This is a genomic window from Micromonospora sp. NPDC049204 (assembly GCF_040647935.1).
Lineage (GTDB): Bacteria > Actinomycetota > Actinomycetes > Mycobacteriales > Micromonosporaceae > Micromonospora.
The window spans coordinates 1-100,226 of the sequence record NZ_JBEZDC010000022.1 but is presented as its reverse complement, the minus strand read 5'-3'; the positions used below and the strand labels follow the sequence as shown (position 1 = coordinate 100,226).

General features: G+C 72.2%; 97 protein-coding genes, 1 pseudogene and 1 riboswitch. Of the genes and pseudogenes, 15 read left to right on the top strand and 83 right to left on the bottom strand.

The window, feature by feature from the left end; genetic code table 11:
* Positions 1-547 precede the first annotated feature (547 nt).
* Positions 548-1,840, bottom strand: coding sequence for a tyrosine--tRNA ligase (gene tyrS, locus AB0A90_RS31485; protein WP_357254947.1), 1,293 nt, complete (start codon positions 1,838-1,840; stop codon positions 548-550).
* Positions 1,841-1,946: 106 nt separating this feature from the next.
* Between tyrS and AB0A90_RS31480 the strand changes: the two genes are divergently transcribed.
* Positions 1,947-2,330: a PaaI family thioesterase gene (locus AB0A90_RS31480; protein WP_357254945.1), complete on the top strand. Its 384-nt coding sequence runs from the start codon at positions 1,947-1,949 to the stop codon at positions 2,328-2,330.
* Positions 2,331-2,349: 19 nt separating this feature from the next.
* Here the strand turns inward: AB0A90_RS31480 and AB0A90_RS31475 are convergent, their stop codons facing one another.
* The 5 genes from AB0A90_RS31475 to AB0A90_RS31455 form a co-directional block, all read right to left on the bottom strand.
* A complete protein-coding gene (locus AB0A90_RS31475; protein WP_357254930.1) occupies positions 2,350-3,681 on the bottom strand; it encodes a hemolysin family protein in 1,332 nt (443 codons plus the stop codon).
* Positions 3,682-3,885: 204 nt separating this feature from the next.
* Entirely contained in the window at positions 3,886-4,527 is a 642-nt protein-coding gene (locus AB0A90_RS31470; protein WP_357254928.1) for a hypothetical protein, read from the bottom strand.
* A 9-nt stretch (positions 4,528-4,536) separates the two neighbouring features.
* Positions 4,537-5,037, bottom strand: coding sequence for a GNAT family N-acetyltransferase (locus AB0A90_RS31465; RefSeq protein WP_357254927.1), 501 nt, complete (start codon positions 5,035-5,037; stop codon positions 4,537-4,539).
* 38 nt (positions 5,038-5,075) lie between these two features.
* Complete coding sequence (locus AB0A90_RS31460; protein ID WP_357254925.1) at positions 5,076-6,551, bottom strand: serine hydrolase domain-containing protein; 1,476 nt, start codon at positions 6,549-6,551, stop codon at positions 5,076-5,078.
* Positions 6,552-6,596: 45 nt separating this feature from the next.
* Complete coding sequence (locus AB0A90_RS31455; RefSeq protein ID WP_357254923.1) at positions 6,597-7,100, bottom strand: winged helix-turn-helix domain-containing protein; 504 nt, start codon at positions 7,098-7,100, stop codon at positions 6,597-6,599.
* A 126-nt stretch (positions 7,101-7,226) separates the two neighbouring features.
* Between AB0A90_RS31455 and AB0A90_RS31450 the strand changes: the two genes are divergently transcribed.
* On the top strand, positions 7,227-8,099 hold the full coding sequence (locus AB0A90_RS31450; RefSeq protein ID WP_357254922.1) for a universal stress protein: 873 nt from the start codon (positions 7,227-7,229) through the stop codon (positions 8,097-8,099).
* Here AB0A90_RS31450 and AB0A90_RS31445 read toward each other — a convergent pair.
* From AB0A90_RS31445 to AB0A90_RS31425, 5 genes are all read right to left on the bottom strand, one after another.
* Entirely contained in the window at positions 8,092-8,727 is a 636-nt protein-coding gene (locus AB0A90_RS31445) for an FMN reductase (protein ID WP_357254920.1), read from the bottom strand. The two genes, AB0A90_RS31450 and AB0A90_RS31445, sit on opposite strands and share 8 nt — an antisense overlap.
* On the bottom strand, positions 8,724-9,866 hold the full coding sequence (locus AB0A90_RS31440; protein ID WP_357254918.1) for an LLM class flavin-dependent oxidoreductase: 1,143 nt from the start codon (positions 9,864-9,866) through the stop codon (positions 8,724-8,726). Before AB0A90_RS31440 ends, AB0A90_RS31445 begins: the two co-directional genes overlap by 4 nt.
* Before the next feature lie 159 nt (positions 9,867-10,025).
* Positions 10,026-10,301 carry a ubiquitin-like small modifier protein 1 gene (locus tag AB0A90_RS31435; RefSeq protein WP_357254916.1) on the bottom strand — a complete coding sequence of 92 codons (276 nt, stop codon included), beginning with the start codon at positions 10,299-10,301 and terminating at the stop codon, positions 10,026-10,028.
* 2 nt (positions 10,302-10,303) lie between these two features.
* On the bottom strand, positions 10,304-11,434 hold the full coding sequence (locus AB0A90_RS31430) for an exo-alpha-sialidase (RefSeq protein ID WP_357254914.1): 1,131 nt from the start codon (positions 11,432-11,434) through the stop codon (positions 10,304-10,306).
* Positions 11,435-11,471: 37 nt separating this feature from the next.
* A complete protein-coding gene (locus tag AB0A90_RS31425; RefSeq protein WP_357254912.1) occupies positions 11,472-12,113 on the bottom strand; it encodes a DNA-3-methyladenine glycosylase in 642 nt (213 codons plus the stop codon).
* A 176-nt stretch (positions 12,114-12,289) separates the two neighbouring features.
* On the opposite strand from AB0A90_RS31425, the gene AB0A90_RS31420 reads away from it, so the two are divergent.
* From AB0A90_RS31420 to AB0A90_RS31405, 4 genes are all read left to right on the top strand, one after another.
* On the top strand, positions 12,290-12,745 hold the full coding sequence (locus AB0A90_RS31420) for a hypothetical protein (protein WP_357254910.1): 456 nt from the start codon (positions 12,290-12,292) through the stop codon (positions 12,743-12,745).
* 86 nt (positions 12,746-12,831) lie between these two features.
* Positions 12,832-13,257, top strand: a complete 426-nt coding sequence (locus AB0A90_RS31415) for a DNA-binding protein (RefSeq protein WP_357254909.1) — start codon at positions 12,832-12,834, stop codon at positions 13,255-13,257.
* A gap of 15 nt (positions 13,258-13,272) precedes the next feature.
* Positions 13,273-13,404 carry a hypothetical protein gene (locus AB0A90_RS31410; protein ID WP_357254907.1) on the top strand — a complete coding sequence of 44 codons (132 nt, stop codon included), beginning with the start codon at positions 13,273-13,275 and terminating at the stop codon, positions 13,402-13,404.
* A gap of 197 nt (positions 13,405-13,601) precedes the next feature.
* The gene (locus AB0A90_RS31405) at positions 13,602-13,955 is read left to right on the top strand and encodes an MmcQ/YjbR family DNA-binding protein (RefSeq protein WP_357254905.1); all 354 of its coding nucleotides are present in this window, start codon (positions 13,602-13,604) and stop codon (positions 13,953-13,955) included.
* 43 nt (positions 13,956-13,998) lie between these two features.
* On the opposite strand, the gene argH is transcribed toward AB0A90_RS31405, so the two are convergent.
* From argH to AB0A90_RS31350, 11 genes are all read right to left on the bottom strand, one after another.
* Positions 13,999-15,462: an argininosuccinate lyase gene (gene argH / locus AB0A90_RS31400; RefSeq protein WP_357254943.1), complete on the bottom strand. Its 1,464-nt coding sequence runs from the start codon at positions 15,460-15,462 to the stop codon at positions 13,999-14,001.
* A gap of 65 nt (positions 15,463-15,527) precedes the next feature.
* Complete coding sequence (locus tag AB0A90_RS31395) at positions 15,528-15,680, bottom strand: hypothetical protein (protein WP_357254948.1); 153 nt, start codon at positions 15,678-15,680, stop codon at positions 15,528-15,530.
* A complete protein-coding gene (locus tag AB0A90_RS31390; protein WP_357254903.1) occupies positions 15,677-16,192 on the bottom strand; it encodes an arginine repressor in 516 nt (171 codons plus the stop codon). The genes AB0A90_RS31395 and AB0A90_RS31390 overlap by 4 nt, the downstream gene beginning before the upstream one ends.
* Complete coding sequence (gene argF / locus AB0A90_RS31385) at positions 16,189-17,187, bottom strand: ornithine carbamoyltransferase (RefSeq protein ID WP_357254901.1); 999 nt, start codon at positions 17,185-17,187, stop codon at positions 16,189-16,191. The genes AB0A90_RS31390 and argF overlap by 4 nt, the downstream gene beginning before the upstream one ends.
* Positions 17,184-18,515, bottom strand: a complete 1,332-nt coding sequence (locus AB0A90_RS31380) for an acetylornithine transaminase (RefSeq protein ID WP_357254899.1) — start codon at positions 18,513-18,515, stop codon at positions 17,184-17,186. Before AB0A90_RS31380 ends, argF begins: the two co-directional genes overlap by 4 nt.
* Complete coding sequence (gene argB, locus AB0A90_RS31375; RefSeq protein ID WP_357254898.1) at positions 18,512-19,417, bottom strand: acetylglutamate kinase; 906 nt, start codon at positions 19,415-19,417, stop codon at positions 18,512-18,514. The genes AB0A90_RS31380 and argB overlap by 4 nt, the downstream gene beginning before the upstream one ends.
* Complete coding sequence (argJ, locus tag AB0A90_RS31370; RefSeq protein WP_357254896.1) at positions 19,414-20,586, bottom strand: bifunctional glutamate N-acetyltransferase/amino-acid acetyltransferase ArgJ; 1,173 nt, start codon at positions 20,584-20,586, stop codon at positions 19,414-19,416. The genes argB and argJ overlap by 4 nt, the downstream gene beginning before the upstream one ends.
* Positions 20,583-21,584 carry an N-acetyl-gamma-glutamyl-phosphate reductase gene (gene argC, locus AB0A90_RS31365; RefSeq protein WP_357254894.1) on the bottom strand — a complete coding sequence of 334 codons (1,002 nt, stop codon included), beginning with the start codon at positions 21,582-21,584 and terminating at the stop codon, positions 20,583-20,585. The genes argJ and argC overlap by 4 nt, the downstream gene beginning before the upstream one ends.
* Before the next feature lie 152 nt (positions 21,585-21,736).
* Positions 21,737-22,567 (bottom strand): hypothetical protein, encoded by an 831-nt coding sequence (locus tag AB0A90_RS31360; RefSeq protein WP_357254892.1) that lies wholly within the window; start codon positions 22,565-22,567, stop codon positions 21,737-21,739.
* A complete protein-coding gene (locus AB0A90_RS31355; protein WP_357254890.1) occupies positions 22,564-24,876 on the bottom strand; it encodes a hypothetical protein in 2,313 nt (770 codons plus the stop codon). Before AB0A90_RS31355 ends, AB0A90_RS31360 begins: the two co-directional genes overlap by 4 nt.
* On the bottom strand, positions 24,873-25,694 hold the full coding sequence (locus tag AB0A90_RS31350; RefSeq protein ID WP_357254889.1) for a hypothetical protein: 822 nt from the start codon (positions 25,692-25,694) through the stop codon (positions 24,873-24,875). Before AB0A90_RS31350 ends, AB0A90_RS31355 begins: the two co-directional genes overlap by 4 nt.
* 177 nt (positions 25,695-25,871) lie before the next feature.
* Here AB0A90_RS31350 and AB0A90_RS31345 point away from each other — a divergent pair, with 177 nt between their 5' ends.
* The gene (locus AB0A90_RS31345) at positions 25,872-26,762 is read left to right on the top strand and encodes a Crp/Fnr family transcriptional regulator (protein ID WP_357254887.1); all 891 of its coding nucleotides are present in this window, start codon (positions 25,872-25,874) and stop codon (positions 26,760-26,762) included.
* 44 nt (positions 26,763-26,806) lie between these two features.
* Here AB0A90_RS31345 and pheT read toward each other — a convergent pair whose 3' ends face one another.
* The 9 genes from pheT to AB0A90_RS31300 all read right to left on the bottom strand — a co-directional run bounded on the left by pheT (position 26,807) and on the right by AB0A90_RS31300 (position 35,501).
* Positions 26,807-29,353 carry a phenylalanine--tRNA ligase subunit beta gene (gene pheT, locus AB0A90_RS31340; protein ID WP_357254886.1) on the bottom strand — a complete coding sequence of 849 codons (2,547 nt, stop codon included), beginning with the start codon at positions 29,351-29,353 and terminating at the stop codon, positions 26,807-26,809.
* 40 nt (positions 29,354-29,393) lie between these two features.
* Positions 29,394-30,461, bottom strand: coding sequence for a phenylalanine--tRNA ligase subunit alpha (gene pheS, locus AB0A90_RS31335; RefSeq protein ID WP_357254884.1), 1,068 nt, complete (start codon positions 30,459-30,461; stop codon positions 29,394-29,396).
* 218 nt (positions 30,462-30,679) lie between these two features.
* Positions 30,680-31,531, bottom strand: coding sequence for an RNA methyltransferase (locus tag AB0A90_RS31330; RefSeq protein WP_357254882.1), 852 nt, complete (start codon positions 31,529-31,531; stop codon positions 30,680-30,682).
* Positions 31,532-31,560: 29 nt separating this feature from the next.
* The gene (gene rplT, locus AB0A90_RS31325; protein WP_007458417.1) at positions 31,561-31,953 is read right to left on the bottom strand and encodes a 50S ribosomal protein L20; all 393 of its coding nucleotides are present in this window, start codon (positions 31,951-31,953) and stop codon (positions 31,561-31,563) included.
* 32 nt (positions 31,954-31,985) lie between these two features.
* Complete coding sequence (gene rpmI / locus AB0A90_RS31320) at positions 31,986-32,180, bottom strand: 50S ribosomal protein L35 (RefSeq protein ID WP_110566082.1); 195 nt, start codon at positions 32,178-32,180, stop codon at positions 31,986-31,988.
* 20 nt (positions 32,181-32,200) lie between these two features.
* On the bottom strand, positions 32,201-32,851 hold the full coding sequence (gene infC / locus AB0A90_RS31315; RefSeq protein WP_357254880.1) for a translation initiation factor IF-3: 651 nt from the start codon (positions 32,849-32,851) through the stop codon (positions 32,201-32,203).
* A gap of 595 nt (positions 32,852-33,446) precedes the next feature.
* The gene (locus AB0A90_RS31310; protein ID WP_357254878.1) at positions 33,447-33,920 is read right to left on the bottom strand and encodes a PH domain-containing protein; all 474 of its coding nucleotides are present in this window, start codon (positions 33,918-33,920) and stop codon (positions 33,447-33,449) included.
* Between the two features lie 403 nt (positions 33,921-34,323).
* Positions 34,324-35,169: an ATP phosphoribosyltransferase gene (gene hisG, locus AB0A90_RS31305; protein ID WP_357254876.1), complete on the bottom strand. Its 846-nt coding sequence runs from the start codon at positions 35,167-35,169 to the stop codon at positions 34,324-34,326.
* Between the two features lie 50 nt (positions 35,170-35,219).
* Positions 35,220-35,501, bottom strand: a complete 282-nt coding sequence (locus AB0A90_RS31300; RefSeq protein ID WP_355030129.1) for a phosphoribosyl-ATP diphosphatase — start codon at positions 35,499-35,501, stop codon at positions 35,220-35,222.
* Positions 35,502-35,618: 117 nt separating this feature from the next.
* Between AB0A90_RS31300 and AB0A90_RS31295 the strand changes: the two genes are divergently transcribed.
* The 3 genes from AB0A90_RS31295 to AB0A90_RS31285 are packed head-to-tail and all read left to right on the top strand — an operon-like array spanning position 35,619 to position 38,064.
* Complete coding sequence (locus AB0A90_RS31295) at positions 35,619-36,476, top strand: ABC transporter substrate-binding protein (RefSeq protein WP_357254874.1); 858 nt, start codon at positions 35,619-35,621, stop codon at positions 36,474-36,476.
* Positions 36,473-37,318: an amino acid ABC transporter permease gene (locus AB0A90_RS31290; protein WP_357254873.1), complete on the top strand. Its 846-nt coding sequence runs from the start codon at positions 36,473-36,475 to the stop codon at positions 37,316-37,318. The genes AB0A90_RS31295 and AB0A90_RS31290 overlap by 4 nt, the downstream gene beginning before the upstream one ends.
* A gap of 2 nt (positions 37,319-37,320) precedes the next feature.
* The gene (locus tag AB0A90_RS31285; protein ID WP_357254872.1) at positions 37,321-38,064 is read left to right on the top strand and encodes an amino acid ABC transporter ATP-binding protein; all 744 of its coding nucleotides are present in this window, start codon (positions 37,321-37,323) and stop codon (positions 38,062-38,064) included.
* A 37-nt stretch (positions 38,065-38,101) separates the two neighbouring features.
* Here the strand turns inward: AB0A90_RS31285 and ribH are convergent, their stop codons facing one another.
* The 7 genes from ribH to rpe all read right to left on the bottom strand — a co-directional run bounded on the left by ribH (position 38,102) and on the right by rpe (position 44,414).
* Positions 38,102-38,602 (bottom strand): 6,7-dimethyl-8-ribityllumazine synthase, encoded by a 501-nt coding sequence (gene ribH, locus AB0A90_RS31280; RefSeq protein WP_357254941.1) that lies wholly within the window; start codon positions 38,600-38,602, stop codon positions 38,102-38,104.
* A gap of 2 nt (positions 38,603-38,604) precedes the next feature.
* Positions 38,605-39,870, bottom strand: a complete 1,266-nt coding sequence (locus tag AB0A90_RS31275) for a bifunctional 3,4-dihydroxy-2-butanone-4-phosphate synthase/GTP cyclohydrolase II (protein WP_357254870.1) — start codon at positions 39,868-39,870, stop codon at positions 38,605-38,607.
* Between the two features lie 76 nt (positions 39,871-39,946).
* Complete coding sequence (gene pnuC, locus AB0A90_RS31270; protein WP_357254869.1) at positions 39,947-40,633, bottom strand: nicotinamide riboside transporter PnuC; 687 nt, start codon at positions 40,631-40,633, stop codon at positions 39,947-39,949.
* Positions 40,633-41,271: a riboflavin synthase gene (locus AB0A90_RS31265; RefSeq protein ID WP_357254867.1), complete on the bottom strand. Its 639-nt coding sequence runs from the start codon at positions 41,269-41,271 to the stop codon at positions 40,633-40,635. The genes pnuC and AB0A90_RS31265 overlap by 1 nt, the downstream gene beginning before the upstream one ends.
* Before the next feature lies 1 nt (position 41,272).
* Positions 41,273-42,334: a bifunctional diaminohydroxyphosphoribosylaminopyrimidine deaminase/5-amino-6-(5-phosphoribosylamino)uracil reductase RibD gene (ribD, locus tag AB0A90_RS31260; protein ID WP_357254865.1), complete on the bottom strand. Its 1,062-nt coding sequence runs from the start codon at positions 42,332-42,334 to the stop codon at positions 41,273-41,275.
* A gap of 193 nt (positions 42,335-42,527) precedes the next feature.
* Positions 42,528-42,698, bottom strand: a riboswitch (FMN riboswitch).
* Between the two features lie 77 nt (positions 42,699-42,775).
* A complete protein-coding gene (locus tag AB0A90_RS31255) occupies positions 42,776-43,732 on the bottom strand; it encodes a response regulator (RefSeq protein WP_357254863.1) in 957 nt (318 codons plus the stop codon).
* Position 43,733: 1 nt separating this feature from the next.
* Positions 43,734-44,414, bottom strand: a complete 681-nt coding sequence (gene rpe / locus AB0A90_RS31250) for a ribulose-phosphate 3-epimerase (RefSeq protein WP_357254861.1) — start codon at positions 44,412-44,414, stop codon at positions 43,734-43,736.
* A 254-nt stretch (positions 44,415-44,668) separates the two neighbouring features.
* Between rpe and AB0A90_RS31245 the strand changes: the two genes are divergently transcribed.
* Both AB0A90_RS31245 and AB0A90_RS31240 read left to right on the top strand, forming a co-directional pair.
* Positions 44,669-45,559: a septum formation family protein gene (locus AB0A90_RS31245; protein ID WP_357254859.1), complete on the top strand. Its 891-nt coding sequence runs from the start codon at positions 44,669-44,671 to the stop codon at positions 45,557-45,559.
* 82 nt (positions 45,560-45,641) lie between these two features.
* Positions 45,642-46,532 (top strand): septum formation family protein, encoded by an 891-nt coding sequence (locus AB0A90_RS31240; RefSeq protein WP_357254857.1) that lies wholly within the window; start codon positions 45,642-45,644, stop codon positions 46,530-46,532.
* 47 nt (positions 46,533-46,579) lie between these two features.
* Here the strand turns inward: AB0A90_RS31240 and AB0A90_RS31235 are convergent, their stop codons facing one another.
* The 4 genes from AB0A90_RS31235 to AB0A90_RS31220 form a co-directional block, all read right to left on the bottom strand.
* The gene (locus AB0A90_RS31235; RefSeq protein ID WP_357254939.1) at positions 46,580-48,058 is read right to left on the bottom strand and encodes a transcription antitermination factor NusB; all 1,479 of its coding nucleotides are present in this window, start codon (positions 48,056-48,058) and stop codon (positions 46,580-46,582) included.
* Positions 48,013-48,939: a methionyl-tRNA formyltransferase gene (gene fmt, locus AB0A90_RS31230; RefSeq protein WP_357254855.1), complete on the bottom strand. Its 927-nt coding sequence runs from the start codon at positions 48,937-48,939 to the stop codon at positions 48,013-48,015. Before fmt ends, AB0A90_RS31235 begins: the two co-directional genes overlap by 46 nt.
* Positions 48,940-48,944: 5 nt before the next feature.
* Entirely contained in the window at positions 48,945-49,502 is a 558-nt protein-coding gene (gene def / locus AB0A90_RS31225; RefSeq protein WP_357254853.1) for a peptide deformylase, read from the bottom strand.
* A gap of 189 nt (positions 49,503-49,691) precedes the next feature.
* On the bottom strand, positions 49,692-52,181 hold the full coding sequence (locus AB0A90_RS31220; protein WP_357254851.1) for a tetratricopeptide repeat protein: 2,490 nt from the start codon (positions 52,179-52,181) through the stop codon (positions 49,692-49,694).
* A gap of 242 nt (positions 52,182-52,423) precedes the next feature.
* On the opposite strand from AB0A90_RS31220, the gene AB0A90_RS31215 reads away from it, so the two are divergent.
* Positions 52,424-53,704, top strand: coding sequence for a hypothetical protein (locus AB0A90_RS31215; RefSeq protein ID WP_357254848.1), 1,281 nt, complete (start codon positions 52,424-52,426; stop codon positions 53,702-53,704).
* A gap of 79 nt (positions 53,705-53,783) precedes the next feature.
* Here the strand turns inward: AB0A90_RS31215 and AB0A90_RS31210 are convergent, their stop codons facing one another.
* From AB0A90_RS31210 to pyrR, 15 genes are all read right to left on the bottom strand, one after another.
* A complete protein-coding gene (locus tag AB0A90_RS31210; RefSeq protein WP_357254846.1) occupies positions 53,784-54,767 on the bottom strand; it encodes an AAA family ATPase in 984 nt (327 codons plus the stop codon).
* Positions 54,768-55,025: 258 nt separating this feature from the next.
* Positions 55,026-57,137 carry a primosome assembly protein PriA gene (locus AB0A90_RS31205; RefSeq protein WP_357254845.1) on the bottom strand — a complete coding sequence of 704 codons (2,112 nt, stop codon included), beginning with the start codon at positions 57,135-57,137 and terminating at the stop codon, positions 55,026-55,028.
* A 59-nt stretch (positions 57,138-57,196) separates the two neighbouring features.
* The gene (gene metK, locus AB0A90_RS31200) at positions 57,197-58,390 is read right to left on the bottom strand and encodes a methionine adenosyltransferase (RefSeq protein WP_357254843.1); all 1,194 of its coding nucleotides are present in this window, start codon (positions 58,388-58,390) and stop codon (positions 57,197-57,199) included.
* 87 nt (positions 58,391-58,477) lie between these two features.
* Positions 58,478-59,686, bottom strand: coding sequence for a bifunctional phosphopantothenoylcysteine decarboxylase/phosphopantothenate--cysteine ligase CoaBC (coaBC, locus tag AB0A90_RS31195; RefSeq protein WP_357254841.1), 1,209 nt, complete (start codon positions 59,684-59,686; stop codon positions 58,478-58,480).
* Positions 59,687-59,700: 14 nt separating this feature from the next.
* Complete coding sequence (gene rpoZ, locus AB0A90_RS31190; RefSeq protein ID WP_030335666.1) at positions 59,701-59,964, bottom strand: DNA-directed RNA polymerase subunit omega; 264 nt, start codon at positions 59,962-59,964, stop codon at positions 59,701-59,703.
* A gap of 65 nt (positions 59,965-60,029) precedes the next feature.
* Positions 60,030-60,563: a guanylate kinase gene (locus tag AB0A90_RS31185; protein WP_357254839.1), complete on the bottom strand. Its 534-nt coding sequence runs from the start codon at positions 60,561-60,563 to the stop codon at positions 60,030-60,032.
* Positions 60,564-60,588: 25 nt separating this feature from the next.
* Positions 60,589-60,906 carry an integration host factor, actinobacterial type gene (mihF, locus tag AB0A90_RS31180; protein ID WP_030335662.1) on the bottom strand — a complete coding sequence of 106 codons (318 nt, stop codon included), beginning with the start codon at positions 60,904-60,906 and terminating at the stop codon, positions 60,589-60,591.
* A 178-nt stretch (positions 60,907-61,084) separates the two neighbouring features.
* The gene (pyrF, locus tag AB0A90_RS31175) at positions 61,085-61,921 is read right to left on the bottom strand and encodes an orotidine-5'-phosphate decarboxylase (protein ID WP_357254837.1); all 837 of its coding nucleotides are present in this window, start codon (positions 61,919-61,921) and stop codon (positions 61,085-61,087) included.
* 64 nt (positions 61,922-61,985) lie between these two features.
* Positions 61,986-63,260 carry an adenosylmethionine--8-amino-7-oxononanoate transaminase gene (locus AB0A90_RS31170; protein WP_357254836.1) on the bottom strand — a complete coding sequence of 425 codons (1,275 nt, stop codon included), beginning with the start codon at positions 63,258-63,260 and terminating at the stop codon, positions 61,986-61,988.
* A gap of 243 nt (positions 63,261-63,503) precedes the next feature.
* Positions 63,504-64,550: a quinone-dependent dihydroorotate dehydrogenase gene (locus AB0A90_RS31165; protein ID WP_357254834.1), complete on the bottom strand. Its 1,047-nt coding sequence runs from the start codon at positions 64,548-64,550 to the stop codon at positions 63,504-63,506.
* Positions 64,547-67,894 carry a carbamoyl-phosphate synthase large subunit gene (gene carB / locus AB0A90_RS31160; RefSeq protein ID WP_357254832.1) on the bottom strand — a complete coding sequence of 1,116 codons (3,348 nt, stop codon included), beginning with the start codon at positions 67,892-67,894 and terminating at the stop codon, positions 64,547-64,549. Before carB ends, AB0A90_RS31165 begins: the two co-directional genes overlap by 4 nt.
* The gene (gene carA / locus AB0A90_RS31155; protein WP_357254830.1) at positions 67,887-69,032 is read right to left on the bottom strand and encodes a glutamine-hydrolyzing carbamoyl-phosphate synthase small subunit; all 1,146 of its coding nucleotides are present in this window, start codon (positions 69,030-69,032) and stop codon (positions 67,887-67,889) included. Before carA ends, carB begins: the two co-directional genes overlap by 8 nt.
* On the bottom strand, positions 69,029-70,306 hold the full coding sequence (locus AB0A90_RS31150; RefSeq protein WP_357254828.1) for a dihydroorotase: 1,278 nt from the start codon (positions 70,304-70,306) through the stop codon (positions 69,029-69,031). The genes carA and AB0A90_RS31150 overlap by 4 nt, the downstream gene beginning before the upstream one ends.
* Positions 70,303-71,229: an aspartate carbamoyltransferase catalytic subunit gene (locus AB0A90_RS31145; RefSeq protein ID WP_357254827.1), complete on the bottom strand. Its 927-nt coding sequence runs from the start codon at positions 71,227-71,229 to the stop codon at positions 70,303-70,305. The genes AB0A90_RS31150 and AB0A90_RS31145 overlap by 4 nt, the downstream gene beginning before the upstream one ends.
* Positions 71,226-71,810, bottom strand: a complete 585-nt coding sequence (gene pyrR, locus AB0A90_RS31140) for a bifunctional pyr operon transcriptional regulator/uracil phosphoribosyltransferase PyrR (protein WP_357254825.1) — start codon at positions 71,808-71,810, stop codon at positions 71,226-71,228. Before pyrR ends, AB0A90_RS31145 begins: the two co-directional genes overlap by 4 nt.
* A gap of 288 nt (positions 71,811-72,098) precedes the next feature.
* Here pyrR and AB0A90_RS31135 point away from each other — a divergent pair, with 288 nt between their 5' ends.
* Positions 72,099-72,587, top strand: a complete 489-nt coding sequence (locus AB0A90_RS31135; protein ID WP_007458348.1) for a transcriptional regulator — start codon at positions 72,099-72,101, stop codon at positions 72,585-72,587.
* A 75-nt stretch (positions 72,588-72,662) separates the two neighbouring features.
* On the opposite strand, the gene nusB is transcribed toward AB0A90_RS31135, so the two are convergent.
* The 5 genes from nusB to AB0A90_RS31110 all read right to left on the bottom strand — a co-directional run bounded on the left by nusB (position 72,663) and on the right by AB0A90_RS31110 (position 76,583).
* Entirely contained in the window at positions 72,663-73,073 is a 411-nt protein-coding gene (nusB, locus tag AB0A90_RS31130; protein ID WP_184188983.1) for a transcription antitermination factor NusB, read from the bottom strand.
* Between the two features lie 23 nt (positions 73,074-73,096).
* On the bottom strand, positions 73,097-73,654 hold the full coding sequence (gene efp, locus AB0A90_RS31125) for an elongation factor P (protein WP_210793018.1): 558 nt from the start codon (positions 73,652-73,654) through the stop codon (positions 73,097-73,099).
* Between the two features lie 412 nt (positions 73,655-74,066).
* On the bottom strand, positions 74,067-74,498 hold the full coding sequence (gene aroQ / locus AB0A90_RS31120; RefSeq protein WP_357254824.1) for a type II 3-dehydroquinate dehydratase: 432 nt from the start codon (positions 74,496-74,498) through the stop codon (positions 74,067-74,069).
* Positions 74,495-75,574 carry a 3-dehydroquinate synthase gene (gene aroB, locus AB0A90_RS31115; protein WP_357254822.1) on the bottom strand — a complete coding sequence of 360 codons (1,080 nt, stop codon included), beginning with the start codon at positions 75,572-75,574 and terminating at the stop codon, positions 74,495-74,497. Before aroB ends, aroQ begins: the two co-directional genes overlap by 4 nt.
* A gap of 10 nt (positions 75,575-75,584) precedes the next feature.
* Complete coding sequence (locus AB0A90_RS31110) at positions 75,585-76,583, bottom strand: YafY family protein (RefSeq protein ID WP_357254821.1); 999 nt, start codon at positions 76,581-76,583, stop codon at positions 75,585-75,587.
* A gap of 79 nt (positions 76,584-76,662) precedes the next feature.
* On the opposite strand from AB0A90_RS31110, the gene AB0A90_RS31105 reads away from it, so the two are divergent.
* The gene (locus AB0A90_RS31105; protein ID WP_357254819.1) at positions 76,663-77,391 is read left to right on the top strand and encodes an alpha/beta hydrolase; all 729 of its coding nucleotides are present in this window, start codon (positions 76,663-76,665) and stop codon (positions 77,389-77,391) included.
* A 19-nt stretch (positions 77,392-77,410) separates the two neighbouring features.
* On the opposite strand, the gene AB0A90_RS31100 is transcribed toward AB0A90_RS31105, so the two are convergent.
* The 21 genes and pseudogenes from AB0A90_RS31100 to AB0A90_RS31000 all read right to left on the bottom strand — a co-directional run.
* Entirely contained in the window at positions 77,411-77,914 is a 504-nt protein-coding gene (locus AB0A90_RS31100; RefSeq protein WP_357254817.1) for a shikimate kinase, read from the bottom strand.
* Positions 77,914-79,092, bottom strand: a complete 1,179-nt coding sequence (aroC, locus tag AB0A90_RS31095) for a chorismate synthase (RefSeq protein WP_357254816.1) — start codon at positions 79,090-79,092, stop codon at positions 77,914-77,916. The genes AB0A90_RS31100 and aroC overlap by 1 nt, the downstream gene beginning before the upstream one ends.
* A 100-nt stretch (positions 79,093-79,192) precedes the next feature.
* The gene (locus tag AB0A90_RS31090) at positions 79,193-80,116 is read right to left on the bottom strand and encodes a glycosyltransferase family 2 protein (protein WP_357254814.1); all 924 of its coding nucleotides are present in this window, start codon (positions 80,114-80,116) and stop codon (positions 79,193-79,195) included.
* Positions 80,113-80,784 carry a glycosyltransferase gene (locus AB0A90_RS31085; protein WP_357254813.1) on the bottom strand — a complete coding sequence of 224 codons (672 nt, stop codon included), beginning with the start codon at positions 80,782-80,784 and terminating at the stop codon, positions 80,113-80,115. The genes AB0A90_RS31090 and AB0A90_RS31085 overlap by 4 nt, the downstream gene beginning before the upstream one ends.
* Entirely contained in the window at positions 80,781-81,260 is a 480-nt protein-coding gene (locus AB0A90_RS31080; RefSeq protein ID WP_357254811.1) for a UDP-N-acetylglucosamine--LPS N-acetylglucosamine transferase, read from the bottom strand. Before AB0A90_RS31080 ends, AB0A90_RS31085 begins: the two co-directional genes overlap by 4 nt.
* Positions 81,261-81,473: 213 nt before the next feature.
* Positions 81,474-82,736, bottom strand: coding sequence for a hypothetical protein (locus AB0A90_RS31075; RefSeq protein ID WP_357254809.1), 1,263 nt, complete (start codon positions 82,734-82,736; stop codon positions 81,474-81,476).
* Entirely contained in the window at positions 82,733-83,635 is a 903-nt protein-coding gene (locus AB0A90_RS31070) for a sulfotransferase domain-containing protein (RefSeq protein WP_357254807.1), read from the bottom strand. Before AB0A90_RS31070 ends, AB0A90_RS31075 begins: the two co-directional genes overlap by 4 nt.
* 8 nt (positions 83,636-83,643) lie before the next feature.
* Positions 83,644-85,194, bottom strand: a complete 1,551-nt coding sequence (locus AB0A90_RS31065) for a polysaccharide biosynthesis C-terminal domain-containing protein (protein ID WP_357254937.1) — start codon at positions 85,192-85,194, stop codon at positions 83,644-83,646.
* Positions 85,195-85,268: 74 nt separating this feature from the next.
* Positions 85,269-86,573 carry an O-antigen ligase family protein gene (locus AB0A90_RS31060; protein WP_357254935.1) on the bottom strand — a complete coding sequence of 435 codons (1,305 nt, stop codon included), beginning with the start codon at positions 86,571-86,573 and terminating at the stop codon, positions 85,269-85,271.
* A 68-nt stretch (positions 86,574-86,641) separates the two neighbouring features.
* Positions 86,642-88,237: a lipopolysaccharide biosynthesis protein gene (locus tag AB0A90_RS31055; protein ID WP_357254805.1), complete on the bottom strand. Its 1,596-nt coding sequence runs from the start codon at positions 88,235-88,237 to the stop codon at positions 86,642-86,644.
* Positions 88,230-88,745: an acyltransferase gene (locus AB0A90_RS31050; protein WP_357254803.1), complete on the bottom strand. Its 516-nt coding sequence runs from the start codon at positions 88,743-88,745 to the stop codon at positions 88,230-88,232. Before AB0A90_RS31050 ends, AB0A90_RS31055 begins: the two co-directional genes overlap by 8 nt.
* Before the next feature lie 129 nt (positions 88,746-88,874).
* Complete coding sequence (locus AB0A90_RS31045; protein WP_357254802.1) at positions 88,875-90,812, bottom strand: hypothetical protein; 1,938 nt, start codon at positions 90,810-90,812, stop codon at positions 88,875-88,877.
* Between the two features lie 224 nt (positions 90,813-91,036).
* A complete protein-coding gene (locus AB0A90_RS31040) occupies positions 91,037-92,749 on the bottom strand; it encodes a glycosyl hydrolase (protein ID WP_357254800.1) in 1,713 nt (570 codons plus the stop codon).
* Between the two features lie 101 nt (positions 92,750-92,850).
* On the bottom strand, positions 92,851-93,663 hold the full coding sequence (locus AB0A90_RS31035) for a shikimate dehydrogenase (protein ID WP_357254934.1): 813 nt from the start codon (positions 93,661-93,663) through the stop codon (positions 92,851-92,853).
* Between the two features lie 79 nt (positions 93,664-93,742).
* Complete coding sequence (gene mltG / locus AB0A90_RS31030) at positions 93,743-94,945, bottom strand: endolytic transglycosylase MltG (RefSeq protein WP_357254798.1); 1,203 nt, start codon at positions 94,943-94,945, stop codon at positions 93,743-93,745.
* Positions 94,945-95,403 (bottom strand): Holliday junction resolvase RuvX, encoded by a 459-nt coding sequence (ruvX, locus tag AB0A90_RS31025; RefSeq protein ID WP_112677948.1) that lies wholly within the window; start codon positions 95,401-95,403, stop codon positions 94,945-94,947. The genes mltG and ruvX overlap by 1 nt, the downstream gene beginning before the upstream one ends.
* Positions 95,404-95,475: 72 nt before the next feature.
* On the bottom strand, positions 95,476-98,154 hold the full coding sequence (alaS, locus tag AB0A90_RS31020; RefSeq protein ID WP_357254796.1) for an alanine--tRNA ligase: 2,679 nt from the start codon (positions 98,152-98,154) through the stop codon (positions 95,476-95,478).
* Positions 98,151-98,456, bottom strand: coding sequence for a hypothetical protein (locus AB0A90_RS31015; RefSeq protein ID WP_357254795.1), 306 nt, complete (start codon positions 98,454-98,456; stop codon positions 98,151-98,153). Before AB0A90_RS31015 ends, alaS begins: the two co-directional genes overlap by 4 nt.
* A 30-nt stretch (positions 98,457-98,486) precedes the next feature.
* Positions 98,487-98,951: a DUF948 domain-containing protein gene (locus tag AB0A90_RS31010; RefSeq protein WP_357254791.1), complete on the bottom strand. Its 465-nt coding sequence runs from the start codon at positions 98,949-98,951 to the stop codon at positions 98,487-98,489.
* Between the two features lie 148 nt (positions 98,952-99,099).
* Entirely contained in the window at positions 99,100-99,795 is a 696-nt protein-coding gene (locus AB0A90_RS31005; RefSeq protein WP_357254932.1) for a hypothetical protein, read from the bottom strand.
* 337 nt (positions 99,796-100,132) lie between these two features.
* Positions 100,133-100,225: pseudogene (locus AB0A90_RS31000) on the bottom strand (acyl-CoA thioesterase); the annotation flags it as partial.
* Position 100,226: the final 1 nt, after the last annotated feature.

Genomic DNA, 100,226 nt, shown 5'->3' with positions numbered 1-100,226 from the left:
TTGGCACTGGCTTTACAAGCACCCTGTTGAGTTCTCAAAGAACAACCACACACCGACCAGAAGCCCCACCTCAGTGGAACCCCAACCGGGGCTTTCCGTACCGTGTCCCTTAGCGCTTTCCAGCGCCAGGCACTTTTACTACGTTACCCGCTCGTTTCCGCCGTGTCAAACCGGTGTTTCGCGGTTCGTCGTGCTTCATTCGGTAATGCGGGCACCATGGCTCGACCGGCTTGCGCCGCTCTCGTCACGGATTCGGCAGGCCGGCCGCTGCGGTCTCCCGCAAGCTCGCCCGGTGCCCTGCCGGTTGGTAACCATACCCGGTCGGTTTCGCCGCACCAAATCCGCCTCGCGGCGTTTCTGGCGGCACCTCCCGGTCCGGGATCCGGTGGGCAAGCCCGCCGGCCCGAGGCCGTTCGTCCTGCGCTCCGGCCGTCTCAGGCTTTCGCCTGTTTCGTCCGTTCCGCGCTGGCAGAGAGAAAGTTACGCGTCCGGCGGGATGATCGTCAAATCCGCCGGACGCGTCCCCGGTCACATCGTCGACAGTCGACTATTCGCCCAGCTCAACGCCCGCGAACGAGCGCTTGCCGCGACGCAGCACCAGGTATCGCCCGTGCAGCAGATCGGTCGCCGACACCCCGGCGTCCACCTCGGTCACCCGATTGTTGTTGACGTAGGCGCCACCCTCGGCGATCACCCGACGGGCCTCCTTGAGCCCACTGACGAGCCCGGAGTCCCGCAACAGCCCGGCGACATCCGGCAACTCGCCGGAGAGACGCACCAGGCCGGCCTCGGTCAACGCCGCACGCAGCGTCTCCGGGGCCAGGTCGTCGAGCGACCCGCGGCCGAAGAGTGCCTGACTGGCGGCGACCGCCTGTCGGGTCTCCTCGGCGCCGTGCACCAGGGTGGTCAGCTCCTCGGCGAGCGCCCGCTGCGCCAGGCGCGCCGCCGGCCGCTCGGCCGTCGCCTTCGCCAGCTCCTCCAACTCGTCACGAGTACGGAAGCTGAAGTAGCGCAGGTACCGGTCGACCTCTCGGTCCTCGACGTTGAGCCAGAACTGGTAGAACGCGTAGGGGCTGGTCATCGCGGGGTCGAGCCAGACGGCGCCCCCCTCGCTCTTGCCGAACTTCGTACCGTCGGACTTGGTGACCAGCGGCGTGGTGAACGCCTGCACCGGCCCGGCGCCCCGCCGGCGGACGTAGTCGACGCCGGCGGTGATGTTGCCCCACTGGTCGGAGCCACCGAACTGAAGCTGACAGCCGTGCCGGCGGTGCAGCTCGAAGAAGTCGTTGCCCTGCAGCAGCTGGTAGCTGAACTCGGTGAAGCTGATGCCCGTCTCGAGTCGGGCCCGCACCACCTCCCGCGCGAGCATCTTGTTGACCGGGAAATGCTTGCCCACGTCGCGCAGGAACTCGACGATCGACATCTCGCCGGTCCAGTCCAGGTTGTTGACCAACTGCGCCGCGTTGTCCCCGGTGTACGACACGAAGGGCGCGAGCTGTTCGCGGATGCGCTCGACCCAGCCGGCGATCACCTCGGGCGGGTTGAGCGTCCGCTCGGCGCTCTCCTTCGGGTCACCGATCTGCCCGGTGGCCCCGCCGACCAGCAGCAACGGGCGGTGGCCGGCGAGTTGCAGCCGGCGGGCCATGAGGACCTGCATGAGGTTGCCGACGTGCAGGCTCGGCGCGGTGGGGTCGAAGCCCACGTAATAGGTGGCGGCCGTCCCCCCGTCGAGCAGCTCGCGCAGCTCGTCGAGGCCTGTCGAGTCCTGGATGAGGCCACGCCAGAGCAGGTCGTCGGTCAGGGAGTCCCGCCCGGAGGGCGGGGGGCTGCTGTCGGTCACGGTCACCGATTCTCCCCCATCGCCGGCACCGACCCGTACCGGGTTTGCCGCAACCCGCCCCGGTTAGGCTTGCGCCCCGTTGATCGAGGAGGGATTTGCCGTGGAGATGCCGGATCTGACGGGTGGTTTCGTCGCCCTGCTCGGCCTGACGTTCGAGGAGGCGTCCGCCGACCGGGTGGTCATCAGCTGGCAGGTCCGACCGGAGCTGCACCAGCCGTTCGGCATCCAGCACGGCGGGGTGTACTGCTCGGTGGTGGAGACCGCGGCCAGTGTGGGTGGCTCCCTCTGGCTGGCCGACCGGGGCACGGTGGTCGGCGTGTCGAACCAGACCGACTTCCTGCGGGCCGTCCGGGACGGGAAGCTGACCGCGGTCGGCACCCCCGTGCACCGGGGCCGCAGCCAGCAGCTCTGGCAGGTGGAGATCACCGACGCCGACGAGCGGCTGGTCGCCCGCGGTCAGGTGCGACTCCAGAACCTCTCGCGCGACTGAGCGGCGGCACCCGGACGGTTCAGCTGCGGGCCTCGTCCAGCACCGGCTCCGCCGCCTGGTCGGCGTCGGGGTCGGTGTCATCGGGTACCCGGCTGACCCGTACCTCGGTGATCGCCCGGTGGTCGATGCCGGCCACCACCAGCACCCAGCCGTCCAGGGTGACGTCCTCGCCGGCGACGGTGGGGATGTGCCCGAGGCGGGCCAGCACCAGCCCGGCGACCGTGGTGTAGTCGCCGTCCGGACGCGACGGCAGCTCGACGCCGATGTCCGGGAGGTCGTGCACCGGGAAGGTGCCGGGCAGCAGCAGCGCGCCGTCCGGGTCGCGCCGCACCGAGCGCACGTCCCGGTCGGTCTCGTCGTAGATCTCGCCGACGATCTCCTCCAGGATGTCCTCCAGCGTGACGATGCCGTCGACCGCGCCGCGCTCGTCCACGACGAGCGCGATGTGCTGGCGCTCGGCCTTGAACTGGCGCAGCGCGTCCACCACCGGCAGCGAGTCGGGCAACAGCATCGGGGGGCGGGCGATCTCGTCGACCGGGCGGTCGTCCGGCACGCCCACCAGATCGCGCAGGTGGATCACGCCGGCCGTGTCGTCCAGGCCGCCGTGGCGCACGACCGGCGCGCGGGAGTGCCCGGTGGCGGCCAGCACGAGCCGCGCCGCCTCCGCGGTGGTCCCGCTGTCGAGCGTGAAGACCTGCAACCGGGGTACGAGGACAGCCCGCAACCGTCGGTCGGCGATCTCCACGGCGCCGGCGATGATGGTGCGTTGTTCCTTGGTGAAGCCGTGGTTGCCGGCGACGATGTCGCGCAGCTCGTCCGGGCCGATCTCCTCCGGCTGGTGTTTCGGGTTGAGCCCGACCAGGCGCACGACCACGTCGCTGGTGGCGCCGAGCGCCCAGACGGCCGGCCGGGTAAAGCTGGCGAGCAGATCGAGCGGGCGGGCCACCAGCAGTGCCCAGCGCTCGGCGGACTGCATGGCGATCCGCTTGGGGGCCAGCTCGCCGAAGACCAGGGTGACGAAGGTCAGCGCGAGGGTGACCACCACGATGGCCACCGTCTCGGCGGCGCTGCCGAACATTCCGAGCAGCGGGACGAGCGGCTTGGCCAGCGAGACCGCCGCGGCGGCGGAGGCCAGGAAGCCGGCGAGGGTGATGCCGATCTGGATGGTGGCCAGGAAGCGGTTCGGGTCCTTGGCGAGGCGGGCCAGCACCCGCCCGGCGCGACTGGTGCGCTCCAACCGCTGGATCTGACTGTCCCGCAGCGACACCAGCGCCATCTCGCTGCCGGCGAAGAGCGCGTTGATCACGACCAGGACTCCGACCAGGGCCAGTTGGCTCCCGTAGCTCTGCACGCCCGGTTCGCTCCCTCGTGGTGGTGGCACCGGCCGGTACGCGCGGTGCCCGCCGGTCGGCGAGCCCGCCCGGCGTAGGCGTGTGTTTGCCCCGTCCGGTGCCCGCCGAATCCTGCCCCGGTGAGGCTACGCCGGATCGGGCGTCGGTGACGCTGCGCCGGATCGGGCGTCGGTGACGCTGCGCCGGATCGGTCGCGGGTGACGCTACGCCGGATCGGCGGCCGGGGTCGCCGGCAGGTCGAGGACGTACGAGTCGCCGTCCGGGCGGAAGCCGAGCCGGTGGTAGTACGGGGCGACCATCCGGGGCGGGCTGACCACCCGACGGAAGCCTCGTTCGGTGAACAGGTGGCTGCGTCGGTAGACGAACTCGCCCGGGGTGAAGTCACGGAACCTGGGGGTCACGTAGTCCAGGTCGATCTGGGCGACGCCGTGCGCCTCGGCGTGCGACAGCACCACGCCCACCACCTCGTCGGCGGTGACCACCAGGAAGGCGGATCGTCCCGACGCGTCCGGGTCCCAGTGGAAGTCGGGGTTGAACCGGGCGATGTCGCCGGCGTGCACCCGCAGCGTGTGCGCGAGGAACTGGTCGCCGACACCGACCTCGACCACCTGGTAGGTCTTCTCGTCGTGCCGGGTGGCGAGCATCCCGCGCAGGTACCAGATGTTGATCGCCGCGAGCACGACGTTGAGCCCGACGCCGGGCCAGACCTCGATCGCGGCGTTGTAGCCGATCAGCACGAAGCAGCCGACGAGGTTGAGCGCCCGCAACCGCAGGATGCGCGACTGCAGCAGCGACCAGACCAGCACCGCGGAGCCGGCCCAGCCGACCAGATCCAACCAGTTCACCCCGCGAGACTAGTGCCCGCCCAGGTCAGGGGCGTCGGCGGGCAGCTCCAACAGCCACTCCTCGACGTCTTCGCCGCGACCGTTGGCGTACCCCGAGTCCTCGCCGACCACCACGAAGCCGCACTTGCGCAGGACCGCGAGGGACGCGGCGTTGTCCTTGACGGCGCGGGCGTGCACCGGTCGGGGCACCTCGCGCAGCAGCGCGGTCAGGGCCGCGGTGGCGTGCCCCCGGCCCCAGCGGGCCGGGTCGATCCAGTAGCTGACCTCGGTCCTGCCCTCGGCGGGGAAGGCGCTCACGTAGCCGACCACCTCGCCGTCGACCTCGACGGTGCGGACCCGGTTCGCCGGGTTGGTGAGCACCCGGGCCCAGTGCTGGGCGAACTCCCGACGGTCGGACGGGTCCTTGGCGACGAAGGCCGCCATCCGGTTGGCCTCCGGGTCCTGCTGGAACAGGAAGAACTCGACGAGGTCGTCCTCCTGGACCGGGCGCAACCGCAGATCAGGGGTCATCGGACGAGGGTACGCAACGGCGAGCCCGCGCCGCGCGCTCAGTCGCTCACGGCGGCGACCGCCAGCACGGCGGCGAGCAGGGAGCTGCCCACCGACAGCAGGCGGCGCCACGGCACCCGCGCGTCGACCACCGGCAGGGCGGACCACCGGGTCACGGCCAGTGCGGCCCCCGCCGCCGAGAGACCGGCGCCGAGCGGCCAGAGCCAGACCGGCACGACGGACCAGTCACCCATCCGGTGCGCCAGCCCGAGATAGGCGAACGCCCACACCACCGCCGCCACCAGGGTCACCCGGTCCAGTTCGCGGCGGCGGGCGGTGCCGAGCAGGGACAGGCCGCCGAGGAAGCTGAGCGCCACCGCGAGACCGGCGCCGATCCAGACCGGAGCCGCCGGTGCCGCCTTTCCGGCCTCCTTCTCCGGTACGCCGAGCAGTCGCAGCCCGATCGGCTCGACGCCCTTGTCGGTGTTGCCGAGGACCACCACCGCCCGGCCGGTGGCCCGTTCGAGACCGATGTAGGACCGGAACCCGCCGGTCGCGCCGTTGTGCCAGACCACCTCGTGGTCGCCGTGCCGGGTGGTGAACCAGCCGTACCCGACGTGGGTGTTCTCGTTCTCGCGGAAGCGGGCGGTGGTGGCGTCGGTGCCGGGCGCGGTGCCGGCGAGGGTCGCGGCGGCCAGCCGGCCCAGATCTTCGGCGGTGGACCAGGGGCCGACGCCGGCCGGGGCGTAGCCCACTCCGGACCAGGGGTCGAGTGCCCGGCCGGCGGCCCGGCCGCCGTGGGCGCGGCCGGCCGGCAGGTCGTCGGAGTGGGTGGCGATCACCGTGGCGTTCATGCCGAGCGGTCGGAGCAGCCGGGACCGCAGCAGATCGGCGTACGCGACGCCGGCCTTCGCGGCGAGCGCGTGACCGAGCACGGACGGCCCGACGTTGGAGTAGTGGACGTCGCCGCGCTCGTCGTCGTCGGGGGTGACCCGGTCGGCGGCGCTCCGGATGGCGTCGACGTCCTGCCCGGCGTACGGGTTGCCACCGGACACGTTGGACCAGAGGATGCGAGCCCAGCCCAGGATGCCGCCGGGGGCGAGGCGGGGCAGGCCGGCGCGGTGGCTGGCCAACTCGGCGAGCGTCACCTCGCGGGCGGGGCCGGTGACGGTGGGCCAGGTGGCGCCGAGGGGGTCGTCGGCGTGGACGACCCCGGCGGCGGCCTGGTCGGCCAGGAGCATGCCGGTGAGCACCTTGGTGACCGAGCCGATCTCGAACGAGGTGCCGGGCTCGACCGGCCGGCCGGTCGAGTCCCGGTCGCCCAGGCCGGCGGTACGGATGCGACCGTTCTCGACCAGGGCGACGGCGAGCCCGCGGTGCCCCGAAGGGTCGCGCACAGCGGCCCGTGCGGCGGCGGCCAGATCGGCGTCCCCGGTGGCCTGTGCGCTGAGGCGGCTCACCCGGGGCATCAGCGCGATCCCGGCGACGCCGGCGACCAGTGCCGCGGCGATGGTGATCGCGGTCGTCCTGCGCATGGTGCTTCTCCCTGCTGTTCGGGCGGTCGGTGCGGTGGGGGCGGTTCAGCGGCCGGCGGCGGTGAGGATGGTGAGCAGCGGCACCACGCGTTCGGCGGGGACGGACCACCGCCCTCGGCCGACGCTGCGCAGCCAACCGGCGGCGGTGATCTGGCGCAGGTGGTGGTGGAGCTGGCCGGTCGTGCCCAGTTCCTCGATCTCGGCCAGCTCGCTGGTGCTCTGGCGACCGTCGAGGATCTCGCGCAGCAGCCGCAGCCGCACCGGGTGGGCCAGCGCGGAGAGCGTGGCGGACAGCTCGGTCCAGTCGGCGGCGAGCACGTCGTCGACCGTGCGGCCGTACTGCCAGTCGTAGTGCTGGCCGGCGACGCGGACGGTGCCGGTGTAGAGGACCGCGCCGGTGCCGTCGGGCGGCAGGCGCTGCTTGAGGCCGTCGAGGGCCCAGAAGGTGCCCTCGGACGCGGCCGGTGCCGTCGATGCCGGCGTCAGTCGTTCACTCAGGGCGGTGATCTGCGCTTCCAGGGCGGCCAGCCGCTCTTCCACTGTGCTCATGTGGAGATAGTACGTACTAACGTACTTCCGAGCAAACTCTGTCTCCGGCGTCGGCGATCCGTGGCGAGCGCGCCGCCACCGAGGCAGGAAGATGAAGGGGGCAACCGACCGACCCAGGGAGCGCCGATGAACCGACCCGTCGTGGTGGGCGTGGACGGATCGTCGTCCAGCCTGGTCGCCGCGGAGCACGCGGCCCGCGCCGCACTGCTCCGGTCCCGGCCGCTGCTCCTGCTGCACGGATACCTGCACCCATTCGGCTACGGCATCCCGCTCAACCCGTACGACATCGGGATGCCGGTGCCGTCCGAGGAGGCGCAGCGGATGTTGGAGACCACGGCGGCCGACCTGACCGACCGCTGGCCCGGCCTGGTCGTCGAGGTGCGCCAGGTAGCCGGCGGCCCCGGCATCACGCTGATCGAGGAGTCCCGCCAGGCCGAGTTGGTCGTGGTGGGCAGTCGAGGGCTCGGCGGGTTCGCCGGGCTGCTGCTCGGCTCGGTCGGCACGCAGGTGGCCGCGCACGCGCACTGCCCGGTGCTGGTGGTCCGCCCGGACGAGCAGCCGATCCCGGTGGACGGGCCGGTGCTGGTCGGGGTCGACGGCTCCGAGTCGTCCCGGCTGGCGACGGGCTACGGCGCCGACGAGGCAGCGCGGCGGGAGGTGCCGCTGGTGCTGGTGCACGTCGGCCCGGCGGCCGGGGACCGGGCGGTGCCGGAGGAGATCGAGGAGTCGCAGGCCGTGTACCAGGCCGAGGCGGTGCGGCTACTGGCCGACGCGTCCGCCGCGGTACGCGCCGCGCACCCCGACCTGGTGGTGCGGGAGCATCCGGTCCGGGCGGCCGGCCCGGTCCAGGGGCTCATCGATGCCAGCGGCACGGCGTCGCTGCTGGTCGTGGGCACCCGGGGCCGGGCCGGATTCGCGGGCCTGTTGCTCGGGTCGGTCAGTCAGGCGGTGATCCAGCACGCGCACTGCCCGGTGCTGGTCGCCCACCCGGTCAGCTGACCGGCGCGTCGTCGGATCGGCCGAGCATCTGCAGGAAGTCGGTGGTGAGGGCGAACGGGTCGGCGGGGCCGCTGGTCGGCGGCCGGCGCTCGATCTGGTCGGCCAGTTCACCGGCGGCGCGCCGGATCCGACCGCGCAGAGCGCCGTCCGCGGTGCCGTCGGACCAGTCCTCCGGTGCGGCGAAGACCGCGGTCGGGACGACCACCGACCGGAGGTAGGCGAACATCGGGCGGACGGCGTGCTCCAGAGCCAGGGAGTGCCGGGCGGTGCCGCCGGTGGCGCCGATCAGCACCGGCCGGTCGACGAGCGACTCGGAATCCAACACGTCGAAGAACGACTTGAACAGCCCGTTGTACGAGGCGCTGAAGATTGGGGTGACGGCGATGAGCCCGTCCGCCCCGGTCACCGTGTCGATGACGTCGCGCAGCGCGGTCGGCGGGAACCCGGTGAGCATGTTGTTGACCACGTCGTGGGCGTACTCCCGCAGGTCGACCACGTGCAGCTCCACCTCGGCGCCGCGCCGGACCAACTCGTCGCGGGTCGCCGCGGCGAGCTGGTCGGCGAGCAGCCGGGTCGACGAGGGCTGACTCAGCCCCGCCGAGACCACGGCCAGGGTGCGGTGGGTCATCGGGTCGCCCCCTCCGGTGCCTTGCCCGTGACGTCGTCGACGGCGTGCACGGTGCTGTCCTTGCCGCCGCCCGCGGCGGCGACCAGCGAGGCGTGCGTCGGCGCCGCCGGCACGTGCGCGGGACGCAGCGCCTCGAACTCCTTGCGCAGCACCGGCACCACCTCCTCACCCAGCAGGTCGAGCTGCTCCAGCACGGTCTTCAGCGGCAACCCCGCGTGGTCCACCAGGAACAGCTGCCGCTGGTAGTCACCGACGTACTCCCGGAAGCCCAACGTGCGGTCGATGACCTGCTGCGGGCTGCCCACGGTCAGCGGCGTCTCCCGGGTGAACTCCTCCAACGACGGCCCGTGCCCGTAGACCGGGGCGTTGTCGAAGTACGGCCGGAACTCGCGGACCGCGTCCTGCGAGTTGCGGCGCATGAACACCTGGCCACCGAGGCCGACGATCGCCTGGTCGGCGCTGCCGTGGCCGTAGTGCGCGTACCGCTGGCGGTAGAGCGCGACCATCCGCTGGGTGTGCTCCTTGGGCCAGAAGATGTGGTTGGCGAAGAAGCCGTCGCCGTAGTACGCGGCCTGCTCGGCGATCTCCGGGCTGCGGATCGAGCCGTGCCAGACGAACGGGGGCACGCCGTCGAGCGGGCGCGGCGTCGAGGTGAACGACTGCAACGGGGTGCGGTACTTGCCCTTCCAGTCGACCACGTCCTCGCGCCACAGCCGGTGCAGCAGGTCGTAGTTCTCGATGGCGAGGGGGATGCCGGCGCGGATGTCCTTGCCGAACCACGGGTAGACCGGGCCGGTGTTGCCGCGGCCCATCATCAGGTCCACCCGGCCGTCGGAGAGGTGCTGAAGCATCGCGTAGTCCTCGGCGATCTTCACCGGGTCGTTGGTGGTGATCAGCGTGGTGGCGGTGGACAGCAGCAGCCGCTCGGTGCGCGCCGCGATGTGGCCGAGCATGGTGGTCGGCGACGAGGGCACGAACGGCGGGTTGTGGTGCTCGCCCGCGGCGAAGACGTCCAGACCGACCTCTTCGGCCTTGAGCGCGATGGCGACCATGGCCTTGATCCGCTCATGCTCGGTCGGCTCCCGACCGGTGGTCGGGTCGACCGTGACGTCGCCGACGGTGAAGACTCCGAACTGCATGACCAGCTCCTCGCGTGTCAACCGGGTGCCGTCGTGGTACCCGGACGCAGCTCACAACTTATTTGACGACGCAACTATTCCGTGGCCGGCCCATCTCGCAGTGGCGCCGGTCACGCCCGATAACGGACACACCCCGCGTTGGCGGCGCCTATCACCAGCTCAGCCGCCGGCCACCGACGGGAGCACCTGCACCTCGGCGCCCTCGCCGACGGGCGTGGCCAGCCCACCCGAGTGCCGGCAATCCGCACCGTCGACATAGACGTTGACGTAGCGGCGCAGCTCGCCACGCTCGTCGCGGATCCGCCGGGCCAGCCGCGGATGCGCGACGGCCAACTCGTCGAGGACCGCCCGCAGCGTCCCGGTGGCGCCGACGCTCAGCCGACTGGCCCCGCCGGCCTCGCCCCGCAGCGGTCCGGGCAGCAGCACGGTGACCACGCTCAGACCCCCGCGGCCCGGACGCAGAGCACGTCCGGCAGGTGTGCCGCCACCAGGGACCAGGAGTCGCCCTCGTCGCGGCTGGCGTAGACCGAGCCGGAGCGGGTGCCGAAGTAGACCCCACCGGGAGCGGCGCCGTCGGCGCACATCGCGTCGCGCAGCACCGCCGGGTAGAACGGCCCCTCGGGCAACCCCACCGACAGCGGCTCCCACTTGCCGCCGGCGTCGGCGGAGCGGAACACCCGGCAGCGGTGGTCGGCCGGGAACCGCTCGCTGTCGGCCACCAACGGGAAGGTCCACACCATGCCGCCCCGCCCGGGGTGGGCCACCATCGGGAAGCCGAAGTCGCTGGGCAGCCCGTCGGCGATCGAGGACCAGGTGCGGCCGTCGTCGTCGGAACGGTAGACGCCGTGGTGGTTCTGCGCGTACAGCCGCTCGGGATCGGCCCCGTCCCGAGCGACCTTGTGCACGCACTGGCCGAACTCCGGCCACTCGTCGGGCATGAAGTAGGCGCGGATGCCGGTGTTGCCCGGCGCCCAACTCGCCCCGGCGTCCTCCGAGCGGTAGACGCCACCCGTGGACATCGCGACCAGCAGCCGGGCCGGGTCCCGCGGATGCGGCAGCACGGTGTGCACGGCCTGGCCGCCGAAGCCGGCGTCCCACTGCGGGCGGTGCGGGTGGTCCCAGAGGGAACGGACCAGCTCGAAGCTGCGGCCACCGTCGGCGGACCTGAACAGCGCCGACGGCTCGGTGCCGGCCCAGACCACGTCCGGCTGGTCGGGGCCGGCCGGCACCAACTGCCAGACCCGCCCGAGGGAGACGCCGGTGTCGGCCGGGAACGCGACCGGCGCCTCGTCCGGCTCGTCCCAGGAGGCGCCGAGGTCGTCGCTGGTGGCGACGCTGGGACCGAAGTGTGAGCTGGTCATCCCGACGAGCAGCCGCGGGGTGGACCGCCGGGTGTCGACCGCGACCGCGTAGACCCCGGTCATCGGAAAGTGCGGGCCGGTGATCTCCCAACCGCGCCGGTCATCGTCGCTGGTGGCGAGAAACAACCCCTTGGCCGTGCCGATCGCGAGCAGCGTCGCCATGATGTCCTCCGAACCGTCAATGAGCAGTTCGGTGATTATGGCCACACCCTCCGACACGTTCGCCGGACACACGCCCGCGGGATCAGCGCCGGGTGCGGGGCACGTGCCGGCGATACGCGCTGACCGTCGGATCGCCGTCGAGCCAGAACCGCCACGGCAGGTCGTGCGCGCCGGTCACCCCGACGCGCGGGCCGGCGACCACCGTCTCCGGCGGCACCGGCCGCGTCGGTGGGCGCAACCGGACCGGCCCGTCGCTAAGCAGGTACGCCCCGTACGCCTCGCGGTCGATGCCGAGCGCGGCGCAGAGCCGGGCCGGCCCACGGGCCAGGTCCACGTCCCGGCGTACGGCCGGTCGACGGTCCCGAGCCTCGGTCAGGCCGTCGACGACCTGCCCGGCGCGCAGCAGGACCGCGGAAGCCTCCCCCTCGACACCTGTCACCACGTTCATGCACCAGTGCATCCCGTAGGTGAAGTAGACGTACGCGTGCCCGGCCGGCCCGAACATCACCGCGTTGCGGGGGGTGCGACCCCGGTGCGCGTGCGAGGCCTGATCCCCGGCCATGCCGGCGTACGCCTCGACCTCGGTGATCCGGACGGTGACGCCGCCCGCGTGCAACTCGCAGCCCAGCAGCCCACGCGCGGCCGGCAGCAGCGGGCCGGCGAGCAGGTCGGCCAGCGTCGCCAGGCCGGCGTCGGCGGAGCGGTCGTCCGACACGAGATCCATGGCTCCGACGGTACCCAGCATTCCGCCTGACCATCCCGCCGCCGGGTCCGGCCGGGCACCCGGAAGCCCTCCGGTGTTCATTCGTTCGTCATCCACCCGCGGAAACCCGCCCCACGACCGGCGGGTGTAACGAGTGTCGTCGCAGGGCGCGACGGCGCATCCGGAGAGGAACCACCATGAACGTACGCAGAATCCGTCGACCTCTCATCGCCATCGTCCTGGCCGCGGCAGGCGCCACGCTTGCCCTCGCCCCGTCGGCCAGTGCCAACGCCCCGCTGCGGGCGGGTGCCGCGGTCGACGGCGCCCCGCTGACCGCGGTCGCGCTCAGCGGCACCGGCAAGATCGACGCCAGCGGCGCGGCGGTCTTCGTCCCGATCACCCTGACCTGCTCGCAGCGCACCTCGGTCGACCTGACCGTCAAGGTCGCCCAGGCGATCGGGGACACGATGCGGACCGGCACGACCAGTCGGAAGGTGGTCTGCGACGCGACCACGCAGAAGGTCCGGATCGCCGTGACCGCGACGGAGCGCCCGTTCGCCCCCGGCGTGGCGTTCGGCGTGGTGACCGGCAACTCCTGCGACGCACTGTGCAACTCCCTCACCGACGAACACCGCTTCGAGCTGTCGCTCTGAGCCGCGGCGGGGCGGCGCGGCAAGACCGCACCGCCCCGCTTCAATAGTTTGTTGACAATCGTTCGTTGATAGACTGGGATCGGGGCATGACGACGGACGAGCTGTTCACCGCGCCGGACCCGTCCCGCGCCCGCGCCCACCGCACCCACGAGGCCCTGCAACGCATCAGCGAGCGGCACGCCGGGACCGACACCCAGCGCGGGCGCTGGGCCCACCCGTACGTGCTCGACCCGTGGGAGGCGGTCGCCCTGGTCACCGCACTGGCCGCCGGCGGAGCCGAGCGGGCACCGGCCGAGGAGCCGATCGACGCCGCCGACCTCACCGCCGCGCTGACGCTGCTGCCGCACGTCCGCGCCGAGCTGGACGCCCTGGAAGCCGGACTGTTGACGCTGGCCCGCGACCGGGGGCTGACCTGGCAGGCGATCGCGTACGGGCTGGGCCTGGGCAGCGCGCAGGCGGCCCGGCAGCGCTACGAGCGGGTCGCCGCCCGCTCAGCCGAGCAGAGCGCCTGACGGCCGCGCCCGTCCGTGTTCGACCGCGCCAAGATCGCGCTGGTCCGCGCCAAGATCGCGCTGGTCCGTGTCAAGATCGCGCTGGTCCGTGTCAAGATCGCGCTCGAACACGGAAGTAGTGGCCTCGACCGCGGCGGAGGCCACTAGATCCTGGATCGAGCACGATCTTGCGGGACGGGACGGGACGGGACGGGGCGGGGCGGGACGGGACGGGACGGGACGGGGCGGGGCGGGGCGGGGCGGGGCGGGGCGGACCCAGAGCGGGCCGGGCCGGGCGGGATCGGCACGGCGCGCTTGCGACGGCCGCGGGACGGGCACACTGTGCGCACGACGAGGAGGCACCCATGGAGCGCGCGGAGATGCTGACGTACTGCCTGGCCAAGCCGGGAGCGTGGCTGGACCGGCCGTGGGAGGGCGACGAGGTGGTGAAGGTGGGCAGCCGGATCTTCGCGTTCCTCGGCAGCGGCGCGGGAAAGCCGACGGTCGGCATCAAGTGCGGGCAGACCCGGGAGATGGCCGACGAGTGGCTGCACCGGCACCCCGACGACGCCAAGGTGATGGCCTACATCGGCCGGTCCGGGTGGAACACGCTGCGCCTGGACGGCGGGATCGACGACGAGGAGTTGACCGAGGCGGTCGACGCGTCGTACGACATGGTGGTGGCGAAGCTCCCGAAGCGGGAGCGCCCGACGGCCTGAACCGCCGCGGCGCCGGCGGCCAGCGCCGACGCCACGGCACGGCTCAGCGCGGGACGACCCGCTCGGCGGCCCACTCCCGCCAGGTGGTCAGCCGGTCCGCCGCGGTGGCGAGCTGGTCGGCCACCGGACCGGGGCCGGTGGAGCCGGGGGTGGTGCGGGCGGCGAGGGCCGAACGGACCGAGAGCACGTCGCGCACCGACGGGTCGAGGTGCTCGCTGATCGCGGTCAGGTCGTCGTCGGAGACGTCGTTGAGCTCGCACTCCCGGGCCGCGCAGAGCGCCACCAGCCGACCGGTGATCTCGTGCGCGTCGCGGAACGGCACGTTGCGCCGGACCAGCCAGTCGGCGACCTCGGTGGCCAGGGAGAAGCCGACCGGGGCGGCGGCGACGAGACGGTCCACCCGGACCGTCATCGTGGAGATCATTCCCGCCAGGGCCGGGAGCAGCAGCTCCAGGGTGTCGACGGCGTCGAACGCCGGCTCCTTGTCCTCCTGCATGTCCCGGTCGTAGGTCATCGGCAGGCCCTTGAGCATGGTGAGCACGGTCACCAGGCCGCCGACCAACCGGCCGGACTTGCCGCGGGCCAGCTCGGCGATGTCCGCGTTCTTCTTCTGCGGCATGATCGACGACCCGGTCGCGAACGAGTCGTCCAGCTCCACCCACCCGAACTCGTGCGAGGTCCAGAGCACGACCTCCTCGCCGAGCCGGGACAGGTGCACGCCGATCAGGGCGGTGGTGAAGAGGAACTCGGCGACGAAGTCCCGGTCGGCGACCGCGTCCATGGAGTTGGCGAACGACGTCCGGAAGCCCAACTCCTTGGCCACGGCCACCGGGTCCAGCGGAAGCCCCGAACCAGCGAGGGCGCCCGCGCCCAGTGGGCTGACCGCCGCCCGGTGGTCCCAGTCGCGCAGCCGCTCCAGGTCCCGCAGCAGCGGCTGCACGTGGGCGAGCAGCCAGTGCCCGAACGTGACCGGCTGGGCGTGCTGGAGGTGCGTCATGCCGGGTGCGGCCGTGTCGATGTGCCGCTCGGCCTGCTCCACCAGCGCCTCGGCCAGCTCGACGAGCCGGCTGGCCACGCCCCGGGCGTGGTCGCGCAGGTAGAGCCGCAGGTCGGTGGCGACCTGGTCGTTGCGGGACCGGCCGGCGCGCAGCTTGCCACCGAGGCTGCCGAGGCGCTCCAGCAGACCGCGCTCCAGCGCGGTGTGCACGTCCTCGTCCTCGATGGTCGGGCGGAACGCCCCGGAGGCGCAGGCGGCCTCCAGGTCGTCCAACGCGGCCAGCATGCGGCCCAGCTCCTCCGGGTCGAGCAGGCCGGCGCCGGCCAGGACCCGGGCGTGCGCCCGGGAACCGGCGATGTCGTACGGGGCCAGGCGCCAGTCGAACTGCACGCTCACCGACAGTCGGGCCAGCGCCTCGGCGGGGCCACCCGCGAAACGACCACCCCACAGGCTCGTCCGGTTGGTGGCTGCGCTGTTCTCGGTCAGGCTCTTGTCGTCCACGTCGCCCATCATTGCTCTGCTCGTCTCTCCCTCGCGACTGCGGGGCTCACTCACTGCGTACGCGCTCGCACCGGTCACTGTCCGCCACCGCCCAATCGGGCGTCCCGAGCGGCGGCCATCCGGCTCGGCAGCCCCCACAGCTGCACGAAGCCCTTGGCCAGGGACTGGTCGAACGTGTCTCCGATGTCCAACCCTCCGCAGTACGCGAGCACGACCCGCTCGGTCATGACGGGAGGTTCCCTTCGGCGGTGTCGTCCCGGCGTGCCCAACCGGCGAGCTTCTCGCCGAGCGCGGCCCCGCCGATGGCCTCGCGGGCCACCACGAGGATGGTGTCGTCGCCGGCGATGGTGCCGACGATCTCGGGCAGACCCGCCCGGTCCAACGCGCTGGCCAGGTACTGGGCCGCGCCCGGCGGGGTCCGCAGCACCGCGATGTTGCCGCTGGAGTCGACCCCGTTGAGCAGCTCACGCAGCAACCGCACCAGCCGCGCCGGAGCTGCCTCGGCGTCGCGCAGCGGTCGCTGGCCGTCCTCCGGGATCAGGTAGACGGCCGGTCCGTCACCGCCACGCACCTTGACCGCGCCCAACTCCTCCAGGTCCCGCGAGAGGGTGGCCTGGGTGACCACGACACCGTCGGCGGCGAGCAGGTCCGCCAACTCGGTCTGCGACCGGATCGCCCCGTCACGGATCAACTCCACGATCCGGGCGTGCCGGGCCGCGCGGGTCAACGGCCCGGTCATCGCCGCTCCCCGGTCGCAGTGTCGCCGGTCGCAGTGTCGCCGGTCGCGGCGTCACCGGTCGCGCCGTCACCGGTCGCGATTTCCAGCAGGAACGCCAGCAACGCCTTCTGCGCGTGCAGCCGGTTCTCCGCCTGGTCGAAGACCGCGCTCTGCGGCCCGTCGAGCACCTCGTCGGTGATTTCCTCACCACGGTGCGCCGGCAGGCAGTGCAGCACGATCGCGTCCGGCGCGGCCTGACCGAGCAGTTCCTTGTTGACCTGGTACGGCAGGAACGGGGTGATCCGGTCCAGCCCGTCGGACTCCTGCCCCATCGACGTCCAGGTGTCGGTGGCCAGCACCTCGGCATCGCGTACCGCCTCGGTCGGGTCGGTCAGCACCCGTACCGACCCGCCGGTGTCGGCGGCGATCCGGGCCGCCTGGTCCACGACGGCCGGATCGGGCGCGAACCCGGCCGGCCCGGCGATCCGCACGTGCATGCCGGCCAGCGCCCCGGCCAGCAGGTACGACTGCGCCATGTTGTTCGCGCCGTCGCCCACGTACGTCAGGGTGCGCCCGGCCGTGCCGCCGCACCGCTCCCGGATGGTCAGCAGGTCGGCCAGCAGCTGGCACGGGTGGAAGCCGTCGGTGAGCGCGTTGACCACCGGCACGGTGGCGCCCGCCGCGACCTCGGCGATCCGCTCGTCGCCGTGGGTCCGCAGCACGATGGCCGCGACGTAGCGGGACAGCACGCGTCCCGCGTCCGCCAGGGACTCGCCCCGGCCGAAGTGGGTGACCTGCGTGTCCACGACCAGCGGGTGCCCGCCCAACTCGGCGATCCCGACGTCGAACGAGATCCTGGTCCGCAGACTCTGCTTGTCGAAGAGCACCGCCACCGAACGGGGACCGGCCAGCGGCTGGTGGCCGAAGCGGTCCGCCTTCATCTGCGCGGCCAGGTCGAGAACGGTGGACTGCTCGGCCGGCGAGAGGTCGTCGTCGCGCAGGAAGTGCCGGGTCATGCGGTCGTCCCCGTGGTGGTCGTGGTGGTCGTGGTGGTCGTGGTGGTCGGCGTGGTCGGCGTGGTCGGCGTCGAGATCTTGGAAGATTTGGGCCCCTGGAGGGGCGCTTTCCCTCCAAGATCTGGCTCGGTCCCGGCGGTCCCGGCGGTCCCGGCGGCCGCCGGGGCCGTCGCGTCCAGGGCGGCGGGCAGCGCGGCGACGAAGGCGTCCACCTGCGCGGCGGTGAGGATCAGGGGCGGGACCAGCCGGAGCACGCCCGGCTGCACCGGGTTGACCAGGAAACCGGCCTCCCGCAGCGCCTCCGCGAGCACCGACGCCACGGGCGCGGTGAGCGTCACGCCGAGCAGCAACCCGGCGCCGCGTACGCCGTCGATCAGCGGGTGACCCAGCGCCTCGATGCCGCGACGCAGCCGCTCGCCGACCCGCTTGACGTTGTCGAGCAGGCCCTCGTTGGCGATGGTCGCCACCACGGCGAGCGCCGCCGCGCAGCTGACCGGGTTGCCGCCGAAGGTGGTGCCGTGCGAGCCGGGGGTGAGCAGGTCGGCGGCCCGGCCGAAGGCCAGCGTCGCCCCGATCGGCAGCCCGCCACCCAGCCCCTTGGCCAGGGTGACCACGTCCGGCTCCACGCCCTCGGCCTGGTGCGCGAACCAGTGCCCGGTACGCCCCACGCCGGTCTGCACCTCGTCGAGCACCAGCAGCGCGCCGTGCCGTGCGGTGATCCGCCGGGCCGCGGCCAGGTAGCCGGCCGGCGGGACGACGACGCCGTTCTCACCCTGGATGGGCTCCAGGATCAGCATCGCGGTGGCGTCCGTGACCGCCGCTTCGAGGGCGGCCACGTCGCCGTAGTCGACGTGGGTCACTTCGCCGGGCAGCGGCCGGAACGGGTCGGCCTTGGCCGGCTGACCGGTCAACGCGAGCGCGCCCATGGTGCGGCCGTGGAAGCCGCCCCGGGTGGCCACCACGTGCGTGCGGCCGGTGCGCCGGGAGAGCTTGAACGCCGCCTCGTTCGCCTCCGCGCCCGAGTTGGCGAAGAACACCCGGCCCGGCCGGCCGGCGAGCGCCAACAGCAGCTCGGCCAGGGCCACCGGCGGCTCCGCCACGAAGAGGTTGGACACGTGCCCGAGGGTCGCGACCTGCTTCGACACCGCCGCCACCACGGCCGGGTGGGCGTGACCGAGGGCGTTCACCGCGATGCCACCGACCAGGTCGAGGTATTCGCGGCCGGCGTCGTCGACCACCACGGCGCCGGCACCGGAGACCAGCGCCAGCGGCGGCGTGCCGTAGTTGTCCATCATGGACTGCTTCCAACGCTGCGCCAACGTGCTCACGACGCGACCATCCCGTCTCCCGGCACCACCATCGTTCCGAACCCCTCCGAGGTGAACACCTCAAGCAACGTCGAGTGCGCCACCCGACCGTCGACGACGTGCGCGGCGGGCACTCCCCCACGCACCGCCCGCAGGCAGGCCTCCATCTTCGGCACCATCCCCGACTCCAGACTGGGCAGCAGCTTGGCCAGGTCATCCGCGACGATCTCGGAGACCAGGCTGGTGGTGTCCGGCCAGTCCGCGTACAGGCCGGCCACGTCGGTGAGTACGACCAGCTTGCGGGCCCGCAACGCGATGGCCAGCGCCGCGGCTGCGGTGTCCGCGTTGAGGTTGTGCAGCACCCCGTCCGCGTCCGGCGCCACCGTGGAGATCACCGGAATCCGACCGGCGTCGATCAGGTCGGTCACCGCCGACACGTCGACCGACTCGACGTCACCGACCTGGCCGACGTCGACCGGCAACCCGTCCACGTACGCCGGGCGGCGCACCGCCGTGAACAGCCGCGCGTCCTCGCCGGAGAGGCCGACCGCGTACGGGCCGTGCGAATTGATCAGCCCGACCAGCTCGCGGCCCACCTGCCCGACCAGCACCATCCGGACCACGTCCATCGCCTCGGCGGTGGTCACCCGCAGGCCGCCCCGGAACTCACTGGCGATGCCGAGCCGGCCCAGCATGGCCGAGATCTGCGGACCGCCGCCGTGCACCACCACCGGCTTGAGACCGGCGTACCGCAGGAAGACCATGTCGGCGGCGAACGCCCGCTGCAACTCGGGGTCGGTCATGGCGTTGCCGCCGTACTTCACCACCACCGTCGAGCCGGAGAAGCGCGCCAGCCAGGGCAGCGCCTCGATCAGCGTCTCCGCCTTGACCTGGGCGCGGGCGAGGTCGGTGCTGAGACTCATGAGGAGTACGCCGAGTTCTCGTGCACGTACGCGTGGGACAGGTCGTTGGTCCAGATCGTCGCGGCCGACGAGCCGGCGTGCAGGTCGATCCGGATGGTCACGTTGCGCCCGGTCAGGTCGACCTTCGAGCGGTCCTCGGCGGCGGCACCGCCCCGGCACACCCACACCCCGTTGACCGCCACGTCCACCTCGTCCGGGTCGAAGGCGGCGGCGGTGGTGCCGACCGCGGCGAGGATCCGCCCCCAGTTGGGGTCGTTGCCGAACAACGCCGTCTTGACCAGGTTGTTGCGCGCCACCGTGCGGCCCACCTCGACCGCGTCGTCCTCGTCGGCCGCGCCGACCACGTCGATGGCGACCTCCTTGGTGGCGCCCTCGGCGTCGGCCACCAACTGCTGGGCCAGGTCGTGACAGGCCTCGGTCACGGCCGCGGTCAACTCGGCAAGCGTCGGCTCGATGCCGCTCGCACCGCTGCTCAGCAGCAACACCGTGTCGTTCGTGGACATGCAGCCGTCGGAGTCGACCCGGTCGAAGGTGACCCGCGTCGCGGCCCGCAGCGCCTCGTCCAGCGTCGCCGGCCCGGCCACCGCGTCGGTGGTGAGAACGCAGAGCATGGTGGCCATCCCCGGCGCGAGCATCCCGGAGCCCTTGGCCATGCCGCCGACGGTCCAGCCCCCACCGGGGGCCACCGTGGTCTTCGGCCTGGTGTCCGTGGTCATGATCGCCTCGGCGGCGGCCTGGCCGCCGGCCCGGGACAGCCTGCGGATCGCCGAGCGGACGCCCGGCAGCAGCTTCGGCATCGGCAGCCGCTCACCGATCAACCCGGTCGAGCAGACCGCCACGTCGCCGGCACCGAGGATCAGTCGCGGACTCACCGAGGTCAGCGCGGCGGCGGTGTGCTCGGCGGTGGCGTGGGTGTCCTGGAAGCCGCCCGGGCCGGTGCAGGCGTTGGCACCGCCGGAGTTGAGCACCACGGCGCGAACCACGCCGCCCTGCACGACCTGCTGCGTCCAGCGCACCGGCGCGGCCTTGACCCGGTTGGTGGTGAACACACCTGCCACACCCGCGTCCGGGCCGTCGTTGACCACCAGGGCGACGTCCGCGCCACCGCCGGCCTTGAGGCCGGCGGCGACCCCGGCCGCCCGGAACCCCCGTGGGGTGGTGACACTCATGGTGCGGTCCCCCAGATCGACAGGCCCGTCGTCTCCGGCAGGCCGAGCATCAGATTGGCATTCTGTACGGCCTGACCGGCCGCGCCCTTGCCCAGGTTGTCCAGGGCGCTGAGCACGATCAGGCGACCCGAGTCGACGTCGACGGTGGCCTGTAGGTGACACGAGTTGGAGCCCAGCGTGGCGGCGGTGTGCGGCCAGCGGCCCTCCGGCAGCACGTGCACGAACGGCGCGTCGGCGTACGCCCGCGCCAGCACCTCCTGCGGGTCGACGCCGCGCGCCGGCACCGCCGTGACCGTGGCCAGGATCCCGCGCGGCATCGGCGCCAGGACCGGGGTGAACGACAGACCGGTTGCGCCGGTGGCCTGCTTGATCTCCGGTGTGTGCTGGTGGGTGCCCACCCGGTACGGCGACAGGTCCCCCATCACCTCGCTGGCCAGCAGGTGCGCCTTCGTCGACCGGCCGGCGCCGGAGGTGCCGGAGGCGGCGACCACCACCACGTCGGCGGGGCTGGCCGCACCGTCGGCGATCAGCGGCGCGAGCGCCAGGGTGATCGCCGCGGCGTAACAGCCGGTGTTCGCCACCCGGGTGGAACCGGAGATCAGCTCCCGCTGACCGGGCAGCTCGGGCAGGCCGTAGGTCCACTGCCCGGCGTGCGTGCCGCCGTAGTACTGCGCCCAGGCGTACGGGTCGGCGAGGCGGTGATCCGCGCCCAGGTCGACGATCCGCACCTCGTCCGGGAGTTGGGCCGCGAGGGCCGCCGACTCACCATGCGGCAGGGCCAGGAAGACCAGGTCCGCGTCGGCCAGGGTCGCCGGGTCGGTCTGGCCGAGCACCAGGTCCAGCCCGGTGAGCTGCGGATGCACCACGTCGACACGATGCCCGGCCTGGCTGTGCGCGGTGGCGGCGACCAGGTCGAACTCCGGGTGCCCGGCGATCAGACGCAGCAACTCACCACCTGCGTACCCGCTCGCACCGGCGACCGCGACTCGAATCCCCATACCCACCTCCGCATGACTATGCAGCGAAGATTAACAAGGACGACTCACGAGTGCAAGTTCATGCAGCATACTGCATGCTAATGAACAGATAGCCGCATCGGTCAAGCGCTGGGTGTCCTCTGCCCAGGCGAGCCCGGCAGAGGACACCCGTGTCAGTTAACCCCCTCGGACAAGCCGTGCTGACGCTCATACGTCTTCAGAGCCGCATCCCATGCCTCGGTGTATTCGCTCGGCCCCATACCGAGATCGCCGTGTCCACGCACCGCCTCACGGAGCAGTTTGACGAGGTCAGGGACGCTCTCCCGACGTTCCTCCACGTACCGGCGGAACACCTCGGCGAACTGCTCACCCGTCAACCGCGCCGCATGCGAGGTCACCGGATCGCCCTCAAGACCCTGCAGCACCGCGCACCATCGACGAGTCAGTGCGTCCGCCTGGGTTGCCCTGATCTTCTGCAACTCGTGATCGCACTCGAGCCGGATCCGATCCTCCCAGTACGGCCGGAGCCGCTCCCGGACACGCTCGTCCGGGCTGACCCGAATGAGCACACCGAAGGACGGCAAGGTGCCCTCGCGCGGCCAGCGTTGTCCACCGAAGATTTTGTTCAACGCACGCTCGAGGTCGTGCGAACGGTGAGGCTCGTGTTCACGAGCCAGGTCCACTGCCCGTTCCCGGACGATCCCGGCAGCCCAGCCCAGATAGCGCTCGGCGCGGAGCCGAAGCTCCTCGTAGGTCATGTTCTGCGCAGTCCAGTTCAAAGCGGCGTGCAGGCGGAAGTCGAAGGCGTCCCCCTTTGCCGGCACCAGGATCGGCGTCGGGACATCCTGACGGAACGTCACCGTGGCGGGGACGATCGGCGGTGGCGGGGTGGGAGGAAGAGGGAGTTCAGCCGGCGGAAAGAGGGCATGCCACCAACGGCGGCGTTCCGTCTGCGTGGGTACGAATGGTTTCGCGCCGGGACGACCGGCGGGACCCATGGTCATCGCGTCTCCTCATCGATCAGGCGTTGTACGTCATCGAGCAGGTCGTTGTGGGGCATCACGGGACGCCATACGTGATGGAGCTGATGCTCCAGGCGATGGCGCAGCGCAGGCTGCCCAGCGATCACGTGACGCACGAGCTCCAGGCAGTGGCCGGCGACGGCTGGCTGCCGGTCCGCCCGGTCCAGCCAGAAGCCGAGGGTCCGCCACGAGCGATACGCCGTCCGCGGCAGGCTGAGGGCGACCGCCCAGAGCACGGCCAGGTCGACCAAACGGATCGTTCTTCGATCGACCAGATGCAGCAGCTCCGGCCAGTGCTCGCTGGGCGGTTCCGCCCAGCGATCCGCGAGCACCCGGAGAGTCCGCGCGGCGTGGAGAGGCACCTCGGTGTCGACAGACGCGGTCCAATCCACCAGCGCCGGCACGACGCTCGCAGCATGACCGTTTTGATATACCTCGACCAGCCCTCGGACGACGGAGTTGTTCCGCCGCTGCATCCGAGCCTTCGCCACCTGGCGTAACTGCGCCAACGCCATATCCGGCCAGAGCCTGGCCAACCCGAGGCTGTACGCGCGCGCCACGGTGTCCTGTAGGTGCGCTGCCGGTCCAGCGGCCCACTGATCGAGCTCGGCACGGACCCGATGGCGCAACTCCGGCTGCATGGCCATGGCGACCAGCACGATCGCTGCCGCTTGTCGGACCCCTGCCCGCCGTTCCCGGGCCAATTCCCCCACCGTGTCGAGGGCCGCCTGCACGTCGCGCGTCGCCGACCACCCGATGGCCCCGGCGGCGGCCTGCCGGACCGGCGGAAGGTTTCCTCGGATCAGGTCTGCGAGCCAGTCGAGGAGTTGTCTGGGCGACCACCAGTCAGTCCACGCGACTTCCAGCATTGCCGACCGGACCGACTCGGTACCCGCCGGAAAGTCGATCCGGCACCCGCCCGGCACACGAGCGTCGGGCACCCGCGCGACGGCTTGGCTCAGTGTCGGCCCCAACAGCGCGTCGATCGCCGACCCACGGAGAGGTGCGTCGAACGACGTCACCTCGTGGAAGTCCAGTCGGGCCAGGCGTTGAGCTGCCTCGTGTATCTCGGCCACGGACTGTCCGGCAAGCACGGCGCAGGAGAGGCGGAAGGCTCGTACCTCATCATTGGTGAACCCGTCGATCTCCTCGCCGCCGCGTGGCACGTCGAGGATCTCGACGGCGCGCTCCCGAAGTTGAAGCGGCAGAAACTGCTCCAGTCGCTCGGCCAGGGCGCCAGCCTTGGGAGCAGTGGCAGCGATCGTCTCGACGATCTTCAGGACCTCGCTGGGCCGAGGCTCTCCGGCCAGGTAGGTAGACAACAGTGGGTGTCCGACACAGTCCAGATCCACATACCGCTCCAGGCAGCGCCCGTGGCAGGTGTCCGTGCACCAGCCGACACACTGCCCTCTGAGCTGATGGCGAAGTTGCGCCCGAAACACCTCGGCTGCCGGGGCCGGGCGATGTTCCACGACGTGGCTGGCGAAGTCGCGCTTCCGCTGGGAGAAGTCACCGACCAGGACCACCGTCGTGCTCGAGGTCGCGGCCCTGGCGGCCAGAGCCACAAGTGTGAATCCGTCGACCGCGCGGAGAACCCCCTCGCTCAGTTCGACCACGTAGCCGTGCCCTGCGGGCAACGATGCCCCCGCGCCGAGCAGATCGGACAACTGATCGACGCCACCGAGCACACCGACCCGGTCGAACCCGTGCCTGCGGGCCACCGCCAGGGTGGCCGAAGTAAACCGTCCACTCCCGACCGAACCGGAGAGACAGACCAGGTGCTGGTGCTGGAGATAGTGGTCGAGTCGCTGGTCACTGGGCGTGGACGCGTACCCGCTGGCAGTTTCGCGGATGCTGGCCTCGGCCAGTGTTTCGAACCAGACGCGCCCAGCGCCGTCGGATCGGGCGGTGGTGAGGTTGACCGTCCCGATCGCGACGGCACCGTGACCGGTAGCGTTCTGCCCCTGCACCTGAACATCGCCGACATCGATGCCGCCCGAGCCACCCAGCAGGCCGGCCAGCCGACGCAGCACGTCCGCAGGGTCAAGCAGGTCTTCAGGATCATCCGCCTCCTCCTCCGGCGGCTCCCCGAGTGGCACCTCCGCCGAACCCAGCTCATCCTCGCCATCGACCGAGCCCGTGACTGTTGATCCGTCCCGCGACCCGTCGAGCACACCATCGCCGGGGTCGGCGAGCGGGCCATCGACAGAGCGCTCATCCGACACCTCAAGTAGAAGGCTCTCCAGATCCCGCTCAGTGCCAGCGGAGGCAGGGGAGTGCTGACCGATCATCCGGGGATGCCTCGCCTCGTGCCGAAGTTCGCGTCGCGGCCGACCGAGCCGATAGCCGTCGCACCCTGGCCGATCGCGTTCGGCCCCTTGACGCGGATGTCGCCGGTGCGAATCCCACCCGACCCTGCCGCGTTGTTCGCTACCTTCGCCTCCGCGCTGTCCGTCGGCTTCTCCGCAGCCTCAGCAGGGCCTCCCTCAATGGTCGGCACGACGCCCGGGACCGGGGTTCCGCTGAGATCCTCGTCCACCACACAGAGCCAGGCGTACTCGCGGAATTCCTTGTCCGGATGAGCCACCTCGACCCGCACGAAACGCTCGGGTCGCATCTCTTCCGGATACTCGCTGACCACGTCCCGAAAGATCTCGGTCGAGACGATGAGCGCCACCCCAGCCTCGGGAAATGCTGCCAAAGCTTTCTTCACGGGATCGGCCTCGCACAGGCGACAGACGAAAATGACGGCGTTGCCGGGGAAGCCGTTCGCACCGTCCAGGTGCACCAAACCCTGGTGCACGGCTACCCGGAGTCGGATTCGGGCAACGGGGAGGCGGCTGCTGTTGTAGTTGCGCAGCCGCCGGTTCAACTCCGGCACGAACCTACCGATGACTCGGGACTCGGACACCTCGCGGGGCACGATTGCCAGCTCGCCGTCGCCCGCCTGTTGAGTAGTCCATGCCACGCGGTCCAGGCCGACGGCACCGGCGGCCTCGTGCAGTAACTCTCGGAAATGCCGTTGCGCCTCATACTGCTGCAGGTTGCCGCGTCGGCTGTACCGTTCCATATCTACGGAGATCAACAGTCGTCGCTCGGGATGTTGCATCAAGCTCCCGCCCTTCGTCACCCGGCTCGCCCCAACGAGCGAGCACCGCAGGAGCCATCGAACCGCCGGGGACTGATCGGGATCCCGTAGAAGTACGGCATCGTCTCGGGCTGTCGAAAATCGGTCATCCCGTTCTGTTCGGGAGTCAGCTACACGCTCGGACGGTGTCCTTGTCGCATGAGGACGAATCTGTTTGAGCTGGTGCTAGCCCTCGAATGGTCACCGACGGCTGTCCTGGTGTTGATGGCCATCCGCCTGCTGGTGGAAATCGTCACCACGACAGGGGCGTCGCGCTGCGCACAGGAACGGCTACGCTTCGGCGGCTGTCAGTGGACAAGGAGGCTGAGGCCGCAGATGCGACGACCCCGTGAGCTGTCCGGCGGCGAGTGGCCCTACGGCACGTTTCTGCAACGGCTCGCGCCTCCAGTCCGGATGACGCTACTGGGGCTGGGCGTCCGTCGTCAGGTTCCCGCCGGCCAGATTGTGATCCACGAGGGCACACGGGAATCCCACCTGGTGCTCCTCGAAGAGGGCCTGACAAAGGTGACGGCGTCCCTGCCGGACGGTCGGTCCGCCCTGCTGTCGCTCCGGGTGGGCGGTGATCTCGTGGGCGAGATGTCCGCGCTGAACAACGCGCCCCGCTCGGCGACCGTCACGACCTGCGGACCCGCGAGATACAGCGTGATCCAGCCGGACCGGTTCAAACGGTTCCTGAAGGAACATCCCGACGCCGCCCTCGAACTCGCCGCGATGGTGTCCGACCGGCTGCGCTGGTCCAATCGACGGCGGATCGACTTCACCTCGTACTCGGTGAAACTGCGTGTCGCGCGCGTAGTCGCGGAACTGTGCCGCACCCACGGTCGGCAAGGACCCGACGGCATCATCATCGACGTCCGACTCACGCAACCCGACCTGGCCACTATCTGCGGAGCCTCCGAGACCTCCATCCAGAAGGCGCTGCGCGAGCTACGGACAGACGGGCTGGTCGACACCGATTACCGCCGGATCACCGTCCGCGATCTGGCGGGTCTGCGGAAGCTCGGCAACCTGGAATCAAGCGACGACTGACGTGCCTCCTCCCGCCGTGGGCAGGAGGAGGCACGTCACGTCTCTTACGCGCCGCGCAGGGTCGCGCCGAGGCGTTCCGCCGCGACGGCGACCGCCGCGTCCCGTGCCGCGACCGCCTCCTCGACGGTCAGCGTCCGGTCCGGCGCCCGGAAGGTCAGCTTGTACGCCAACGACCGGCGCCCCTCACCGAGCTGCGTCCCGGAGTAGACGTCGAACAGCCGCACGTCCTCCAGCAGTTCACCGGCGCCCGCCTCCAGCGCTCGGCGCACCTGCTCCGCCGGCACCGAGTCGTCCACGACCAGGGCCACGTCGATGAGCGCCGGCGGGAAGCCGGACACCGTCGGCGCGGGCGTCACCGGGGTCGGCGGCAGCGTGTCGAGGTCCAGCTCCATCGCGCAGGTGCGCCGGGGCAGTTCCAGGGCCGCGACCACCACCGGGTGCAGCTCACCGGCGTGCCCGACGACCGTGTCGTCGACCCGCAGTTCGGCGCAGCGGCCGGGGTGCCACGGCGCGTACTCGGCCGCGCGCACCTCGACCCGCTCGTCGGGGATCCCGGCGGCGGCCAGCACGTCCCGGGCCGCCTCGATCGCGTCCGCCCAGCCGGCCGGTCGACCCGCACCCCACCAGCCGGTCGGGTCAAGGTCGCCGGCGAGCACCACCGCGACGTGCACCGGCTGCGCCGGCACCACCGCGTCGGCGGCGGCGAACTCCGCGTCGGTGGGACGCCGGTCCACGCCCATCTCCGGCGGGCTGCCGGCACCGACGCGCGGGTGGAAGACCGCGCCGATCTCGTAGAGGGCGAGGTCGCGGTGACCCCGGCCGAGGTTGCGCTTGAGGATGCCGAGCAGCGGGCCGAGCAGCGTGGTGCGCAGCAGCGGCTCCTCCTCGGACAGCGGGTTGGCCAGTCGCACGGCGGGCCGGCGCGCGTCGTCGGCGGGCAGGCCGAGCTGGTCGGCCAGTTCCGGCGACACGAACGGGTGCGCGAGCACCTCCACGTACCCCCGCTCGGCGAGGGACCCGGCGACTGCGCGGCGGCGACGCTGCCGCGGGGTCAGGCCGCGGCCGGGGGGCGCGGTCGGCAGCACCGACGGCACCTTGTCGTACCCGTCGAGGCGGACCACCTCCTCGACCAGGTCGGCCGGGTCGGTCAGGTCGGGCCGCCAGGTCGGCGGGGTGACGCTCAGCGCCGTCCCGGCGCCGCTGGCCAGACCGAGTGCGCCCGGGTCCTCGAGCAACCGGTCGTCGCCCTGCGCGACGGTGCAGCCCACCCGCTCCAGCAGGGCCACCACCCGCGCCGGCGGGTACTCGACTCCGACCCGCCGGGTCGGCAGGTCCGCCGGCAGCGTGATCGGGGTACGCGGCCGGACGTGGTCGATGTCCAGGATCTCCGCGCTCGGGGTGCCCCCGCCGTGCTCGGTGAGCAGCCGCACGGCACGCTCCAGCGCGACGAGCGCCACGGCCGGGTCGACGCCCCGCTCCCAGCGCTTCGCGGCCTCGCTGAACAGCTTGTGCCGGCGAGCCGTACGCCCGACCATCGCCGGGTCCCAGTGCGCGGCCTCGAACAGCACGGTGGTGGTGCCGGCGACGACCTCGCTGGTCTCGCCGCCCATCACCGCCGCGAGGGAGATCGGCCCGGTGTCGTCGCAGATCACCATGTCGTCGGCCGTCAGCACCCGGTGGACGCCGTCCAGGGTGGTCAGCTTCTCCCCCGCCTCCGCGCGACGGACGACCAGCGGCCCGACGATCCGGTCGGCGTCGAAGGCGTGCATCGGCTGGCCCAGCTCCAGCATCACGTAGTTGGTGATGTCGACCGGCAGCGAGATGCTGCGGATGCCGGCGGTGACCAGCCGCTGGGCCATCCAGGACGGTGTGGGCGCGTTCGGGTCGACGCCGCGGACCAGGCGGGCGGTGTACCGGTCGCAGCCGACCGTGTCGCGAACCTCCACCGGGTACGCCGGCGTCTCGGTGCCGCCCGGCGCCGGCGTCAGGGCCGGGTCGTGCAGCGGCACGTCGAAGGCGTGCGACAGCTCCCGGGCCAGGCCGCGCAGGCTCAGCGCGTACCCCCGGTCGGGGGTGATCTCCAGGTCGAACACGACATCGTCGAGGCCGACCACCGGGCGCGCGTCGTCGCCCGGCTTGGCCGTCACCTCCGGCCCCAGCACGATGATGCCGGAGTGGTCGTCGCCCAGACCCAGCTCCTTCGCCGAGCAGATCATGCCCGCCGAGTTGTGCCCGTACGTCTTGCGGGCGCCGATCGCGAAGCCGCCGGGCAGCACACCGCCGGGCAGGATCACCACGACCCGGTCACCGACGGCGAAGTTGCGCGCCCCGCAGACGATCTCCTGCGGCTCGCCGGTGCCGTTGGCGGCACCCACGTCGACCCGGCAGAAGCGGATTGGCTTCTTGAAGCCGGTGAGCTCCTCGATCTCCCGCACCTCGCCGACGACGAGCTGACCGGTGACCGCCCCGGCCAGGTCCACCACGGACTCGACCTCGATGCCGAGGTCGACCAGGGCCTGCTCCAGGTCACCGGTGGGCAGGTCGGCGGGGAGATCGACGTACTCCCGGAGCCAACTGACAGAAACTCGCATGACGTCAGACCACCGTTCCCGTGTCTCGTACCCGCATCGCCTACGCCCCGGTCCCGAGCGCGCGGCTGAACCGCACGTCGCCCTCGAAGAGATGGCGGATGTCGCTGACCCCGTGCCGGACCATCAGGGTCCGGTCGATGCCCATCCCGAACGCGAAGCCGGAGTAGACCTCCGGGTCGACGCCGCAGGCGCGCAGCACCCGCGGGTTGACCATCCCGCAGCCACCCCACTCGACCCACTGCGGGCCGTCGCGGTGCTCCGGGAACCACACGTCGAACTCTGCCGACGGCTCGGTGAACGGGAAGTAGTGCGGCCGCCACCGGGTCTTCGCCTCCGGACCGAACATCGCCCGGGCGAAGTGGTCGAGGGTGCCCCGCAGGTGCGCCATCGTGATGCCCTTGTCGACGACCAGGCCCTCGGCCTGGTGGAACACCGGGCTGTGGGTGGCGTCGATCTCGTCGGTGCGGTAGACGCGGCCGGGCACGATCACGTAGATCGGTGGCTTCCGACTGAGCATGGTGCGGGTCTGCACCGTGGAGGTGTGCGTCCGCAGCACCAGCCCGGACCCCTCCGGCGCGATGTGGAACGTGTCCATCAACCCGCGCGCCGGGTGGTCGGCGGGGATGTTCAACGCGTCGAAGTTGACCCACTCCAGGTCGACCTCGGGACCCTCGGCCACCTCGTAGCCCATCCCGACGAACAGGTCGCTGATCGACTCCATCAGGACGCTCAGCGGGTGCCGGGCACCCCGCGGACGCCTGTCGTAGGGCAGGGTGACGTCCACCCGCTCCTCGACCAGCACCCGCTCGGCCTGCTCACGCTCCAGCACCTCGGCGCGGTCGGCGTACGCGGTCTCGATCGCCCGGCGGGCCTCGTTGACCCGCTTACCGGCGTCGGACTTCGCGGCCGGCGGCAACGCGCCGATCTCGCGGCGCGCGAGGGAGACCGGCGACCGGTCCCCCAGGTGCACCGAGCGCAGCGCGGTCAACGCGTCCGGGTCGGCGGCGGCCGTGAACGCCTTCGTGGCGTCCGCGACAGCCTCGTCCAGGGCGGCGGGGTCGAGCAGGGCGACCTGCTTCGGGTCGTACGGATCGTTTCGGTAGCTCATGGCGTACGGGCACTCCCTCACGGCGGCGCCAGCCCTCACCGGGGCGGCTAGGCGAGTCTACGGACGCGCGGCTTCGCCGCAGCCCGCCGGTAGGAGTTGTGCAGGGAGCAGGTCAGGCCCGCCGCCCGCCGACACCGGCGGGCTGGCTAAACGAACGCCGTGTCGCGTTCATGGGCGGACGCTCTCCCCTGCTGTCAGTCACGCCGGGCACGATCACCTCAGCGCTGTGCTCTCGCTGAAGCGTACAGGCACACCGCCGCCGCGGCAGCCAGGTTGAGGCTCTCCGCGCGCCCGTACAGCGGCACCCGCACCCGGGCGTCGGCCGCCGCGGTCAACTCCTCGGGCAGGCCGTGCGCCTCCGAGCCGAACAACCAGGCGGTGGGCCCGACGAGCCGACCGTAGTCGGTCAGGTCGTCCAGGTCGCTGTCGCCGTACCCCGTGGTGGCGAAGATCGACAGCCCGGCGGCGCGCAGCGCGTCGACCACCGTGACCGGGTCCGGCGCGCGGACCACGTCGACGTGGAAGAGGCTGCCGGCCGACGCCCGCACGCACTTGCCGTTGTACGGGTCGACGGCGTCGCCGGCGAAGATCACCGCACCCGCGCCGGCGGCGTCGGCGGTGCGCAACACCGTGCCGGCGTTGCCGGGGTCGCGGATCTCGGCGAGGACCGCCACCAGCCGGGGCGCATTCGCGAGGGCCTGCTCCAACGACACGTCGAGGTGTTGGCAGACCGCGACCAGCCCCTGCGGGGCGACGGTCTCGGTCAGGGCGGCGAGGGCGTCGTCGGTGATCTCGGAGACGGGCACGTCGGCGCGGGCCGCCGTGGCGGCCAACTCCGGGTGCCGGTCGAGCGCGGCGGGCGTACCGAACAGCTCGGTGACCACCCCCGGCCGCGCCAGGGCCTCGCGGACCGCCTGCGGTCCCTCGGCCAGGAACCGGCCGGTGGCGTCGCGGTCGCGCCGGCGCTGCAACCGCCGGGCGGCGACAACCCTGGGGGTACGCGGGGTGAAGGCCATGATGTGCGTTCCTCCGGCACGATTGAGGCGCCCCCCGGACGGCGGTGCCGACACGGGAGACGCCTCGCTCTGGTGCGTGGGGATCAGGCGGCCTGAGCCGCCGCGCCGCCGGTGCCCTCGGCCGTGACCGCGGCCCGGGCCAGCTCCACGATCGCCGCGAAGGAAGCGGCGTCGTTGACAGCCATGTCGGCCAGGATCTTGCGGTCGACCTCGATGCCAGCCAGACGCAGGCCCTGGATCAGACGGTTGTAGGTCATCCCGTTGGCCCGGGCGCCCGCGTTGATCCGCTGAATCCACAGCTGCCGGAAGTCGCCCTTGCGGTCGCGACGGTCCCGGTAGGCGTACTGCATCGAGTGCAGCACCTGCTCCTTGGCCTTGCGGTACAGCCGGGAGCGCTGACCGCGGTAACCGCTCGCGGTCTCCAGCAGGGTACGACGCTTCTTCTGGGCGTTTACAGCCCGCTTGACGCGTGCCATCTCAACTCCTTAAAACGTAAAGGTGGCGCGCGTCAGCGGCCGAGCAGCTTCTTGATGCGCTTGACGTCAGCCTTGGCCACCTCGACCGTGCCGGTCAACCGGCGGGTACGGGTGGAAGACTTGCCTTCCAACAGGTGGCGCTTGCCGGCCTGCTCGGCCACGATCTTGCCACGGCCGGTCACCTTGACCCGCTTGCCCATACCCGTGTGGCTCTTCATCTTCGGCATGTGGAACGTCTTCTCCCCTGTTACTCGCCGCTGGTGTCGGCGGCGAGGCCGGTGTTACCGGCTGCTGCGGTCTCGCCGACCGCCGCGGTCTCATCGGCTTCCGGAGCGGCGGACTCATCCGCTGCCCGGTCCCGAGGTGCACCGCGGGACGCCGTGGCGGCGACCGCGGAGGCCTTGACGGCCCGGTGCGGAGCGAGAACCATGATCATGTTTCGGCCGTCCTGCTTGGGGGCGGCCTCGACGTATCCCAGGTCCGTGATCTCGGATTCGAGCCGGCGCAGGAGCCGGTAACCCAGCTCCGGGCGGCTCTGCTCGCGACCACGGAACATGATCGTCACCTTGACCTTGTCGCCCGCCTTGAGGAACCGCACCACGTGACCCTTCTTGGTCTCGTAGTCGTGCGGGTCGATCTTCGGCCGAAGCTTCATTTCCTTGATGACGGTCTGCTGCTGGTTACGCCGCGCTTCGCGCGCCTTGAGTGCGCTCTCATACTTGAACTTGCCGAAGTCCATGAGCTTGCACACCGGCGGGCGCGCCATCGGCGCAACCTCGACCAGGTCCAGATCGACGTCCGCGGCCAGCTGAAGGGCGCGCTCCAGCGGGACGATGCCCACCTGCTCACCCTCGGGGCCGACCAGTCGGACCTCACGTGCCCGGATCTGCTCGTTCACGCGTGGTTCGACGCTGATGGGGCCTCCTCGAGTCGTTTCTGCTCAGGTACCGACCCCGGCGGCTCCCAGGCGGGAACCGACCTGGAAAGCAGAAGGCCCCGGCGCATGCCAGGGCCCGCTCGACCGGTCGGTGCGATCACAGGATCACACGTCCGGTGCCGGGACGTGCCCGGAACCGGTGACCGGACCCGGCCACCGTAGCGGCGACTCGGGTGGGAGCAGGCGCTCCGCTTTCAAGGCTGCCTGCTCGCATGCGGAGACAGCCCGGTCGACTCGATAACACTACACCCGCGCCCCGGCTGGCCTCAAACCGGGCACACCCCCGCCACGCTGGGCCTACCCGCCGCGCTCCCGGACGGTCGACCCCGCCCTGCCGGCGCGCGGCGGGCGCTCAGCCCCGCCGCTCCCCGTGTGTGCGGCGGATGCTCGGCCCCGCCCCGGGGCGCGTCGGGAGCTCGACCCGCCCTGCCCGCGCACGGCGCACGGCGCACGGCGCGTCAAGATCCGCGCAACATCGGCGATAGTGCTGCCTCCGGCGGGCGTGAGGCAGCAGTTTCGGTGTTGTTGCTCGGATCTTGGACAGCTGGGGGTCGGCTCAGCGGCCGCTGGCACGCTCGGCGAGACGGGCCTGGTGCGCCTCGTGCAGTCGCCGCAGCGCGCGGACCCCGTCCACGGCCAACTCCTTGTCGGCGGCCTGCAGGGCGACCATCGGCAGGAGATCGTCGTCGTGCAGCTCCAGGCTGGCCCACGGCGCGCCCCGGTCGAAACGGACTCCCCGGACAACCTCCCAGGGCAGCTCGTAGGAGCTGATGACGTTGCGGACCCGAATGCCGCGAGCGTCGGCCTCCACCCGCGGACGGGTGAACAGCAGGAAGCCCAGCGCGCCGAAGATGCCCAGGCCGATCATGGCGATCTGGTCGCCACGTTGGAAGCTGCCGTAACCGTCGCCGGTCGGCCCGCTCAGCGAGGTGGCGACCAGGCCGAACACGACCACCAGCGCGACCGCCGCCGACCAGCAGACCACGCGGATGCGACGGGGCTTCAGGTGGACCAGTTCGGTGTCACTCACCCCACCAGTCTGCCATCCGCACCCGCCCGTCGAGCGCACCACCCGCCGAGCCACCGCTCAGCCCGCACCGCCCCGCGCAAGCCGCGCCGCCCCGCGCAATCCACACCGCCCGCGCAAGCCGCACCGCCCCGCGCAAGCCACACCGCCCCGCGCAAGATCGCGCTTGATCCGGGATGTAGTGGCCTCGGTGGCGCTGGAGGCCACTACATCAATGATCGAGCGCGACCTTGCGCGGGCCGGGCGTCCACCACGGGCGTCGACACCACCGCCTCGAACCCCGCGGCGGCGCGAATGACAGATCCACTCGGCATCGGCGAAGCGGGGGTGTCCCAGGCATTCGGACACCCCCGCTTAGCGAAACCGAGTTGATCAACCGCCGGGGTCGAGCGGTGGATGCCGACGGTCAGAGGCGACAGGCGTGGATGTTGGTGACGAGGATGGCGCGGGCGCCCAGCTCGTACAGCTCGTCCATGATGCGGTGGACGTCGTCGCGGAGCACCATCGCCTGCACCGCCACCCAGCCCTCGCGGTGCAGCGGCGACACCGTGGGCGACTCGATGCCGGGGGTGAGCCCGCTGGCCCGTTCCAGCAGACCCGCCGGCACGTCGTAGGCGAGCATCACGTAGCGGCGGGCGACCAGCACACCGTGCAGGCGACGCAGCAGCTGCGCGGCCTGCGGGTGGGCCGGCGCGGCGGCGCGGCGGACCAGCACCGCCGAGGAGCGCAGCAGCGGCTCACCGAACACCACGAGGCCCGCCTGACGCAGGGTGGCGCCGGTCTCCACGACGTCCGCGATCACGTCGGCGACGCCGAGGCGTACGGCGTTCTCCACCGCGCCGTCGAGGCGGATCACGTCGGCCTTGACGCCCACCTCGCCGAGGTGCCGCTCGACCAGCCCGGGGTACGCGGTGGCGATCCGGTGCCCGCCCAGGTCCTGCACCGAGGCGATGTCGTCGGGGCGGGCGGCGAAGCGGAAGGTGGCCTGACCGAAGGCGAGGTCGACGACCTCCTCCGCCGGCGCGGCCGAGTCGATCAGCAGGTCCCGGCCGGTGATCCCGAGGTCGAGGTCACCGGACCCGACGTAGGTGGCGATGTCCTTGGGGCGCAGGTAGAAGAATTCGACGTCGTTGGCCTCGTCGCGGCAGACGAGGTCCTTGGGGTCGGTGCGCTGGCGGTAGCCCGCCTCACGCAGCATCTGGGCGGCCGGCTCGGCCAGGGTGCCCTTGTTGGGAATGGCGACACGCAGCATGACGGGAGTGCTCCTTCGATCCGGATGGCGATCAACGGGTGGGGATGCACTCACAGATGTCGGTAGACGTCCTTGAGGTCGAGACCACTGGCGAGCATGAGCACCTGGACCTGGTAGAGCAGTTGGGAGATCTCCTCGGCGGTGCGTTCCGGCCCCTCGTGCTCGGCGGCCATCCACGACTCGGCCGCCTCCTCGACGACCTTCTTGCCGATGAAGTGCACGCCCTTCTCCAGGGCGGCGACGGTGCCCGAGCCCGGGGTGCCGGCGGCGGCCTTGGCCTGCAGCTCGGCGAACAACTCCTCGAACGTCTTCACGGTGGACGATTCTTCCAGCCACCGGGGCGGCACCCCACGTCCGGGTCCGCCGAAATCCAGCAAGCGGACAATTCCCTATCAACACGGTGGGGTAAAACCCCAAGCAGACTGGTCGATACCTCTACGCTGTCGGCCATGGCCAGCAGCTCACGTCTCCTCGCGCTCACCCTCGCCGGTGCCGCCGTCGTCGCCACCGCCGGATGCGCGCCACAGAAGGAGCCGACCCCCACTGTCACCGCGCCGTCCTGCGCCAAGGACAGCCTGCCCACGCGGACGCCGGGCAAGCTCACCATCGCCACCGACCAGCCCGCGTACGAGCCGTGGTTCGTCAAGGACAAGCCGGACAACGGCGAGGGCTTCGAATCCGCCGTCGCGTACGCGGTGGCCGAGAAGCTCGGCTACGCCCGCGCGGACGTCTCCTGGACCCGGGTCAAGTTCGACACCGCCATCGCACCCGGGCCGAAGGCCTTCGACTTCGACATCAACCAGGTCTCCATCACCGACGAGCGCAAGCGGGCGGTCGACTTCTCCGCGCCGTACTACCTGGTCCGGCAGACCGTGATCGCGTTGAAGTCGTCCAAGATCGCCGGCCGGAAGTCGTTGGCGGAACTCCGTGACGCCCGACTCGGCGCCCAGGTCGGCACCACCAGCCACCAGGCGATCGTCGACGTGCTCAAGCCCGCCAGCAAACCCCAGGTCTACAACAGCAACGACGACGCCAAGAAGGCCCTGCAGAACGGGCAGATCGACGGTCTGGTGGTGGACCTGCCGACCGCCTTCTACATCACCGGCGCGGAGATCACCGACGCGACGATCGTCGGGCAGGTGCCGCAGGTCGGCGCGCCCGAGGCCTTCGGGTTGCTGCTGGACAAGAACTCGCCACTGACCCCCTGCGTCACCGGCGCGGTCGGTCAGCTCACCGAGGCGGGCACGCTCAAGCAGCTGGAGGAGAAGTGGCTCGCGCAGGTCGCGGGGGCGGCCGAGCTGCGGTGACCCTGCTCGAACACGTTCCCTCCGAGGCGCAGCGCCGGCGGTCGGCGTACCGGCATCGGCAGACCGTCTACAGCGTGCTGGTCGCGGCCTGCTCCACGGCGGCGCTCGGCACGCTGCTGGTCGTCGCGCTGACCGGCGCGCCCGGCTGGGACCGGGTCCGGCAGTCGTTCCTGGACCCGGCGATCGCCGCCGACGCGCTGCCGGCGGTGCTGGGCGGGCTCTGGCTCAACGTCCGACTGCTGGTCTGCTGTGCCGTCGGCGCGCTGGCGCTCGGGCTGGTGATCGCGGTGCTGCGGACGTTGCGCGGCCCGATCTTCTTTCCGGTCCGGGCGCTGGCCGCCGGATACACCTACACCTTCCGCGGTCTGCCGCTGATCATCGTGCTGTACGTGCTCACCCTCGGTGTGCCCGGCCTGCGCCTACAGGGCATGCCGCCGGCGCTGGTGCTCGGCGGGCTCGCCCTGGTCCTCACCTACGGCGGATATCTCGCCGAGGTGTTCCGGGCCGGCATCGAGTCGGTGCATCCCAGCCAGCTCGCCGCGGCCCGTTCGCTGGGCCTGACCTACCGGCAGACCATGCGGCACGTGGTCCTGCCGCAGGCCGTCCGCCGGGTGGCGCCACCGCTGCTCAACGACGTGGTGGCGTTGCAGAAGGACGTCGGGCTGGTCTCGCTCGCCGGGCCGATCGACGCGGTCCGGGCCGCCCAGATCGCCACCGCCCAGACCTTCAACTACACGCCGTACATCGTGGCGGGGGTGCTCTTCGTGCTGCTCGCGATCCCGCTGATCGCGGTCACCGACTGGGTGACGCTGCGGGCGGCCCGCCGACAGTCGGGAGGCTGACCATGGCGGTGCTGCGGTGCCGGGGCCTGCGCAAGGAGTTCGGCGGTCAGGTCGTGCTCGACCAGCTCGACCTGACGGTCGCCGAGCATCAGGTGGTCGCGCTGATCGGCGCCTCCGGCTCGGGTAAGTCCACCCTGCTGCGCTGTGTGAACCTCCTCGAGGAGCTCGACGACGGCACCATCGAGTTGGACGGGGAGGACATCTCCGATCCCCGGGTGGACCCGGACCGCGTCCGCCGGCGGATCGGGATGGTGTTCCAGGCGTACAACCTGTTCCCGCACCTGAGCGTGTTGGACAACATCACCCTCGCGCCGCGGCGCGTACACCGGCGGGATCGTGCGGAGGCGGAGGCGCAGGCCCGGGAGTTGCTCGACCGGGTGGGTCTGGGCGGCCGGGCGGACGCCTACCCGGATCGGCTCTCCGGCGGGCAGCAACAGCGGGTGGCGATCGTCCGGGCACTGGCGAACTCACCTCGACTGATGCTGCTCGACGAGATCACCTCCGCGCTGGACCCGGAACTCGTCGGCGAGGTGCTGGCGATGATCCGGGACCTGAAGGCCGACGGCATGACGATGGTGCTGGCCACCCACGAGATGGGCTTCGCCCGGGAGGTCGCCGACCAGGTCTGCTTCCTCGACGCCGGGCGGGTCGTCGAGAGCGGCCCGCCGGAGCAGGTGTTCGGCGAGCCGACCCAGCCGCGGACCCGGCAGTTCCTGCACCGGATCATCGAGGCCGGTCGTCTCTGAGGGCCCGCCCCCGGAGACGACCGGGGCGGCACGGACGTCAGCCGCCGAAGCCGACCCGCTGGGCGTTGCCCGCCGCGACGGTTCGTACGGCAAGCGCCGCGTCGAGTGCGGCCACCGTGGCGGCCCAGCCCTTGTCCTCGGCCGAGCCGGGCAGACCGGCCCGGTCGCGGGCCTGCTCGATGGTCTCCACGGTCAGCACCCCGTGCGCCACCGGCTTGCCCTCGTCCAGCGCCACCCGGGTCAGCCCGTCGGTCACCGAGCGGCAGACAAAGTCGAAGTGGGCGGTGGAACCGCGCACCACCACGCCGAGCGCGACCACCACGTCGCAGCGACGCGCGAGGGCCTGCGCCACCACCGGCAGCTCGACCGAGCCGGCGACCCGGGCGACGACCGACCGCGCCCCGCACGCCTCGGCGGCGGCCACGGCCCGCTCCAGCATGTGGTCGGTCAGGTCACCGTGCCACCGGGCGGCCACGATCCCGACGGTCAGCCCCGCGGCGTCCACCGCGTCGACTCCCGGCTCACCGAAACCCGCCATCGTCATGCTCCGATCTCGTCGTTGGCGACCGGGCGCCCCAGCGGCGCCTCGGACACCTCGTCCAACTCGTCCAGCAGGTGACCCATCCGGTCCCGCTTGGTGCGCAGGTAGCGCAGGTTCTCCGGGTGCGCGCCGGCCGGCAGCCCCTCCCGGCCGGTGATGGTCAGCCCGTACCCCTCCAACCCGGCCCGCTTGGCCGGGTTGTTCGTCAGCAGGCGCATCGAGCGCACGCCGAGGTCGTAGAGGATCTGGGCGCCGGTGCCGTAGTCGCGGGCGTCGGCCGGCAGGCCCAGGTCGAGGTTGGCGTCGACGGTGTCGCGGCCGGCGTCCTGCAACTGGTACGCCTGCAGCTTGTGCAACAGCCCGATGCCGCGCCCCTCGTGTCCGCGGACGTAGAGAACCACGCCCCGGCCCTCGCGGCCGACCCGGGCCAACGCGGCGTCCAACTGCGGCCCGCAGTCGCAGCGCAGCGAGCCGAACACGTCCCCGGTCAGGCACTCCGAGTGCACCCGGACCAGCACGTCCTGGCCGTCGCCGAGGTCACCCAGCACCAGGGCGACGTGTTCGGCCGGATCGTGCTCGGCACGGTAGCCGAGCGCCCGGAACACCCCGTGCCGGGTGGGCATCCGGGCGTCCGCGACCAGTTCGACCTGCTTCTCGGTACGCCGCCGGTAGGCGACCAGGTCGGCGATGGTGATCAGCGCGAGGCCGTGCTCGGCGCAGAACTTCTCCAGGTCCGGCACCCGCATCATGGTGCCGTCGTCGTTGACCAGCTCGCAGAGCACGCCCGCCGGGCGCAGACCGGCGAGCCGGGTCAGGTCGATCCCCGCCTCGGTGTGCCCGGGTCGCCGCAGCACCCCGCCCTCGCGGGCGCGCAGCGGCACCACGTGTCCGGGCCGGGACAGGTCGGTCGGGTCGGTCGCCGCCGAGGCGAGCAGCCGACTGGTGTGCGCGCGGTCGGCCGCCGAGATGCCGGTGCTGACCCCCTCCCGGGCGTCCACGGTCACCGTGTAGGCGGTGCCCCGCCGGTCCTGGTTGGTGTGGTGCATCGGCGGCAGGTCGAGGCGGTCGGCCTCGCTCTCGGTCAACGCCACGCAGACGTACCCGGAGGTGTAGCGCACCATGAACGCCATCAGCTCCGGCGTGGCCAGCTCGGCCGCGAAGATCAGGTCGCCCTCGTTCTCCCGGTCGGCGTCGTCGACCACGACGACCGGCCGGCCGGCGGCGATCTCCGCGATCGCCTGCTCGATGCTCCCAAAACTGGTCATGCCGCCACTCCACTTCGTTCCATGGCGTCATGACCCACCACGGCGCTGAACCTGCTGATTCGCTCGCTCCGCTCGCTCATGCGACGGCCTCCGTGTAGGTGGGACGGACCGGGGCCGGTCGGGTGGCGCGCGAGGTGCGCCACCAGGCGGCGAAGCCCCAGGCGCAGATGGCGCCGTAGACCAGGTACATGACCGCCGACGGATAGAAGCCGCCACGCAGCAGCAGCGGCACGCCGACGGCGTCCACCGCGATCCACAGCAGCCAGAACTCCACCCAGCCACGAGCCATGCCGTAGGTGGCCAGCAGGCTGCCGGTGAGGATCCAGGCGTCGGGCAGCGGACCCCAGGAGCCCAGTGCCTTGAGCACCGGGTACGCCGCGGCGGTGCCGACCACCGCGGCCAGCAGCAGCATCAGCCGCTCCCGCCCGGTGGCCCAGCGCGGGACGACCGCCGCCTGACCGGCGTCGGCGCGACGGTTCGACTGCCAGCGCCACCAGCCGTAGACGCTGACCGCGAAGAAGAACACCTGCCGGCCGGCCTGCCCGTACAGGTCGTGCTCCTGCGGGGTGGCGAACACCCCGCCGAGGAAGACGGTGAGGAGCAGCGCGTTACCGACCATGCCGACCGGCCACGCCCAGACCAGCCGGCGCAGCCCGAGCAGCGCGGAGACCAGCCCGAAGGCGTTGCCGACGATCTCCCGGAGCAGCACCGGCGAGCCGGCCACCTGCACCTGGGCGTCCAGCAGCCAGCTGAGCGGACCCATCAGGCCACCTCGCCCAGGGTCGAGGCCATCGGGCGAGCGTCGGTCAGCCGGTCGCCGAGCAGCCGCTCGACGTACTTGGCCAGCACGTCGACCTCCAGGTTGACCGGGTCGCCGACACCCTTGGCGCCGAGCGTGGTCAGCGCGAGCGTGGTCGGGATCAACCCGACGGCGAACTCGTCCGCGCCCACCTCGGCCACGGTCAGCGAGACGCCGTCGATGGTGATCGAGCCCTTCTCCACCACGTACCGCGACAGCGCGGCGGGCAGGCGGAACCGGACGGTCTCCCACTGCTCGGCCGGCTCCCGGGAGATCAGCTCGCCGACGCCGTCGACGTGGCCCTGCACCAGGTGCCCGCCGAGCCGGCTGCCGAGGGCGGCGGCCCGCTCCAGGTTGACCGGGTCGCCGACGTTCAACGCGCCCAGCGCGGAGCGGCGCAGCGTCTCGCCCATCACGTCGGCGGTGAAGACCCCGTCGGTGACGTCCACGACGGTCAGGCAGACGCCGTTGACGGCGATGGAGTCGCCGTGCCGGGCGTCGGACGTGACGAGCGGACCGCGCACGGCGACACGCGCGGAATCACCCGCCGTGGCCGTGACCCGGACGATGTCGCCCAACTCCTCGATAATGCCGGTGAACATGTCAGCCCTCCCTTTTGCGGGGCAAAGCGGTGATCCGGAGATCCGGACCGACCTGCGTAACGTCGACGAACTCCAGATCGATGGCCTCGGCGATGGTGGTCACTCCCGCGTCGACCAGGGCGGTCGGTCCGGCGCCGAGCAACCGGGGCGCCACGTACCCGACGATCTTGTCGATCAGGCCGGCCCGCAGGAACGCGCCGGCCAGTCGGGGGCCGCCCTCCAGCAGCACCGCGCGGACCCCGCGCTGGTGCAGCGCCGCGAGCAGCGCCGACAGGTCGACCCGGCCGTCCGGGTCGGCGCCGACCTCGTCGGCCGTCGCGATCCACGTCCGCGCGGCGCCGTCGCGGACCTGGGCGTCCGCCGGGGTACGCCCCGAGCTGTCCACGACCACCCGCAGCGGCTGCCGGATGGCCAGGCTGCCGTCGCGCAGGTTGCGGGCGGTCAACCGGGGGTCGTCGGCGAGGACGGTGCCCACCCCGGCGAGCACCGCGTCGACGGTGCCGCGCAGCGCGTGCACGTCGATCCGGGCCGCCTCCGAGGTGATCCACATGCTGGTGCCGTCCGCCGCGGCGGAGCGCCCGTCGAGCGTGGCGGCGTACTTCCAGATGACATACGGCCAGCCGCGGCGCATCGAGGTCAGCCACGCGACGTTGCCGGCCTCGGCCTCCTCGCCGCGTACCCCCAGGTCGACCCGGACCCCGGCGGCGCGCAGCGTGGCGGCGCCCCCGGACGCGACCGGGTTCGGGTCGGGTACGGCGATGACCACCCGGGAGACACCGGCCTGGACGAGCGCGGAACTGCAGGGGCCGGTGCGACCGGTGTGATCGCATGGTTCCAGGGTGACGACTGCGGTGCCGCCCTTGGCGCGTCGCCCGGCCTGCGCCAGCGCGACGATCTCGGCGTGCGGCCCGCCCGCGTACGCGTGGAAGCCCTCGCCCACGACCTGGCCGTCCTCGTCGAGCAGCACGCAACCGACCACGGGGTTGGGACTGGTGGTGCCGAGCCCGCGTGCCGCCAACTCGATCGCACGCCGCATCGCCTCGTCGACGGAGACGCTGGCCATCGCCCTGCCCTGCCCTCTCACTCGCCGGTCCGCGCGCGGCGGTCAGGGAGGCTGCGGCCATGGGGCCGCGGGCAGGCGGTGGCGGATCCGGGAACGGCGCGAGCCGCCCACGGATTCCGGGAACGGCACAGCCGCCCCCGGAGGGTCGGCGCGGCACGCTGAAGCCAGCGGCCGGCTCGGACCCGTCCGTCCCGCGCGCTGTCTCCCATCCGGACTGTCTGGGAGCGGACGAACCGCTCCCAACCGTCGGCCCCGGATTTTCACCAGGTCCACCGGGCAGCAGAGCCGTCCGGGTCGCGGGCTGACCACGGTTGGACCGTGGATCACCGCCGGTTCGGAATTTCACCGAGTCCCGCCAGCGCGTGGTGGGTACAGGAAAGTGTTACATGCAAAAGGGCGCGCGTCGCCACCTAGGCGAGCTACTTCACAGGGCCGTCATGCTCACGTGACACCACGGCGCCGGTCCACCGCGACGTACGACCCCGGTTGACTCTTGGCCACCGTCTTCATCTCCGAGGCCACCGCGATCGCCTCCAGGGGGTCGGTGAACCGCTTGCCGGCGTCGGAGAGGGACACCCCGATGGAGAGCGTGACCAGGGCGGCGCGGCGGATGGTGCCGCGCCGGTCCTTCAGCTCGACGAAACCGCGCTCCCGGTCGGTCGGGTCGTAGAGCGTGTCGGCCGCATTCTCGAAGTCGACGACCGCCCGGGACGTCAGTGGGCGCACCTGGTCCGGTGCGCAGACGATGACGAAGTCGTCGCCGCCGACGTGACCGAGGAAGGCCGGTGGCAGCCCGACGCCCACCACCGCCCGGTGCAGGCTCCGGGCCAGCGCGGAGATGAAGTCGTCGCCCCGCACGAAGCCGTACCGGTCGTTGACGCTCTTGAACCGGTCGATGTCGACGTAGCCGACGGCGTAGTCCACGCCGTTGCGGACCCGGTCGCTGATCTCCCGCCGGATCCGGCTGTTGCCGGGCAGCCCGGTCAGCGGGGAGACCTCCCGGAACTCCTTGTTGCGGCGCAGGGTGGACGAGACCCGGGCCACCAGCTCGGCGGTGTCGAACGGCTTGACCAGGTAGTCGTCGGCGCCGGCGCTGAGCCCGTGCACCTTGTCGACAGTCATCCCCTTGGCCGTCAGCATGATCACCGGAAGGGCGGAGGTCATCGGGTCGGCGCGCAGCCGCCGGGTCAACTCCAGCCCGTCGATGCGGGGCATCATGAGATCGACCACCGCCAGGTCCGGTCGCTGACGCTCGATGACCTCCAGGGCCTCCTGGCCGTCGCTGGCGTGGATCACCTCGAAGCCGTGCAGCCGCAGGTTGAACTCGACGAAACGAGCGATGTCCGCGTCGTCGTCGACGACGAGGATGATGTCCTTGCGGTCGACCTCGGGTTCCACCTCAGGCCCCGGGAGCCGCGCGTTCCGCCAGCGCCCGCAGGTGTCGTACCGCCTCCGCCGGGTCGGCGGCGCCGTACACGGCGGTGCCGGCCACGAACGCGTCGGCGCCGGCGGCGGCCGCCTGCTCGATGGTGTCCGCGGCGATCCCGCCGTCCACCTCGATGCGCAGCTCCAGGTGCCCGGCCGAGACGTGCCGGCGGGCGGCACGCACCTTCTCCAGCAACTGTGGAATGAACCGCTGCCCACCGAAACCGGCCTTGATCGTCATGATCAGCAGGGTGTCGAAGCTGGGCAGCAGGTCCAGATACGGCTCGATCGGAGTGTCCCGGTCGATGGCCAGGCCGGCCTTCGCACCCGCCGAGCGCAGGTCCTTGGCCAGCGCCACCGGGTCGTCGGCCGCCTCCGCGTGGAAGGTGACGTTGTACGCCCCCGCGTCGGCGTAACCGGGCGCCCACCGGCGCGGATCCTCGATCATCAGGTGCACGTCGAACGGCATCGCGGTGACCGCCCGCAGGCTCTGCACCACCGGCAACCCGATGGTCAGGTTCGGCACGAAGTGGTTGTCCATCACGTCGACGTGCAACCAGTCCGCGGCGTCCTCGACGGCACGGACCTCTTCGGCGAGATGGGCGAAATCGGCGGCCAGGATGCTCGGCGCGACGATCGGCGGCGGTACGGTCACGGGGCCAGTGTACGAACGCGGTCACGCGCGACCCGCAGCGCGGCACCAACTCCGACGCGTTGTGATGCGACAGTGACCAGTGGTGCAGAATTAGGCGCTCCGGACTGCCGAATCCGGACGAACAGACATGAGTGGCTGGCCGATCGACGGAAACGCGACGACACTCCAAGCGGGACGGTGCCGAAGGGCGCACGCCCGCCGGGGTTTCGCCGCGGGGCGCGGTGACCGGCCGCCAGCTCCCGGAAGGGCGGACGATGCGACGGTGGCTTCCAGCGCTGGCGCTGGCCGGCGTCACGACGATGCTGCTGGCCGGCTGCTCGCCGGCGCGGGGCGCGGACGGTGATCTCACCGACGACTGGCCGGCGCTTCGGGACCCGACGCCGTTCACCCCCGCCACCGACACCTGCCTGCCCCGGATCACCGGCGTCGTGCAGGCCAGCACCTACGAGACGGTGGACTGCGCGCGCAACCACCTCGCCGAGGCCATCCACGTCGGCACCTTCGTCGGGCCCGACGCGCTGACCGAGACCCGGCCGGAGCCTGGATCGGCGGCGCTGCGCACGGCCCGCGCCGAGTGCGACCAACGGGCCCGGGAGGTGCTCGGCGGCGACTGGCACACCGCCCGGCTCACCCTGTCCCTGGCGCTGCCGTCGGCACCGGCCTGGGCCGGCGGCGCGCGCTGGTTCCGCTGCGACCTCAGCGAGACCGGCAGCATCGACAACACCCGCCCGGTGAACCGCACCGGCAGCCTGCGGGGCGCGTTGATCGGCGACAGCCCGCTGACCCACCGCTGCTTCGACCCCAAGCTGATCGGCGACAACCTCAACTACATGGCGCCGGTGCTCTGCACCGAGCCGCACCGCGCCGAGTTCGTGGGCGTCTACCAGGAACGCGACGCCACCTGGGCCGAGTTCAGCGGGTCCGCCGCGCAGTCGCACCGGCGCTGCATGGAGTTGATCGCCGCGTACGCGGCCGTGCCGAACAACAAGGACCTCCCGTACCGGGCCGGGTCCATCTACTACCCGCCGTCACAACGGGAGTGGGAGGAGGGCGACCGTGGCGTGCGCTGTTTCCTGTGGAGCGACGACCGCAAACTCACCCGCTCGATGCGCGGCGCCGGCCCCGAGGGACTGCCCGCCATCTGAGGATGGGTGCCGTATGCTGCTGCGCCGTGGCGCTACCGACCGGCGGGGTCCGGCCGGAGGCCACAGTGGCGGGAGGTCAGCGATGCGACGGTGGTGGGCGGCGTACGCCGGGGGTGCGGCCCTGGCCCTGGTACTGACCGGGTGCAGCGCACCCGCCGGAGTCGACACCGACCTCGTGGACGACTGGCCGGCACCCGTCGCGGCGCAGCAGTTCGTGCCCGCCGCCGACGTCTGCCACCTGACCTCTCAGCAGGTCGGCTTCCTGACCGGCTACAACCCGACGGCGTGCACCGAATCGCATCTGGTCGAGACCATGCACGTCGGCACGCTCACCGGCCCGAACGCCCAGCCCGGCACGCCCCCGCAGCCCGGCTCGGCGAGCATGCGGGCCGCGCAGGCCGGGTGCGACACGGAGGTCAACAAGGCGGTGGGCGCCGACTGGCGTTCCGGGCGGATCGGCCTGACCGTGGTGCTGCCGTCGCCGCAGGCCTGGGCGGGCGGCGCCCGGTGGTACCGCTGCGACGTCAGCGAGATCGCCAGCATCGACGACACCACCGTCGACCCGCGCACCGGCAGCCTCCGGGGCGCGCTGTCCGGCGCGGCACCGCTGGCGTACCGCTGCTTCAACCCCAAGCTGGTCAAGGACGACATCGACGAGATGCTGCCGGTCTCCTGCACGGCCAAGCACCACGCCGAGTTCGTCGGGGTCTGGCAGGCCCCGGCGGTCAGTTTCGCCGAGTTCTCCCGCACCGTGAAGAAGACCCACCGGGCCTGCCAGACGATGATCGCCAGGTACGCCAAGGTGCCGGACAACTCCCAGCTCGAGTTCCGCGCCGGCACGATCTTCTACCAGCCGTACGAGGAGGAGTGGAAGAACGGCAACCGCGGCGTGCAGTGCTTCCTCTGGATCTCCGACCGGAACCTGACCCGCTCGATGCGCAACGCCGGCACCAAGGGGCTCCCGGTCACCTGAGCGTCCGACGTCCGGCCGGTCGGGTGACCGGCCGGACGTGAGCCCCGTCAGCCTCGCCGCAGGACGGCGAGGAACATCGCGTCGGTGCCGTGGCGGTGCGGCCAGAGCTGCACCGTCGGCCCGTCACCCAGGCCGGGCATGCCGGCCGGCAGCAGCGATCGGGCGTCGACGAAGTCCACCGCGACACCACTGCGGCGGGCCGCCTCGGTCACCGTCACGTGCGTCTCGACGGTGTGCGGCGAGCAGGTCACGTAGGCGACCAGACCACCCGGGCGGACCGCCCGCAACGCCGCGCCCAGCAACTCCCGTTGCAGCCGGGTCAGCGGCGGCAGGTCGGACGGTTCGCGACGCCACCGCGACTCCGGCCGACGCCGCAGCGAGCCCAGCCCCGTGCAGGGAGCGTCCACCAGCACCCGGTCGAAGTGCTGCTCCGGCAGCTTCGGGTCGGCGCCCACGTCACGGCCGTCCATCGCCAGCACGGTCACCGGCAGGTCGCGGGTGGCCAGGGAGACCAGCCGGGCGCGGTGCTCGGCCACCTCCACCGCGGTCACCCGCGCGCCACGCTGCGCGGCCAACGCGCCGAGCAGGCCGGCCTTGCCGCCCGGGCCGGCGCACAGGTCCAACCACCGCCCGTCCGGGCCGTCCAGCGGCGCGTCGGCGAGTGCCGCCGCGACCAGTTGGGAACCCTCGTCCTGGACGTGGGCACGGCCGTCGACCACCGCCGGGATGTCGCCCGGCGCACCGCCGGGCAGATAGACGGTGTACGGCGAGAAGGCGCCGGGCGCCCCACCGACCTGGTCGGCCAGCTCGATCGGGTCGATCAGGCCCGGCCGGGCGCACAGGTGCACCGGGGGACGCTCGTTGTCCTCGATCAGGAGCCGGGCCGTCTCACCGAGATCGCCGTCGAGCGCTTCGGAGAAGGCCCGCACGATCCACTGCGGATGGCTGTACGCCAACGCCAGGTGCCCGACCGGGTCGGTCTCCATCGGTGGGGCGAGTTTCGCCACCCAGGCGTCCGCGTCCCGGCTGGACACCTCGCGCAGCACCGCGTTGGCGAAGCCGGTCGCGCCCGGTGCGACCGAACGGACCAGGTCGACTGTCGACGACACCGCGGCGTGCGCCGGCACCCGGGTGTGCAGGAGCTGGTACGCCCCGAGCCGCAGCGCGTCGCGGACCGGCGGGTCGATCCGGGCCACGTCCCGGCCGGCGGCGTCGGTCAGGATCGCGTCCAACGTGCCCAGGTTGCGCAGGGTGCCGTAGGTCAGCTCGGTGGCGAAGGCCGCGTCCCGGCCGAACAGCCCCTCCTCCCGCAGGATGATGGGCAGCACCAGGTTGGCGAACGCGTCGTCGCGGTGCACGGCGGCCACCGCCTCGTACGCCGCACGGCGCGGGCGGTCCAGTGGTGGCCGGACCGGCCGGCGGTCCCCGCCACGACCCGGGGGCGGGCCGGAGCGGGTCGGACGGGTGCCTTCCGGGGCGGTCACGCGAAGTCCTCTCCGGCGCCGACCCGGACGCCGCGCGCCCAGTCGGTCGCGCCCATGGCCCGCTTGCCCGCGGCGCGGACCTCACCGAGGCGCACCGGCACGGTCGCCGTGCCGGCCAACACCCGGGACTTCTCCACCAGCAGCTCCCCCGGCTTCAACTCGGGGCCGTCGGGTACCGGCACGACCGGGCCGAGCTTCACCCGCTCGCCCCGGAACGTGGTCCAGCCGCCCGGGGCCGGCGTGCAGGCCCGGATCCGGCGGTCCACGGCGAACGCCGGGTCACCCCAGCGGACCCGGGCGTCGTCCACGGTCAGCTTCGGCGCCAGCGACACCCCGTCGGCAGGCTGCGGCTCGGCGCGGGCGGTGCCGTCGGCGATCGCGTCGAGCACCGCCACGAGCAACCCGGCACCGGACTCGGCGAGCCGTTCCAGCAGGTCACCGGAAGTGTCGGCGGCCCGGATCTCGTCGGTGAGGGTGCCGTAGACCGGGCCGGTGTCCAGACCCTCCTCCAGCTGGAAGACGCTGGCCCCGGTCAGCTCGTCGCCGTGCAGCACGGCGTGCTGCACGGGAGCCGCGCCCCGCCACGCCGGCAGCAGCGAGAAGTGCAGGTTGATCCAGCCGTACCGGGGGATCTCCAGGGCGGCCGGTGGCACCAGTGCGCCGTAGGCGACCACCGGCACGCAGTCCGGTGCGAGCTCGCGCAGCCGGTCGAGGAACTCGGGGTCGCGGGGGCGCTCCGGCGTGAGCACCTCGACGCCGTGCGCGTCGGCCCACTCGCCGACCGGGGAGCGGGACAGGCCACGCCCACGCCCGGCGGGCGCGTCCGGCCGGGTGACCACGGCGACCAGGTCGTGCTGCGACGCGGCGACGGCGGCCAGGGCGGGAACGGCGACGGCCGGCGTACCGGCGAAGAGCACACGCATCGGGGTCACCGACCCAGACCGAAGGGGTCGCTGATGTGCGGGCTCAGCTTGACCGTGGGTGGGGCCGCCGCGTCGTACCAGTCGGCCTGACGGATCGCCTTCATGGCTTCCTTGCGCCCCTCCTGGTCCAGCCGGTCCAGGAACAGCACCCCGTCGAGGTGGTCGGTCTCGTGCTGCACGCAACGCGCCATCAGGCCGGTGCCGACGATCTGCACCGGGTCACCGAAGGAGCTGAAGCCCTTCGCGATGACATTCTGCCGACGCTTGGTGTCGAAGTAGAGGCCGGGAATCGACAGGCAGCCCTCCGGGCCGTCCTGCTCCTCCTCGTCCGGAAACTCCAGTACCGGATTGATCAGGTGCCCGAGCACGTCGTCGACGTCGAAGGTGAACACCCGCAGACTCACGCCGAGCTGCGGCGCGGCCAGGCCGGCGCCGTTCTGCTCACGCATCGTGTCGGTCAGGTCGGCCACGAGCCGACGCAGCTCGGCGTCGAAGGTGACCACCGGATCGGCCGGCGTGCGCAGCACCGGATCCCCAAACAGACGGATGGGCTGAACGGTCACGCGGGATGGCTCCTTCGACAGGTGGATGGGCGTCACGTACCAGTCTACGGAGTGCCCGGCCGCGCGCTGGCCGGCGTACCTCGATCGGCCACCGCAGGTGTGCCCAGCGTCACCGGCCGGCCGCCGGGCACCGGCCGAGCGCGCCCGGCCCCGGCCCCTCGCCGACGTCCGGGCGGCCCGTGCGGAGCGTCAGCCCCACGCCGAGCACCTGGGCGTCGCCCGGCTCAGCAGGTCACGTACCCGCTCGACGTCGGGGTGACCGAGATCGTCGAGGATGCCCAGGGCCCGCCGCCAGGTGCGGACGGCGCCCGCCGTGTCCCCCGCCGCGTCTCGGCTCTCGCCGAGGCGGGCCAGGGTGTCCGCCTCGTCGTAGCGGTCGCTGACCCGCCGGTACAACCCGAGCGCCCGCTGGTAACAGCGGATCGCCGCGCGGTGGTCACCCAGCCGGGCGTGGATGAAGCCGAGGCTGTCCCAGGTGTTCGCCTCACCGTGCCGGTCCCCGGTCGGACGCAGCAACACCAACGCCTGCTCACAGTGCGCGAGCGCGGGCCCGTACTGGCCGAGCTGGGCGTGTGCCCAACCGACCGCGTTGCGGGCGCTGGCCTCCCCGGCCGGATGACCGGCGGCCCGGTACAGCGCCAGGGCCCGCTGGCCGTGGTCCAGCGCCTCGGCGTACCGGCCGAGCCCGTCGAGCATCGCGCCGAACGCCCGGTGGGTGCGCGCCTGCCCGGTGTGGTCACCCAACGCCTCGAAGATCACCAGGGCCTGGCGGTAGTTCCGGGCCGCCTCGTCCACCCGGCCCAGCCGGGAGAGCACCCGGGCCAGGTCGCGGTGGGCGTTCGCCTGCCCCAGCCGGTCACCCGCGCGCCGCGCCCCGGCCAGGGCGGCCCGCTGGGCGACCGCCAGGTCCGTCCACCGCCCCCGACGCTGCAGGAAATCCACGAGTGTCCAGGCCAACTGCCAGGCGTGCCCGTCGAACCCGGCACGTCTCGCGTGTGCGACCGCCGCCAGCAGCACCGGGTACTCGATGGTGAACCAGGTGAGCGCCTGACCGTGGTCGGTGATCTCCTCGGGCAGCACACCCGGTGGGGCGGCGGCCAGAGCGACCGGATCCCGGCCCGGTTGCAGCAGCAACGCCGCCGCGTGGGCGGTGTGCAGGTAGTGGTCCAGCCCACGCCGGATCGCCGCCCGCCGGGCCTGCGCCGGTTCGAGGCGTTCCGCCAGCTCCGCCGCGTACGCCCGGAGGAGGTCGTGTGCGCCGAACCGCCCGGGGGCCTGCTCGGTGACCAGGTGGGCGTGGGCCAGCTCCGCCAGCAGTCGAGGCACCTGGCCCCGGGGCAGCCCGGCCAGGCTGGCCGCCGCGGCGACCCCGATCTCCGGCCCCGGATGGCAGCCGAACAGCCGGAACAGACGCGCCGCCGCAGGCGTGAGGCTCCGGTACGACCACGAGAAGACCGCCTGCACGTCGCTGCCGGCGTCGCCACCGTCGAACGAGTCCAGCGGGTGCGGCGCCTCCCGCAGCTCGTGGGCGAGGGCGGCCAGGCCGAAGGCGGGGTTCGCCGCGCCTCGGGCGGCGAGCACCGCCAGCGCCAGCGGCAGCCGCGCGCACCGCTCGATGATCTCGTCCACCGCCCGCGGTTCGGCCGCCAACCGGTCCGCGCCGAGCCGCCGGCCCAACAGTTGCCAGGCCTCGACGGTGCTGAGCAGGCCGACGCCGATCGGGCGGGCGCCGTCGGCGGCGATCAGACCGGCGAGCCGGTTGCGGCTGGTGACCAGGACCAGGCAGCTCGGGTTGCCGACCAGCAGGGGACGGACCTGGTCGATGTCGCGGGCATTGTCGAGCAGCACCAGCATCCGGCGACCGGCGAGCAGACTGCGATAGAGGCCCACCTGCGCGGAGAGGTGGGTGGGGATTCGTTCGGGCGGCACCTCGAGGGCCTCCAGGAAACCCCGGACCGCCTCGACGGCAGTCACCACCACCCCGGAGGAGTCGAACCCGCGCAGGTCGACGTAGAGCTGGCCGTCCGGGAAACGGGCGGCGACCCGGTGCGCCCAGTACACCGCGAGGGTCGTCTTGCCGACCCCGGCCGTGCCGGACAACGTCAGGACGGTGCCCGGCGCCATGCTGTCGTCCCCGGACCCGCCGGGGCTGGCACACGCGGCGTCGAGCTCGGCGAGCTGGGCGGCACGCCCGACGAACCCCGGCAGCGCCGGGGGCAGTTGGCGGGGCACCGGGAAGCGGGCCGGCGGCGTACCGGGGCGTGGGGCGCCGGCCCTGGCCCGTCCGGCCCCGGCACTCGCCCGTCCGGTCGTCGCGTGGTCCCGGTTCGGACTTCGGCGGCGCTCCTCGACCCGGTCCCGTGCCGTGGCCAGTGCCCCCTGCTCGGCAGGGGCGGCACCGAGCAGCCTGATGAGCGCGTCGAACCGCTCCGGCGGAGGCAGGATGTTGCCGGCGAAGTACTCCCCGATGATTCCGCGCGACCAGCCGGTCTTCGCCGCCAGTTGCCGGTACGTCAGTTGGGTCTCGCCCTGCTGCCGGGCTTCCCGACGGCGCAACTGGCGCAGCAGCCCGGCCAGTTCCTGCAACGTCTGCGCCTCGCCGGCGGCATGGGTCACCTCGAACGCCGCGGACGATCCCGGTGCCGCCGATCGACCGGAAGGTACCCGTTGGTCGGACATGCGGCTCCCACCCCCCGGTCACCCGGCCGCCCCGGATGCGCACGGGCAGGCTAATTCCGCCCCAGCGCCGGTCGATAGGCGAGCGCCGATGTCTGACAGTTCCACGTCGGACAGTGGACCGTCCGGCGCTGTCCGGTGGTGTCCAGCCCCGTCCAGGATCCGCCTCGCGGCGCCGACGTCCCGTGCCACCGTCCTGGTGCGGGTTCGGCCCGCTCCACTACCCCTGGGGGAAGAGGTACCTGATGATCCGTCCACATCTGACCGTCCGGCGGTCTCCGTCGCTGCTGCGGCGCGTCGCCGTCGCCGCGTTCGGCCTCACGCTGCTCGCCGCGGGCGTGACCGCCGCACCGGCCACCGCCGCACCCGGAGGCAAGGCCGCCACCGCCGGCTCGTTCGTCGACAGCACACCGGTGCCCGGCGGCTTCGCCTCCTGGTCGGAGCTGCTCCGGCTCCAGGAGCGGATGAACACCGCCGCCGCGCGGATCACGAACGCCGCCGAGCGCAGCGCGAACTCCGGCTTCGCCGGAATCGTCGCCGATCCCACCACCCGGCACCTCCAGGTCTACTGGAAGGGCGAGCCGCCGGCCAACCTGGTGGCCACCACCCGGGCCACCGTCGCCACCAAAGTGCTGTCCGCCCCGTACTCGCAGCGGGAGCTCGTCGCCGCGGCCGACCGGCTGCGGGCCAAGGTCGGCAACCAGATCACCACGGTCGGGCCTCGCGCCGACGGCGCCGGCCTGCTCGTCGGCACCCAGGACGGTCTGCTCGGCGCGTCGGCACTCGCCGGCGTCCCGGTGACCGTGCAGACCGGGGTCGCCGCCGCGCCGGCCACCCGGTGGGACGACAGCCCGCCGTGGTGGGGTGGCGCCGCGTGGCGCAACACCGCGACCGGCGGTGGCTGCTCGACCGGCTTCGGCGTCTACCAGGGCGGGGTGACGCGGGTGCTCTCCGCCGCGCACTGCGCCAACCTCAACGTCCTGGCGACCGACCCGACCGGGCAGACGATCGGCACCGTCGGCACCCGCAACGTCAGCACCGACACCCTGCTGCTCAACGGCAGCGGCGGTGGCCGGGTCTTCAACAACAGCACCAACGCGGCCGGCCAGGTGGTCAGTGAGTTCAACAACCAGGTGATCGGCGCGACGGCCAGCCAGGTCGGCAACTGGGTGTGCACCTCCGGCGCGTACTCCGGCACCCGCTGCTCGATCCAGGTGAAGGCCCGCAACCTGTGCATCAACGTGCGCAACTTCGGCACGGTCTGCGGTCAGGTGCAGGCGGAGAACACCACCCGCACCAACGCCGTCGGTCAGGGTGACAGCGGCGGCCCGGTGGAGATCGTGAACGCGGCGAACACCCTCCAGGTCTGGGCGACCGGGACCAACACCGCCATCGACGACACCAACACCTCGGTGGCCTGTACCGGCTACGTCCCCACCGGTCGGACCTGCGCCTGGCGGTTCTACTACGAGGACATCTTCTCCGGCATGGCCGGCGTCGGCGCCTCCGGCGTGGTCCTCGGCTGAGGCATCGCCTCGACGCACCGACCGAACAGGTGGCCGGGCCGGCGCGCACCCCGCGTGCTGGCCCGGCCCATCGCTGGGCTCAGGCGCCGGCGGCCGGGTCCCCGGCGAGCACCGCGTCACCGCGCAGCAGCGCCGGCTCGGGCAGCGGCAGCTGGATCTTGTGGGCTGCCTCCCAGTCGTAGATCAGGCCGGGGCGCACCTGGGCGGCGAAGTAGTCGATCGCGCTCATCCCACCCACCACCGGCTCGTCGACCTCGGCGACCAGTTGGGCCGGGACCAGCGAGAACCCGTTCTGCAAGGCCGCACTGAGCCGACGGTGACCGTCGACGACGAAGAAGTACTCGCCGGTGAACCCGATCTTCAGCGGTTCGAGGGCCTCGTCGCCGGCCTCGGCCACGTCGCCGACGAAGTCGGTGTCCCACAGACCCCGCAGGGTGGCGATGTCCTCGGTCGGGTAGACGCGGGCCGGGTCCAGCAGCAGCAGCGGCGGACCGTCGCGCAGCACCTCGGCGCCGAGCGTGCCCTCGTACGCGGCGACGATGTGCTCGATCACCTCGGCCGCCGAGGCACGGGTGGTGTCGCAGATCAGGTCGTAGTTACGCAGTCGGGCCTTGTCCACCCCGTACCGGACGATGAACCGGCTGCGCTCGCTCGCGCTGCGTTCCCGGAGCTTGGCCTTGGCCTCCTCCAGGGAGGCGTAGCTCTCCGCCGGCCCGGACGGCCGGGCCAGCACCCGGCGGGCCGCCTCACCCGGCTCGGTGATCATGTGAACCTTGAGCGCGTCGGTGAAGAAGTGCCAGGCCAGCCGGGAGTCCATGACGAGGCGCTCACCGGAGGCGGCGATGTTCCGCTGGAGCTGGTCGACGTAGCCGTCGACGGCCTGGTCGAGCTCGGCGTGCAGATTGAGCTGCAGAGCGGTCATCTGCCGCTGCTGCGCCATCTCCCGGTAGAGGTCACCCACACTGACCCGGCGCATGCCGAGCCGCTTGGCGATCTCGACCGACACGGTGCTCTTGCCGCTGCCGAGGTCGCCGTTGAAGACGATCGATTGTCCAACGGTCACGACTGGTCCACCCCTGCTCACCGGCTCAAAGACATCATCGACATCGCGTCCGACCGACGCGTTCCCGCCATCGTCGCGCCATCCTGCGGCGGCCCCCAGCACGGCGCCTGTGACGCTCCGTCGCAACCTGGAGCCGTCGTACGCCTTGGCATGACGGGCGATGCTACCACTCCGCCGCCACCGCCCTGTCGGACGCGGTGTGCGAGGACCAACCGCGCGGGCCGGGCCCGTCGCCCGCCGACGCCCCCCCGAAACCGCTCAGAACAGGCTCAGCGGGTCGACCTGGAGACGAACCGGATCGGCGGCCTTGCGGGCGGCGCGCACACCCGCGGCCGAGTGCAGCGCCTCGGCGAGCGCCGCAGCCCGCGCCCGGGGCACCCGGACCAGCATCCGCTCCCGGCCCTCCTCGGCCGGCACCGGCCCGAGCACCTCGGCGTCGTCGGGCAGCCGGGCCGCGGCGAGCAGGTCGGCCACCGCCTCGGCCGCGCCGGTGACGCTCGCCATCCGGACGGCCGGTGGGAAGCCCAACTCCCGACGCTCGGCCAACTCCCGGCCGGCGAACCAGGCGGCGTCCCAGCGCAACAGCGCCTGCACCGGGGCGAGCGCACCGTCGGCGACCACCACCACCCGGCCCGCGGGTGCCGGGCGGGCCAGGGCCGCCGCCGCCAGCCAGCGACGCAACGCCTCCTCACCGGCGCGCAGGTCGGCCCGGGTCAGCAAAGCCCACGAGTCGAGCAGCAGCACCGCTCCGTAGCCGCCCGCAGCGACCGGCTCGGCGCCGGGCGTGGTCACCACGAGGGCGGCGCCGCCGGGCACGTCGGTCAGCACCTCCTCGCGCCCCGAGGTGCGCACCGGCACGCCGGGGAACGCCCGACCCAGTTCCTCGGCGGTCCGCCGGGCGCCGGTCACCGCGGCCCGCAGCCGCCGCCCACCGCACTGCGGGCAGGCGTACGCGGCAGCCACCCGGGCGCACCACCGGCAGGCCGGGGTGCCACCGGCCGAGGGCAGCGCGAGCGGCCCGGAGCAGTGCTCGCACCGGGCCGGGGTGCGGCACTCGGCGCAGGAGATCGACGGCAGGTAGCCGCGACGGGGCACCTGCACCAGCACCGGCAGGTCCTGCCGGAGAGCGTCGCGGGCGGCCGTCCAGGCCAGGCTGGGCAGTCGGGCGGTGGCGGCCCCCGGGTCGCGGGCCAGTTGCGGGTCGTCGCCGGTCGGCGCGATGGCCGGAATCCGGGCCCGCACGGTGGCCCGGTCGGCGACCACCTCCCGCGCCCAGCCGGTCTCCAGCAGCAACTGCGCCTCGGCGGTGCGGGCGTACCCGCCGACCAGCGCGCCGGCCTCGGCGAGCTGGACGCGGGTGAGCAGCACGTCGCGGGCGTGCGGATACGGCGACCGGGGCTCGGAGTGCAGGTCGTCACCGTCGTCCCAGATGGCGACCAGGCCGAGCCGGTCCACCGGGGCGAACATCGCCGCCCGGGTGCCGATCACCACCGGCACCTGCCCGCGACGGGCGGCGAGGAACGCCCGGTAGCGCCGGGCCGGACCGAGGGCGGCGGAGAGGCAGACGTGCCGCCCCGGGCCGAGCACGCCGGTGAGCGCGGCGTCCAGCCGGTCGAGGTCGCGGGCGTCGGGCACCACCACCACCGCGCCACGCCCGCCGGCGACGGTGGCGGCCACCGCGTCGGCGTAGCGGGCCGCCCAGTCCTCGCCGGGCAACGCCGACCAGACCGCGCGGGGCGCCCGGCCATCGGTGAGCGCCCGCAGCAGCGCCGGACCCGTCGGGTAGTCCCGCCACCCGCGCGGGTCGACCGGGTCGGCCGCCGGGTCGACGGCCGTCGGGTCTACGGCCGTCGGGTCTACGGCCGTCGGGTCTACGGCCGTCGGGTCTACGGCCGTCGGGTCTACGGCCGTCGGGTCTACGGCCGTCGGGTCGACGGTCTCGGGCCGCACGGTCGCGGACGCGGTGTGCCCCGGCCGCGCGGTCGAGGGTTCGGCGGCGGGCGGGTCGAGGGTGTCGGCGTCCGGTGGAACGGACGTGCCGTCGTCGCGGGGCTCCTTCTCGACCCGGGCGTGCCGGGGTGGGACGGCGAGCCGGAGCACGTCGGCGAGGCTGCCCGCGTACCGGTCGGCGACCGCGCGGGCCAGCCGGGCGATCTCGGGCGCCAGCACCGGCTCCGGCGAGACGACCTTCTCCAGGTACGCGAGGCGGCCGGTGTGCCCGGAGTCGTCGGCGCGCGACAGCAGCCACCCGTCGACGAGTTGCCCGGCGAAGCGCACCTTCACCCGGGTACCGGGCACCGCCACCTCGTCCAGCTCCGCCGGCACCAGGTAGTCGAACGGCCGGTCCAGGTGCGCCAGGCCGACGTCCACGCAGACGCGCGCGACCGGCGACCCGTCCGCGGGTCGCCGGTCGCTGCGCTTGGTGGCGGTCAGGCTCCCGCGGCCGACTTGAGGTCGGCGGCCCGGTCGGTGCTCTCCCAGGTGAGGTCCGGCAGCTCCCGGCCGAAGTGGCCGTACGCGGCGGTCTGCTGGTAGATCGGGCGGAGCAGGTTGAGGTCCCGGATGATCGCGGCCGGACGCAGGTCGAACACCTCGGTGACGGCCTTCTCGATCGACGCGACCGGCACGGTCTCGGTGCCGAACGTCTCGATGAACAGGCTCACCGGGTGGGCCTTGCCGATGGCGTAGGCGACCTGCGCCTCGCACCGCTCGGCCAGACCGGCGGCGACCACGTTCTTGGCGACCCAGCGCATGGCGTACGCGGCGGAGCGGTCCACCTTGGACGGGTCCTTGCCGGAGAACGCGCCGCCGCCGTGGCGGGCGTACCCGCCGTACGTGTCAACGATGATCTTGCGGCCGGTCAGGCCGGCGTCGCCCATCGGGCCGCCGATCTCGAACCGGCCGGTCGGGTTGACCAGAAGCCGGTAGCCGTCGGTGTCCAGGCCGAGGCTCTCCAACTCCGGAGCGATCACGTGGTCACGCACGTCGGGAGTGAGCAGCGAGTCCAGCGAGATGTCCGCGGCGTGCTGGCTGGACACGACCACGGTGTTCAGCCGGACCGGGCGCAGCCCCTCGTACTCGATGGTCACCTGGGTCTTGCCGTCCGGCCGCAGGTAGGGGATCGTGCCCTCCTTGCGCACGGCGGCCAGGCGGCGGGCCAGCCGGTGGGCGAGGGCGATCGGCAACGGCATCAGCTCGGGCGTCTCCGAGCAGGCGAAGCCGAACATCATGCCCTGGTCGCCGGCGCCCTGCGCGTCCAGCGCGCTCTCCGACGCCCCGGTCCGCAGCTCGAAGGCGTTGTCCACGCCCTGTGCGATGTCCTCGGACTGCGCGCCGATGGAGACGCTGACGCCGCAGGACGCGCCGTCGAAGCCCTTCTTCGACGAGTCGTAGCCGATGTCGAGGATGGTGCGGCGGACGATCGTCGGGATGTCCGCGTACGCCTTGGTGGTCACCTCACCGGCGATGTGCACCTGGCCAGTGGTGATCATGGTCTCCACCGCGACCCGACTGTGCGGATCCTCGGTCAGCAACGCGTCGAGGATGCCATCGCTGATCTGGTCGGCGATCTTGTCCGGGTGGCCTTCCGTGACCGATTCGGACGTGAAGAGGCGGCGTGTCACGGCACTCCTAAGCGTGTGAGGTCGTTCCGCGGCAGTCTAATCACCACTGCGGCCGGTGCAGGGACCGGTCGCGCTCCGTTCCACCCGTCAGGAGCGGACCGGCAGCCGCGCCACGACGAGATCCCAGACGGTGTCGGCCACGGCTTCCTTGGCCTGCTCGGGCAGCCGGCTGACCGAGCCGTCCGCGCCGATGACCGTCACCGTGTTGGTGTCGGCGCCGAAGACCAGGTCGGGACCGACCTCGTTGACGACGATCAGGTCGGCCCGCTTCCGAGCGAGTTTCGCTCGGCCGTTGGCCTCGGCGTCGCCGGTCTCGGCGGCGAACACCACAAGCAGCTGCTCCGCTCGTTTGCGCTGGCCGAGCTCCGCCGCGATGTCCGGGTTCGTGACGAGCTCGATGGTGGGCGCGACACCGTCGTCCGACTTCTTGATTTTGCCAGGCGCGTAGGCCGCCGGCCGGAAATCGGCCGGAGCCGCCGCCATCACCACCGCGTCGGCCTCGACGGCGGCCTTCAACGTCGCCTCCCGCAACTCGGCGGTGGTGCCGACCCGGATCAGGTCGACGCCGGCGGGGTCGGCGAGGGAGACGTTGGCCGCGATCAGGGTGACCCGGGCGCCTCGGGCGACCGCCGCGCGGGCGAACGCGTACCCCTGTTTGCCGGAGGAGCGGTTGCCCAGGAAGCGGACCGGGTCCAGCGGCTCCCGGGTGCCACCGGCGGTGACGACCAGCCGGCGGCCGGCCAGGTCGGCGGGGGCGGAGGCACCTCGGGCCAGGACCCGACGGGCGACGGCGAAGATCTCCGCCGGGTCGGGCAGCCGACCCTTGCCAGTGTCGACGCCGGTGAGCCGCCCGACTGCCGGTTCGATGACCCGGACCCCCCGGGAGCGCAGCGTGGCGACGTTGGCCACGGTGGCCGGGTGCTCCCACATCTCGGTGTGCATGGCCGGGGCCAGCAGCACCGGACAGCGGGCGGTCAGCAGGGTGTTGGTCAGCAGGTCGTCGGCGAGCCCGTGCGCGGCCTTGGCGAGCAGGTCGGTGGTGGTCGGTGCGACCACCACCAGGTCGGCCTGCTGACCGAGCCGGACGTGCGGCACCTCGTGCACGTCGGTCCAGACGTCGTCGGCGACCGGCTGGCCGGAGAGTGCCGCCCAAGTCGGCGCCCCGACGAACCGGAGCGCCGACGCGGTCGGCACGACCCGGACCCGGTGACCTGATTCGGTGAAGAGTCGCAGCAGCTCACACGCCTTGTAGGCGGCGATGCCGCCGCCGACCCCGAGGACGATCGAGGCGGACATCGGCCGGCGAGTGCTTACGGCTGGTCGGTCGGCTCGGCGGTGAGCAGGCCCGAGTTGATCTCGCGCATGGCGATGGAGAGGGGCTTCTCCTGCGGGGTGGTCTCGACGAGCGGGCCGACGTACTCCAGCAGGCCCTCGCCGAGCTGGCTGTAGTAGGCGTTGACCTGGCGCGCGCGCTTGGCGGCGAAGATGACGAGCGCGTACTTCGACGTCGTCTTCTCGAGGAGCTCGTCGATCGGCGGGTTGGTGATGCCTTCGGGGTTGGCGATGGATCCCACGAATTTGACCTCTGCGTCTTTCGAGCCGCGCGCACGCGGTGTTGAGTCTCAACGGCGGCCGGCGGTCAGCCGCGCACGCGCGACCAGGCCGGATCCGGATAAGAAGAACCGAGTAAGCCTACCAGCTCGTCGACCACCCGCTCGGTGCGGTCGTGGGTCAGCGTGTGCGTGAAGGCGGCCGCCACGGTGGGGTCGGGTTCGTACCCCGGTGGGCCCAGCAGCACCAGCCGCGCATCGGGCCGGCGGGCCCGCACCACCGCCGCGCCGGGCAGGTCGAGCGGGAGCAACACCGGCTGCCCGGCGTCGAGCCGGGCGCGCAGCGGTGGGTACGGCGTGCCCCGGCGGTATGCGCCGATCCGGGACCACTCCAACAGCTCGCCCGCGGCGAGCCGGCGATCGAACTCGGCGGGGGCGAGGAAAACGCGGTCGTCCCCGTCGATCTCCGCCTCCCGGCGCGGCCTGGTCGTGGCCGGCACCGGGATCCACACGGACGGAGAACGCGCCCGGACCAGCTCGACGACACTCTCCCTGCCGGAACCCGAAGGTCCAGCCAGGACAGTGAGCCGAGCAGCCGGGCGCGCCTCGTCATCCGTGCTCACTGCTTGTTTCTACACGCTGCCAGGTTCAGTTGGCGGCGAACTCTCCAAGCAGTGCCTTGCGCTGCTGCTCGCCGAGGCCACGCAGGCGACGGCTGTCCGCGATCTTGAGCTTCTCCATGATCTGGGTGGCCCGGATCTTGCCGATACCCGGCATGGCCTGCAGGACGGCCGAAACCTTGAGCTTGCCGACGACGTCGTCGCTCTCGGCGCGCTCGAGGACGGCACCAAGAGTGGTCTTGCCCTGCTTGAGCTGCTCCTTCAGCTGAGCACGGGCCTTGCGGATCTCCGCGGCCTTCTCGAGCGCGGCAGCGCGTTGTTCGGGGGTCAGTGACGGGAGCGGCACCAGTTCTCCTCAGGTCCCTATCGCGGCGGGCGGGGCGCACCGCCGCATCTGTGAAACGTGGTGTCGCTGTGAACCAAGGGGTCCATGGTTCCCAGCGCGGGGAAAACTAGCGGCCAACGGAGCTTTCGGCAACGTGGGGGCCGCATGATCACCGTAAGGTGACCGACCCGTCAGTCAGTCACCGGGCAGGCAGGACGGCCCGGCAGTCGGCCAACACGCGGTCCGCGGCGGCCCGCAGGGCGTCGACATCGGGGCCGGCGGAGAGCACCTCCCGGGAGTACGACGGGAGCACCGAGGCGAGGCTCGAACCGAAGACGGTACGCAGATCGGCGGCACCGGCACCCTGCGCGCCGAGCCCCGGAGCGAGCAGTGGACCCCCCACGCCGGAGAGGTCGTGACCGGTGTCACCGATGGTCGCCCCGACCACCAGACCGAAGCTCCCGAGCGGAGTCGCACCCTCGTTGAGCTGGGAAATCTCGTCGATCACGGTTTGCGCCACGGTGCGGCCGTCGGCCGTGCGGGCCTGCTGCACGGCCGCGCCCTCGGGGTTGGAGGTGAGGGCCAGCACGAACACGCCGCCGCCGTGCTCGGCGGCCAACTCGAACATCGGCGCCAACGAACCGACTCCGAGGTAGGGGCTCGCGGTGACCGCGTCGACATACATCGGGCTGGATGGATCGAGGTACGCGGAGGCGTACGCGCGCATCGTCGAGCCGATGTCGCCGCGCTTCACGTCGAGGAGAACGAGCGAGCCGGCATCCCGTAACTGTCGGATAGTTGACTCAAGAATCTCCACTCCGCGGGATCCGAATCGCTCGAAAAAGGCCGACTGAGGCTTCACCACCGCAACCCGGTCACCGAGCGCCTCGACGACGGTCCGCGCGAACCGATCCAGTCCCGAGACGTCGTCCGGGAGGCCCCAACCGGCCAGCAGACCCGGATGCGGGTCGATGCCCACACAGAGTGGCCCCCGCTCGCCGATCGCCCGGTGCAGCCGGGTTCCGAAGCTCTCCATCCGGTACTCCCTCTCTCCTGCCGGGCGGCGGACCGCCTCCCGGGTGTGCGTTGACGACGGCGGTTCAGCCGGCCGCCACCGCCGCCGCCACCCCGGCCGTGATCCGGGCCAGGTCGGCGTCGTCGGTGACGTACGGCGGCATCGTGTAGACGAGGTCGCGGAACGGGCGCAGCCACACCCCCTGATCCGCGGCGGCCACGGTGGCCGCACCGAGGTCGACCTCGTGGTCGAGTTGGACCACCCCGATCGCGCCGAGCACCCGCACGTCGGCCACGCCGGGCGCACCCCGCAGGGGCTCCAGGCCGGCGCGCAGGCCGGCGCCGACCCTGGCCACCTGGGCCGACCAGTCCCCGGCCCGCAGCAGCCCGATGGAGGCGTTGGCCACCGCGCAGGCCAACGGGTTGCCCATGAACGTGGGTCCGTGCGCGAGGACGCCGGCGGCGGAGATGCCCCGGGCGACCTCCGGGGTGCAGAGCGTCGCCGCCAACGTCAGGTAGCCCCCGGTGAGCGCCTTGCCCAGGCACAGCACGTCCGGCGTCACCCCGGCGTGCTCGGCGGCGAACATCGCACCGGTACGACCGAACCCGGTGGCGATCTCGTCGAAGATCAGCAGCACCCCGTGCGCCCGGGTCACCTCGCGCAGCACCCGCAGGTAGCCCGGATGGTGGAACCGCATCCCGCCGGCGCCCTGGACGACGGGCTCGACGATCACCGCGGCCAGTTCGTCGGCGTGCCGCTCGACGGTCTCCACCAACGCCGCCACGTACGCGTCGTCGGGCGGGTCGTCGAAGCCGCCGGGCGGGACCGGGGCGAACACCTGCCGGGGCAGCACGTCGCCCCAGAGGTGGTGCATGCCGCCCTCCGGGTCACAGACGCTCATCGGGTGGAACGTGTCGCCGTGGTAGCCACCCCGCCAGGTCGCCAACCGGCGCCGCTGCGGTCGGCCGACGGCCCGCTGGTACTGCAGGCACATCTTCACGGCCACCTCGACGCTCACCGAGCCGGAGTCGGCCAGGAACACGTGCTCCAGGCCGTCCGGGGTCAGCTCGACCAGGGTCCGGGCGAGCCGTACGGCGGGCTCGTGGGTGAGCCCGCCGAACATCACGTGGCTCATCCGGCCGAGCTGGTCGGTCACCGCCGCGTCCAGCACCGGGTGCCGGTAGCCGTGGATCGCCGCCCACCAGGACGACATCCCGTCCACCAGCTCCCGCCCGTCGGCGAGCCGCAGCCGCACCCCCTCGGCGCTCTCCACCACGTACGGCGGGTTCGTCGGGGGCAGCGCGGCGTACGGATGCCAGACGTGCGCCCGGTCGAAGGCCAGGATCTCCTCGGGTGTCACACGTTCTCCTTCCAGACACGGACAAGCCGGGCGTCCCACAGCCGAGAGTCATCCCCGCGCCCTCTGCTCTGCTTCACCGGACGCGACACCCGGTGTCCGGAGAGCGGACGTCGGCCGTCGCGCGGGTTGACGCAGAGCAGAGGGCCAGCAGCGAGGATCGCCTCCCGGGCGCGCGGCCGGTTCGGCGGCGAGCCGGCGCGGGCCGGCCCGACGCGAGGCCGGGCGAGCACCGGGCCGGCGCGGTCACCGGCCGGCGACCGCGTCCGGTGCCACGGGCGCGGCAGTCGCGCGGGCGGCGGCGCGGACCAGGGCCGGACCGCGGTAGATGAAGCCGGTGTAGAGCTGCACCAGGGCGGCGCCGGCGTCGAACATCCGCGCCGCGTCGTCCGGGTCCAGCACCCCGCCGACGCCGATGATCGGCAGCCGACCACCGGTCTCCCGGTGGACGAAGTCGACCACCTCCCGAGCCCGTCCGGTGAGGGGCCGGCCGGAGAGACCACCGGCCTGGGCGCCGCGCTCGGCGTCCACCGTGGCGAGCCCGGTCCGGGACAGCGTGGTGTTGGTGGCGATCACCCCGGCGGCGCCACGGTCCAGACAGACCTCCAGCAACTCGGCGATCGCCGCCTCGGTCAGGTCGGGCGCGATCTTGACCAGCACCGGCTTCTCCCCCACCAGCGCGCCGAGCAGCGCGTCCAGGTGGGCGCGGTCCTGCAACGACCGCAGGCCCGGAGTGTTCGGTGAGGACACGTTCACCGCGAAGTAGTCGCCGTGCCCGCGCAGCGCCCGGTACGAGGCGAGATAGTCCTCGACCGCCTCGTCCAGTGGGGTCACCTTGGACTTGCCCAACGAGATGCCCAGCGGCACCCCGAGCGGGCGGGTGAGCGCCGTCAGCCGGGCCGCCAACGCCGCGGCCCCGGCGTTGTTGAAGCCCATCCGGTTGACCACGGCCTCGCTGGCCGGCAAACGGAACAGCCGCGGCCGTGGGTTGCCCGGCTGGGCGTGCGCCGTGACCGTGCCGACCTCGACGAACCCGAAGCCGAGGGCCGGCCAGGCCGGCAGCGCCGCGCCGTCCTTGTCCATCCCCGCGGCCAACCCGACCGGGTTGGGGAAACGCACCCCGAACACCGTGCGCGGCGCGTCGACCGCGTAGCGGGTTCGCAGCGCGGCGAGCGCGGCCGGCCGCCGCGACAGGGCCGCCAACCGCCGCAGGGTCCACTCGTGCGCCGCCTCGGCGTCTCCACCCCCGATCCGGAACAACCAGGGCCGTACCGCCTGCTCGAACAGGGTCACTGGGCGGCCCGCAGGATGGCGTGCAGATCCTGCAGGGGGCGCACCTGCATGTCGCCGCGGATGCGCGCCTCGATACCCATGACCGCCGCCGCCGCGCCGGGGACCGTGGTGATGCAGGGGATGTCGGCGGTAACGGCCGCGCTGCGGATCTCGTAGCCGTCGGAGCGGGCGCTGGCACCCGAACCCTGCGGCGTGTTGATGACCAGCGCCACCTGGCCGCCGGCGATCAGCGACACCGCGTCATCGCCCTCGCCAGCCTGGTAGTGCTTGCGGACCTGCTCGCAGGCGATGCCGTGCCGGCGCAGCACCTCGGCGGTGCCGGTGGTCGCCACGATCTCGAAGCCGAGATCGGCCAACCGCTTGATCGGGAAGATCATGCCGCGCTTGTCCCGGTTGGCCACCGAGACGAAGATCTTCCCGGCGGTCGGCAGCGACCCGTACGCGGCGGACTGGCTCTTGGCGAAGGCGTGCCCGAAGTTGGTGTCGATGCCCATCACCTCGCCTGTCGACTTCATCTCCGGCCCGAGCAGCGAGTCGATCCCCTTGCCCGCGCGGGTCCGGAAACGCTTGAACGGCAGCACCGCCTCCTTGACCGCGACCGGCGCGTCGGCGGGCATCGTGCCCCCGTCCCCCGTCGCCGGGAGCAGGCCCTCGGCGCGCAGCTCGGCGATCCTCGCGCCGAGCGCGATCCGGGCCGCCGCCTTGGCCAGCGGCACCGCCGTCGCCTTCGAGACGAACGGCACGGTACGCGACGCCCGCGGGTTGGCCTCCAGCACGTAGAGCACGTCGTCCTTGAGGGCGTACTGCACGTTGAGCAGGCCGCGGACGCCGACGCCACGGGCGATGGCCTCGGTGTAGCGGCGGACCTCGGCCAGGTGCGAGCCCGCGAGGGTGATCGGCGGCAGCGCGCAGGACGAGTCGCCGGAGTGGATGCCGGCCTCCTCGATGTGCTCCATCACGCCACCGATGTAGACCTCGCCGTCGGCGTCGCAGAGAGCGTCCACGTCGATCTCGATGGCATCGTCGAGGAACCGGTCCACCAGCACCGGGTGATCCGGGGAGATGTCGGTGGCCCGGCCGATGTAGTCGCGCAGCGTCGGGTCGTCGTAGACGATCTCCATGCCCCGCCCGCCGAGCACGTACGACGGCCGGACCAGCACCGGGTAGCCGATCTCGTCGGCGATCGTCTTGGCCTCGTCGTAGGACGTGGCCATGCCGTGCGCCGGCGCGCGCAGCCCGGCGCGAGCCAGCACGGCGCCGAACGCGCCCCGCTCCTCGGCCAGGTGGATCGACTCCGGGGAGGTGCCGACGATCGGCACGCCGGCGTTCTTGAGCCGCTGCGCCAGGCCCAGCGGGGTCTGCCCGCCGAGCTGCACGACCACCCCGACCACACCCGGCCCGCCGGCCGCCCGGCCGGACGAGTCCTCGGCGTGCCAGACCTCCAGCACGTCCTCGAAGGTCAGCGGCTCGAAGTAGAGCCGGTCGGCGGTGTCGTAGTCGGTGGAGACCGTCTCCGGGTTGCAGTTGACCATGACGGTCTCGTAACCGGCCGACCGCAACGCCTGCACCGCGTGCACACAGGAGTAGTCGAACTCGATGCCCTGCCCGATCCGGTTCGGGCCGGAGCCCAGGATCAGCACCTTCGGCCGGTCCGACGGCGCGACCTCGGTCTCCAGGTCGTACGTCGAGTAGTGGTACGGCGTGGTCGCCTCGAACTCGGCCGCGCAGGTGTCCACCGTCTTGTAGACCGGGCGTACGTCGAGGCGGTGCCGCAGGGTGCGGACGCCGTCCTCGGCGGCCAGCTCCGGGCGCAGCGCGGCGAGCTGACGGTCGGACAGGCCGGCCCGCTTGGCCCGGCGCAGCAGGTCGGCGTCGAGTACCGGCGCGTCGACGATCTCGCCGCGCAGCTCGATCAGCGCGGCGATCTGGTCCAGGAACCACGGGTCGATCCCGCCGGACGCCTCGCTGACCTCGGCGATCGACGCGCCGAGGCGCAGCGCCCGCTCGACGGTGTAGAGCCGGCCGTCGTGCGGGATCCGCAGCGCGGCGAGGGTGTCGGAGCGGGTGGCGTCCTCCGGATCTGGAGTGGTCCAGAAACCAGATGATCGGGTCTCCATCGAGCGCATCGCCTTGTTCAGCGCCTCGGTGAAGTTGCGCCCGAGGCTCATCGCCTCGCCCACCGACTTCATCGTGGTGGTCAGCTCCGGGTCCGCGCCGGGGAACTTCTCGAACGCGAACCGGGGGATCTTCACCACGACGTAGTCCAGGCTCGGCTCGAAGGCCGCCGGGGTCTTCAACGTGATGTCGTTGGGGATCTCGTCGAGGGTGTAGCCGATGGCCAGCTTCGCGGCGATCTTCGCGATCGGGAAGCCGGTCGCCTTCGAGGCCAGCGCCGAGGAGCGCGACACCCGGGGGTTCATCTCGATCACGACGATCCGGCCGTCGACCGGGTTGACCGCGAACTGGATGTTGCAGCCGCCGGTGTCCACCCCGACCTCGCGCAGCACCGCGATGCCCAGGTCCCGCAGGCGCTGGTACTCCCGGTCGGTGAGCGTCATGGCCGGGGCCACGGTGACGCTGTCGCCGGTGTGCACGCCCATCGGGTCGATGTTCTCGATCGAGCAGACCACCACCACGTTGTCGTGCCGGTCGCGCATCAGCTCGAGCTCGTACTCCTTCCAGCCGAGCACGCTCTCCTCGATGAGGACCTCGTGCACCGGGCTGGCGGCCAGGCCGTCGCCGGCGATGCGGGCCAGGTCGTCCGGGGTGTGCGCCATGCCGGAGCCCAGGCCACCCATGGTGAACGACGGCCGGATCACCACCGGCAGGCCCAGCTCGGCGACTGTCGCCTCGACCTCGTCCATCGTGTGGCAGACCCGGGAGCGGGGCACCAGCCCGGTCGGGTCGTCGACACCCAGCCGTACGCCGGCCTTCGCCACGATCTCCTTGAACAGCTGCCGGTCCTCGCCCCGGTTGATGGCGTCGATGTTCGCGCCGATCAGCTCGACGCCGTACTTCTCCAGGACGCCGGCCTCGTGCAGGGCGACGGCCGTGTTCAGCGCGGTCTGCCCGCCGAGGGTCGCCAGGATCGCGTCCGGGCGTTCCTTGGCGATGACCAGCTCCACGAACTCCGGGGTGATCGGCTCGACGTACGTCGCGTCGGCGAACTCCGGGTCCGTCATGATCGTCGCCGGGTTGGAGTTGACCAGGCTGACCCGGATCCCCTCGCTGCGCAGCACCCGGCACGCCTGGGTGCCGGAGTAGTCGAACTCGCAGGCCTGCCCGATGACGATCGGCCCGGAGCCGATCACGAGGATGTGCTTGAGATCGGTCCGCTTAGGCATTGCTGCGCCCCTCGATGAGATCGGCGAATCGGTCGAAGAGGTAGTCAGCGTCGTGCGGGCCGGCCGCCGCCTCCGGGTGGTACTGGACGGTGAACGCGGGCAGGTCCACGGCCCGCAGCCCCTCGACCACGTTGTCATTGAGGCAGACGTGCGACACCCGGACGCCACCGAAGTCGGTGTCGATCACCTGGTCGGGGACGACCGCGCCGTTGCCCGAGCCGGGGACCTGCACCGCGAAGCCGTGGTTGTGGCTGGTCACCTCGACCTTGCCGGTCAGCCGGTCGAGCACCGGCTGGTTGATCCCCCGGTGGCCATAGCCCAGCTTGTAGGTGCCGAAGCCGAGCGCCCGACCGAGGATCTGGCTGCCGAAGCAGATGCCGAACAGCGGCACCTCCCGCCGCAGCGCCTCCCGGGCCAGCGCCACCGGGGCGTCGGCGGTCGCCGGGTCGCCCGGGCCGGGCGACAGGAAGATCGCGTCGGCGCCGGTGGCGAGCATCTGGTCGATGCTCGACGACGCCGGCAGCACGTGGGTGGTCACCCCACGGGTGGCCAGCCGACGCGGCACGTTGCGCTTGATGCCCAAGTCCAGAGCCGCCACGGTGAACCGGTGCTCGCCGAGGGCCTCGACGACGTACGGCTCGGCGGTGCTCACCTCGGCGGACAGGTCCGCGCCGACCATCTGCGGTGACTGCCGGACCCGGGCCAGCAGGCTCTGCGGGTCCTTCTCGACGCTGGAGATGCCCACCCGCATGGCGCCCCGCTCGCGCAGGTGCCGGGTCAGCGCCCGGGTGTCCACCCCGCTGATGCCCACCACGCCCTCGGTGGCGAGGCGGTCCTCCAGGCTGCCGGTGGCCCGCCAGTTCGAACCGATCCGGGCCGGGTCGCGCACCACATAACCCGCCACCCAGATCCGGCCGGACTCGTCGTCCTCGCCGTTGACGCCGGTGTTGCCGATGTGCGGGGCGGTCTGCACCACCACCTGCCGGTGGTAGGACGGGTCGGTCAGGGTCTCCTGATAACCGGTCATGCCGGTGTTGAAGACCGCCTCGCCGAAGGTCTCGCCGACGCTGCCGTACGCCTCACCGGGGAACGTGCGCCCGTCCTCGAGCACCAGGATTGCGGAACGTCTACGGGTCACTTGACTGCCTTTCCGTCCAGGACCGTCGGCTCGCCACGCAGGAAGGTCGCCACGATGCGACCCGGCAGCGTCATGCGGGCGTACGGGGTGTTGCGACTGCGGCTGGCCATCTCCGTCGGCTCGATGGTGCGGCGGGCGGCCGGGTCGATCAGGGTCAGGTTGGCCGGCACACCCGGCGCGGGGTCGACGCCGTGCCCGGTCAGGCCGGCGATCCGGGCGGGGGTACGCGACATCCGCTCGGCGATCAGGTCCCACTCGGGGCCGAGCACGTCGAGCGCGATGGACAGGGCCGTCTCCAGACCGAGCATGCCCGGCCGGGCGTACGCCCACTCGCACTCCTTGTCCTCCACGGCGTGCGGGGCGTGGTCGGTGGCGATCACGTCGACCACACCGTCGGCGAGCGCGGCGCGCAGCGCGGCGATGTCCGCGGCCGTCCGCAGCGGCGGGTTGACCTTGAAGACCGGGTCGTAGCTCTCCGCTCGCTCGTCGGTGAGCAGCAGGTGGTGCGGGGTGACCTCGGCGGTGACGCGTACCCCACGGGCCTTCGCCTGGCGCAGCACCTCGACGCTGCCGGCGGTGGAGACGTGGCAGACGTGCAGGCGGCTGCCCACGTGCTCGGCGAGCAGCACGTCCCGGGCGATGATCGCCTCCTCGGCGACCGCCGGCCAGCCGATCAGCCCGAGTCGGGTGGAGACCTCACCCTCGTGCATCTGCGCGCCCTCGGTGAGCCGGGGCTCCTCGGCGTGCTGGGCGATGATCCCGTCGAACGCCTTCACGTACTCCAGGGCCCGGCGCATCAGCTTCGGGTCGGCGACGCAGTGCCCGTCGTCGGAGAAGATCCGCACCCGGGCCGCGGAGTCCGCCATCGCGCCCAGCTCGGCCAGGCGCTCGCCGGCCAGCCCGACGGTGACCGCGCCGATCGGTTGCACGTCGACCAGACCTGCCTCGCGGCCGAGTCGCCAGACCTGCTCGACCACGCCCGCGGTGTCGGCGACCGGGGACGTGTTGGCCATCGCGCAGACCGCCGTGTAGCCGCCCATCGCCGCGGCGCGGGACCCGGACTCGACGGTCTCGGCGTCCTCCCGGCCGGGCTCGCGCAGGTGGGTGTGCAGGTCGACGAGGCCGGGCAGGGCGACCAGCCCGGTGCCGTCGACGACTGTGGCGTCCGGCGCGGACAGACCGGCGCCGACCTCGGCGACCAGACCGTCGCGGATCAGCAGGTCGGTCGGCGCGCCGCCGACGACACTCACGCTGGTGATCAGGTACGCGCTCACCGGTTGTTCCCTCCGAGCAGCAGGTAAAGAACAGCCATCCGCACGGAGACACCGTTGGTGACCTGTTCGACGATTGTGGAGCGGGGTGAGTCGGCGACCTCGGGGGTGATCTCCATCCCCCGGTTCATCGGGCCGGGATGCATGACGATCGCGTGCTCGGGCAGCCGGCGCATCCGTGGGCCGTCCAGCCCGTAGCGGCGGGCGTACTCGCGCGCGGAGGGGAAGTAGGAGTCGTTCATCCGCTCCCGCTGCACCCGCAGCATCATCACCACGTCGACGTTGGGCAGCACGGAGTCAAGGTCGTAGGAGACGTCGGTGGCGGGGGCGAGCGCTCCCGCGATGTCGACCGGGATGAGGGTCGGCGGGCCGACCAGGGTGACCTTCGCGCCGAGGGTGGAGAGCAGCAGCACGTTGGAGCGGGCGACCCGGGAGTGCAGCACGTCCCCGACCACCGCGACCGACAGCCCGGCGAGCCGGCCCAGCCGGGACCGCATGGTGTACGCGTCCAGCAGCGCCTGGGTCGGGTGCTCGTGGGTGCCGTCCCCGGCGTTGACGACCGAACCGTCGACCCAGTTGGCCAGCCGGTGCGGCGCGCCCGAGGCGGGGTGTCGCACGACGACGGCGTCGGCGCCCATGGCCTGCAGGGTCAGCGCGGTGTCCTTCAGGCTCTCGCCCTTGGTGACGCTGGAGCCCTTCGCGGAAAAGTTGATCACGTCGGCGCTGAGCCGCTTCGCCGCCGCCTCGAAGGAGATCCGGGTGCGGGTGGAGTCCTCGTAGAAGAGGTTCACCACGGTCCGGCCGCGCAGCGCGGGCAGTTTCTTGATCTCCCGACCGGCGACGGTGGCCATCTCGGCGGCGGTGTCCAGGATCTCGGTGGCGGTGTCGGCGTCCAGGTCCGCGCCGGAGAGCAGATGCTTGATCATGAGGCGGGTCCCCCGTAGAGCTTGACCTCGTCGGTCCCGTCGGTCTCGGCGAACGTCACCTTCACGCTCTCGGCGAGCGAGGTCGGGATGTTCTTGCCGACGTAGTCGGCGCGGATCGGCAACTCCCGGTGGCCGCGGTCGACCAGGACGGCGAGTTGCACCGACGCCGGGCGGCCCACGTCGTTGAGCGCGTCGAGCGCGGCCCGGACGGTACGGCCGGAGAAGAGCACGTCGTCGACGAGGATGACCCGCTTGCCGTCGATCCCGCCGGACGGCAACTCGGTCGGGCCGATCGCGCGCGTGGCCTGCCGGCGCAGGTCGTCGCGGTACAGGGTGATGTCGAGCACACCTACCGGAACGGCGACGTCCTCGAAGGTGCTGATCCGGTCGGCGAGCCGCCGGGCGAGGGGCGTCCCCCGGGTCGGAATCCCCAGCAGCACCGTGTTGGCGGCACCCTGGGTCTTCTCCAGGATCTGGTGGGCGATGCGGTCGACCACGCGTTGCACGTCGGCGCTGGCGAGGATCACCTTCACCGAGGGTTGTCGCGGTGGTGACGGGCGGGCAGCCGGTGGGTACGCCACGGCGGACCTCCTTCCCCGCCTCACGGGACGGGTCGTTAAAGGATGTCGGGCACCTCCGGCCGGACCGCGCAGCGGACCTGACCGGGGCTTCGCGCCACGTTACCAGTGGTCACCGGGCCGATGGACGGCGGCCGCTGACCACCGGGTCAGGACCAGGATTCGGGGACAACTTCCCGGACGCTCCCCAACGGTCGGGTCACGACCACTTGACCAGGTGTCGCATTCCCCGTACCGTCACGCTCCGTAGCGATCGACGGGAGAACCCCGAGCAGCACTGGGAGTGTCCGAATGCCCTCTGAATACGCCAAGTCTCTGGGCGCCCGCCTGCGCTCCATCCGCCAGCAGCAGGGTCTGTCCCTGCAGGGTGTGGAGGAGAAGTCGAATGGGCGGTGGAAGGCCGTGGTGGTCGGCTCGTACGAGCGCGGCGACCGGGCCGTGACGGTGTCCCGTCTGGCCGAGTTGGCCGAGTTCTACCGTGTCCCCGTCTCGGAGCTGCTGCCTGACGGCAGTGGTGTCCGGCACGAGCCCACCAGCAAGATCGTCCTGGACCTGGAGCGGCTCTACGACGAGGCCTCCGAGGACCTGGCCTACGTCGCCCGCTACGCCCGCGCCATCCAGCAGCAGCGTGGTGACTACAACGGCCGGGTGCTCTCGATCCGCGCCGACGACCTGCGGGCCCTCGCGATCGTCTACGACGCCTCACCGTCGGGTCTGATCGAGCGGCTCACCGAGCACGGTGTGCTGGTGGCCGACCCGCGGGCGTTCTTCGCCTCCTGAGCTGTCGCTGTACCGAAAGGGCCCGTGCCATCTGGCACGGGCCCTTTCCGGTCACGGCGTTCGGTGCTGCGACGCTCAGCGGGTGGCGTACTCGGCGATCCGGCCGAGCACCCCGTTGAGGAAGCGCGGCGAATCGTCGGTCGACATCTGCCGGGCCAGCTCCACAGCCTCACTGATCGCGACCGCGTCGTCGATCTCGTCGACGTAGAGCAACTCGTAGACGGCGATCCGGGCCAGATTCCGGTCGACGACCGGCATCCGCTCCAACGTCCAACCCTCGGCATAGCTGGCGATCAGCTCGTCGATCCGGTTGAGGTGCTCGGCGACGCCCTCGACCAGACCCACCGCGTAGCCGAGGTGCTCCGGTCGGGGCTGCTCGATCCGCTGCACGTAGCCGGCCAGCACCTCCACCGGAGGCTTGTCCCGCAGGTCGGCCTCGTAGAGGACATCCAGCGCCCGCTTGCGCGCCTTGCGGCGCGCCGGCATCTGCTGCTTGGAACCCTCAGCCATCAGGCGCGGCCGAGGTAACGGCCGTCGCGGGTGTCGACCTTGATCTTCTCACCGGTGGTGATGAACAGCGGCACCGGCACGGTGGCGCCGGTCTCCACGGTCGCCGGCTTGGTGCCGCCGGTCGAACGGTCACCCTGCAGGCCCGGCTCGGTGTAGGTGACCTCCAGCACGACGCTTGTGGGCAGCTCGATGTAGAGCGGCACACCCTCGTGCTGGGCGACGGTCGCCTCCGCCTCGGGCAGCAGGTAGTTGGCTGCCTCGCCAACGGTGCCGCCGAGCACGGTGATCTGGTCGAACGTCTCCAGATCCATGAAGACGAAGTCCTCACCGTCGGCGTACAGGTATTGCATCGTGCGCTTGTCAACGGTCGCGGTTTCGACCTTGGTGCCCGCGTTGAAGGTCTTGTCGACCACCTTCCCGGACAGCACGTTCTTCAGCGTGGTGCGCACGAAGGCACCACCCTTACCGGGCTTGACGTGCTGGAACTCGACGACAGCCCAGAGCTCGCCGTCCAGGTTGAGTACCAGGCCGTTTTTGAGGTCGTTGGTGGAGGCCATTTCCTGCCTTGATCATCAATTGGCGGACAGACCTTACGAGTCTACTAGCTGCGCCGAGACCCGCTGACCACCCTACGCGGGCGGGGGCCGACCAGGGGGCATCGACGCCCGCATCGGTGACGGAGCGTGACGCTCGAGCTGGCAGCCGTTCCTTTCGTCGAACCCTTTGCTCTGCTTCAACCCCCGCACCGGTCACCCACCGTGCCGGCCAGACCGCCGCCCTCGGTACGACACAACTCACAAAGCCGCAGCTCACCGCACTGTTGCGCCAGGTGAAGCAGAGCAAAGGATCTGAGCAGGGTACGCACAGCCGGCACCGGACGCGGCCCACCAGGTGACGCTCGGCGACGCCGATAACGCTCACTATCGGTAATTTGTCGCAGCCGGTGGGAAATGGGCGGGAAACCGGTGGTCAGGCGCCTCGGCCGGCCAGGTGGTGCAGAGCGAGGCGATAGCCGTCGATGCCGAGGCCGCAGATCACCCCGGTCGCCACCGCGGACACCACCGAGTGGTGCCGGAACTCCTCGCGGGCGTGGATGTTGGACAGGTGCACCTCCACCAACGGCCCCCGCAGCATCGCGCACGCGTCCCGCACGGCGTACGAGTAGTGCGACCAGGCAGCCGGGTTGAGCACCACCGCGGCAGCCTCGTCGGCGGCGGTGTGCAGCCAGCCGAGCAGCTCGTGCTCGGCGTCGGTCTGCCGGACCGTCACGTCCAACCCCAACTCCCGGCCGGTGGCCTCGCAGAGCGCCACCAGGTCGGCGTAGGTGGTCTTGCCGTACACCTCGGGCTCCCGGGTGCCCAACCGGCCCAGGTTCGGCCCGTTGAGGACGTACACCTTCACCGGCTGGACACCTCCTGGTAGGCGGCCTCCAGCAGCACGTCGTCCGGGCCCTCCAACATCGCCGGACGGGCCAGCCCGTCCAGCACCACGAAACGCAGCCGGCTGCCCCGGGCCTTCTTGTCCACCCGCATCGCGGGCAGCAGGTGCGGCCAGGCGTCGGCCGGGTAGCTCACCGGCAGGCCGAGCGCGCTCAACGTGGCCCGGTGCCGGTCGGCGGTCGGCGCGTCCAGCCGGCCGGCGAGCCGGGCCAGCGCGGCCGCGTAGACCAGGCCGACGGAGACGGCGTGGCCGTGCCGCCAGCGGTAGCCCTCGTTCTGCTCGATCGCGTGGGCCAGGGTGTGCCCGTAGTTGAGCACCTCCCGCACACCCGACTCGCGCAGGTCACCGGCGACCACGTCCGCCTTGACCCGGATCGCCCGCTCGATCAGCTCCCGCGTCACCGGCCCGCGCGCGTCGGTGGCCGCCTCCGGGTCGCGCTCGACGAGATCCAGGATCGCCGGATCGGCGATGAACCCGCACTTGACCACCTCGGCGAGCCCGGCCGCCAGGTCGACCGCGGGCAGGCTGTCCAGGGTGGCGAGGTCGGCCAGCACACCGACCGGCGGATGGAACGCGCCCACCAGGTTCTTGCCGGCAGCCGTGTTGATGCCCGTCTTGCCGCCCACCGCGGCGTCCACCATGCCCAGCAGCGAGGTCGCCACCGGCACCCAGCGCACTCCGCGCAACCAGCAGGCCGCGACGAAGCCGGCCAGATCGGTCACCGCGCCGCCGCCCACCCCGACCACCGCGTCGGTACGGGTGAAGCCGGCCGCGCCGAGCCGGTCCCAGCAGGCGGCCGCCACGTCGATCTGCTTGCCCGACTCGGCGTCGGGCACCTCGATCGGCAGCGGCTCGACGCCGGCGGCGCGCAGCCGCTCGCCGAGCGCGTCCGCCAGGGCCTTGAGCGGGGGCGCGTGCAGCACCGCCGCCCGACTCGCGCCGGGCAGCAGGCCCGGCAACGCGCCCAGCAGGTCACGCCCCACCAACACGTCGTACGGCCGCTCGCCGCCGACCGGAATCCGGGTCACCTCGTTCATCGCCGGCAGCCTAGTCCAGCGGGCGGCGCGGTGACGGCATCTGCCCACCTGCTGGCCGGGCCGCCCAGTCGGCGAGCAGGCGGGCGTGCTCGGCCACCGCGGCGCGCAGCGCCTCCGGGTGTCGCACCGTGAACGGGCAGCCCAGACCGGCGAGGAGCGCGGCCATGCCGGGCAGGCTCTCCGCCCGGGCCCGCAGCAGTACTCCCTCGGCGGTGACGGTCAGCTCGGCCACGCTGGGCGGGATGCGACGGCGCGCCGTGTCCACATCGGTCTCCAGCAGCACCTCGACCTCGTGCGAGTAGGGCACGCCGGCCAGCGACCTGGTCACCCGGGCCACCGGGTCGAAGCCCTCCGGGACGGTGAACGTCGCCGTGCCCGGCGTCACGGCGCCGACGCGGTCCAGTCGGAACGTGCGCACCTCCCCGCGCCGGTGGTCGTGGCCGGTGACGTACCAGCGGCCGGAGTGGAAGACCAGGCCGTACGGGTCGAGTTCCCGGTGCGACTGCTCGCCCCGCCAGGAGCGGTAGTCCAGTGCCACCCGCTGCCGGTGCCGGGCCGCCGCGGCCAGCGCGAGCAGGGTGCCCGACGCCGGCCGCAGCTCCGGTTCGGGGCGGCGCAGGGTGAAGCCGAGGTGCTCCTGCACGGCCGCGAGCCGGTCGGCGAGCGCCGCCGGCAGCACCCGACGGATCTTCGCGAGCGCCGTGGCCGTGGCGGGCTGCTCGGTGGTCAGCCCGACCCGCTCCGCGACGACCAGCCCGAGCAGCACGGCCACCGCCTCGTCGTCGGTGAGCATCAGCGGCGGCAGCTTGTAGCCGGGGTGCAGCCGGTAGCCGCCGTGGCGGCCCCGGTCGGCGGTGACCGGGATGCCCAGCTCGACGAGGGTGGCCGCGTACCGGCGCACGGTCCGCTCGTCGACACCGAGCCGGCCGGCCAGCTCGGCGGCGGTGGCACGGTGCCGGGCCTGGAGCAACTCCAGCAGGGCCAACACCCGGCCGGCGGGATGTGACACAGACCACTCCTCGAAACCGGGCGGATTCTGTCCGGATTCGATCGTACGGTCTGTCGGTAACCGAGAGAAGGAGCGACAGATGGCGACGTACGTGCTGGTGCCGGGGTTCTGGTTGGGCGCCTGGGCGTGGCGGGAGGTGACCTCGGCGCTGCGCGCGCAGGGGCACGAGGTCCACCCGATGACACTGACCGGCGTGGCCGAACGCCACCATCTCGCCGGTCCGGAGATCGGCCTGGAGACGCACACCACCGACATCGTCCGACTGATCGAGGTCGAGGATCTGCGCGACGTGCTGCTGGTCGGCCACTCGGGCGGCGGGATGCCGGTCGCCCAGGCGGCGGACCGCATTCCGGACCGGATCGCCCGGGTGATCTACGTGGAGAGTGGGCCGTTGCCGGACGGCGTCGCGCAGTTCGACACGGTGCCACCGGAGGAGCAGCAGCGGCTGCGCGCCGCGATCGGCACCGGCCACCTGCTGCCGCCGCCGGCGTGGGACCCGGCCGCCGACCCCACCAACCTGGCCGGTCTGGACGAGCCGACGCTGGCCCTGCTGCGTGCCCGGGCCACCCCGCAGCCGCTGGCGGCCGCCACCGACGCGGTACGCCGTACCGGTGGGCGTCCGGTGCCGACCGCGCTGGTCGCCAGCACCTTTCCGCTCAGTGTGGTACGGCAGATGATCGGCGAGGGGCACCCGTTCTTCACCGGTCTGGCCGGCGGTCAGCTGTTCGAGTTGCCCACCGGGCACTGGCCGATGCTCAGCGAGCCGAAGGCCCTGGCCGACGTGCTCGAACGCGCCGCCCGCGGCTGAGCGCCGACCCGGTCAGCGGTCAGCCCTTCAGCACGGCGGCGATCTCGGCGACGACCGCCGCCGGGGCCCGGCCGTCGGTGGTCACCGTCATCGTGGCCACCTCGCGGTAGAGCGGCCGACGCTGATCCATCAGGTGCTTGAGGGTGGCGCGCGGGTTGATCGCCAGCAAGGGTCGGCCGGCGCCCAACCCGACCCGCTTCACCGCGTCCGGCAGCTCCACCGAGAGGTGCACCACGCGGTGCCCGATCAACGCGGCCCGCGTCTCCTCGGCCAGCACCGCGCCGCCGCCGAGCGCGAGCACACCCGTGCCGCCGGCCAGCGCCGCGGCCACCGCGGCCCGTTCCAGGGTACGGAAGTGCGCCTCTCCCTCGTCGATGAAGATCTCCGGGATCGGCTTGCCGGCCATCTGCTCGATGTCGACGTCGGTGTCGCGGAACTCCACCCCGAGGGTGGCGGCGAGCGCCCGGCCGACGGTGGTCTTGCCGCAGCCGGGGACGCCGACCAGCACGACGACCGGCGCCATCAGCGGATCACCAGGGCGTCGAGGTAGCCGGCCAGGTTGCGACGGATCTCGGCGATCGAGTCCCCGCCGAACTTCTCGGTGGCCGCCTCGGCGAGCACGAGCGCCACCATCGCCTCGGCGACCACCGCCGCGGCGGGCACCGCGCAGACGTCGGACCGCTGGTTGATCGCGGTGGCCGGCTCGCCGGTGGTGATGTCCACGGTGGCCAGCGCCCGGTTCAACGAGGAGATCGGCTTCATCGCGGCACGAACCCGCAGCGGCTCGCCGGTGGTGATGCCACCCTCCAGCCCACCGGCCCGGTCGGTGACCCGGCGGACGCCCGTCGCCGACGGAATGATCTCGTCGTGCGCCTCCGAGCCCCGGGACCGGGCCTGCTGCCAGCCGTCGCCGATCTCCACGCCCTTGATCGCCTGGATGGACATCAGCGCGGTGGCCAGTCGGGCGTCGAGTTTGCGGTCCCACTGCACGTGACTGCCCAGACCCGGCGGCACCCCGTACGCCAGCACCTCGACCACGCCCCCGAGGGTGTCGGCGGCCTTCTTCGCGGCATCGACCTCGGCGACCATCAGCGCGCTGGCCTCCGCGTCGAGGCAGCGCAGCGGGTCGGCGTCGATCCGGGCAGCGTCGGACGGCACGGGACGCAGCCCCGGCTTCGCGGCCACCGGACCCAACTCGACGACGTGCGAGACGATCTCGATGCCGAGCGCCTGCCGGATCAACGCCTTGGCGACCGTGCCGACGGCGACCCGGGCGGCGGTCTCCCGGGCGCTGGCGCGTTCCAGGATCGGCCGGGCGTCGGTGTGCCCGTACTTCTGCATGCCGGCCAGGTCGGCGTGGCCCGGCCGGGGACGGGTCAGCGGCGCGTTGCGGGCCTGCCGGGCCAGCTCGTCGGGGTCCACCGGATCGGCGGCCATCACGGTCTGCCACTTCGGCCACTCGGAGTTGCCCACCCGGATCGCCACCGGGCTGCCCAGGGTCACGCCGTGCCGCAGACCGCCGAGCAGCTCGACCTCGTCGCGCTCGAACGCCATCCGGGCGCCACGGCCGTAGCCCAGCCGCCGACGGGCCAGCTCGTCGGCGATCTCGGAGGAGGTCACCTCGATGCCGGCCGGCACCCCCTCCATCATCGCGACGAGGGCGGGACCGTGCGATTCACCTGCAGTCAACCAGCGCAACACAGCGGCCAGTCTGTCACGGCGCGCCACCGACCCGGCACGCTGCCCGCCGTGTCCCGCCCTGCGGACACCGGTGCCCGGTCGACCGGGCACCGGTGGCAGGTCAGATCCCCCGACCGCGCTTGTGCAGGGTGCGCAGGACCGCGTCGGCCCGGACCACCCGACCGGCGACGGCGAGGGCCAGATAGGCGCGCGGCTCGCGGGGATTGCTCCGCAGGGTGCGCCGAGCCCACCGCAGCGCGCCCCGACGGTTGCCGGCGGCGGCCTGGGCGAACGCGATCTGACCGGCCACCCGCGCCGCACCGGCCGGTTGGCCGGCGAACTCGGGGTAGCGCCGCAGCAGCCACTGCAACGCCTCGGAGATGGTGTCCCAGCGCTGCGAGAAGTACGAGCGCTTGTGCCACCGGACCAGCACCGAGGGCGTCCGCAGGTTGATCAGCGGCGCGCTCCGCGCCGCCCGCAGCAGGAACTCGTAGTCCTCCGCGTAGCTGCCCGGGATCTCCTCGTCGACCAGCCCGAACCCGTCGCGCAGCGCACTGGCGCGGATCAGGAAGGTCGACGGGTGCAGCTCGGTCAACCGGTCGCGCAGCAGGTCGTCCAGGCTGATCCGGTCCTTGTCCAGCACCCGGTCGACGGTGTGCCCGTCATAGCTGACCCGGATGCCGGAACAGACGAACTCGGCAGCCGGGTCGGCGGCCAGCGCGTCGACCTGCGGGGCCAACTTGCCGGGCAGCCACTCGTCGTCGTCGTCGCAGAACGCGACAAGCTCACCCTCCCCGGCGAGGGTGCCGCTGTTGCGAGCCCCGGCCAACCCCGGGGTACGGGTGTTGCCGATCACCCGCACCGCACGGGTCGGGCCGCCGGCCAGCTCGGTCAGCGACTCGTCCTGCGCGGACTGGTCGAACACCACCACGACCTCGATCGGCCCCGGGTACTCCTGGGCCAGGATCGCGCGCACCGCCGACCTCAGCAGCTCCGGGCGGTCCCGGGTGGGCACCACGACACTGACGCTGGGCTGGTGGGTCATCGGATCTCCTTCGCACCCGGGCGCGGCCGGGACCGGGCCCGCCACCGGAGTGGGCGCGGGGTCGAGCGGGCCACTAGGTCGTCGACGATCCGCCCGACCCGGGCCACCGCCGCCCGTTGTGCCTCGTGCGCCTGCGGGTCGGCGGCCACCGCGTACCGGGATGGGTCGGCCAACCCGTCGGTCAACGCGCCGTGCAGCGCCTCCCGGGTCTCGCAGAGCGCCACCAGGCCGGCGGCGCCGAGCCGGCGGGCGAACAGGAGCTGGTGGTCGTCGACGTGCTCACCGCGCGCCGGGTCGCGAGGCACCACGATGGGCAGGTGGCCGTGCCGGCGTGCCTCCAGGATGGTCGCCGGGCCACCGTGGCAGACCACCAGGTCGGCCTCGGCCATCGCCTGTTGCAGCGCGTCGTGGCCGAGGAACGGCACGGCGCCGGGCAGGTACGGGGCACGGGTGTGCCCGTGCTGCACCGTCAGCCCGACCTCGTCGGTGGCCTGCGCGTGCCACTGCGCCAGCCAGTCGACGAGCCGGTCGAAGGGGTGCTTGTCGGTGCCCACCGCGACCAGCAGCCGGAGCTGGCCGGTTTCGGTGTCACGCTGGCGCGGCAGTCGGGGCTCCTCGTCGGTCGAGGCTGGTTGCGATCGCCGGGCGGTGCCGGCCTCCCCCGTCACAGCAGCGTCCCGACGACTGTCGCCTCGGGATACTGCCGGCGCTGCTCGTCCCACTGCACGAGCATCGCGGACAGGAACGGTCGGCAGAGCCGTGCGGTCAACGTCGGGGTGTCGATCCGGTCGTACACCTCGATGTAGACCGTCGGGATGCGCCACAGCCGGGCCAGCACCACGAACGGCACCGCCACCCCGGCTCCGGTGGTGACCACCGCGGCGACCCGCCGCGCCCGCAGCACCCGCCAGGCCAGCAGCGCGTTGCGCAGCAGGTTCGGGATGTTGCGGGTGGTCGGGTGGTGCGCCGGCACCAGGTCCTCGCCGGTCAGCAGGGACACCGCCTCCGGGGTGTCGAAGGTGACCCAGCAGCGCCGCCACTGTTCGTACCAGGGCCGCAGGGCGAGTAGTTGGGCCAGATGGCCACCGCTGGAGCCGACCAGCAGAAGCACTGGCGCGGCATCGTCGTCGATCTTCGTGTCCACGCGACTCCCCACAAGTTCGCTTGGAATTCCAGTTCACGCCACGCAGAAGCAGATCACACGTTTTCCGGTCGTTGAATAGCGCGACCGGTCGAGACGTCGATCTCCACATCGGGCACCCGGGCGCGTCGAACGCCCGAGGTCCATCGATCGTTATCACCACCTGCCATTATGTCGTCACTCTGCGGCGCGCCTCGACGCCACGATTCCTCCGGATCAGCCGCTATGTCTTTTCTCGATGACGTCCAGAAGTGCGGGATGCAGCGCGGTGTTCCAGCCCGCGCCCGCGTCGGCCAGCCGCCAGGTCCGCAACCACATCTCCACCAGGTACGCGTCGGCGACCAGCCGGCGCTGTGCCGCGCCGAGACCGAGTCGCTCGCCGTACCGGTCCAGGTTCGCGTCGACGGCCGACGCCGCGACAGCGGCCGACTCGCCCCGCAGCACCAGTGCCCGCTGGAACGCGTCGTGCGCCAGGTCGAACCCGAGGGGCACGTCCGCGCCGCTGTGCTCCCAGTCCCAGGCGACCAACCGGCCGTCGTGCCGGCCCAGGTTCCACGGCACCCAGTCGCCGTGCCAGTGACCGAACTCGACGCCTGTGTCGCCGTGCCGACCAGCCAGCGCGGCGACCGCGGCGACCGCCCGCGCACCGGACTCCTCGGCCGCGGCGGCCCGGTCGGCCTGTCCGGCCAGGCGGGTCAGGAAGGTCGACCCGGCCAGCGCCCGGGGTGCACCCGGCGGGCCGCCACGTCGGGCGACCGCGAGCAGCGCCGCGATCCGCGGCGGGTCGTCGACCGGCACACCGCGTACCGCCGGTGGCAGCGGCTCGATCACCGCGACCACCTGGCCCGCCCACGTCGTCTCGGTGAGCAGTCTCGGCGGCGTCGGGTGGTCGGCGACGCCGGCCACCGCGGCCAACGCCCGCAGCGCCGCCGCCTCGGCGGTGACCAGCGCGCGGGTCGCGTCGTTCCAGCCGATCTTCGCGTAGCCGCGCGGACGACCGTCGGCGCTGAAGAGTTGCAGGGTGGGCTTGACGTTCGGGTCGGGTGGTCGGACCCCGCACGCGGCCAGCAGCGGCGTGCCGCCCAGCTCGGCCGCGAGTCGCTCGGTCAGCAGCAGATCCGCGGCCACCGCGCCGGCGGGCACCGAGACGGTCAACGTCGGGAAGGGCGCGAGCCCCACCGCACCGAACCGGGCCAGTCCGCCGAGCACCGCCCGCACCGCGCGCACCTTCGGTGGTCGCAGGGCGTTGTACGCCAGCAGCGACGCCGCCCCGGCCGCAGGCGCGCCCAGCGGCACCAGGAACCGCGCCCGGGCGACCGACGGCACCACCGCGTACCGGGCCACCGCCCGGTGACCCGCCGGTGCGGCGCCGCCCACGGTCAGGTTGACCCGCTCGTCCGGGAAGACCGCGCGGCTCACCCAGCCCAGACCGTCCACCCGGGAGCGCGGGTCCGTGGCCGGGCCCACCCGTGTCGTCACGCCGGCCGGTCCGCCCAGTCGAGGTCCAGCCCGAGCCGCTGGCGCAGCGCGTCGTTGTGCGGGCGGTAGTAGTCGGTCAGCTCGGCGCGTACCGCAGGCTCCAGCGGCGCCGAGCGCCGGTCGTTGAAGACCTTGAAGTGCGGCAGGTCGTGCGCCGGCAGGCCGAGGAAGTCGAGGGTGCGCCGGTAGGTCGCCCGGGAGTCACGGTAGAGGTCCTCGCTGGGCAGGAAGAGGATCTGCTGCCTGTCGAAACGCTCCAACCACGGCTCCAGGTGCTCCAGGTAGCGCCCCCGCGCCCGGTACGTGTACCAGTCGTACGCCTCGCTGAACGACTCCGGCTCGGCGATCAGCCGCTCCCGCTCCCCCGCCGTCCGCTCCGACTCGGCGGCCAGCGCGGCGGCGAAGTCCAACGGCTCGATGCCGTGCGTGCGGCGCTCCTTCCAGTGCGAGTACGCCCGCTCCACCGGGTCCCGCAGGAGCACGATCAGTTTCACGCCCGGCAGCAGCGCGGCGACGCGCTGCGCGGCGAGTGGGTGGAACATGTACAGCGGCGCTGCCTCGCCGACCCGGACCGGCCCGCCGTGCCGCTTCGACAGGGCGTCGCGGTGGCGCTGGGTCGGGAAGTGCGAGCGGTACCACGCCTCGCCGCGCCCCCAGTGCTCCTCGAAGTAGTGCGCCGACTTGGTGTTCCACGCCGGGAAGAGGCGGGGCACCAGCGGGTGCTGGATGAGGTAGTTCCACAGGGAAGTGGTGCCACCCCGTTTCGTGCCGATGATCAGGAAGTCCGGCAGGGGCCGCCGGTCACTCGTGCGGACCCCGTAGTCCACCAGGGACTCCTTCACCCGGACGGTCACCTGGGTCGGGACCAACTGCTTGACCCGGTCACGGATGGACGCCACGACGGACCTCACCTGCCTCTCGTCGATGCCGTGCCGGGGTCGGCGGCCGTGGCCGCGGTCTCCCGTCCACGGACCTGCCTCATGGTCTCCCGGACACCGGCGCGCACCCGGGGCAACGTCAACATGCCGACGCAGCCGGCGAGCAGCACACCCAGTGCCACCGCCAGGCCGGGCAGGCCGCGCCCGCCCGCCAGCACACCGGCGCCGGCCGCCAGGCCCACCGCGGCGACCGTGGCCGCCGCGGCACGCACCGTCGCGCCGTCGAACAGCGGCTCCCGGACCACCGACCGGGCGAACCCGGCGGCGGTGAGGTTCTCGGTGGCGATGCCCGCGGCCCAGGCCACCGCCGCTCCCGTGGCGCCGTGCCGGGGAATCAGCCAGAGGCCCAGCGAGACGGTCACGGTCAACCCGGCCAGGGTGGCCACCAGATGCAGCCCGCTGCGCCCACCCATCAGCAGCAGGCTCTGCACGTTGCCCACCCCGGTGTTGACGAGCATCGCCAGCGCGAGCACGGTCATCGCCGGCACACCGGCGGTGAACTCCGGCCCGAACAACTGCAGGAAGGCCAACGCGAAGACCGCCAGCAGCAGGTACACCGGCCAGGACAGCACCAACCCCCAGATGGTCAACTGCCGGTGCACGGCCGCCGCCGCGGCCCGCTCGCCGCGCCCGAGCAGCCGGGACAACTGCGGTGACACCGCCACCCGCAACCCCTGCATGGCGAGTTGGCCGGCCAGGACGTACCGGCCGACCGCGCCGAACACGCCGGCATCCGTCGGCCCGGCCAGCACGGAGGTGAGCAGCACACCCACCCACATGCTGCCCGCGTCGATGGCCGCCGACGCGGCCCGGGGCAGCGCGAAACGCCAGAACGTCGACCAGTCGCCGCCTGTCGGTCGCAGCGCCGCGCCCCGGCCCAGCCCGAGCGGGCCGGCCACGAGGGTGAGGCACACCAGCAGCGCCACCGCCGCCGGCACCAACCAGCCGGTCATGCCGGCGACCAGGCCACCGCCGGCCAGCGCGGCGGCGCCGACCAGCAGCGGCCGGGCGACCGGCAACAGCAGGAACTGCACCCCGACGTACGCCCGGATGGACCGCACGCAGCGCAACGCGGCCAGCAGGAGGGTCATGGCGACCACCACCGGCACCGCGGCGAACGTGATGGTGAGCAGCGCGTGGCCGCTCGTACCGGAGCCACGCAGCAGCCGGGGCGCGAGCGCGTCGGCGGCCAGCACACCGACGCCGGCGACCAGGAGCCCGGCCAGCAGCGGCGGGATCAGCGCCACCGGAAGCACCCGGGCAGCGTCGCCGCGCACGCCGACGCTGCGCCGGGGCAGCGACCACATCAGGCCGGTCTCCGCGCCGAGCGTGCAGATCGCGGTGGCCACGGTGACCACCCCGATCGCCGCGAAGAACGCGCCCGCGCCGGCCGTGCCGTACGACCGGGTGATCACCACGGCCAGCACGAAGCCGAACAGGCCGCTGGTGGCCGCGCCGAGCAGCCCGGCCACGCCGCTGCGCGCGCTGCGTCGGGTCTCGGTCGAGCCCGCGTCGGCGATGACGGCCGGGTCGTCCGCACCGGCGGGCGCCGGCGTCGGGTGCTCCGGGCCGGTCGGCGGTCGGGTCGCGGCGGTCACGCCGGCACCACCGCGGCCGGCGCGGCGGGCGGCGACCACCCGGGCACCCGGGGCGACCCGGTCCACCGCTCCCGTTCGGTGAGCGCCATCGCGAAGCCCACCGCGAAGAACGCGACAGCCAGATTCTGGTTCGCCATGCCGTAGAACGGGACCTGCACCAGGCAGACCACCGGCACCACCGACAGCCACTGCCCGGCCGCCGACGTCGCCCGCGCGCAGATCACCGCGGCGGCGACGAACCAGGCGAGGAAACAGACGAGCGCGGGTACGCCGTGACTGAACAGCACCATCCAGAGCTGCCCCTGGGTGCCGATCGGCGCGTCCGCCGACACGGTGTCGACGTTCACCGGCGCGCCGTAGCCCAACCACGGTGACTCCTGCACCCGGCGGATCACCTCGGTGTAGAGCGAGAGCCGGTCGGTGTTGGTGTCGCTGGACTCGACCCGGTTGTTGATCAACTCGGTGATCGGAATGAACAGTGTGGCCAACCCGCCGATCACCACCACGCCCACGATGGACGCGGCCACCCGGATGTTGCCGCGCAGGCTGGCCCGCACCCCGAGCACCGCGAGCCCGGCGCCGAGGCTGAGGAACATCGCCCGGTTGAGGGTGAGGAACGCCGGAGCGAGCGACAGCGGCAACGACGCGAGGAGCGCCCAGCGCAGGACACCCCGCCGACGCAGCATCGTGAAGGCCACCACGCAGGGCAACGTCATGGCGTACGCGCTGCCGTAGTTGTTCGTGTACGCGAACGGGGCGGCCGGCCGGTAGATCGGGTTGAGCGACCGGGTGCTGTATTCCGCGGTGGTCAGGTGCACCATGTCCTGGATGAAGGGGGTGCCGGCCACCCCACCGGGCAGCAGCACCTCCATCGGGGTGGCCATGGCCAGCCGGGGCACCAGCACCCCGAGCCAGCCGAGCGCCACCAGCGCGAACCAGAAGGCGCAGAGCGGGCTGAGCACCGCCACCAGGCTCGCGCGTTCCCGGGCGGCGACGTAGACGTAGACACCGACCACGAGCGCGGTCAGGTAGAACGCCAGGCGCAGGGCGAACGTCAGCAGCGAGGCGGGCGACGGCAGCTGGGTGGCGCTGACCACCACGATGGCGAGGAACAGCAACCAGATCCCGGCCGCCGGCGGCAGTGGCACCCGACCCCGGGTGAGCAGCAACGCGAACAGCAACCCACCCAGCAGCGGCCAGCCGAGGTAGAACGCACCGAACAGCCACCAGAGCGGCACCAGGCCGAACATCAGCGACAGCGGCCAGAGCGGCAGCCGGGGCGGCAGCGACGGCGGCGGCACCGGCGCGACGGCGGCGGTAGCGCCTCCGGGCGGCGGATCGGTCGCCGGGGCGCGGGTGACCGACACGCTCAGGCCCGGCCGTTACGGGTGAGCACGAAGCCCAGCGGGGTGACCCCGGCGGCGCGCAGCCGTTCCACCAGGCGTCGCAGGTCGCTCTGCCGGGTGCGGTCCCGCTCCACGACCACCACGGCGCTGCCCTGCCGGGCGACGGCGACGCCGCGCTCGTCGGACTCCGCGGGCGGGGCGTTGAACAGCACCAGGCCGTGGTCGGCGCCCTGTCGCCAGGTGCCGAACCGGACGCTGCCCACACCGACGCTCACCTCGTCCGGGTCGACGACCCGACCGTTCTCCGGGCGGGCGGACGACACCCGGGGCAGCGTCAGCGTGGCGTCCGCGTCGGTGGACGGGCGGGCGCCGGTCGGATGCGGGGAGGGTCGGCGGGGGGTCGCGGCCTCACCGGCGCCGGCGGGCGGAGGGCTGCCGGCCGGGCGGGGCTTCGGCACCAGCGGCCGGGACGGGTCGATGGGCAGCCGTCCCCGGTCGGCGAGCACCGTGGCGCGCAGCAGTTCGGTGCGCCCGCTGTCGTCGGCGACGAAGACGTCGCGGCCGTCGGCGGCGAGCGCCACCGCGAGCCCGGCGGTGAGCGCGGAAGCGTCCTCCCGGGCGCTGACCAGCGCCACCCGGGCGGGTGGACGGACCCGCTCGGCGACCGCCATCGCCACGTACCGGACGTCGGCGTCGACCGCTCGGGGGCTGCCCCGGAACGCCGGCCGCCGCACGGTACCGAGCAGCGGCAGGCCGGTGGCGTCCCGGCCGTCGGCGACCGAGCGGACCCGCCGGTCGGCCGACTCCCAGGCGTACGCGAGCACGATGCCGATGAGCGCCCCACCGAGCAGACCGGCGACCAGGTAGAGCGGACGGTGCCCGGCGGAGGCGACAAGCGACTTCTCGGCGGTCTGGGTCACCCAGCCGGGGTTGACGTCGACCGCGGCGATCTCGGTACGCGCGGAGTTGAGCTGGGTGAGCTGGTTGTTGATCCCGGCCAACTCGGCGACCACCGCGTTGCCGGCGGCGGGGTCCTTGGTGGTGCTGGCCCGTTTCTGCAGCGCGGCCTGCTGGGCGGCGACCTTGGTGATGCTGACGTCGTAGGAGCGCAGCATCTCGGCGCGCTGCTGCTCGTACATGGTGCGTCGCACGTCCAGGTAGGTCTGGGCGGCCAGGTTGGCGCCCTGCACCGCCCGCTGCGCCTCGCCCGCCTGGTAGCTGAAGCGCAGGATCTGCCCACCGGTGGGCACCTCGACCTCGAGCGCGCCGCGGATGTCGCGCGGGTGTCCGCCGGCCGCGTCGGCGAGCCGCTGCACCACCTCGGTGCCGGTGGCGATGCCGCTCTCCACGTTCATGTTGACCGCCCGGTCGGCACCCGCGCCGCTGGGGGTGAACGCGTCGGTCACCACCGGCCGGACCGCCACCACCGCGTTCGCGGTCAGCGCCGCCGGCACCAGCAGCACGTAGCCGAGCGCGACGAGCAGACCGACCAGGGCCGCCGCGCCGACCAGCCGCAACCGGTGCATCGGCACCCGCAGCAGGTCGGTCAGCGTCACCGCGCCGGGGGTCGCGGCGGACGGACCGTCCGTGGTCCAGGAGCCGGAAGTCGCATCAGTCATGGAACTTCTTCACCGTCTGTTGAGGATTGCCGACGACCACGACGCCAGGAGGGACGTCCGTGCGGACCACCGTCGCCGCGCCCACGACGCTGTCCCGGCCCACCCGGACGCCCTTCATCACCAGGGCGTGCGCGCCGACCCACACGTTGTCCTCGAGGACGATCGGGGCGCGGGTGGCCGGGCCGGGCGGGGCGTGCCGTTGCGCGGGCGGCAGGTTGTGGAAGTCGTTGTCGAGCAACTCGCAGTCCGACAGGAGGCACCGGTCTCCCACGGTGACCGATGTCCAGGTGCCGATCCAGGTGGCGTTGAGCAGACAGTCGGCGCCGACGCGCACCTCACCGGGACCCGCGAAGCGGACCAGCTTGTTGATCCGGGTGCGGTCCCCGATGGTCACCCGCACACCTCGGCGCAGCCGGACCCGGCCCCGGATCTCCACGTCCCGGCCGAGCGTCAACCGCCGGTAGCGGAGCTGGTACCACACGCGTTTGACCGCGAAGAGCAGACGCACCGCGCGTCTCGTACGGATGCCAGCGGCGCCGAGCAACGAGCCTCCCCACGTCACGGGGCCGGTGGCGGTGTGCCCGCCACCGACCCAACGTGAACAATCTACCGACGCTCCGTTACGAACGGTTGACCATTACTGCACGGAGAAAAACGTCGAGGGGGTGGACCAGGACAACTCGGGCGTTGCGGCGCTGATCACGGTCGCCGTGGTGCCATCGACCGCCATGCTCGCCGCAGCCGTCGGGTCGAATGGCACACTGCGCAGGGCGCCGTCGGTGCCACCGTAGACGATCCGACCGCCCACCCAGGCCATGCCACGCACTCCGGACCAGGTCACGCCGGTCGTCGGCAGGGCGAACTCGGTGGCACCGAGATAGTTGCCGTCGATCTCGAAGTAGCGGTAGTAGAGATTGTTGGCCCCGGTGCGGGTGTAGTAGAGCCGGCCGTCGAGGAAGAAGGCGCCGGTCAACAGCGCCGGGTTGTACCAGTCGTTGTAGCCGGACGCCTCCCACGACGAGCCGATCGCGCCGCCGTTGAACAGCGAGACGTCGATCCGGCTGCCGGTGGGCGTGCCGGCCACCGTGTGCGACCAGTAGATCCGGTCGCCTACCCGCCACGTCGCGCCGGCCGCCGTGTAGGCGGGCTGGCTGACGGTGGTCGCGGCGCCCAGCGCGGTGCCGTCGAACGGCACCTTCGCCAGCGTGCCCGGGGCGGTGTTCAGGTAGAGGTTGCCGGTGGTGGCCGAGGGCGGGTTCATCGGGGCGAAGGTACGCCCGCCGGCGAGCGGGAACATGCCGAGCCGGCCGTGGTACTCCTCGCCCATCCCGTCGGAGTTGTGTCCGAAGTAGAGCCCGTCCGAGCCGCGCCAGAGCACCGGCACCGCCGAACCCCAACTGCTGGTGCCCGCGGGCATCGAGGCGCTGCCACTGCGACGTGGATTCCAGTTCACCGGCATCCCGGTGGCCGGGGTGACGGCGGCGATACCGAGCCGGTCGACCGCGCCCGGGCCGGCGTTGTCGCTGGCGTTCGGGTTGTTCATCCAGCGGAAGTGCCCGCCCAGATAGATCACGTTGTCCGCCACCTCGACCGAGGTGATGGTGTCGTTGCCGGTGAAGTCGGCCCAGGTGGCGACCAGGCCGCTGCCCCGCGCTGCGGTCTCGAAGCGGACCAGGACGTCGCAGTACGCGGTCGGCCAGCCACCGCCACCGTTGCTGCCGACGACGAACCAGCTGCCGTCCTCGCCGAACTTCACGTCCTGCACGTAGTGCACGAAGGTCGCCGGCGACGCGCAGGGCGAGACGTACTTCTCGGTGCTCCAGTCGAGCAGCGCGGGCGTCGCGGAGACGTCCACGAGCGCGATCTGGTTGCGCGCCAGGCCGTTGACGAGCGTGAAGTTGCCGCCGACGACGAGCGTGTTGCCATCCGGTGCGACGTCGAGCGTCCAGACGTACGACGTGGTGCCGTGCCGTCCCACGGTGGCGTCGATGACGAAGCTCGGGTCGATCGCGCCGGTGGTCGCGTTGAGCCGGCCGATACCGACGTGCGCGGTGCCGTTGAGCCAGTTGAACGCACCGGCCACGTACAGCCAGTTGCCGTGCAGCGCCAGGTCGCGGACCGTGCCGCCGTCGGAGCGCCCGACCCAGCTGTCGACGATCGCGCCGGTGGCCGGGTTGAGGGCGACCAGGTTCTTCCGGGAGACCCCGTTGACGTTCTTGAAGGAGCCGCCGACGATCAGCGTGCCGCCGGGACCGGCGACGAGCGTGTTGACCGCGCCGTCGAGCACCGGCAGGAAGGTGGTGGACATGGTGCCGGTGAGTCGGTCGTACGCGAAGAGGTAGCGCTGGGTGACCCACGCGGCGCCGGCGGTCTGCCGCAGTTGGGTGAAGCTGCCGCCGACGAAGACCGTGTTGCCCACCTGCGCGAAGGCGCGGGTCTCACCGTCTCGGGCGTGCGGCGTCACATCGGCGGGGTTGGCCGACACCAGGGTGGCCGTCTCGGGGACCGGCACCACCGCGGCCGACACGGTGGTGGGTACGCCGAGAACCGCGGCGACGATCGCCAACGCGACCATCCCCGCCCTGCTCCGACGTTGTCCTGCGAAACGCCACAAGTGCGAGAGTCTAGGCACGCTGCGCCTCCAAGGTGGATGAGAACCCGGGGTAGCGTGCCTCGTCCAGCTTGGTCAATGAAATCCGCCGATTGGGCGGTGCATGAATCTGCTAGCCGACAGAACGCCGGAGGGTCGGATGTCCGACCTCCGGTGCGCGGCGTCCTGTCAGTGGCCGAAGACGGTCGTCAGCGGCTCCCTCCGGTGGGCTGCCGCAGGTACGGATCCTGCCCGGCCTTCGCGAAACCGGCCACCGCCGCGGCGTCGTGGTTCATCGTCATGTCGCAGGTCGCCGTGCGGCTGGTCATGCCCGGCGAGTTGAAGTAGATGGCGGCCTTGATCTTCGGGTGCGCTTTCAGCGCGGCCGGGAAGTCCTGGAACCAGCGCTGCTTGGCGCCCAGGTCGGCGGAGTTGAAGTTGGTGCCGAACTCGGCGAGCATCCGGGGCTTGCCGGCGCCGATGCCGTTGGCGTCCAACCAGTCGTAGAAGCCGCCCACCGTCGTGCTCGGGCTCTTCCACACCGTGCTGCCGTTGCAGACGTGGAAGTTGTACGGGTCGTAGCCGACCCAGTCGACGTACCGGTCGCCGGGGTACAGGCCGGCGTACCGGGAGTGGTGCCCGGACCAGCCCATCATCGTCCAGACCCAGACCGCGTTCGTCGCGCCGGCCTTGGCGAACCGCTCGTGGACGTAGCGCCAGGCACGGACGAAGTCGGCGTCGCTGCCCTTGTTCGGCTCGTCCTCCGGCTCGTGGTCGAAGCCCATGAACACCGGTACGCCAGCCGCGCGGATGCGACCCGCGACCGCGTCGATCGTGGCGTCCTGCCGGCCACTGTAGATCTCCGACCACTTCATCGTGGTGCCGGCGGAGAAGTCACGGGACTCCCAGGCGAAGAACATCAACCGGCCCTCGCGCATCTGCTGCGTCTCGTACGCGTCCGGGAAGGCGCCGTTGCTGCCGGCGTTGGAGAAGTCGTGGTAGCGGTGCACGATGTCGAACTTGCGCCCGACCTGCGACTCCACGTCGGTGACGGCCTTACCGTGGTCCCAGCCGCCGGATGCACCGGCCGGCGAGTACATGCCCCACCAGGCGCCGCAGGACGGAACGAGCTTGTCCGACACGGAACCACACCGGCCGTCCGGAAGGGTGCCGCTCGGGCTCGGCGTCGCGGTCCGGCTCGGCGCGATGGTGGCCGACGGCTTCGGCGCGGCGGTGGTCGGCGCGGCGCTCGGCGACGCGCTCGGCGGCGGCGCGGGCCGGGTGGTCGTCACCGACGACGGCCGGGTGCCGATGTCGTAGCTGATCACCAGGCTGGGACGCAGGTCCGCGTTGCGGTTCTCGACCGACGCCCAGTAGACCCGGCTCTCCAGGCCCGTCTGGGCCAGGGCGACAGTCCAGGTGCCGTTACCGGTGACCAGCTTGGAGATGTCCCACTCGTTGAAGCCCTTGGCCACACCTGACACGCTGTCCAGCACGGCACCGGCCGTCGCCAGCGGCGGCCGCGATTCGCGGGCGCTCAGCGGTGAGGCGTGCGCCGTCACCGTGGCGGGGAACTGCTGCCAGGCGTGCATCCGCAGCGTCGCCCGGACGTTGACCGCGGCGGCCGGCACGGTGGTCACCGCGAACTCGACGACCGCCTCGCGGCCACCACGCGGATTGCCGTCGCAGCGCGTCGCGCAGGTCGCCAGCGTCGTCTTGGTCGCGTTGTCGCCGTCCTGCGACACCGCGGTCGCGGTGGTGTCGGCCACCGCCCGGATCGACAGGTCGTCGCTGGCCAACAGCGGCATCATGGTCGCCACGACGCCGGCCACCACCGATCCGCCGACCACGCCGATGGCGATCGCCTTGCGCCGGGGTGCGGAGCGGAACCGGGTGATGCGGTGCAGTCCGTGCCTGGTCAAGGAAACTCCCTGTGTCTGCGTCCGTAACGGTGAGCAGCGTATCCATGACCAGGACGCATCGCGGGAACGACAGTTTCCCGTAAGCGCGTCTTAACCGTCAGCTAAAGAAGGCCGCCTCTGGTCGCCTGTCGTACCGCTTCCCGCATCGCCGTGACCGGTGCGGCCACGCCGGTGAACTGCTCGAACTGCCCGACCGCCTGAGCCAGCAGCAGGTCCAGACCGGACACCACCCGCCGGCCGGCCGCGACGGCGGAGGCGGCCAGCGGGGTGGGCCACGGGTCGTAGAGCGCGTCGAAGAACACCGCCCCCGGCCGCCAGGTGACCGCGTCGGCCAACGGGTCGGCGACTCCCTTCGGCACGGTGGAGACAGCCACGTCAGCGGCAGCGAGATGCTGGTGCGCGGCGGCCCAGTCGGCGGGGATCAGCGCGACACCCAGCGCGTCCGCCACCGGCCGCAGCTCGTCGACCGCGGCCGCCCGCCGGGCCACCACCGTGACCGGGGAGCAGCCCAACCGCGCGGCGGCGGCCAGCGCGGCACGGGCCGTGCCACCGGCGCCGAGCACCGTCACGGCGGCACCGGCGCCCACCCCGGCGTCGGTGAGCACCCGCACCATGCCGGCGACGTCGGTGTTGTCCGCGTACCAGGAGCCGTCGGGGCGGCGTACCAGCGTGTTGGCCGCGCCGACGGCGACGGCGACCGGCGACGCGGCGTCGGCCACGGCGAGCGCCGCCTCCTTGCCCGGCATGGTCACCGACAGGCCCGCCCACTCCGGCCCCAGGCCGGCGACCAGGTCCGGCAGCTCCGCGGCCGCGCACTCGATCCGGGTGTACGACCACCCGGTCAGCCCGGCCGCGGCGTAACCGGCGTTGTGGATCACCGGGGAGAGGGAGTGCGCGATCGGCTTGCCGAGCACGGCGGCCCTACGGGTCGACACGACCACCGCCGGTTGTCGTCACTGCCCTGTCCTCCCGAGTGTGCCGGATGGGATGCCGTCAGATGATGCCGGCTTCCCGGGCCTTGGCCTCGTTGCGCTGGTGCTGCTCGTACGTCTCGGCGAACTCGGAGTGGCCCTGCTTGTCGATGGCCACGAAGTAGAGCCACTTGCCCGTCGGCGGGTCCATCGCCCCTTCCAGGGCCTGCTTGCCGGGGCTGTTGATCGGGGTCGGGATCAGGCCGCGCAGCTTGCGGTTGTACGGGTTTTTCTGGTCGTCCATCTCGGCCGCCGTCATCTGCTTGGACGACTTGGTCGGCTTGCCGATCGACTCCAGGTAGTAGTTGACCGTGACGTCCATCTCCAGGCAGTTGCAGAAGAACTCGCCGTACACCCGGTTGTAGGCCACCCGGGCGACCTTGCCGAGGTCGTCGGCGTTGCCCGCCTCGGCCTGGGCCAGCGACGCCACGATCAACGCCTCGTACGGGCTGACGCCGCCCCGCTCCTTCTGCACCGTGTCGGCGAACTTCATCTCACCGGTCACCGAGAGGAAGCGATTCACCATCAGCTTCAGGATGCTCTGCGCGGTGGACTTGGGCGGGATCTCGTACGTGTCCGGGTAGAGGAAGCCCTCGACGGACTTGCCGACCTTCTTGCCGTCGCTGCGCGTGAACCACCAGTCCGGAACGCCGAGCGCCTCCGGGTCCTTCGCGGCGGTTTGGAAGTCCTTCACCGGGATCTTGGTCTTCTCGGAGAGCAGCTTGTAGATGTTGAAGCTGGTGCGACCCTCGGGGATCGTCAACCCGTTGACGATCTTGTTCTTCAGGTCGAGCATCGCGGTGACGGCGCTCGTGCCGCTCATCTGCTTGCGCAGCTTGTACGTGCCCGGCTGGATGTTCTTGCTGCGCGAGTTGGCCTCGGCCGCCTCGATGAACGCCTTCTGGCTCTTCACCACGTCGGCCGCGACGAGGGCGTCGGCCATGTCGGCAATCAGCGCGCCGTTCTTGATGTCGACGGTGACCTCACCGGACCCGGCGCCGTCGTAGTCGGGGGTGACGAAGTAGCTCTGGATGCGGTCGAAGCCGTAGAAAGCGCCGCCACCGATCGCGCCCAACAGGACCAGGGCCATCAGCAGAGCCAGGAACGTCTTGCCCCGGCCACCGCCGGACCCGCCCTTGCCCTTGCCGTTGCGGAAGCTGCGCCGGTGTCGGCCCTTCTCCCCCCGCTCCGCCTCGTCGAACCCCAGGTCCAGATCGTCGATCATTACGTCCGCCTCCGCTGCGCGTCCAGCCAGCTCTGCAGGATCTCCACTGCGGCCGCCTGATCGACAACCGCACGTTGACGTTTACCTCGGACGCCACGCTCGGCAAGCCTACGAGAGGCGACCACCGTCGACATCCTCTCGTCGGTGAGCGTTACCGGGACGGGCGCTATCACATCGACCAGTCGGTCAGCGTACGCCTTCACGTGGACAGCCGCCGGACCATGCTTGCCGGCGAGATTGACCGGAAGGCCGACGACAACGCCGACAGCCTCGTGCTCGGCCACCAGCGCGGCCAACTCGGCGAGATCGCTGGGCACCGCGTCCGGCGCCGCCGTCAGATCACGGGCGAGCGTGACCAGCGGCGTTGCCAAGATCCCGTCCGGATCCGAGCGGGAGACGCCCACCCGCACCTGACCGACGTCCACCCCGATCCGCACACCGCGCGTCAGCTCAGCCACCGACGGTCACCACCGACCGGGTACGAACCAGGGCGGACCGAATGGCCCGCCCTGACTCACAGTAATGATCTGTCACGCTTCGGTGATCGCCTTCTCGACGGTGAGCAGCAGGTTCGGCGCCTCGGCCGCCGGCAGTCCGCCGCCCTGGGCCAGGTCGGGGCTGCCGCCTCCGCGCCCGGAGAACGCCGCCTTCACCAGCTCCGACGCGGCCAGGCCCCGGCTGCGCGCGGCCGCGTTGACCGCCACCACCAGGGACGCCTTGCCGTTCGACCGGGCCGCCACCGCGACCACCGCCGGCCGCGCCGGGTCGATCTTGCCGCGGATCTCCTGGGCCAGGGTCCGCACGTCGTTGCCGGCCGCGCCCTCCGGCGCCTCGGTGCCCACGTACGCCACCCCGCGCACATCCTTGGCCTGCGCCGCGAGCGCCGACGCCCCGCCCAGCACCAACTGCGCGCGCAGCTTCTCCAGCTCCTTCTCGGCGTCCCGGAGCTGGGTGACGGTCTGCTCCACCCGGTCAGCGACCTGGTCGTTGGGCACCCGGTACAGCTCGGCCAAGCGGGAGACCAGCAGGTGCTCCTTGGCCAGGAAGCCGAAGGCGTCCATGCCGACGAGCGCCTCGACCCGGCGGACACCGGACCCGATCGACGACTCGGAGAGGATCTTCACGAGGCCGAGTTGGGCCGAGCGGGCCACGTGCGTGCCGCCGCACAGCTCCCGGGCGTAGTCGCCCACCTCGACGACCCGCACCTCCTCGCCGTACTTCTCGCCGAAGAGCGCCATCGCGCCGATCCGCCGTGCCTCGTCCAGCGAGGTGATGAAGGCGTGCACCTCCAGGTCGGCCAGGAGCACCTCGTTGACCTGCTGCTCCACGTCCCGCAGGACGGTCGGCGACACCCCGGTCGGCGTGTTGAAGTCGAACCGGAGCCGACCGGGCGCGTTCAGCGACCCCGCCTGCGTGGCCGACTCACCGAGGAAGTTCCGCATGGTCTGGTGCACCAGGTGCGTCGCGGTGTGCGACCGGGAGATCGCCCGCCGCCGGGTCGTGTCGATCTCGGCGTAACCCGCCTCACCGGCGCGCACCTCACCCCGGATCACCCGGGCCCGGTGCACGATCAGGCCGGGCACCGGCTGCTGCACGTCGAGCACCTCGACCTGCCCGCCGCCGACGGTGATCATGCCCTGGTCGGGCTGCTGACCACCGCCCTCGGCGTAGAACGGGGTCGTGTCGAGCACCAACTCGATGGTGTCGCCCTCGGTCGCCGCCTGCCGCGGCCCGTCGACGCCGAGCAGCGCCCGCACCGTGGACTCCCGGGACACCTCGCTGTAACCCGTGAACGTCACCGGGCCACCCGAGTCCAGCACCGACCGGTACGCCGACAGGTCGGTGTGCCCGGTCTTGCGGGCCTGCGCGTCCGCCTTCGCCCGGGTGCGCTGGTCGGCCATCAGCCGGCGGAAGCCCTCGTCGTCCACCGCGAGGCCCTGCTCCGCGGCGATCTCCAGGGTCAGGTCGATCGGGAAGCCGTACGTGTCGTGCAGCTGGAACGCCTTCGCGCCGGACAGCGCCGAGCCGCCCGCCGTGCGGGTCTCGGCGATCGCGGTGTCCAGGATCGTCGTGCCGGCCCGCAGGGTGGACAGGAACGCCTCCTCCTCCGCGTACGCGTAGTCCGCGATCCGGTCGAAGTCGGTCGCCAGCTCCGGGTACGACGGGGACATGCAGTCCCGCGCCACCGGCAGCAACTCGGGCAGCGCCCGATCCTGCCACCCGAGCAGCCGGATCGACCGGATCGCCCGGCGCATGATCCGGCGCAGCACGTAGCCGCGACCCTCGTTGCTCGGGGTCACGCCGTCGCCGATCAGCATCAGCGCCGTGCGCACGTGATCCGCGATCACCCGCAGCCGGACGTCGTCCGGGTGCGACTCGCTGGCCACGTGCCCGGAGTGCGCGCCGTAGCGCTTACCGGTCAGCTCCGCCGCCCGCGCCAGGATCGGCCGGACCTCGTCGATCTCGTACAGGTTGTCCACACCCTGCAGGATCGAGGCCATCCGCTCCAGGCCCATGCCGGTGTCGATGTTCTTCGCCGGCAGGTCACCCAGGATCGGGTAGTCCTCCTTGGTGGTGCCCGGCCCCCGCTCGAACTGCATGAAGACGAGGTTCCAGTACTCCATGTACCGGTCCTCGTCGACCGCCGGGCCGCCCTCACGGCCGTACTCCGGGCCCCGGTCGTAGAACAGCTCCGACGACGGACCACACGGCCCGGGAATGCCCATCGACCAGAAGTTGTCCGCCTTGCCCCGGCGGACGATCCGGTCGGCGGGCACCCCCACCGACCGCCAGATCTCGTACGCCTCGTCGTCGTCGAGGTAGATCGTCGGCCAGATCCGCTCCGGATCCAGCCCGTAACCACCCTCGGCGATCGGCTTCGTGGACAACTCCCAGGCCAGCGGGATCGCGCCGGCCTTGAAGTAGTCACCGAAGGAGAAGTTGCCGTTCATCTGGAAGAACGTGCCGTGCCGGCTGGTCTTGCCGACCTCGTCGATGTCCGGGGTACGGATGCACTTCTGCACGCTGACCGCCCGCTGGTACGCGGGCGTCTGCTGACCCAGGAAGTACGGGACGAACTGCACCATGCCGGCGTTGACGAACAGCAGGTTCGGGTCGCTGATGGCGGGCAGCGGAGCGGACGGCACCACGGTGTGGCCATTCGCCTCGAAGTGCGCGAGGTACCGCCGCTTGATCTCCGCCGTCTTCATCGCTGGTGTTCCTCCGGAAAGATTTCCCGATCGCCGATCCGCGGGTCTTCCCGCAGGTCGGCGAACTTGTCGTCGAACGCCTCGCCCGAGGCGAACGCGTGGTGGATCTCCTGCTCGCGTTCGGCCATCCCGACCCGGACGTCCTCCACGAAACTACGCAGCGACTCGACGAGCCCGCCAGCGGATTCCGTCAGTGAGCTGGCGATGCCCGCCGGCGTGTACGCCTGCGCGGTCCGGGTCGCCTTGCGGACCACGATCACCCCGACGGCCACGCCGATGCCGAGCCAGAACAAGCGCCTCATGTCCCGCTACCTCCTGGTGCGCCGGTCCGGTCAGCTGTTGCCGCGTCGCGCGGCCCGTCGCTGCTGCTTGATGGTGTCGCGTACCTCGCGCTCGGTCTCGGCGTGCCGGCGGCCGGCGGCGGCCTTGCGCACGCCGTAGCCGAACGCGGCCACCTTGACCAGCGGGTTCGCGGCCGCGGCAGAGACGACGGTGGCCAGGTTGGCGACGTTGGCGGTGACGTTCTGCGCGTGGCTGGTCATGGTGTCGACCTTCGCCAGCTGGAGATTCACGCCGTCGAGCGAGGTCTGCACCTGCTCCAGGGCGGTGTTGACGTTCTTCACCGTGGTGTTCACGTCACCGAGCAGCGGTCCGGTCCGATCGTTGAGATCGTTGATCATCCGGGTGGTGGCGTCCACCGTGTGCCGCAGCCGCAGGATGGGCAACGTCAGGATGAGCACCAGCACCGCGAACGCGCTCGCCGCGATCAGCGCCGCGATCGCCAAAATGTCGCCCACGCCTGTCCTCCTCAAGCAGAGTTCCGCAGGACCCGACGTCCCCGGAACGCACAACCGTGGCACCGTGGCGGCCGCCACGCCGTCAGCGGTCACCGACAGCGGGCGTGCCCGCCAGCCCCAGACCCTACCGTCCGTGATGGAGACCGCCTCACGACGGTGAGGGTGTCAGCTCACCCAGTGGATCCCCGCTGACCGTCGGGAACGGGTCCTCCCCGGTCAGTGACGGGTCGGTGGTCGGCTGCGGCCTGGTCCGCTCGTCGTCGATCGCGTTGCGTACCTTCACCGACACCAACGAACCGGTGCACTCCGTCGCAGCGGCCGACGGGTCGCCGGACGGCACGACCGCCGGCTCACCGTCGACCGGCGGCGGCACGCAGGTCGGCTCGCGTACCCACAGGTCGAGCGTCAACTCGTCGCGACGCCAGCAGGTGTAGCTGCCCTTCGTCTTCTGCTCCGGGCAGCGGCTCACCTTCCACGGCTGCCAGCCGTCCTGGCGCAGCGCGTCCTCGTAGACCTTCGCCGTGTCCTCTGGCGACTTGTCCGAGGTGACGGTGCGCTCCCGCAGCCGGCAGTCGAGCAGGCACCAGCGGCTGCCGCTGACGTCGTCGACGGTCTTGGCGGCGGCCCAGCCGGGCACGTTGAGCTGATCAAGGTTGTCGAAGACCGGGTCACGGCTCAGCGTCCGAATGCCGAAGAAGAGCGGCACCGCACCGAGCAGCACGACGCTGACCAGCACCAGCACCGCCGCGCGGAGGCGACGGCGTTCCCGCAACTGCCGGCGCAACTCGGATCGGGCACCCGGCGCGGCATCGTCGTCGGGCGTGTCCTGGCCGGCCGAGCGCAGCGCGGGCTCACCTGCCGGCCGATCCACCGGGCCGGCCGGGACCGGCACCGCGGCGGCGGCACGGGCCACCCCGACCGGCTCACCGGGGCGACCGGGGGGTGGCACCGGGGCGACGCCGCTCGGGTCGGGGCGGCCGGGCTCCCGGTGCGGCGGCAACGCACGTCCCGCGGCACGGTCGGCGGGTAAGGGTCGGCCGGCCGGGGCGCCACCACGCGTCGGGGACCCGGGACCGGCACCCGGCTCACCGTGCGCCCGATCGTCGGCGAGGGGCGGTCGCGCACCGCCGGGCGGGCGGACGGCGGCACGAGCCGGGCCATCCGGCCGCGTACGCGGCGGCGTACAGGGTGAGGAAGCGCGAGTTGTTGATGTGGCCGTACGCGTCCAGGTCGGACCAGCGCAGCGTGCAGTGGTAGACGAACCGGTCAGACACC

Coding starts and splice junctions, on each gene's coding strand:
- AB0A90_RS31240 (WP_357254857.1), top strand. CDS start 45,642: ATGCGACGGTGGTGGGCGGCGTACGCCGGGGGTGCGGCCCTGGCCCTG.
- AB0A90_RS31480 (WP_357254945.1), top strand. CDS start 1,947: ATGCCGGATCTGACGGGTGGTTTCGTCGCCCTGCTCGGCCTGACGTTC.
- AB0A90_RS31390 (WP_357254903.1), bottom strand. CDS start 16,192: ATGACCGGGCCGTTGACCCGCGCGGCCCGGCACGCCCGGATCGTGGAG.
- AB0A90_RS31295 (WP_357254874.1), top strand. CDS start 35,619: ATGGCCAGCAGCTCACGTCTCCTCGCGCTCACCCTCGCCGGTGCCGCC.
- AB0A90_RS31100 (WP_357254817.1), bottom strand. CDS start 77,914: ATGGCGCCGGTCGTCGTGCTGGTCGGCGTCCCCGGCTGCGGCAAGACC.
- AB0A90_RS31345 (WP_357254887.1), top strand. CDS start 25,872: ATGAGGACGAATCTGTTTGAGCTGGTGCTAGCCCTCGAATGGTCACCG.
- aroB (WP_357254822.1), bottom strand. CDS start 75,574: ATGAACGAGGTGACCCGGATTCCGGTCGGCGGCGAGCGGCCGTACGAC.
- fmt (WP_357254855.1), bottom strand. CDS start 48,939: ATGCGTGTGCTCTTCGCCGGTACGCCGGCCGTCGCCGTTCCCGCCCTG.
- AB0A90_RS31465 (WP_357254927.1), bottom strand. CDS start 5,037: ATGACCCCTGATCTGCGGTTGCGCCCGGTCCAGGAGGACGACCTCGTC.
- rplT (WP_007458417.1), bottom strand. CDS start 31,953: ATGGCACGCGTCAAGCGGGCTGTAAACGCCCAGAAGAAGCGTCGTACC.
- AB0A90_RS31405 (WP_357254905.1), top strand. CDS start 13,602: ATGGAGCGCGCGGAGATGCTGACGTACTGCCTGGCCAAGCCGGGAGCG.
- AB0A90_RS31420 (WP_357254910.1), top strand. CDS start 12,290: ATGAACGTACGCAGAATCCGTCGACCTCTCATCGCCATCGTCCTGGCC.
- AB0A90_RS31090 (WP_357254814.1), bottom strand. CDS start 80,116: ATGACCCACCAGCCCAGCGTCAGTGTCGTGGTGCCCACCCGGGACCGC.
- AB0A90_RS31055 (WP_357254805.1), bottom strand. CDS start 88,237: ATGACTGATGCGACTTCCGGCTCCTGGACCACGGACGGTCCGTCCGCC.
- AB0A90_RS31350 (WP_357254889.1), bottom strand. CDS start 25,694: ATGCAACATCCCGAGCGACGACTGTTGATCTCCGTAGATATGGAACGG.
- efp (WP_210793018.1), bottom strand. CDS start 73,654: ATGGCCTCCACCAACGACCTCAAAAACGGCCTGGTACTCAACCTGGAC.
- ribH (WP_357254941.1), bottom strand. CDS start 38,602: ATGGCGGGTTTCGGTGAGCCGGGAGTCGACGCGGTGGACGCCGCGGGG.
- AB0A90_RS31105 (WP_357254819.1), top strand. CDS start 76,663: ATGGCGACGTACGTGCTGGTGCCGGGGTTCTGGTTGGGCGCCTGGGCG.
- argH (WP_357254943.1), bottom strand. CDS start 15,462: ATGGGCGACGTGGACGACAAGAGCCTGACCGAGAACAGCGCAGCCACC.
- pyrF (WP_357254837.1), bottom strand. CDS start 61,921: ATGGAGAGCTTCGGAACCCGGCTGCACCGGGCGATCGGCGAGCGGGGG.
- AB0A90_RS31275 (WP_357254870.1), bottom strand. CDS start 39,870: ATGACCAGTTTTGGGAGCATCGAGCAGGCGATCGCGGAGATCGCCGCC.
- AB0A90_RS31360 (WP_357254892.1), bottom strand. CDS start 22,567: ATGACCATGGGTCCCGCCGGTCGTCCCGGCGCGAAACCATTCGTACCC.
- AB0A90_RS31460 (WP_357254925.1), bottom strand. CDS start 6,551: ATGCGCAGGACGACCGCGATCACCATCGCCGCGGCACTGGTCGCCGGC.
- rpmI (WP_110566082.1), bottom strand. CDS start 32,180: ATGCCGAAGATGAAGAGCCACACGGGTATGGGCAAGCGGGTCAAGGTG.
- AB0A90_RS31395 (WP_357254948.1), bottom strand. CDS start 15,680: ATGACCGAGCGGGTCGTGCTCGCGTACTGCGGAGGGTTGGACATCGGA.
- AB0A90_RS31015 (WP_357254795.1), bottom strand. CDS start 98,456: ATGAGGCGCTTGTTCTGGCTCGGCATCGGCGTGGCCGTCGGGGTGATC.
- argC (WP_357254894.1), bottom strand. CDS start 21,584: ATGGGGATTCGAGTCGCGGTCGCCGGTGCGAGCGGGTACGCAGGTGGT.
- AB0A90_RS31145 (WP_357254827.1), bottom strand. CDS start 71,229: ATGATCAAGCATCTGCTCTCCGGCGCGGACCTGGACGCCGACACCGCC.
- AB0A90_RS31440 (WP_357254918.1), bottom strand. CDS start 9,866: ATGCAGTTCGGAGTCTTCACCGTCGGCGACGTCACGGTCGACCCGACC.
- pheT (WP_357254886.1), bottom strand. CDS start 29,353: ATGCGAGTTTCTGTCAGTTGGCTCCGGGAGTACGTCGATCTCCCCGCC.
- AB0A90_RS31245 (WP_357254859.1), top strand. CDS start 44,669: ATGCGACGGTGGCTTCCAGCGCTGGCGCTGGCCGGCGTCACGACGATG.
- argJ (WP_357254896.1), bottom strand. CDS start 20,586: ATGAGTGTCACCACCCCACGGGGGTTCCGGGCGGCCGGGGTCGCCGCC.
- pnuC (WP_357254869.1), bottom strand. CDS start 40,633: ATGGGTCCGCTCAGCTGGCTGCTGGACGCCCAGGTGCAGGTGGCCGGC.
- alaS (WP_357254796.1), bottom strand. CDS start 98,154: ATGAAGACGGCGGAGATCAAGCGGCGGTACCTCGCGCACTTCGAGGCG.
- hisG (WP_357254876.1), bottom strand. CDS start 35,169: ATGCTGCGTGTCGCCATTCCCAACAAGGGCACCCTGGCCGAGCCGGCC.
- AB0A90_RS31285 (WP_357254872.1), top strand. CDS start 37,321: ATGGCGGTGCTGCGGTGCCGGGGCCTGCGCAAGGAGTTCGGCGGTCAG.
- AB0A90_RS31045 (WP_357254802.1), bottom strand. CDS start 90,812: ATGGTCGCGTTGGCGATCGTCGCCGCGGTTCTCGGCGTACCCACCACC.
- coaBC (WP_357254841.1), bottom strand. CDS start 59,686: ATGTCCGCCTCGATCGTCCTCGGGGTCGGCGGCGGCATCGCCGCCTAC.
- AB0A90_RS31215 (WP_357254848.1), top strand. CDS start 52,424: ATGATCCGTCCACATCTGACCGTCCGGCGGTCTCCGTCGCTGCTGCGG.
- AB0A90_RS31455 (WP_357254923.1), bottom strand. CDS start 7,100: ATGAGCACAGTGGAAGAGCGGCTGGCCGCCCTGGAAGCGCAGATCACC.
- AB0A90_RS31135 (WP_007458348.1), top strand. CDS start 72,099: ATGCCCTCTGAATACGCCAAGTCTCTGGGCGCCCGCCTGCGCTCCATC.
- AB0A90_RS31355 (WP_357254890.1), bottom strand. CDS start 24,876: ATGATCGGTCAGCACTCCCCTGCCTCCGCTGGCACTGAGCGGGATCTG.
- AB0A90_RS31425 (WP_357254912.1), bottom strand. CDS start 12,113: ATGGATCTCGTGTCGGACGACCGCTCCGCCGACGCCGGCCTGGCGACG.
- ribD (WP_357254865.1), bottom strand. CDS start 42,334: ATGGCCAGCGTCTCCGTCGACGAGGCGATGCGGCGTGCGATCGAGTTG.
- argB (WP_357254898.1), bottom strand. CDS start 19,417: ATGAGTCTCAGCACCGACCTCGCCCGCGCCCAGGTCAAGGCGGAGACG.
- argF (WP_357254901.1), bottom strand. CDS start 17,187: ATGACCCGGCACTTCCTGCGCGACGACGACCTCTCGCCGGCCGAGCAG.
- AB0A90_RS31265 (WP_357254867.1), bottom strand. CDS start 41,271: ATGTTCACCGGCATTATCGAGGAGTTGGGCGACATCGTCCGGGTCACG.
- carB (WP_357254832.1), bottom strand. CDS start 67,894: ATGCCTAAGCGGACCGATCTCAAGCACATCCTCGTGATCGGCTCCGGG.
- AB0A90_RS31450 (WP_357254922.1), top strand. CDS start 7,227: ATGAACCGACCCGTCGTGGTGGGCGTGGACGGATCGTCGTCCAGCCTG.
- AB0A90_RS31220 (WP_357254851.1), bottom strand. CDS start 52,181: ATGTCCGACCAACGGGTACCTTCCGGTCGATCGGCGGCACCGGGATCG.
- AB0A90_RS31445 (WP_357254920.1), bottom strand. CDS start 8,727: ATGACCCACCGCACCCTGGCCGTGGTCTCGGCGGGGCTGAGTCAGCCC.
- pheS (WP_357254884.1), bottom strand. CDS start 30,461: ATGAGCTACCGAAACGATCCGTACGACCCGAAGCAGGTCGCCCTGCTC.
- AB0A90_RS31415 (WP_357254909.1), top strand. CDS start 12,832: ATGACGACGGACGAGCTGTTCACCGCGCCGGACCCGTCCCGCGCCCGC.
- nusB (WP_184188983.1), bottom strand. CDS start 73,073: ATGCCGGCGCGCCGCAAGGCGCGCAAGCGGGCGCTGGATGTCCTCTAC.
- mltG (WP_357254798.1), bottom strand. CDS start 94,945: ATGATCGACGATCTGGACCTGGGGTTCGACGAGGCGGAGCGGGGGGAG.